The following is a 115,343-nucleotide window of genomic DNA, read 5'->3' on the forward strand; positions in this document are numbered from 1 at the left end:
GCCGGTAGCCCAGAACATATCACAGCGGTCATCCAGGTCGCCAGACGCACTCAAATTGATGAACTCGAACGCACAATTAATTCTTTGGCTGGCAGTTTGCTTGACTTATATTATGACGGCGAGACAGAAATTATACCAGAAAAACGCGATTGACCGATCTTACTCAACTGCTGGACACTCCTACCTCGCCGGATATGAGGTAACAACCACACCTGACAAGAAAGCGATGCCAAGCACGTCTTTTTCCCATTCTCGCTAGCTAATTGAGAATGCTCCCGATAGTATTTAACTCACTACTTTACTTCGCGTCATTAAATCGCGAACCACTTTCCCTCTTTGTCCAAAGTCCAGTTTTAATATAATCATTGATTTGCCGTTCTGCACTTCTAAAATCAGCAGAAATCTGTTTATCAATAACTCGCTCTAGAAGTTTTCTGTTTCTAGATATCTGGTCATCTATTTTCCGATTCACTGACTCTAATGTCTGTTGCAAATCAACATCAAAAAAATCCCATTTCTCCGTAACATCAACATCAGCATAATAGACTTCATCAGAGTTACAGCAACGACTTTTTCTACCTGTTTCTTCCCTTCTATTTCCTACAACCACTGCTAATTGTACATCTTTAATCCGCGCATCAATTCCGGGAAAATCAAAGCTAGGAAACTGAATCGGGTTGATGTTTAGTTTCACTTCTAAAGCATCACCAAGATAATCAGATAGTTCATCTGATATTTCTTGGATATCTTTTTGAATTATTTTTGCCAACTCTTCGCGAATCTTTGTCCCATCTCGAACTAATTCATCTTGAGTATCTATCCACCAATTCTGAATATGTGGCGCGCAAAAATTATTAATTGTTTTAACAATTTCTTTAGCTTCAGCCTTAGTTTTACACCGAATAATGTACGGATCAAACTCTTCACTATCAACAATCTGTTCAGAAACAGAGGTATTGAAAGCTTCTGGAATAGACTCACTCAGCCCATCCAACAAAGATTTAGTGACTTTGAATGCTTTGCCTAATACTGGACCAAAAGAAGGTATAAGTCCTAACAGTGTTTCTCCAATTTCTTCTACTATTTGTCCAAAACCCCCATTGTTAGTCTTAACTTCTACTGGTTTGAGCAATAATGGACTTTTTTTTGACTTAGGAGATTTAGCCGATCGAGATTCGGCAATCTTATCAATCTCACTGGCTATCTGAGCTTTAGCACGAGCGGCAAATATGTCAATGCCTTGACTAAATCCTCGGATTAGTATTTGCTTTTCTTCCTCAACAGCTTTTTTGACTGACTCAACTTTGTACATCGCATTTTCTGATAGTTTCTTGTACTCTTCTACTTTTTCCTTGAGGGATTCAATCTCCATTTCCCAACCTTTAATTTCTGTATTTAGAGTATCCTCAATAGCCTTAGCAGCTTTATCGATTTCTGCCACCACATCACTCAATAAATTCCAGCCAGAATTTTGCGTAATCCTTTGAATGACTGTTTCTTGAATGTTCAGGATACCGCTATCTGCTAGTGCTGGCGCTGCTATTTTTCGGGGTGCAGGAATAATCTGGTTTCCTTCCTCATCTTCCGTGGCATACCTAGCACTAAAGAATTTTTTAAAGTCTTTGATTTCGCTTTCAGTGGCCTTTTCTTGCTGAATCAGTTTCGCTAAAAGTCCTTGTCGAGAACTAGCAGGGTAAATAACTGGATTGCGAAAGCCAAAGCCAGCTAACTCTCGTTCTAAATCTTTGATGACATCAGCAATTTCTTTGTCTCTCTCTGTCTTCTGGTCAATTTTATTCAGGATAAAATAAATTTTACCCGTGTTTTCGGCTATAAAGTCTTTGCGATTTTCGACAACATCTTTAAACAAATCGGCAACTGCATTATCTTTGTAGGATGCGTAGTTTAAAATAAACAGGATGGCATTGCAGGTTCGCAGTGCTTCTAGTGCTGTTTGCTTCAGTGCATTGATGTTGAAGTTTGCAGACTCCCACTCATTAGGGCCGGGAGTATCAACTAAGGTAAAGCCTGTGAGAGAAGATAATTGGCTAATTGCTTCAATCGGATGCTCTATCTCAAAGCGTGTAGTGTTATCGGGATTGCCTTGTTCTCGGATTTCACGGGTACGCAGCAGGAATTTTTGCTGAATTTCGCCTGCATCACCCTCAACAAGAATGACTGGTTTCTTTTTTCCTTCTCGATACTCTAAAAGTTTAGGAGTTTCGCCTGGTTTAATGTGTCGGACATCTGTACGGCAGATAGTACAGGCGGCCGTTTCACTCGCCAGCACATCAGCACCGATGATAGAATTCAAGAAGGTGCTTTTGCCAGCTTTCATTGCTGCAATGACGGCTACTTGATACTTCTGATCTTGCAAAGCGTTTAAAGCTGTGTTGATTTCATTTTCAATGCTTTGTAGCCCTTGACTTTCATCTCCCTGAATGCGGAGTCCGTCACGGAATTCTTTGAGATATTGTAAGAGGAAAGTGCCTGTACTGTAAATGCTGGTGTATGCTGCTTGAAATTCTTGAGAAGACATAAGTTAATAATCTTGATTGAATAAAATATGAGAACAGACACAAAGATAATTGCCTGAGCGTTTCCAGTCGGTTTTAACTGATATCTTGCACCATTCTCAATAAGCATTTTACGGACGGGCAGGATGCCCATCCCACAAAAAATTCACTCTTTGTGGAACGGACGGGCAGGATGCCCATCCCACAAGAAATTCACTCTTTGTGGAACGGGCATCTTGCCCGTTATTGACAATGGTGCAAACTGAAGTCCCTGGCGCGAGTCAATGTTTAGTCGTCAGAAAGAGCCTTGCTAATCCCGTAAAATGCCAAACCTGCTAATGCACCTACGGCTATACCAACGGGGCCAGCAGCAGCACCTATACCAGCACCTCCACCAACAGCACCAATTGCCGTAAAACCAGAAGCAGCTACCACACCAGCACCGGCAGCAGCACCCGCAGCAGCGGAACCTGCCGCTTTCGCTATTTCATCACTTTTAGCCATTGGAATACCTCAGTGTAAGGGACAAAAACTAACTGTTTGACTAACGAAAGTTAACTAAACAGGCAAAATTTGAAATATCGCGATCGCACTTTCCCGCTTTTCTAAGTATTTGCACTGATAAAATGAGTGGGTAATTTAATACTAAACTACCTATTGTTAGCAAACAACTAACAAACGCTAGCAATTTCGGTTATGCTATCGTTAGCCACATCTCACCACACCCGAAAATGGCATCAAAAGAAGACTTATTTGCCGAAGCAGCCAAACACTGGGACTTAGAAAGGCTGTACCAAGCTTTTGCAGAAGCTAAACGGCAGATCTCTCCCCGATCGCGCAGAGGATTAACAGAAACAGAAAAACTTTACCTCCGAGGATTACTTTCCGGTTGCAGTCCCACCGAAATCGCCCGCCAACTGTTTCAGAGTTCCAAAAGTGCAGAGGTTTATTTATGTAAAACTTTATACCAGTATGTTAAAAAAATCGCAGATGTACCTAACGAACCTGTAGGAAATTGGCGCAATATTTGCGATCGGCTAGAAGAAGCCGGATATAAAACTCAGTCTTCTCCTGAATTTAAAATAAATAATTCTGTACCTACAGAAGCATTAGTAAAAATAGTTGGTATAGGTGTGATTGAGAAAAACACAGTATCAATTGATATTAACATTCGACTAGAATTCCCCTCCACTTCAGAAACTCCAAAAACCGAAGATTTGAATAAAGACGGTTAGATGGGCGATCGCACTTGGGGACAGAAAGGGCGATCGCCCCTCCACACAGAGGCAAAAATGTTAATAATCTTATAGCCGATCGTTTTAGAAGGAACTTTTTGATAAAATATCAAAATTAAAACTGTCTTACCGCTCCGATTTTACCGAAAACAATAAAATCAGTCAAATTTATGTCTCGATTAAGTATCAGATCGAAAAATAAAGCTTTGGGCTTTGTCATTGGTTTATTAATTTTTGTCATTTTCATTCCCGGATGTTGGGCTTTAACAACTAATATTGCTCCAACAGCAGCACGGCAAGCAGATAACAAAGTAGCTGTGCGTGCAGATGTACAAAATACGTCAAATTCTCGCTCTTCTTTAGGAGTTGGGCTTAATGGTATTTCTGACTCGTCAACACAATTACCCTTTTTAGATGCTTTCAAATCTTCTCGAAAATGGATAACTCAATGCGTCAGCGGACAACCAAACTGTCAAGGTGAATGGGATACAGAAGAGTATAATCTTTTAAACCTTGATGAAAATGGGTGGGTGAAGTCTCTCCCATCTCCCGAAGATGCTCCTAAATATACTAGGGTAAGTACCCTATTACTTAGGGAAATCCCCAATTTCTATCCTTCAGGGCAATATATTGTTACTTATGAGGGTGAAGGTGCGATCGAATATAGCTTTGATTCCAAAAAAGATGAGGCTGCGTCGAAACCAGGGAGGGATATCATTAATGTCGATGCCACACAAGGCGGAGGCATAATGATTACAATTACTGCTACCGATCCCAAGAAAACAGGGAACTATATCCGCAATATTAAAGTTGTTCGTTCCCAAGATGAACAGCTTTATCAAAGCGGTGAAATATTTAATCCGCTGTTTATAGACAAGATTAAAAAATTTAGAGTCTTGCGTTTTATGGATTGGATGGGGACAAATGGTTCGGAACAAAAAGACTGGTCAAACCGACCTAAACCAGAGAGCGTATCTTATGCTTACAGAGGAAATGTTCCCATAGAAGTTATGGTGAATTTAACTAACAAAGTTCAAGCAGAGCCTTGGTTTAATATGCCGCATCAGGCTACTGATGAATATATGACTAACTTTGCTAAAATGGTAAAAGATAGTGTAGATCCCAAGCTGAAAGTTTATGTAGAGTATTCTAATGAGGTTTGGAATTGGTTATTTCCACAATCGCATTATGCTTTGGAACAAGGTAAAGCGAAGTGGGGAGATAAAGGCGATGCTTTTATGCAATGGTACGGAATGCGTACTGCTCAAATGTGCGAGATCTGGAAAGGTGTTTTTGAGGATCAAAAGAATCGAGTTGTCTGCGTGTTAGGAGCTCAAAGAGGCTGGAGAGATTTAGAAACTTATGCTTTAGAGTGTTCCTATTGGGTAGCTGAGGGTAATAAACCTTGTTATCAACACGGTATTGATGCCGTAGCCATAGCTGGATATTTTAGCGGCAACTTGGGCGGGAAAGAAAGTGTCAGCAAAGTAGAGTCTTGGTTGAAGGAGGCAGATGGCGGGTTTGGAAAAGCTTTTAAGCAATTAAAAGAGGGCGGGTTGCTTCCTGGCTTTAAAGATAGTTTGCCAGATGTTGATAATGACTTTAGGTATTTCTTAGATGTGGCTCAAAAAAAAGGTCTCAAGTTATTTGTTTACGAGGGCGGTCAACATATTGTAGGTACTGAAGGAGTGGAGAATAACGAAAAACTGACTGAGTTTTTTATGGCATTAAATAGGCGTCCTGAAATGTATGATATGTACACTCAATTACTGAATAGTTGGAAACAAGCTGGAGGCAGTCTTTTCATGCACTTTGTGGATGTGGGTGGATTTAGTAAGTGGGGAAGTTGGGGCGCTTTGGAATATGTGGAACAAAAGGGTTCGCCTAAGTATGATGCTTTGATGGATTTTATTGATAAAAATCCTTGCTGGTGGGATGGCTGTGCTGTGGAAGGATGATGAGGAATTGGGTGGAATCAAGAATCGTTCGATCGCACTTCTTCGAACTCTTCCGCATCCCCCGGCAAGCCCGAACCCTCGCTACTCCTCAACCTGGGCGATTCCCCATTACTCGCACCGGCACCGTAAACCCCAGAATACCTATCCTCCAAACCCGAATCTCTCAGCGAAATCGCACTTCTTTGACTCGGCGACAATCTATCTGTCGAACGGCGATTTGTCCCGGAATTCGGCGGCTTGCGAGTTAAAGTTTTCCAAGCAGCCTTAATCCCAGTCACCACGCTGCGAGTAGTTACCTGCACGTTTTGCGCCTGCTTTTTGGCGCTACCAATGCTTCGATCGACCTGTTTGACAACTTCGCCCGCACTTTGTACTCCCTCGCTGACATCATCCGTCAACTCGCTAATTTCCAGCCCCGTCAACCGAATCGCCTCCAAAGTGGGCGGAAATTCGCGAGAAAGCGTGTCAGCGAGCTTTTCCACGCTGCGGGCCGCCCGGGCCAGGGCTTGCACTGCTGGTATTAAAGTCACTAAAACAGCAGTCAGGCTAACTGCCACTAGCAAAATCGAAAGTCCTAGCCAAAATATGGGATCGCTCACTTGAATCTGGGATTTGGGGTTTGGGATTTCATGTCATTTAGCGGGTGGGAGGGCGCGACGGGGGACTCACTTCCGATTCAGCTTCCGACAGGGTTTGGCGTTCCCGCTGAGTCGCTTCCAAACCTGCCGCGATCGCCTCTTTGAGTCTAATCAAAGTTTCGTCCCAATTTCGGATTGCAGTTTCAGAAAGTCGATCGGCCTGCAACTGCACGCTAGTCGATAAATCTTCCGCCAACTCCGGCAAAGCATCGGCCGATTTTTTCAATATCTGCCGCGTCTCCTTGCCCGTTCGCGGTGCCATCAGCAACCCAGTCACGGCCCCGATGGCAGAACCCACAAGCAAACCGCCAATAAATAATCCTGAACGTTTAGTTGACATTTTTATAACTTCTCTCCATACACCAATTTTAGGCACGTTTGCCCGATCGCAGCCGTTTACAAAGATAGAAATATTCTTGATTATTCTGGATTTCTACCAGAGGCGGCGATTTGCTGCTGCCATCAGTCTGCAGGTAGAGATGGCAAAATTTGCAGCAGTGTTAGGATAGCTTACCTCAAAGGTCGATCGCGCCTGCGCCAAAGCATCCGTCCCCAACCCAGCAATCCCAAAAGTTGCTGAACCTGTTGCAGTTGCAATTCCAGTTGTTGATAGCGCAGTCGCAGTTGGCGGGCATTTTGCTGCCTGTTAGCAAAGAAATCCGGCGACGTGGCCAGGACATTGCTGCTACAGCGTTCGATCGCTATGATACCGATTTCAAAACGTGCGATCGTCCGCCTGATTTTCCACACCTTCGCAGCTATATAAAAACAGACCGCAGATATTAGTAGATTGATAATTACAACAGCAGTCAGCATTTTTTACCTATTTTCAACTACTAACATATTCCGCTTTTTGTGGCGGGCTAGGAGCAACTGCCCACCAGATATGTTGTAGGGACACAACATTGTTCAGTGGTGTGAACTTAATCAGGACTTACGCATTGAGACCCAGAAACCCGGTTTTTTACCTTGAGTGCGGTTTACAACACGTCTTTTCGTAAAAAAACCCGGTTTTTCAACAATCCCGCGTAAGTCCTCTTAATACTGAAAGCCTCGATCAATCTAGTTTTTACCTGAATCTCGATCCCCCTAAATCCCCCTTAAGGAGGGGGACGAAAGAGAAGATTCCGGTTAGCCTCTTCTTCAGCGGGCTAGGGGGGATCGAAGTTTAATCCTCAAACCGCAGCCTGTGACTGGATTAGAAGTTAAGTTGACACTAATGAACATTGTTGTAGGGACACAACTATGTTTTGTCCCGATCTATGTGTCCCTATCCATACGCTGGGTCAATTTTTAAGCCTGAGACATAGCAGGCAAACAAACCTTAGTACCGCCCAAACCGCAATAACCGTTCGGGTTTTTAGCAAGATACTGCTGATGATAGCTTTCTGCGTAATAAAACTCAGGAGCCTCAATAATTTCAGTAGTAATCTTGCCGTAACCGGCCGCCGTCAAAGCCTGCTGGTAAGCATCTCGCGAAGCTTCAGCTAGCTGCATTTGGGTAGCTGAATACGTGTAAATTCCCGATCGGTACTGAGTACCAGAATCATTTCCCTGACGCATTCCTTGAGTAGGATCGTGACTTTCCCAAAAAACTTTGAGCAGCGTTTCGTAACTAATTACTTTCGGATCGAACACAACCAGAACTACTTCATTATGTCCCGTCATCCCGCTGCAAACTTCGTTGTAAGTAGGATTCGGAGTCATCCCGGCCGCGTAGCCGACAGCCGTCGAAAAAACTCCATTTTGCTGCCAAAATTTCCGTTCTGCTCCCCAAAAACAGCCCAGACCAAACAAGGCAGTCTCCATACCGTTTGGAAAGGGAGGTTTGAGCGGATTGCCGTTAACAAAGTGACTTGCCGGTACCGGCATGGACTCTGCCCGTCCCGGTAATGCCTCTTGGGGAGAGGGCAGGCTCGACTTTTTGCCAAATCCAAATAGCACCATAAGTTTGTAAGGGGGATCTCTGATAAACGTCTTTACCTTACTTAATAATATCAGATCTATACTAAAATAGTCGCCGTCTTGAAGGTAGAAGGTAAAAACCAAAAGGCAGATTTTTTTTACGGAAGGTTTTTAGTGATACTGCTCACTGCAAACGCAGTTTTCAATCACATTAAGCCGCTGCTCGCTGTCACCAAACCACAGCTAAAATATCACCTATTGTTGAGGTAGAAATCACGCGGATTTTAGGCAAAACATCCGATTATTAAAAGTATGGTGTTGTAGTAGTTATTCAATACCAATTCTTGGGAGTGCGTAAAAATGGCCGCTAAACCTTGCAGTCAACCTTTAAAATCTAATCCTTTTATTACTTACCGCGACCCGATTACAGGCAAGTGGATTGTGGTAAGTCAGAATTTGCCCCAAGCAGCAGAACAAGCCCAGCTAACAGCAGCTTGAGTTTTGCTATTAATTTTATACCTACAAAATCAACTATAATTTCAGATTGCCTAGGGGCGGGTTTGACCAACCTTCTCTGCCTAAAACCAACAATCTCGTAAACCCGCCCCGCTCAACGGTCAATAGGAATATACATTTTTTTCGATCGCAGAAAGGGTAGATGTAGATTATTAGTTGTATGGAGCGGGTTTAGGTAGATTGTTTGCTGTTATTAACTATTATTGGTAAAACCCGCCCCTACGGTATTTGTGGTTATTTAATCGGAGTTTAGTTCATCTCTTTTTGCAGTTCCAAATACCGATAGAGATATTCCGAAATTATCCCGTGCAAAAACAAGTCGCGTGCCGCATTAAACGGGCTGTTGGGCGCTAGCGGATGGCGATTGACAATTACATGATTCCAGTCGCAATTTCCCGTAATCTCGCTGACATACAGTCCGAAGTTTTCATCCAACTGAAGCGACATCACTGCTCGCGCAAATTCGTCGCTAGTCAAACACAGAGAATAAAATACTTTAAACAATTCGATCGCAGATTCTAAATCCAGAATTTTTAGCCATCTGCGTTTTTCAAAGTCTATTGCAACTTCTACTGGTTGAATGCTATCATAATTAATTGCACGTTTTTTGACAGCCTGCAACCAGTTAGGATTTTTCAGGATTGCCTGGTTGTAATCCCAGACAAAATTATAGAGAATTAAGTCGTGTTCGAGAAACGCATTGTCAGCTAAATCGCCAACAGTGCGCGGATAAAGCTTTGACTTTTCTATCCTGGTGTCGGGGCCGTTGTCAATCAAGAAGTTGATAATGTTGGAGCCGATGTTGAGGTGCCGCACAATTAAATAACAAGCTTCTGGCGAGACAAAGTTATTCAGGAAAAATACTGCGGATTTGTGCATTAAAGTGTAAGCGCGAAATTGAAATGGCAACAGACGCTTTGTTGTCATAATTATCGCCAGCAACAAGTTAGCAATTACTTTGATCGGAATCAGCAAATAACTGCGAGTCCAGTTTTGCAAATCCCGCATCATGTATGCTTTTGCTACTAAATCTACGGGAATAGCTCGATCGCAAAACAGCACGTCCCAAACATTCGGATCTCGGCGGTTGTAGGGTTTGGTAGCGTAAGGGATTTTTTGAGCATCTGGGAGATTTTCGGTATCTTGTTTTTGCAGCTTTTGCATTAGCTTATTTCCTCCAATTGCAGCAAATACAAACGAGCAGTGACGCGAGCGGTTTTGACAATGCGGCGGGCAATATCATCTGTCATCCATTCGGCATTAATCAAATTTTCTAATTTGGCTAAATGCGACTCGTCATTAGATCCGTGGTACGCTAAAAACGAAACTTGTGCATCTTGCAAACCGAGACTTTCTTGAATCTGTTTTGCCCATTTTCCTGCCAACCGATTGCCCAATCCTTCGATAATAAACATACTGCCAATTAAATCGACCGGATTTTCCCGCGATGCTTGGTGGAAGATAAAAGCTGACAGTGCTTCGCTGCCAATATTCTTATCATATTCCACAATTTTTGCCAATTCACCGCCCACAGAAACATAATTTTGTTCTAGCATTTGATAGTCGCGGTGTTCGTCTTGAGCGTGGCCGATAAAAGTCGATCGCAGTCGAAAATCACTCATGTTAGAAGCAGCGCGAGCAATCCAGCGAGCTCCCTCTACAACTTGCGGCCGGAGATTGCACAGCAAAGCTTGATAATCTTCTATTGTAAACTCTCCTCGGTACAATTTGCGGACAATGGGAACAGAACGAATTTCGCGATCGAACTTCAGCCAAATCCATGCTAACTCCCGCAACAAATAAGCTTGCGGAGAGTTGGGGTGTTCGGGTTTAACGCTTTCGAGAGGCGAAGCTTCGGGAACCTCATGAAAGTTAGAAATTTGAGAAATCATTGATTTATTGGTATTTTCGACAGCAGTTAACATCATGTAAGCGGTTGTAAAGCGCCCGCTTTCCGGCACAAAGCAAAAGATTTTCTGCCCTGGCTGCAACTTGCCAGAATTGAACAATTCCTCTAACATTAAATAAATCGAAGCGCAGCCTGTATTTCCCCGCGTATACAAGTTAGTAAACCATTTTTCTTCGGGAATCATGCAGCCTGCTTGTTCCAGAAGTTCTACAATTTGTCCCCGAAAAAAGTGAGACGAATAGTGGCACAGCAGCCAATCGATTTCTTGCGGACAAACTCTCCCTGATTTAATCAACCGCAGCCAACCTTCAACGCCTAATTTTATTACATTTTCCAGCAAGCGAATATTTTGCCGCAAGTCAAAAGCTCCCGCTGCGGCTGCATCGAGGTAGGATGAATAATCCAACCAGCTTTTGGTTGATGTTTCGTTGGCTAATCCTGAATACATACAAACAGGATAGGCATTGGCGTGGGAAACGAGTTCAATCCATTCTATTTTTAAACTAATTCCTGTTGCGCTGGGATGGTTTTGGAGCAACAATGATCCGGCACCGTCGGAGAGCATCCAGCGCAAAAATTCTGTATCGAAAGGCAGGGGTTTTCCCGCTTGCACTGAAGTCTCAGCTTCAAATTTGGTGTTTTTGAACAGGCGCGAGGGAAATTCGGAAGCGACGGCAATTGCTGTTTGTTTTTTGCCGAGTTCGATTTGGGATGCGGCGTAATTTAAAGCACTAACTCCGGCACAGCAAACTCCTTGAGTTGACACTATTTCTAGGGGAGATAATTCGGAAAGTTCCCCGTGTACTGTGCTGGCAAATCCCGGTACTAATAAATCTGGTAAAGTGGTAGCACAGGCCAATAAGTCGATCGCCCTTGGTTCCAAATTTGACTGAGAAATCGCGTCGCGGACGGCAAACGCTGCCATTTCGCTGTTAGAATATAGTGTTTGCTGCTGTTTGTCGATCGCGTAGTAGCGCTGTTGAATGCCATTGCTGTTGAGAATTCGCTGCCTGACTCTCGAAGGGCGCGAGGCAATTTTGCCGAGATATTCTTCCATCTCATCATTATTAATCGGTTCTCCAGGCAAAAATTTTCCCATTCGATTTATATAAGCACTGTACATGGCGTAAACCTCTAGAGTTGCTAATTTACTCGAGTTCGTTCTTTTGTTAAATCAAGCCAGAAATATCTAAAATTGATTGTGGTTTGGGAAGCAGTGAAGTTGCAACGAGAAACTAGCTATCTTGTCAAGCTTCTCGAAATCACAGAAATCGAGCAACAGCGAGCACAAGTCACCTGAAGCAGGGTGAAGTTTTTTCGGAAAGTGAGCCAATATGTAAGTAGAGTTACTTCACTGCTTGGCAACTACAATGGATTTTGAAGAAATAAATGTTTGGTATTCTCAATCTCAACGACGCACGGCTGTCTCGCTGTTGATGAAACGAGTCGGCGTAACTCGCACTAGGGCTGAATTCTTTATCAGGCTGTGGATTTACTTATTGGTGAAACAGCTTCAGGAAAATCAGCCCCGCCTCAAACCGCCGCTGGCGAAACTGGAATTGCCGGCAACAGAAGTGCAGTGCACTCACCGGGAAGCCGCAGAACTATTCTACTGCGATTCCGACCGCGGTAGCGATCGCGCCGCCGGCATGATGTTAGATAAATTAGAAGCCCTGGGATTAATTAAAAAACACTTTGACGGTAACACTACCGCAATTGAAATTCAACCTGTTTCAGAAATTTTAAATGTTGCCGAACCTCAAAACCCCGTACAACTCCAATTAGATAATTTTAACCCTCGGTGCGACGCGATTCCCGTTGCAAATTTATTAGCGACCAATTACAACTGGATGAACCGCAACACTAACGCCGTACCCCAAAAAATCGCTAAAATCCTCCGGCGTTTGGCCAGTCAATACTCAAAGGGAATGCGAGTTTTGCGTCGCTCAGATAACCTCAATCCCGTCGGGTTTTACTTACTTTATCCAACAGCTAGCGAATCAGAAGTCAATTTTTTTAACGCTCCTAGCAAAAGCCTTCATTTAAGTTCTATTTCCGATATCGATCCTTTCAATATGGCGCTACCAGGAGATCAAAATTGCCAGTCAGTATTTATCCGCAGTTGGATGATCGATCCGCAGTATTTGTCAGAATACCGGATTACTTTTCTGGAAGACGCACAGAAAGTTTTAGGCGAAATGCAAACAGATTTTCCGAATCTTTGCGACTTGTACACGCTGATGATTCACCCCATGTACGAAAAACAGGCCCTGGCTTTGGGATTTCACAAGACTAGCAGTGACAGTCAGTTATCTGTTTACTGGATGTATCTCGCATTGGATAGATTTTTAGCATTAAATATCAAAGAAGCGTTGCTCAAAATGTAAGTAGAAGGAAGAAAGAAGAAGCCGATAAAAGATAGAACACCCAGATATCCAGTTCGTCGAAGTTGTCGGGGATCTAACAGCACTCGCGTTTTACGTTATTTTTTAGTCCCCTTCAGCAGGGACGAAAGTTTGCGCAGGATCGATTTCAATCGCCCAGTAATATCAAATCCGGTAGCATCGTCTAGCGTCAAATCCACTCAACAGTCAAACACGCACGGTGCAACCGGATTCGATCTAATTCATCTGCGTGAATCTGCGTCGATCTGCCCTCATCTGCGGTAAAAAAAAGATAATTTCTGAACCGCCCCGGACAATGGATTCACGCAGATTCACGAAGAGGTCGAGAAGAGAGATAGGAATAATTCCGATGCTAACAGATTTGATATAACTACAAACTTGTTTATAAAACTTCCCGTCCCAAATAGGGTTGTAAAGCTTCCGGCACTTTTACAGTTCCGTCTGGCTGCTGGTAATTCTCCAAAATAGCCGCCATTGTCCGGCCCACAGCTAAACCGGAACCGTTAAGGGCGTGAACGAATTGAGTGCCTTTTTTACCCGCTTCTTTAAAGCGAATATTTGCCCGCCGCGCCTGAAAATCTGCGACGTTGGAACAACTGGAAATCTCGCGGTATTTGCCCGCAGATGGCAGCCACACCTCTAAATCGTAGGTTTTGGCGGCCGCGAAACCTAAGTCGCCGGTACACAGCGCGATCGCCCGATAAGGCAATTTCAGCGCCTGCAAAACTCCCTCAGCATCCTGCACTAACTTTTCGTGCTCTGCCTCGGAGGTACTCGGATGCACGAGTTTTACCAATTCAACTTTATTAAATTGGTGCAATCGAATTAATCCCCGCGTATCTTTGCCGTAACTGCCAGCTTCGCGGCGAAAACAAGGAGTATAAGAACAGTGATAAATTGGCAACTGTTCTGCTGTCAAAATTTCACCTCTGTACAAATTGACCACCGGAACTTCGGAAGTAGGAATTAACCACAAATCATCTTGGTCGCACTTGAAACTTTCTTCAGCAAATTTGGGTAATTGACCCGTAGCGGTGAGGGATTCAGTGTTAGCTAAAAATGGGGGAATGACTTCTAAATAACCGGCTTTTGTGTGGCGGTCGAGCATGAATTGAATTATCGCTCTTTCCAGGGCTGCCCCGGCTCCCATTAAGCTCACAAAGCGGGGCTGAGCGATTTTTACTGCCCGTTCAAAGTTGATAATTCCTAATTTTTCGCCGATTTCCCAGTGCGGTAAAATACCTGAATTTTGGGGAATGTATTCGTCTCCCCAGCGCCGGATTTCGATGTTTTCCTCTTCATTTTTGCCGATCGGCGTTGACGGGCTCGGCAAGTTTGGCAGCGGTAGCAATAAAGCTTCTATTTGAGCTTTTAGGTCTTTTTCCTGTGCTTGCAGTTCGTTTGACTGCGTGCCGACTGCGTTGCCTTCTGCTTGCAGTTCCTGAACTTCGGGAGATTCGAGGGTTAAACCCGATTTTCTTTTTTGACCGATGAGTTTGGCAATTTCGTTGCTGCGGGCTTGCAGTTGCGATCGCTTGCCTTCCAACTCCCGCTGCTGTTTGTCTAATTGCAAAATCGGCTCGATTTCATAGTTACCTCCGCGCAGGTTGAGGCTTTCTTGCACGGCTTGCGGGTTTTCTCGGATTAATTTGAGGTCTAGCACAGATTTATTCTAAATCTTAAATTTTAGATCGGCTGGGACAGAACTAGATGATATACAAGCTTTGTTAATCATTGGCATATTGAATCATAATTTATTCTGACTTAAAATTCTGATTGGGTGTCACCCATGAAGGGTGACACCCCACAAATGTATGTTATAGTTGCAAATATTAGTAGATGCACCCTGATAATTTTCTACCCCAGCCAGCGATGGTAGGGGTTTTTTGTTGTGTGGTATGGAATTCAAGCCCTGAATGCACGATCGGTCTAAAAAACCCGGTTTCTTGTGATTATCGTCTCAAATGAGGCAATTACGTTAAGAAACTGGGTTTTTGCGTCCAGGACTAGGTTAGTAAAATATCTTTCCGGTTAAAAGTTAAAGCCAGTGCGGAGCAACCAAACCCATTGAGTGTCGTTGCGGCTGTCATTCTCAGGATTAACAACGACCCAAACACCAGGGGTGATAGAAATGTTGTCGTTGACCTGAAAGCGATAGAAGGCTTCAATGTGATAGGAAGTATCTCGCTCGCGGCGCACATTACTGCTCGTCACGCGGCCTGGCAAACCCACCAAAATCCCGGGTAGGTTGCCTTCACCTCCGACATCTGGGAAACTTATCCCGATCGCTGCATACACAATATCGGCGCGATCGTCCCCGTCAACATTTAGCAAAACCACGCTGCCTCTACCATCAGAAACGCTGCTAACACCGGAATTTTCGGCATTGGCGCGAGTATAAACGCCCCAACCGTGAACTTGCAACCGGGGAGCAAGGCGGTAAAATCCTTGTACGGCTACAGAATCGCTGGATGTAGCAATATTGTCCCCAAACGGTCGCGCCGCCAGAAAACTGCCCGTACCGCCGGTGAGGTCGGCTTTACCGCTGGGTGCAAAGGTACGAGAATAGGCTACGCCAATTGCTCCGCGATCGCCCCGGTAAGCAAGCTGAACCAGAGCATTGTAGGAACCGTTGAATAAACCGTTACTTTGCTGCGAGAGATTGGGATTGCCGGCTAGATAGCCCACAGTCAGGGTGAGGTTTTTGACGATCGTCCAGTTGACAGCAGCACCGCCACCTCCCCGGCGGTAGAGGGGACTGTATTGTCCGAACTTCGAGGGAATTCCTTCACTATCGCTGGCGATCGTTGGAGGAGTCAGCAAATCGGTAATATCGGAATACCCAACACCTGTCGGGCCCACGGTCAGCGAGAGATTAGAGGTCAGCGGGGTCACATACAATACGTGAGGGACGGTGATTGTGTTATCGACATTGCCATCAAAGTTCAAAGCCGTCATATTTGTACCCGTCTCGTCGGCAATCCTGCCCAAGTTGCCGAATTCCAAACGGGTTCTCAGCATATCGCGACCGGTGAAGCTGGTTTCAAAATTTAATCGCCCCCGGTTGGCAACAATAGTGTTGGTGCGATCGTCGGAATCTCCAACACTGTTACCCGAGGTATCTGTTACCACCACGATAATTTCCGCATTCAGCTTAGTTGTGGTGGAGAACTGATTCGCTTCGAGTTCTGCTGTGCGTGCATCGAGAGTATCGACTCGACCCCGCAACACCGATAATTCTGTGGCAAATTCTGCTTGCAGCTTTTGGACGATCGCTAAATCTTCCCCAGTAATCTGGTTGGTTGTTCCTGCAGCAATTAGTTCGCTGACTCGATCGAGACAGCTATTCAATCCTGCTGCAAATTCGTACCGCGTCAGCGCCCGGTTGCCTCTGTAAGTTCCGTCGGGATAACCGACAATGCAGCCGTAGCGTTCTACTAGAGATTGCAGCGCCTGAAAAGCCCAGTCAGTCGGTTTTACATCCGAGAGTTGAGAGACAGAATTCACCTGCGCGAAGGGGTCTTCTGCCAAGGTATTTAACGGTTCAGGAGCAACTAATCTATCAATTGGGGCCGCAAAACTTGGGGATGATGTTAGTAGAAATACACCCGGTGTTCCCAGGATAAAAGCAGTAATCAGGTGAGGAAAATGCTGGATGTGCATAGGACAAAGCTCCGCATAAGGAACCGATCGACCGAATTAGCAATATTACGCTGCACTTGAACCTGTGCGAACTTTGTCAATCGTCACTGCGATAATTATCACCAGACCTTTGACAACTAACTGCCAGAAGAAAGACACGTTCATGAGAGTTAGTCCATTGTTGAGCAGGGCAATAATTAAAGCCCCCAGCAAAGTACCCCAAATAGTGCCAATTCCACCTGTGAAACTCGTTCCTCCCAAAATTACAGCAGCGATCGCATCTAATTCGTAGCCTTGCCCTAACATCCCCGTCGCACTGTAGAGGCGCGAGGCGCTCATAATGCCGCCTAAACCAGAAAGCAACCCACTCACGCCATAGACAAATAACAGCACGCGACTCACCTTAATACCTGTCAATCGTGCTGCCCGAATGTTGCCTCCCACGGCGTAAATATGCCTCCCCAGAACAGTCCGCCGCAAAACAAACCAACTCGCTAAAACTGCGAGTAAAGCGATAATAACCAACCAGGGAATAGGGCCCACATAGCTGTTACCTACCCAAGCAAAATTCAGATTTCTATTGATAACGGTAGTGCCGTTAGCTACTAAATAAGCAACTCCCCGCAAAGCTGTGTAAGAACCCAGGGTTACAATGAACGGAGGCAAACCTAAATAGGCAATTAGCGAGCCGTTAATTAATCCCAAAAATACTCCGGCTATTAACGCAGCCGGTACGGCAAACCAACCCAGACCTGGAACTAAGGAAACTAGCACCCCGACAACTGCCGTCACGCCCAAAATTGACCCGACTGAAAGGTCAATTCCGCCAGTCAAAATCACAAAAGTCATGCCGGTAGCTAGGACAATATTGATCGATGCTTGCCGAATGACATTGATCAAATTTCCTACTGAAAGAAAGCTGGGCGTTACCAGGGAAAAGATTATACAGATGGCAATCAAAATCGGCAGGATGCCGGCTACTTGGATAAAATTTCTCCAAGCTTGAGCTTTACTGGCTTTTTGGCGATCGCTTGATTGATTTCTGGTGCTTTTTACTTCTGTTTGACTCATGATTTTTTTACCTCTGTTGCCCCGGTGGCATAAGCCATAATGTTCTCTTGCGTAATTGCTTCCCCAGTCGATCCGCCTACTTCACCGACAAGGCTTCCCGATCGCATCACTAAGACGCGATCGCTCATTCCCACAATTTCCGGCAATTCGCTGGAAATCATTAAAATAGCTACGCCCTTGGCTGCCAAATCGCTAATAATTCGATAAATTTCGCTTTTAGCGCCAATGTCCACACCCCGCGTCGGTTCATCTAGCAAAAGTACCTTTGGGTTGATAGCCAACCAACGCGCTAGCAGCAACTTCTGCTGATTTCCCCCAGAAAGATCCATTGCCCTGATGCTCGGACTTGCAAGGCGAATCTGCAAATTATTAATAGCATCATTGACAATTCTCAAGAGAACATTTGAGTTAATAATGCCAGCTTTTGCTTCTCGATCGAGGACATTCATGGTGATATTCTCACCCGAACTAGCTTCTAAAAATAGTCCAAGATCCTTGCGATCTTCTGGCACGTAAGCAATTCCGGCGGCCATTGCTTCATTGGGTGTCGAGACATTGAGATGACTACCTTCCAGTTTTATTTCACCGCTTACCTTCCGATCTGCACCAAAAATTAGGCGGGCAAGTTCTGTTCTGCCGGCGCCAACTAAACCCGCTAAACCCAAAATTTCGCCCGCATGAAGTTTAAAACTGGCAGGCTTTACTTTGTAGCCGTCGCTTAAATTTGTTACCTCAAGAACAACTGCACCCGGTGTTATTTGATGCTTGTTTTCGTACAAATCCTGTAAAGAACGGCCCACCATCATTTCCACCAGGCGTTCGGCCGAAATTTCGTGCTTTTCAAGAGAGCCAATATACCCGCCATCTCGGATGACGCTCACGCGATCGGCAAGGGCATAAATTTCTGCCATTCTGTGGCTGATATAAATAATAGCAATGCCCTCATTCCGCAAGCGGCGAACCACTTCAAAAAGCTTATCTGTTTCGCGGTCTGAAAGCGCGGCCGTCGGCTCGTCCATCACTAAAATTCGGCTGTTGTCTTTGAGCGCCCTGGCTATTTCCACTTGCTGCTGTTCGGCAATTGAAAGTGTCGAAACCAGGTCTCCAGCCTCAAAATTTGCATCAAGGTTTTTTAATACCTCAGCGGCCCTGCGCCGCATTTCATCTTGGTCTAAAAATGTACCTCCTTTCTTGATCTCGCTGCCCATAAAAATGTTTTCAGCAACTGTCAGATTGGGGGCAAGATTGAGCTCTTGATAAATAATCGCTATCCCTAAATCTCTGGCTTGAGCGGGGTCTGTCATCTTAACAGCTTGACCGTCTATTCTGATTTCGCCTGCATCAGCTATGTAGGCTCCTGCCAGAATTTTCATCAGCGTACTTTTGCCCGCACCGTTTTCCCCCATGAGGGCGTGGACTTCCCCTGGGTAAACGGTGATATTTACATCGTGCAAGGCTGTAAAACCGTGAAAGGTTTTTGTAATACCTTGCATTTCGAGGACGGGCTTAGTTTTAATTGAATCTTGAGTGCTATTTACCATCGTAGATTTGGTGTAGGAGGATGTCACTTGCCATTGATGCCAACTTTCCACGCTCTTTCCCGCAGTACGGCAGGGGTTTCAACCCCTGCCTCAAAGCTAAACTCCTCGCTATGAGGACTAATAGACATCTCCCATAATTCTTGTGAAACAGGCAATATGCCTGTTCTTGACAGGCTTTTTGGGAGAGATCTAATGAGTTTGAAAAGTCTTCTTCTGAGTCCTCTTCAGAGGACTTTAGCTATTAGCCAGGGACTTCAGTCCCTGGCGGACTGGCGGACTGACAGCTTAAGTTGACATCTCTGGTCACTCACTTGTCCAGCCTTTATGTTGATTGACGTTTTCGCGAGTAATCAGCGCGACTGGAATCAGAATGTTTGGATTGGCTGGCTTGTTTCCTTTGAGAATGCCGTTACCGACTTCAACAGCCCTGGCTGCCATGCGAAATGGATCTTGAGCTGCTGTAGCCACAAATAAACTGTTGTTCTGCTTGAGCGCATCTAAGGCTTCAGGTGCACCATCGACTCCAACAATAAAGAATTCGCTCCTTTGTGCTTGTTTGGCTGCTAATTCTGCACCGATGGCACAGGGGTCATTAATTGCAAAAACAGCATCAATTTTTGGGAAGGAAGTAAGCAAATCGCTCATGACTCTCAACCCGCCATCGCGACTGCCTTCTGCGTTCTGATCTTTGGAAAGAACTTTGAGATCGGGATATTTGGAGAAGACACTCTGGCACCCCTGAACTCGCTCGACCACTGAAGCGACGGGAGGCCCGTTGATAATCACAACGCTACCTTTTCCTTTCAAGCGATCGGCTATATATTGACAGCTTACTTCGCCAGCTTGCACGTTATTTGAAGTAACTGTGGCATCAACGCCTCCTTCGGCGGCGGTATCAACTGCAATTATCGGAATTCCGGCTTGCTTGGCTTTTTCGACAGCCGGGGCAATGCCTTTGGTGTCGGCAGCATTGAGTACAATCATGCTGACATTAGAGGCAATAAAGTTTTCGATTTGATTAAATTGCTGATTTAAATCGTCGCCGCTGGAAACGAGAGTTGTCCTCACATTTGCACCGCCGATTTTCTTGGCTTGGGCCTCAGCGCCCTTGCCAACTTGTACGAAGAATGGATTGCCGAGGTCGCGGACTGCTACAGCAACTGATGAAAGTTCGGAGTTGCTTGGTTGTGTGCTGTTTTGAGCGTTCTGGGAAGTGGCGGTGCAACTTGCCAGGGTGCTGCTGAGTAGACTAAAAAGACTGAGTGCGATCGTTACTCGTTTCACCTCAAACTCCAATAAAGGCTCGTTTGGAGAGAGTTGCTCGTAAATATGACGTTGCCAACCTAACAAAAGCTAATGTTAGGTTTCAGCTCGAATACCTAATGTTTTAGGTGAGCGGCTTTTCTTTGTACGTGATTGTACGAGATCGTGTTTATTTTCTGCTCGTAAAACTTTCTCGCTCGGCTCGCTAGACTACTTGGGAAAACAGAAAAGATATGAAGATTCAATCTCTCTCCTTGATGCCCAAAAAATCAACTATTTGGATTCTTTTAAATGCTTTGCGAGCATTAATATTTAATTTCGGAGAAAGTTTTAAGAGATTATTTTCGACAAAATCTTTCAGAAATTGCTTTTAAAACCTGGCAGAGTCATATTGAATTTAACTCTCTATGTTGCTGATGATAACAGTTCGATACTGCCTCGATATCTATCTTTAGATATACCATACTTTTATCAAAAACTAAAGATGCGATCGCCCCGATCGGCATCGGTCTGCCGATCCCCAGTCTGGTCGGACGCGCTGCACCAACTCAATAAATCTTAATTTTTGTTTGGTGCATAATATTGTAAAAAATCATTAAGTTTACAGTAAATTACGGTAGATTATAGTAAAGTTCAAGCAAAGCATCGCACTCACCAATGCAGCTAGTTAAAAAGCTCTAGTTAAAAAGCCGATCGTCCCTTAAAGCCAACGGTGAGAGCAGACAAGTTCAATATTTGGCTGTAAAACCTGGAATTACAGTCATCTTGACATGGTTTAAAAGCTCTGGATAATGGCGATCGCCCTTTTTGGCAAAATCACTATACTGCGAATAATTGTCTGCGCTGCCAATGGGTGAATCTGAGATGCGATCGACAAATTACCTATTCTGTTTCCTAGAAATATTTGCCAGCGAAGGCGGCATTCAATCCTACGTTAAAGACATTTTCAAAGCTTACGTGTCAATAACCGCAACGACAAACTCGCCGCCGCAAGCTGAAGTTTTGCTGTTGCGAGATTCCCCAGACTGCAACAATCCTTACGAGTCAAAAAATCTGAAATTTTATTACCTCAAAACCAAAAATCCCTGGTTTGACCGTCTTAAGTTTGCTACAGTATTACTAACTCGATTGCTGCAAAAACGACCGGAACGGGTTTTTTGCGGTCACATCAAACTCGCACCGCTGATTCAAACTTTATGCCAGCCGCTGGGAATTCCCTACACGATTTTAACTTACGGCAAGGAAGTGTGGGAACCGCTTGGGTCCAAATATCAAACAGCAATGAGTAAAGCTGAGAGTATTTGGACTATTAGCAGGTACACGCGCGATTCCCTACGGGATAGCTTCGCTTCACGCACTTGCGAAATTAACAACTTAAATCCCGAAAAATTCCACATAGTGCCTTGTACTGTAGATGAAAATATATTTACGAATCGGCCCAAGCCACAGGATTTATTAGAGCAGTACAATTTGGTTGGTGCTAAAATATTGATGACTGTAGCCAGATTGCGATCGACAGATATTTACAAAGGCGTCGATGTCACAATTCAAGCTTTGCCGCAAATAGCTGAAACTTTTGCCAATGTGAAATACTTAGTTATTGGTAGAGGAGACGATCGACCTAGATTAGCCAAACTCGCTGATGATTTGGGAGTTACCGAAAGAGTAATATTTGCGGGTTTTGTACCGACAGAAAATTTACCAGCATATTACCAGTTGGCCGATGCTTATGTAATGCCTTCCCAGGAAGGGTTCGGTATAGTTTATTTGGAAGCGCTGGCTTGCGGAGTACCCGTACTCGCGGGGGACGCGGACGGGTCGGCAGATCCGCTGCAAGATGGTAAACTGGGGTGGCGAGTTCCCCACCGAGATTCAGCAGCAGTAGCGCTTGCTTGTGTGGAAATGCTGCGAGGAGAGGATAAAAGGTGCGATCGCCGCTGGTTGAGGGAACAAACCCTCGCAAGATTTAGTTTTGAATCTCTTTGTCAATCCTTACAAGGAATTTTTCAACCCTCTGACTCTGATTAACTTATAACGTAGAGAGCGGTTTCTCCGTGTACAATGGGGAAATTAACTCGATCGACTGCGTGATTTTCTGAGTAGGATAGAGTTATGCCTACGTGCAAAGACACCCAAGGAGACCACCGTGAACCAAGGCACCCCCAAAATTTCTTTAAAGCTACCCCGTATTAGCAATTGGTTGATACTGCTGGGCATCGCGTATTTGTTGGTGTCTGTTGGTTTGGGTTGGATAGTTAAATCAGTGTTGATTTTAGTAGCTTTTTTGTTGCTGACGCCTGTGGTCGCATTTTTCGCGCTTCAGTGGTGGCTGAAACGCAATTTAATTGAGGACAAGTGTCCAGTTTGTCAATACGAATTTACAGCTTTAAATCAAACTCAGTTTCAGTGTACCAACTGCGGCGAACCTCTGAAAATAGAGCAAGGTCATTTTAGCCGTTTGACTCCGCCCGGTACGATCGACGTTACGGCAGTTGAAGTATCATCGGTTCAACAGTTAGAAGACTAACCGATTTGAGATTTGAGATTTGAGATTTTGGATTTTGGATTGAAGAATTGTTGAATGTTAACTGCTAACGGCTAACTGTATTAGCAATCCCCATCCCCAAAATTACTTTTCTAGACGCACTGCGTACCACTGCAAAAATTTTCCCGGCCCGATATCTAATTCACAATAAGTATTAATTAAATACTTAGCTTGAGCTTCCAAACCAGATATTTTATTCACGTCCTGCGGCAAATCTTCGTGTTCCTCAGCTAAGACCGCTTTCAGCTTTTCTAAGAGTTCCGCCGCATTCAAAAACTGCTCTGGCTGGTTTGTTTCTAACACCACAAAGGTGTCTTCGTCATACAGTGACATAATTTCAAAGGTTGAGGTTAATTATTTCTAAAGTTTCGTGCAGTTAAGCGATCGAAAGTATAAACTCTTAATTACAAATTTTCAGCCCCGGCTAGATCGTGTTACAATTGAACAACATCAGAATTCCTACCGGATTACCGTTATTAACTTACTTGTTAACTTACTTGTTAACCGAGTTGTCAACATATCCGACAAAGCATTTCTGAGGAAATTTGTCAAGTGCAAATTTGTCAAGTGTCAAATTGTCAAGAAATATTCGATCGGCTGTATCTAATTATAACTGGCACTATACATTCCCATGATCACATCTTCCACTTCAACTCCTGTTGCGCGCAAGCCCTCTAAATCAGAAGGTCTCAAAGAACGCAGCAACTATTTACGAGAACCCGTTGCGACTGAACTGTTACAAGAAACTACCCACTTCACCGAAGACGGGATTCAGATTCTCAAATTTCACGGCTCGTACCAGCAAGACAACCGCGACAATCGAGTTAAAGGACAAGAAAAAGATTATCAGTTCATGCTCCGCACCCGCAATCCCGGCGGGTTCACTCCGCCGCAATTATACTTAGCCTTAGACAAGCTATCTGAAGAATACGGCAACCACACGATCCGCGTTACAACGCGCCAAGGTTTCCAACTTCACGGGGTGTTGAAAAAAAATCTTAAAGCAGTGTTTTCCTCAATTATTAAAAATATGGGGTCAACCTTGGGAGCTTGCGGCGACTTGAACCGCAACGTCATGGCACCTCCAGCACCGTACAAAAATCGCCCAGAATACAAGTATGCGCTGCAATACGCCAACAATGTCGCCGATTTGCTGACGCCGCAAACCGGTGCTTATTACGAAATTTGGCTGGACGGCGAAAAAGCTATTTCGGCCGAGGAAGACCCCGCAGTGAAGGCGGCGAGACAGAAAAACGGCAACGGCACAATCTTTAGCGACAAAGAAGAACCGATTTACGGCAGCCATTATATGCCGCGCAAATTTAAGTGTTCCGTTACCGTGCCGGGAGACAATTCAATTGACTTGTACTCTCAGGATTTGAGCTTGGTGGTAATTACCAATAAAGCCGGCGAGTTGCAAGGTTTTGACGTGTTTGCTGGTGGCGGTTTGGGCCGCACTCACAATAAAGAAGAGACTTTTGCGCGGGTTGCGGATGAGATTTGCTATGTTGCCAAGGATGATGTTTACGATTTGGTCAAGGCAATTGTAGCAACGCAAAGAGATTACGGCGATCGCACAGACAGACGGCACGCGCGGCTGAAGTACCTGATTAACGACAAAGGCGTACAGTGGTTCCGCGAAAAAGTGGCCGAATATTTTGGCAAGCCGCTAGAAGCCTTTAAACCGCTGCCTGAGTGGAAGTATTTTGATTTCTTGGGCTGGCACGAACAGGGAGACGGTAAACTGTTTGTCGGCATTTCTATAGAAAATGGCCGGATTAAGGATGAAGGCTCATTTCAGCTAAAAACGGCTTTGCGGGAAATTGTGCAGAAGTACAACTTGCCGATACTGGCGACGCCGCACCAAAACGTGCTGATTTACGATATTTCGCCGGAGATCAAACAAGAAATTCAGGGAATACTCGATCGATGCGGCATTCAGCGGGAAACGGCTATCGACCCCTTAGTGCGCTATGCAATGGCTTGTCCGGCAATGCCGACTTGCGGGCTGGCCATTACCGAGTCTGAGCGCGTGATTCCCAGCATTTTAGAGCGGATTCGGGCACTTTTGACCAAAGTGGGCTTGAAAGACGAGCATTTGGTGGTGCGGATGACTGGTTGCCCGAATGGATGCGCCCGCCCTTATATGGCAGAATTGGGGTTTGTCGGGAGTTCGCCGGAATCCTACCAGATTTGGCTGGGCGGTTCTCCCGATCAAACGCGGCTGGCAAAACCAATTGAGGAAAAGCTGCACGTAAAGGATTTTGAAGCTTTTCTGGAGCCTATTTTTGTATATTTCAAGCAAAAACGGCAACTGAGCGAGAGTTTTGGCAATTTTTGCGATCGCGTCGGGTTAGAATCTATCCGTCAATTTGTAACCAACTACCAATCTACTGACTCGATGACAACTGAGATTAATGAATTAGATGTTACGTCTAGTAACGATAACGGGAAAGAGACTGCCGCTGCTAGCGGTGGCAAAGTCCGCCGTCGAATTAGCGTCCGCGATGAAATCTACAACGAGCTCAAGGAAGAAGCAGCCCGTCAGGGCAAGCCGATTACACAGCTAGCTACAGAAGCGATTTCTACTTATTTAAAAAAGATCAAGGAGGAAGCATAAGCTGATTTTCGATTTTCAATTTGTGATTTTCGATTGTATTCAATAGACTTCTGGCAAAAGTAATATAAAGGCAGATCATTTGCAGAAAAAAACTTGAATTTGTAAGATAATTCCGGTTGTAGATGCTCTGCCTTTATTATTTTTGAGCTTGAAACTCCGCTTGCCTATATCTTCTCTTTTTCTCTTCCTCTGCGTTCTCTGCGTTCTCTGCGGTTAAATAAAAAAATATATTAAGGAAAGAGCAATCCAAAATAAAATGGCTCAATTACAAAGATTAGCAGTTAGTCCCGCTCAAATTTGCGATCGCCAAATCGACTTAACTAAAGAACAGCAGCATTATTTAAACCGAGTGCTGCGTTTGAGTGAGGGCGATCGATTTATTGCGATGGACGGCCGGGGACATTGGTGGTGTGCCGTCCTAGAATTGCGGGAAACCGGGTTATTTGCCTCCATAGCAGAGGAGATTTCTGCGAACAGGGAGCTACCCGTAGAGGTGACTTTGATGGCGGCTTTGCCCAAGGGAAACGGCTTTGACGAGGTTGTGAGACAGGCGACGGAGTTGGGTGTGGCAAGTATTGTGCCGGTGACGAGCGATCGAACTTTGCTCAAACCAAGTGCTCAGAAGGTCGATCGGTGGAGAAGGATTGCTGCGGAGGCGGCGGAACAGTCGGAACGTCAATTTGTGCCGACGATTTTAGAGCCTGTTTCGTTTGATATGGCTGTCAAAGATTGCGGTCAAAAAAATAGATTTATCTGTGTTGCTCGCGGGGACAATCGGCATTTGTGGGATTGTTTGTTGGGTAATTTAGAACCCCCCCAGACCCCCTTGTTAAGGGGGGAGCAAGATGGAGCGACTGGTTTCGATCCACCCCAACCCCCCTTAATAAGGGGGGAGCAAGAACGGGAGGAATTAGCGATCGTGATTGCTGTTGGGCCGGAGGGTGGATGGACTGATGGTGAGGTGGAAAGGGCGATCGAATTTGGTTTTGAAGCTGTTTCTTTGGGGAGTAGAATTTTAAGAGCGGTGACAGCACCGATTGTGGCTTTGTCTTTAGTTGGCGCGGCATTTGAGAAGAGCTAATCTCCACCAACCCGAATCGGAGACTTGATGGGTTTGGCGATCGCCGCTAAAATGTAAATAGATAATTATCAGAGGAGTAATATGTTACAGTCAGTAGAGGGGATATACCGAAATGGCAAAATTGAGTTATTGGAAATGCCCGCCGACATAGAAGAAGCGCAAGTTATTGTTACTTTTATGCCAAAAGTTGGCTTAGTAAACTTGCAATCTCGCGGTATCAACCAGGAACAAGCGGCAGATTTACGGGTTCGGTTGAGTAGATTTGCTCCTGATTGGGAACTACCGGAGATGGATGCTTACGATGCCTTATAGTCGCGGTGATGTGGTTTTGGTTTTGTTCCCCAGCTCGGATTTGCGTACTGCGAAACGCCGTCCAGCTTTGATAGTTCAAGCTAATAATCTGGGGACTGGTTTAGGGCAAACAATTACGGCAATGATTACTAGCAACTTAGCCCGTTCAGGACACCCAAGCCGGGTTTTTGTTTCCCTAGCAACACCGTCCGGGCAGCAAACGGGATTGCTAGCTGACTCGGTAATTATGACAGACAATCTTGTGACGCTTCTAGAAATTGAAATCGATCGCAAAATTGGTACTTGGTCAGATATGTCAGCAGTGGATGCAGCACTCAAGCACACTTTGGGAATCTAATCAAAAAAGGCGTTTCAATTCAGTAAATATAAAAAAATATTTAAATTAATCAAATAAACTCTGTCTCGTGTTAAGAGGAATTATCAGATAAATGGGTTGACGGGCAATGAAAATATGGTTGAGGAAAGGTCGAGCGCTCTTTTGGTCGATTCCCTACGGGATAGCTTCGCTTCACGCGCTTTTGGCAATTTTCGCTACAACATCAGTTTCTGCACAATCTCCTAGCTTTCCCCTTGCTCAACAGATTAATTGCGATCGCCCTCAAGGAGATGCCCAAGTCAGAACTTGTATTCGGTTGAAGTATGAGGCCTCGGATCGACAACTTAACGAGGTTTACCAACAACTGATGTTCCAATTGAGCGGCGAAGAGCGATCGCTACTTTCCGAAGCACAATTAGGGTGGATTAAGTTAAGAGATAAAACCTGTGAATTTGAAGTTTATAAAAATCGTGGCGGTACGGGTTATGGAGGTTTCCTCAATGAATGTTTGGATCGGATGACTAAACAGCGCACTGGGCAACTAGAAAAGTATTTAAACGGGTTTAATTCCCTTTAGCGCCGATGGAGAGCGACCTGTTCCGGGCGATTGGATCGTAGCAAATCCGCCTTTAATATTCTGTTTATTCTTTAGTTTCAAGCGAGAGGGACGATAGTTTGTATAGGATCGGTTTCAATCGCCAATTTTTATCTATTTTATGTAAAATTTTGTTACAAAAATCGCTATTTCGCATAGAAATAGCGGAATGAGGCGAAGAGAGATAGATATATAGATATAGGCTTTTGGGTATCGCTACAGTTGCTGTTGAGCAAGGCTGAGGGTTTGCAATAAGAAGACGTTTTTGGAAACAGAGAAGAAAATTCATGAAAGGGCGATCGATATTTTTTACATTATTCATCAGCACAATAGTCATTGTTTCTGTGTGGGCAACATCAGTCAACGCTCAAGCCAAACTGACAGAGCGAGCGAAACTCGCGCTTAATGGAATTGGGCCGATCCGAGTAGGAATGACCGTTGGTGAAGCCTCACGCTCTGCTGGGATTAAATTAATTAAAAGTGGGATTAGTGGCCCTGACGACTATTATTGTTCGTATTTTAAGCCACAAACAGAACCAAAAGGAATTAGTTTTATGGTAGCAAAGGGTCGCATTGCTAGAGTTGATATTAGCAACCAGCGGTTTACTACAATCAAAGGCGCTAAAATTGGGGATACTGAAAACAGAATTTTATCACTTTATCCAGGTCAGATTAAAGCAACACCGCATCCTTATATAGGTATGCCACCTCAAAACGGGAAATATCTAACTTTTGTGCCGAAAGATGCGGCGGACAAAAACTACCGTATGATTTTTGAGACTAGCAGCAATCGGGTAACAAGTTTCCGATCGGGAAAACTTCCTGAAGTTGAGTACACAGAAGGGTGTGCTTAATATGGCAAGTAATTTGTGTTTGAGATATCACTTGTAAAGGAGATCAAAAAGACGATCCAGAAAGGAAGAGAGTTTTTGAGTGCAGTCGTGACTGTGACAATTTTAGGTGCAACATCATTGTATTTGCACAATAAGTGAGGCTAATCGCACTGAAATAGCTGGCGAACTCATTTTATGGGCGTGACACCTCTAGAATTATCCCACAATTTCAGGCGACTGGTTGTACTGCTTGTTTGCCAAACAAGCAATAGATTGATACTTCTGAACCAATCAACACAAAAATGAGGATAAAAATCATGAAATGTCGATCGCCCTTCACCTTCACCCTCACCCTCATCTCAGCAATTGCCAGCACCACCGTACCAGCAGTTTTCGCGCAGCGACAGCCATCCGCCAACCAAATCTACATCGATAAAAATTGCCAGCGCAACCAGCAACTACCGCAACTTGAAAGATTTACTATTTTTAGCAGAAACGAATTTACAACTAACGGTCAAAACTACTGGTTCTACGCCGCCCGCTATCTAGACGGAGCCGTGCTTTTTTGTACCTCAAAACCCAACTTCAACCAACCTAAACCTCTAACAGCAAAACAAATACAATCCCAATTTATTGACAAAATAGCCCGAGAACCCAACAACAAAACAGCCTTTATCATCGCAGTCAGAGAAGGAAATGGCCCCGAAGCGCCCGTGACAAATTACGGCTTAGAATTGAGCAATGTCGATCGACCAAAACTCACCTCCCTTTCCATCCTACAGCGCCGAGAAACCTTAAAAGAAGGCGAATCCCGCCAACACACATTTCAAGGACGGGCCGGTCAATCTATTACGATCGACCTCAAAAGTAGAGCATTCGACAACAACATAACACTGTTCGACACCAGCGGCAAAAATATTGCCGAAAAAACAGGCAACTCCCTGAATCGCCGAGAGTCTCAACTCACCGTAAAATTGCCTAGTAACGGCACTTATAAAATATTTGTTAAAGGAGGCGATCGTACAAGCAAAGGTACTTACAGCTTAAGCGTTAATTCCAATCAACTTTAACTGAACTTTAACCAACTCCTAAGCAAATTCAAAAACAGGTGTTTCAATCACCCTAGTCGGCTTTCTATCTTCCCAAATCATCTTTTGCAACTGTTCCACAGTTTCAGGCGAAAAAAATCGCTCTCCCGTTTCCAAACACACTCTAGCAGGAACATTTTCAATAATAATAAACTTACCCTTGATTTCAAGGGTATAACTTACTTTTTGTTCCACCATTGTTTCTTGCCAAATATCATTGTTCATTTTGATTTATCCTTAACTTAAAATCAATCCAAATTTTCGGATCTGGTTCGTATAAAGTAATGATTTTTACCAAAGGACGAGATGGATAACTGCACTGAACGTGCAAAGGTCTATTGCCAATAGTGAAGCCGAAAATCAAACAGCTTGGACCATATTTGTCATTCGGATACTCTTCGATAACTTCACCAGCCATTATAGCTTCCCGGAGTTCTTGTACCCTGATACGGCGAACTATGCTTTGGTTTACTGCGTGTTGTGAAAGCTCAAAATCATTTTTGACAATTTTGACACGTATTTTTTCAATGATTGTCATAGTTTCATATCATATCTATAAGTTAACACAACAGCGAAATTTGTTAACCAGTGGCGAAACCACCCAAACATCAGCCAAGATAGAAACAACGCCATTCCCGCAATCGCCATGACAGACATCAACCAAATAGCCGCCGCCTTAGAGGATAAAGAATACAAACAAGCTGCCCAACTCATCAAAAAACTGCAAAAAGAATCCCCCGAAAATCCGTGGGTGCAATACTATATCGCCCGCTACTACGAACTCACCAAAAACCTCGAAAAAGCTCAAACAACCTACAAACAAATACTCCGCGACATCACCAACCCCAAAATCGTCTCCCAGACCCGCCAAGCTATTCAACGGATTGAAATCGCACAACAAAACCTCCGCCAACAAGCCATAGAAACCGCCAAAAACGACCCCAGCAACCTCGAACCCGGACTCCTCATCCTCGAACCAGTTAGCCCGGAAAACAAACCCGCAGCAATTCAAAATATCAGCAGAATCTTCAAAATCGACGCATACACAACCCGGATGCAAATCCAAAGCCGCGGCTGGAGACTTTACAAAACAGGCCCCATTGCCGAACTCCGAATTTACGGTCAAGAACTCCTCAACGCCGGGATTCCCGTATTTTGGGCTACCCTAACGGATATTCAAAAAATCCAAATATTCCGAGTGCAACACTTCCAGTCTCTCTCTTCCCCAGCCGTTGTTTGCAAAGATCGACTCGATAGACTCGGTGCCATCGAATTTAACTGGTCAGAAGTTACCCAAAGAGTAGAAGGCTTGTTGCCGATGTTCATCGAAGTCATGGACTACTCCCCCAACCGAAGAAAGGAGCAATTTCGCCACAGAGAAATCAGGCAAGATTACGCTCAAATCTGTGACTTGCACATTCCCAGCAGAAACTGCATTCTGCGAATTTGCGACCAAAGTTACGAATTTCAACAAGGAGTGGAATTCATCAAAGCTTCTGCGGAGATCCCCACTTCACCTAATCCAAAAAACAAAACATCCAGAGTCAAAAACTCTCAACAGATTCCTCAAAGTACCACCCGAATTAACTGGAATAACTTACTGGAAATATTCGATCGCCAGCTTGACGTTACAGTTTGGTCAGAATTTACGCCCTTTGCCGAGACAGTGCTCGATTACACTAATATGTTGAGCAAGATCGAATCTCATATAGAAGTCGATCGCAAATCCGAAACTCCTTGGGATTCAGCTTTTCAGCTATACAGCGGATTAGCATTCCTCCGAAACCCAGAAAATAGGGAATAGAACAAAGAGTTAAAATTAAAAATGAGTAATCCCATTTTTAATTTTTTAACGCCAGCATTGGGAATTATCCAATGCCCAATTCCCTATTATCAATTCCTCATTTCTTACTTTGTTTTCACCTGACGGGCCATTTCCCGGAAATTGTTCATGCTGGGGCCGGGGCTCCGACGAGTTGTTGTTGATGTCGGCATTAAATTATTAGGAGCAAAAGTCCGAATAGGTTCAGGTTGACTCGGCACTTTCCCGTTATTTGCTGCGGCAGCAGGTACCTTCGCGGGTTCAGGAGTCTTAGCGGGAACGCTAGCGGCTGGTTCCTTTTCTTTCTTAGACTTTTTCTCTACCTTAGCCTTTTTAGCTGGTTCAGACTTCTCAGACTTCTCAGACTTCTCAGACTTCTCAGACTTCTCAGACTTAACAGGCTCAACTTTTGCCGGTGCGACCGCAACAGGCTCAGCCTTCGCAGGCGCAACTTTTGCCGGTTCCTTGGTCGAAGATTCGCCCAAATCTAGGAAATATTCAGACTTTTTCAAGCCCAACAGTCTGGCGAAAAAGCCGAAAATACCGCCGAAGAAATTTTTGATAAAACCAAACATTAGACTTACTCCTTTTGTTCTTTTAGAGAAATTTGTACAAGCTTGTCAACAAAATTAGACTACGAGGTTAGGCAACTTTTGTCTACATTTCTTAATCAAAATTTACATTTTGCTGTATTTAAGCTACCTCATCCAAGCAATTTTTAGGTATAAATACCATCACAGCTTTGCACTTATTTACAAAGTATCTCAGAATTTGTTAGCGATTCCCACTAATTGCCGATCGTACCTCGATCCGATTCGCTAGCTGTCCTAGTAGGGGTCAAACTCCCTAGGGGAGTAATCTATGCTGTAATCAGCAAGCAATTTTCTTTTCAAATGAACAGTTCGCTCGATCGCAATCCCGTCATCCTCATACACGGCATCTGGGACACAAAGATTATTTTCAGCAAAATGTCTGCCCGCCTCACCCAACTCGGATGGTCAGTCCACAGCCTCAACCTCACCCCCAACGACGGCAGCCTCGGCCTCGACTTACTGGCCAAGCAACTCGCAGACTACATCTCTGAAACCTTCGATCCAGAACAATCTTTAGACATAATAGGCTACAGCATGGGCGGCATCGTCAGCCGCTACTACGTCCAGCGACTCGGAGGAATCAACCGAGTACAGCGTTTCATCACCCTATCTTCCCCCCACCGCGGCACCCTCACCGCCTATTCCCTACGCCTACCAGGATACCTGGATATGCGCCCCGACAGTCGCTTGCTGCGCGATTTGAATCAAGATGTGACAATGCTCAAACGCCTAAACTTTACATCAATGTGGACGCCATTTGACATCATGATTGTACCGGCGAACAGCTCCCAAATGCCAGTAGGTAAAGAAGTTAAAGTCAACGTTTTGCTGCACCGCCAAATGGTGACAGAGCCCCAAAGTATTAACGCAGTAGTTGAAGAACTCAAAGCACCTATAGAAAATAAAATTCCCACTTAAAAATGAATAGCGATTTCAGCCGCAATCCCGTCTTGCTAATTCACGGAATCTTCAGAAAATCGGGAATTTTTCACAAAATGTCTGCCTATCTCACCCAACTCGGGTGGTCAGTCTACACCATCAACCTCTCGCCCCATTGGGGCAATGCGAGCATAGACGAATTAGCCCAACAAATAGCAGATTATATAGACAAAACCTTTGCGCCCGAACAGCATCTAGATATAGTAGGATTGAGCATGGGCGGTTTAGTAACTCGCTACTACCTGCAAAGGTTAGGCGGCATTAACCGAGTGCAGCGCTTTATTGCCATATCTTCTCCTCACAGCGGTACTTGGATGGCTTACACTCTCTGGGGAAAAGGCTGCATCCAAATGCGTCCTGGCAGTGCTTTTCTGGAAGATTTAAATCGAGATGCAGCCTTGTTGGAAAAGCTCAATTTTACTTCGATTTGGACTGATTGGGATTTCATCATCGTACCGGCTTCTAGTTCCCAAATATCTGCTGCAAAAGAAGTAAAATTGTCCGTATTCGCCCACGCCATGATGGCGAGGCATTCCAGCAGTTTAAAAGCGGTCGCTGAAGCACTTTCAGAACCATTGAAAAATCACGATTAACCGTTTGATTCATTCTTGTATTATAATGTCAAATTTTGTAGGGGCGGGTTTCACCTACAATAATTGCCTAAAACAACAATCTCGTAAACCTGCCCCCACAAGAGGCAAATCGCTACCGGATTAGATATCAAACAGCGTCCCCAACTTCAGCGTATTCGCTGCGGCCAAAAATTGCTTCAGCTTCACAGTAATACTTGAACTCCAGTATATTGTGGAAAGGGTCTTCTAAGAAGAAAGTACGGTGTTCTGTAGGCAAACCGACAAATCGCCGTCTCGGTTCTTGATAGAAATTTAAGTTATTTTGCTGGGCTTTTTTTAGCAACCCTTCCCAGTCAGCTTCGGAAGTAAAAATTAACCCGAAATGCCGGGGATAGATGCCTCGCTGAGGCGTCAAAGGTTCGTGGCTGACGTGGGCGACAATTTGATGGCCGCACAGACCCATAATCGCAGAATTAGGTGATTCGCGACCTAGTTTGCAGCCCAGCCCGTCTACATAGAACGCTTTTGTTTGGGCAATATCGGTCACGGGGAAGGCAAGATGAAATAAGACTTGGTTCATGGAGGTACTAAATGCAGAATTCAGAATTGTTCTTTAATTATTTATCTTGGTCTAATCCTTGGTTGGTGGCGATCGCCCTAAATACAGTTTTACTCGCGATCGGCACCATTGCTCCTAAAAAATTGCTCACTCCCGCCGGCCAATTTCACGGCTGGGTATTGGGCGTCCTCATCTGGGGCTGTTTGGGATGGCAAGGCTATGCTGTGGTGATGTTTTACTTTCTTGTCGGATCGGGAGTTACCAGCATCGGCAAAGCCCAAAAAGAAGCAGAAGGCATAGCCGAAAAGCGTTCCGGCGCCCGAGGTCCAGAAAATGTCTGGGGTTCGGCTTTAACCGCTACTCTTTGCGCTTTGGGAGTTTTGGCATTATCTATTTTAGGAGAGACAGGAAAGATGGCTGTTTTAGGAGAGACAGGCAAGATGCCTGTGCCACAAGATGCTATTTCCCTGTTATTGCTGGGTTACGCGGCGAGTTTTTGCACCAAACTTTCGGATACCTGCGCTAGCGAAATCGGCAAAGCTTACGGCAAGCGGACTTTTTTGATTACCAGCTTGCAGCCTGTACCTAGGGGTACCGAAGGGGCCGTAAGTTTGGAAGGAACGATCGCGGGTATTGTCGGTTCAATTCTGATTGCGCTGTTGAGTTGGGCCGTCGGTTTAATTGATTTGACAGGAATTGTTTTTTGTGTTATTGCAGCTTTTATTGCCACGAACATCGAGAGCGTGATTGGGGCGACGGTGCAATCAAAGTTTGAGTGGCTCACGAACGAGCTAGTCAATTTTTTCAATACACTCATAGGAGCGATCGCTGCGATCGTTTTAGCGGCGGCCTGGAAAGCTTTTTTAGCTTAGTTAATGCGGACGCATTTGCGACCCAATCAACCTGGTTTTTTACGATAATTCAAACGATTAATATTATGTCCGGTCGATTACCCCTAATACGGTAGGGGCAGCTTCACGAAAAATATCTGCCAACAATCTCCAATCTCAAAAACCCGACCTTTTAATCGCGGTCACTCGATCGGACACGATATAATAACACAGTATTTTTGGAAAAAAAGCCTGTGGCGCCGTCCAGGGCTATTAGCTATTAATCATTAGTCATAAGTCTCAAGCAATCAACTCATGACTAATGATTAATAGTTAATCAAACTAAGCGTCGTCTTGCGGCCCAAAAACCATTTGTAAAATCATCGTCGGTTCGCCCCGCTTGTGATAGCGATCGGCCCAATTGCGAATAATCTCATCTAATTCCTCAAGAGCTTGGTCGAGGCGTTCCGGCGGAATATCCAAAGTTTCCATAATTCGCATCACCTTCGGTTGTTTTTCCGCCCAGTCCTTCATCAGCCGGAAATATCTAGCCGTATCCTCAACCATAGTAAATGTCCGCTCTTCCTGCTCTGCGGGAGAGTAAGTAGCGCGAGTGAGGGCATAAAACGGCATTCCCCAAGGAGCATCAATGCGAGTGACTGTTCCCGAATAGATCAAGCGCCGCTTGATATGTTCTGCTAAAGCTTCGCTCAAAGGCATTCGCCTTTCTGGAGGCATATCTTCTTGCGATCGCCTGTGCAGAAACTCGATCAACTCCATAAACTGAAAAGAATTGATCAGTTGAGCGTCAGGGGGATTCGGAGGAATCTTGCCTTCGAGATATTTTTTTTCATCCGCAGTCAAGTGGTTCCCGGGAATCCGAGGGCGTCCCGGCAACCAAGGATACTGTTCCAGCCAGACATAAGGAAACTGAATCAAATATCTAGGTTCCTGGGAACCCAACATTTTCAGCAATTTTCCCTGAGTCAGAGCTTCCTGGACTTCCTCAACAATCACCTTCACCCGTTTAGGCTCAATGTGATGCAAGTGTCCAGTCATCCGCAGGTTGTTTTTTTCCTCAATATAGGTCATGTAAATAGCACACTTAGCCGCCGTTGCGGCCGCGTCTAGAAACGCCCCGTGCCTGTGCCCACTGGTTCTCATGGCGCTAAACGCCAGATATAGCATGATCTGATCCATTGCACTAGGGCTGAGGCTTTTGACCAGATCCAAAGAGTCATTTTTCATCACTATCCCCGAAATAGCCAAATTAGGAGGCATTTTGTCGTCCTCCATTAAATTATTGCGAGAGCGCCGAATCAAGCATAGCCGACTGTCGCCGGAAAGCTTGCCAGCTACCCTAATATTCAGGTTAGTTAATTTCCCTGAGGTAACAGGGGCATGGGCTTAAAGGCTATCCACACCGCATAAGTGGTTCTTATTGGTGGCCAATTTAAGTAGATTGCTGCACCCTCTGCGCTGACAGTTTACCTATATATAAGTTAGCGATCGCACGTTAATTATAGTGCAGCCGTTGAAAATTCAACCCCACCTGCGGTGGAGAGAAGGTAAATAACTTTTGCGCTCCGAGGACTTTGAGGCGAGTCCGAAGTGATAATTATTGAATAGTCATGGATGCCAAACTCGGTTTGACAAACTAAAATATGGCGGGGAGGGCGAGGGATATCGGTTAAAAAACCCAGACTATCGGAGGCTTTTGGCTAATTCCTGTTTTATTGAAGGGTTTTCAATACAAAACCGCCACCTACTAGAATCTATCTCTAGGTAGATGGCGGTTCCAGGTCTATATGCTAACATTTATCACACAAAAAGAATCTCCTAATAACTGTTCACAAAAATTGCAGTTGTCGCTTAACCTGAAAAACTAGAATCCCAGAAAATCCGATCGCGCGCTCGAATGAACGGCCAGAACCAACTCAGTTATGGTAATCGCTTGCGTCCAGTGCCATTAGAAATCTTGTAGCGGATGAGTGTAAACATTTGGCTCAGTAAAATTCCTGCGTCCGCTGCCTCTCTCAGGACCGCGCTCGCCTTTTTGTTGAGTTTGGGCTGACAACATATATTGGGCGGTAGCAGTTTCGAGCATTGGGAGTGGAGATTCAAAAGCTCGAGCGGCGCTGGCACTCAAGGTAATGCCCAACAGGCTCAGTAAAGCAATTGCAGTGTAGGTGTGCATGGGTAGTATCCGTGTCAGTGTCTATTACGTGATACGGACTTGCCCCGGTCTATCAGGATAGATATCTGTGCAATTTTCGGATCTGTGCAAAAAACCCTACCTCTTCAATTCTACCGATCCCGCCAGCAGCCAAGCACCGGCAAAATTCAGCCTACCCCATACTGTCAAAGGCTTTTCGGTTTCGCAACCTTGTAAAAATCTGTCGGTTTCCGAGTCCAAAGTCACGAGTTGCCAAGTTTGACCTGCTACAGATGCGGGACTTGTCAGCGTTAGTGTCCAGTCTTGTTCGCGCAGGCGGCGGAAAATGCCCGAAAACTCGCTGTGGGTATTTGCTGTTTTACTGCTTTGTTTCTCTACAGACAAAGGACATTCGCCGCTGGCGGGATATGCTTGAGGCCGATCGAGATAATAGCGTTGCCAGTCGAGCCAGTCCGATCGATCCCGTGTCAAATTAAATAAAGGAATAACCGCCGCACTCGCCTCGGAATCTTGCAGCAAAGCTTCTTGCAACACTCTCACGGGCAAATCCCGCGGCTGACATCCAGATTCCGCGCACAAAGCCGCCGCCATCCCCGCCGCCTGTCCGATATTCATTACCGTCGGTTGCAAGCGAGTTGCACCGTTGGCGATGTGAGAGACAGAAATATTTTTTTCGCAGACTAGCAAACCGTCTGTACTCGCAGGAATTAGCGCGCTGTAAGGAACGGTAAACGGAGTTCCCGTCCAGCGGCCGCCCCAGCGGATCGATTTGGGCTGCAAGGGAATGTCGCCACTGGTGTAGTGGTGGTCGTTGGCATAGTTGCCGATCGCAATTGTTTCACAAATGCCCTGATAATTTATCGGCAACTTCGCGACTCTTCCACCGACAACAGGCAAAATATCTTGTTCTCTGATGGTTTGTACTCCTCGCAAACGCCGGCTTTCTCGGTAGTAAGGATGCAAGGCAAAGGAAGGAAGAATGGAAGAATTTTGTTGATTTTCGATCGTGGAAATGGGGAAAATATTCTGTGCTAAGCCGTAGCGGCGGCCGAGTTGGGTTTGAATGAAACGGGCGAAACTTTGAGTGTGCCACAGACTTTCTTGCAGGAATTCTTGTTGAGATGCTTCAGATGCAATTAGTCGATCGACCCCTTCACCATAATCATTACCTCGAATCGGCCAATTAATCATCAACAATCCCCCCGGAAGCCTGCCGTAATTGAGAAATTGTTCGGGAGTGTAACCGTCCCAAGCACCAGTAAATCGATCGGGATTGTCAACAGGCGGGGCGGGAATTTCTGGCCCGGCCCCAGCTTTACCAAAATCCTGCATAATTGCCACCCAAGTCGGAGCTTGCACCGAATAGCGCTCTGTCAGAGCGTTAGAAGCAGCCGGTGCGCTGGGTTCTCCCCACTCGGCTTGGAATTCCCAACCCCAGCGGTGCCCAACTTCCCCTAAAGCCAGCAAATCTCCCAATTCCGTTGCATCCAAAGTGATTTTGGCCGAAACCGTAAAATTTGCAAACCGAACGCCAGCAATGCGAGATCCTTCCCTTACCACATCTTGAGCTTTTTGTCCACAAATCCACTGTAAGTTCGGCAAACATTTAACCCAATCAGCGAAAATTTCAGCACCGGTGCGGGGATCGTAAGTAAAAAAACTGACCCAACCCCAATCCAAACCTCCCGGCTGTCGCTGCTGGAGTTCCCGGAGAAACGCGCCCCACAAACCGGTTTGAAAAGCTGCTAATTCATTGCCATCGGGGGCACAAACGCCAGCCGAAGTCAGCATTCCTCCCAGCCAGGGGAATTCGCTTACTAAAATAGTTTTGGCACCTCGGCGGGCTGCTTGCACCGCAGCAGCGGTGCCGCCGGTGCCGCCACCGACTACCAAAACATCTGCTTTTAAGACCGAAGACATGGGCAATAGCATTTTAGATTTTAGATTTTAGATTGCGAAAGGCTCAGTAAGGCGATCGGTTCGCTAGGGATAGATGTTCGGTGTTTGCGATCGCGCAGTGAATTTTACTGTATAAATACTTGACAAATAATAAATCGGGAATTATACAGCGATCGCACAATTTTGTGACTAAATGACCCCAGGAGCGATCGCAACTTTTGATTTCTCACTTTTTGCCCGCAAATATTGCTAATATGACACCGCGAATAACGATAATAGAAAAAAGGGAACTGCATCTATAAAGTTTTACGTCTTAATAATTTCCCAGTTACTAATTAACGGCTGAAAATGGAAAAAGGTTTTATTTTGTGGTTCACCGGGCTGAGCGGTTCCGGCAAGACAACTATCACCAAAGCTCTCGAACCCGAACTGAAGGCAAGAGGTTGCAAAGTTGAAATATTGGATGGAGATGTCGTTCGCACCAACTTGTCAAAAGGTTTGGGATTTAGCCGAGAAGACCGAGATACTAATATTCGGCGGATTGGGTTTGTCGCCAACTTGCTGAGTCGCAATGGAGTTGTGGCAATTACCGCAGCTATTAGCCCCTACAGAGCAATTCGCGACGAAATTAGAGCAATCGAGCCAAATTTTGTGGAAGTATATGTCAGAGCGCCGTTAGAAGTGTGCGAAGTTCGCGATGTCAAGGGGCTGTACGCTAAGGCGAGAGCCGGAGAAATTAAGGGTTTTACGGGAATTGACGATCCTTATGAAGAACCGCTCAATCCTGAAATTATTTGTTACACAGAGCGAGAAAATGTGGAAGAGAGTGTTAAAAAAGTTCTGAGCAAGTTAGAAGAGTTGGGTTACATTTGATGGTGGCGGGGTAGGAAGCGGATAAGGGCAAAAGGCGATGGCGAGCAAAAACTATTCAAAATTCAATACTGTCAAAGGTTTTACGGTCAAATTTTTAACAGTTTCAGCGCTGGCTGCGGGTTCATCTCCGGCGATTGGCCAGTTTTTGCCTCCTCCTCCTCCTCCAGGCTCTTCTGTTCCCGTACCCGTGCCCGAAGTGCCAGGATTTCCGGCGGTTCCGGCAAGTGCACCTTCAAGTGTACGATCGGAAGTCTACACTTTAGGCGCGGGCGATCGCATTCAAATGGACATCTTCAACGTCCCGGAATACAGCGGCCCCAACGGTCAACACCAAGTACAGGCCGACGGTTCCCTGAGTTTGCCCTTAGTTGGCAGCGTTTCGGTGTACGGGATGACCTTAGAACAAGCTTCTAATGCAGTTAAAGAGCGATACGGCAAATACCTCAAACGTCCTTGGATTACGCTGAAATTGCTGGCACCGCGTCCTTTGCAAATTGCGATCGCGGGCGAAATCAACCGCCCCGGAGCCTATACAATATCCTCAGCAGCAGGCCCCGGAGGCACAGCAGAGCAAATGGGAACTCAAATGCCAACGATATCGCGGGCTCTGCGAATGGCCGGCGGAATTACCCAGTCAGCAGACGTGCGGCAAATCAAAATCCGCCGCCCTCAGCGCAACGCACCGGAACAAATTATTAGTGTGGATTTGTGGGAATTATTGCAAAACGGCGATTTGCGGGCCGATATGACTTTGCGCGACGGCGATACTATATTTATTCCCACTGTAACTAGCCTCAACCGCCAAGAAGCACCGACTTTAGCCGTAGCTAACATTACCGGCCAAAGCACTCAACCAATTAATATTGCTGTGGTGGGCGAAGTAACTCGCCCCGGTACTTATACTTTGGCAAAAGAGGCTCAAAGTAGGGTACAAGAGAATGAAATGGGTGAAAATTCTGGTTTGTTTGCTGCTAGCGAAACAAACGGCGGGGAAACTATTTTGCAGCAAACTGTAACGAGGGCAATTAAAATGGCGGGCGGCATTACGCCGGTAGCTGATATCAGAAACATACAAGTTCGCCGCCTGACGCGGGCGGGTACAGAACAAATTATTAATGTGAATTTGTGGCAACTTTTGGAAGCAGCAGATGTATCCCAAGATTTAGCCCTGCAACAGGGAGATACGGTAATCGTTCCCAAAGCCGAAAACCTCGATGCCACCCAAGACGAACAAGTTGCTAATTCTAATTTTTCACCGGATACGATTAAGGTCAACATTGTGGGAGAAGTCGTGAAACCGGGAGCGATTGCGGTGGTGCCCAACACTACTTTAAATCAAGCGCTGGTAGCAGCGGGAGGTTTTAATAAAGCGCGGGCTCAAATGGATTCGGTGGATTTAATTCGCCTCAATCCTAACGGCACAGTTTCCCAGCTAACTGTTAAGGTTAATTTTTCTGCAACTGCCAATGAAGAAACTAATCCCAAACTGAAAAATAATGATGTAATTATGGTAAGGCGATCGGGTCGCGCTACGTTCTCGGATAATGTAGGCGGCACTCTCGCGCCTCTCAGCCCGCTGTTAGGAATATTTCGGTTGTTCGATATTTTTCGGTGATTTGAATAGACTGGCATTAAGTCCTCAGAAACCCGCTTTCTATAAATAAAAAATTGCGGTTTGGTAATGAAATATCTCGGAATCAACCGATTTGCTGAAACTGCCACCAATACAGACGTTTAAACTAATAAGTTGTAGAAATCAAATGAAACCAGGAAAAAAATCTCAATTAGCACTTTTTAATAATCATAAAAAAGCGGCCGATCTGCAAGAAATGTCTTCCGTGCTTTATGAAGAAAATCAATTTTTAGGCAGGCAAAAAACAGAGGAAGAAGAGTTAAGTTTTTGGGAAGTTTGCCGCAGTCGCTCCATCTTAGTCATCGGCGTAGCAGCGGCAGTGACCACCGGGGTTTTTGCCTGGACGCTGAATCAAAAAAGTGAGTACGAAGGGCGTTTTCAATTATTAATAGAACCCGCTGTTACGCAAAATACTTTAGCAAAAATCTACTCGGGCGAGCTGAAACTGCAACCAGCGACCCCCGCGCCGGCGGCGACAGAAAAGCCAGATTTTGACTACGAATCGCAAATACAAGTTTTGCAAAGCCCGCAAGTGATGTCGCCGATTATTAAAGAGTTGCAGGCTAAATATCCCGAAATAAATTACAATTACCTTTTGAATGAAAAAGCCGATAATTTGCCGTTTTCTCAGCAAACCAGGCTGTCAATTAATCGCTTCAAAAATACCAAGATTATTGAAGTTAGATATCGGGATTACGATCCCAAAAAAATTCAGTTTGTTTTGGGGAAAGTTGCGCTAGGATACCGCAACTACAGCGTGCAAGATACCAGAACTCAAATTAGTCAGACTCTGGATTTTGTGAAATCGCAAATTCCCAACCAGCGAAAGCGCCAACAAGCTCTGCAAACAGAAATTCAAAAATTGCGGCAGCAGTACAATTTTATCGACCCGCAAATTCAAACTCAACAACTCGCACAGCAAATCAGCCAACTTCAAACGCAAAGATTGGACGCACAAACGCAGCTCAATCAGCAGAGATTGCTCTATTCCAATCTGCAAAATCAGCTCGGACTCAACCAGCAGCAAGCGCTGATGGCATCTGCTTTGAGTCAAGCTCCCCGCTATCAAGGGATGCTGACTCAATTGCAGCAATTAGAAGGGCAAATTGCTATTAACTCGGCTACATTTACAGACCAAACTCCGCAAATGCAATTGTTGCGAGAACAGCGCAAGAACCTGATTCCGTTGTTGAAGAAAGAAGCCCAAGAGGTTCTGGGAACTGATTTAGGTAAGGTAAATTCGCAAGTGCTGGCTTTTCAAGATCCGGTGCGGATTAAGTTAATCGAGCAGTTTATCGGTACTGCTAATTTAATTCAGGTACTGGGCGTGCGGAATCAAGTTTTGGAACAAGCTGCTAAGCAGTTGAATCAATACTCTCAAGGATTCCCAGTGATTTTGCGGCGCTATTCCGATTTGCAGCGCGAATTGGATTTGACTAACAATACGCTGAATAGTTTGGTGGCAAAACAGCAAGCTTTGCAGCTTGAAGCTGTGGGCAAACAAGAGGTGGCTTGGGAAGTTATTGCTAAGCCGGAAATTCCGCGCTACAAAAATGGCGAGTTGATGGCTGTTGCTCCGATTATGCCTTTGAATTTGGCTTTAGGGGGAGTGGCTGGTTTGTTGTTTGGTATGCTGGCGGCGCAGTTGGCGGAACGGTTTAAGAATAAAACGGTGTTTCACACTCCGGAGGATGTCAAACATTCGATTCGGCTGCCTTTGTTGGGGGTGATTCCTGCTAGCGATAAAATTTTGAGACTTCCTCCTGCTGAGACAAGTCCGGTGGATGTGGCAAGTTCGCCGGTGCCGACGGATGCTTTTCAAGAAGCTTTTCGATCGCTCAATGCTAATATTCGCTTATTAAACGTTGATACTCCGATCAATTCTTGCGTAATTACTTCTTGTCAAGTAGCTGACGGTAAGTCTACTGTGGCAGTAAATCTGGCACGGGCGGCGGCTGCAATGGGCCAGCGAGTGCTGTTGGTGGATGCGGATTTACGGCGGCCGCAGGTGCACGAAATGCTTGGTTTACCGAATTGGCAAGGCTTGCACAATGCGATCGCGGATGATGTGGATGTGGAACAGTTGATTTTGCGATCGCCCCGCGATGAAAATTTGTTTGTGTTAACTTCCGGCCCGGTTCCTCCCGATCCCACAAAGGTGCTTTCTTCCCGAAAAATGCCTCATTTAATGGCAGCTTTGTCAAGTCATTTTGACTTAGTTATTTACGATACTCCACCGCTTTTGGGTTTGGCGGATGCGAATTTGTTGGCGGCTCACACTAACGGATTGATGCTGGTAGTGGGGCTGTATCAGACTGAGCGGGAGGCGCTGTTGTTGGCTTTTGAAGATTTAAAAATGGCGGGAATTCCGCTGTTAGGAATGGTGGCGAATAACGACAAAAGCAGCAGGTATTACTATCAGTCTTACGTGCAGGATTACATTCAGGAAAAATCTGTTTGAGGGAGAGAAATTGAGAAATGTGTAGTGGAACAGGCCGTCTGGTCTGTTATTGAGAATGCAAGGCGGGCGGGACACCCGACAAGATATTTCATCCATCTTGTACCATTAGGATCGCGAATTAAATAATTTACACTCTTGAAAGTGGGGAGTAGGGGTTGGGCCGGCGTCCCGCCCTTTCTGGACGGGCGGGGCGCCCATCCCACAAAAACTATCAGGCATTGTAAGTTATTTAATCCTCATTTCTTAATTGTGAATAAAGCTGTCAGGGCGGGCGGGACGCCCCACAAAAACATTTAACTTTTATGGAACAGGCCGTCGAACCTGTTCTTGAGATTTGTGCGTGATTTCAGAAAGACAAATTTTCTTAAGATTTGCGATCGAGACTCTGGACTATAATTAAAAGTAGAGAAATTTAAACAAATCGCGGCACTTGCAAATTTGCAAGACCTGAAAGAAAACGTGGCGGGTAAATTCCTATTTTGTAATACCTTGATACAACTCCCTGCCTAGGCTGAAAACTAGCAGGGAGTTTTGTGTTTTTCACACAGGAGATGAACAATGGCTATTGCTACTATCAACCCAGCAACGGGAGAAACGCTGAAAACTTTCGAGCCGATCGCGGATGAGGCAATAGAAGCTAAGCTGGAATTAGCACAGCAAGCTTTTAAAAAATACCGCCAACTGCCTTTTGAACAGAGAGCTCTGTGGATGCAGAAAGCTGCGGATATCTTGGAGCGCGATCGCGAAATTTACGCTGAAATGATGACCCTGGAAATGGGCAAAACCCTCAAATCTGCGATCGGCGAAGTGGAAAAATGCGCCTTAGTTTGTCGGTATTACGCCAAAAATGCCGCTCAATTTATGGCAGACGTACCGGCAGCCACCGACGCTAGCAGCAGCTTTGTCCGCTACCAACCGCTGGGCCCTATTTTAGCCGTTATGCCGTGGAATTTCCCATTTTGGCAAGTTTTTCGGTTTGCGGCGCCGGCGCTGATGGCGGGCAATGTGGGCTTGCTCAAACACGCTTCCAACGTGCCTCAGTGCGCTTTGAAAATCGAAGAAATTTTTACGCTTGCTGGCTTTCCCGAAGGAGTTTTTCAAACTTTGTTAGTCGGCGCCGACAAAGTAGCCGATATCGTTGCGGACGATCGTATAAAAGCAGCAACTCTCACCGGTAGCGAAGCAGCGGGTGAAAGTTTGGCAGCAAATGCGGGCAAAAATTTGAAAAAAGTAGTGCTGGAATTGGGAGGAAGCGACCCATTTATTGTGATGCCCAGCGCCGATATAGCAGCAGCTTTATCAACTGCTGTGACATCGCGGATGCTGAATAACGGTCAATCTTGTATAGGCGCAAAACGCTTTATTTTAGCTGAAGAAATCGCCGACGAATTTATCACAGGATTTGTCGAAAAATTCAAGCTATTAAAAGTAGGCGATCCGATGTTGCCCGAAACCGATATCGGCCCTTTGGCTACCCCCACAATTCTCAAAGACTTGGACAATCAAGTGCAAGCTTGCATCCAATCGGGAGCAAAACTTCTAACAGGCGGCCGCCCACTGTCTGAGAAAGCAGGCAATTTCTACTTGCCAACTATTCTGGCAGACATTCCTCCGGATGCTGCGGCGCGTCAAGAAGAGTTTTTCGGCCCGGTAGCTTTATTATTCCGAGTTGCAGGCATCGATGAGGCGATCGCCCTCGCAAACAGCACATCTTTTGGCTTGGGTGCGGCAGCTTGGACGACAGTAAATTCAGAGAGCGATCGCTTTATTTCCGAACTAGAGGCCGGCGCGGTATTCATCAACGGTTTAGTAAAATCCGACCCGAGATTGCCCTTCGGCGGCATCAAACGCTCCGGTTACGGACGCGAATTGAGCATCCAAGGAATTCACGAATTTGTTAACATTAAAACAGTGTGGGTAAAATAAGCGCGCACTCAGTCAACTTCTGGCAAAACTCTAAATTCATCCGCGTTTGTCGGCGGTTATCAATTAAAAATTAGTATTTTTACGAGAAGTTGACGAAGACAAAAATACCCACTTACCGAGGAAAAAACGGAAATGAACACTGCTCAACTTTTGGTCAAATGTTTAGAAAATGAAGGCGTAGAATACGTCTTCGGACTTCCCGGAGAAGAAAATTTAGAAGTTCTAGAAGCCCTGAGAAACTCTTCAATTAAATTTATTACTACTCGCCACGAACAAGGCGCAGCTTTCATGGCCGACGTTTACGGCCGTCTCACCGGCAAAGCCGGCGTTTGCTTGTCCACCTTGGGCCCCGGCGCAACTAACTTAATGACAGGAGTTGCTGACGCCAACTTAGACGGCGCTCCTTTAATAGCAATTACCGGACAAGTCGGCACGGACAGAATGCACATAGAATCGCACCAATATTTAGATTTGGTTGCCATGTTTGCGCCAGTTACTAAGTGGAACGCTCAAATTGTCAGACCCAGTACGACGCCAGAAATTGTCCGCAAAGCCTTTAAAGTAGCTCAAAGTGAAAAGCCCGGTGCAGTTCACATTGACTTGCCTGAAAACATCGCAGCAATGGTTGTTGAAGGAAATCCGCTCGGCAAAGACAACCGCGAAAAAACTTTTGGCGCTTACCAAAGTCTGAATAAAGCTGCTGTGGCAATTTCCAAGGCAAAAAGTCCTTTACTTCTAGTAGGAAATGGCACGATTCGGGCTAATGCCAGCGATGCTTTGACAGAATTTGCGACTCGATTAAATATCCCTGTAGCTAATACTTTTATGGGCAAAGGTGTGATTCCTTACACTCATCCTTTGGCACTTTGGACGACGGGATTGCAAAAACGGGATTACATTAGCTGTGCTTTTGAAGAAACGGATTTAGTTATTGCTGTTGGCTACGATTTGATTGAATATTCCCCGAAAAAGTGGAATCCAGACGGCAAAATTCCGATTATTCACATTGGAGCTCTGCCAGCCGAAATTGATAGCAGTTATATTCCTCTTGTAGAAGTTGTGGGGGATATTTCTGATTCGCTAAATGAAATTTTGCAGCGTGCAGATCGCATGGAGAAAACCGATCCTTTTGCTAAGCAATTGCGGGCGGACATTCGCGCTGGGTACGAACAATATGCAGCCGACGACGGTTTCCCGATCAAGCCGCAAAAAATTATTTACGATTTGCGGCAAGTAATGGGCCCGGAAGATATTGTCATATCTGATGTGGGAGCTCACAAAATGTGGATCGCGCGGCACTATCACTGCGATCGCCCAAATACCTGTTTAATCTCCAACGGATTTGCGGCGATGGGAATTGCGATTCCCGGTGCGGTGGCAGCAAAACTCGTTTATCCCGATCGCAAAGTAGTAGCAGCCACTGGAGACGGCGGCTTTATGATGAATTGTCAAGAGTTAGAAACTGCTTTGCGCGTCGGCACTAATTTTGTTACTCTCATATTTAATGACGGCGGTTACGGCTTAATTGAATGGAAGCAGGAAGATTATTTCGGTCATTCAGATTTCATCAAGTTTGGCAATCCCGACTTTGTAAAATTTGCCGAAAGTATGGGTTTAAAAGGCTATCGAGTTGAATCTACAAGTGATTTAATTCCCATCCTCAAAGAAGCCCTTGCTCAAGATGTTCCTTGCGTGATTGACTGTCCGGTTGACTACCGGGAAAATGCGCGTTTCAGTCAATTATCTGGGGATATGAGTTGCAATTTGTAAGCGTAGCCAGAAATCAGGAAACGGCCATGCCGTTTCCCTACGATTAATCTGGGGATGGTTAGATTCTTAAACTGGGGGGAATGATTGTTTTGGGGTAGGGAAATGGCATTGCGGTTTCCTCCATCGCCGTCTTGTTCATGCTTATACCGATCGCCCTTAAATCCGGCTTTGTGACAAATTGCGACGTAAGGGCGATCGCGCTTTTTCAACATCAAGTATTCGGATTAGCTGTTGCCTTAGTGATGTACTGGATAATCGCGTCAAAATCCTTACGGATTTCTGCCAGTTTTTGAACCCAAGTATTAGAAGCAGAAATCGCTTCCTCTTCCTTCTGACGAGCGGCTGCAATTTGCTTCTCAATCTCTCCGTAAACCTGTTGTTCAAATTCAAAGAGCTGTATTTCAATTTGATTTTCCAAGTCTTTTGCTATTGATTGAAATTGACTCGTAATATCGCGACGGACATCAGACATTTGCCTTTCTCGCTCATGTTCTTGTCGCATTTGTAAAATATCTACTCCTACCGAAACAAGTGCTAGAGCCGGCCCCAGGAATTTAGCAGCATTGCCGATGTTTTTGGCCATACCAACCGCCTGCCAAGGCTTAAACTTAAAGCCGACAAATTTTCCCACAGTCACAACACCTTGATGTAGACCGCTTCCTGCTACATCTATAGAACGTAGGAATCCTTGTTCAGCAGCGGTTTTTGCAAAACTCCTCGATGCCAAAGTGGTCAGCTTCACCCCGGCCGTCTCACCAATGCTTTTAAGCAAGTTAACTTGGCTTTTTAATCGCTCCACATCCATACCAGCCCCCAGATTTTGGGCTGATATATTTTGATTTTTATCTAGGCAAGCAACAAAACTCTTGACTAGATCACCTTCTAGCACTTTTTCAACCTCCTGCCGGATATCCTTGACTGCTACATTAACAACTTCTTGTAGTTTGGTTTCTGCTTTCTCATAGTGCTTCTGGACATTCAGTTCAGCTTGTTTATTCAGCCTTTCAAAATTCTGATCGCCTATTGCTGCGGCAAGAGTGTTGCCTTCGCTAGCAACTCCTGAAGACATCTCCAGGGCTATATTTTTAACCTTGGTTCGCAGGCGATCGCGCTCTTTACGCACTGTGCGAGATAATCGTGTCAGCAATTCAAAAAAAGCAGAGTCTTCGCTAGAGTTGCGAGTAAAGCTCAACTGAGCATCATCAACACAGCTTAGAGCAATTCGGACGGGTGTATCAAAACGAGCAAGGGAGCTTCGACGCTCTACAAACTGATTGAGAGCATCAATAAAAGTTGGAAATCGGCTGATTTCCGTCAGAAAATCATCTTTATCATCAATGCCTTCACAGTAGTCTTTGGCATCGATAAAGCAGATCGGAAATTCATCAAGACTGTAAGGCTTCAGTGCCTCCGCAAGACTTGTGCGGTAGTTGGCAATTTTTTGCTCTTCTTCTCCTGCTTCATCAGACATTTTATTGATGACCAACATCATTTTCCAGCGATAGCCTTTTTCATAGGCTAACTTCTTGAAATTCTCTGCTGTCAGTGAGTCAAAGAGCATATAGGTGAGGCAGAAAACCAGCAAGTCTGATTTGTTGATTGCCTCATAAGTAATCTCATCGTGATCTTGGCGGTCTGTAAAAAGTCCAGGCGTATCAATTAGCTTGATGCCGTTCCAGTCATAATTGGTAGTTTTATCAGTAGCAATATCAGCATCAATACGGATATCGCGCCGTCCTGTCAATGCAGAAATGATGGTTGATTTACCTGCACTGTACTGACCAACAAAAGCTACCCCGAGAATCCCCTGCTCTCGATACTCTTTTAATTCATCTCGCACTTTTTTGCGGATAGCTGTTAGTTCGGCTGTGTTTCCATGAGCCAGTAAATTGTCAAACTTTACTAGCGTCTTCTTGAAATAAGCACCAACATCGGCAGCTTTAAAGTTGGGGTTGTTCTGAGTCATGGTAGTTTAGTCCTTAATTTGGGAGATTTGAGATTGCTAAAGGAAATATCCTCTTGAAGGATGTGTTTGATATCGTCTAGTGATTTTAGTGGTTGTACTTGGGATTTTGTTACAATCTTCATACTACGTCCGAAATCTCGTTCAACTTTATAAATAGTTTGCTTGATACCTTGAACAGTCAAGGGTTCCTGTTGTTCAGTAGACCAGTCAATGATTCGCTTGGCATAAGCACGATTTAGATAACTTGCTGTATCTGATAACTTGTGTTTTGCTTCTTCAAGCTGAGTCGCGATCGCCTCTAGTCCTCCAATCAATTCTTCAAAATAGATGTTGATGTTTGTGGTAACAGAATCAGAATACTTACCAAAGTCACTCTGAGCCTGCTGTAGAGTATTTTGCCTCTGAGTGTTGAGCTGAGTTTCCAATGAAGTAGAGATATTTATAACAGCCTCACGGCGCTTTTCATCCTTGGATTTGAAAAGTTCTGTCATCATGCTAAAAATAGCCGTTACAATGCCTATAGCGAGACCAACAGGAGGGGCAACGAATAACCCTATAACAGTTCCTGCTATCCCTAGAATGCTTCCACCAATTCGCACAAAATCTCGAAAATTGTTTGAATCTTGCTCCGTAAAGCTGAAATTGCCGATCTCAAGCTGAGATATTAGCTGTAATTCATTTCCTAATTCCTCAAGAACTTCCTGAACTTCCTGATTGAATTTCCTGCTAGTCTCTTGATAAGCTATTTTTAAACGATCTTCAAATCGAAGTGCTTTTAGTTTTTGTTCCCATCCCAGCTTCATCGCAATTTCATTAGAGTTCCAATGGTCTTCGGCAAAGGATGGTATAGCATTGATAGTATCTTGAAAAATGCTATCTATTTGTTGCCATAAAGAGTCTTTCGTATCCTTAGCTGCTTTTCGGATGTCCTTTTGGATTTCCTCGCGTTTATTTTTCAGTGTCTCTGTCAATTTTTCATAGACTAAAGCTTGTTGATTCACCCATTTATTAGGATGATCGATTGCACCTACGGTAGAACCAAGCAGAGTTTGAGAGCGACGAATTGCCCCATGATTAACCAGAGATACACGGATTGAATCCAGAAATTTCTCCATCCGGCTTGCTTTAAAAAGCTCCTGTTTCTTCTTTGCGTGTTCTGGTTCACGGGAAAGCTGCGCCGCTAACAGCATCACAGGAATAATATCCAAGTAGTCATTAGCATAATGCTGTTTAGCGTAACGGCGGATACGTTTAATGTGCCCACCAATACCGCTTTGACCCTCCATAACAAACTCTTTATCTGGGTTCTGTAAGAAATGCTCCAACCGTCGAGGATCGCTCAGATTTTTCTTGATATTCAGCAGAATAATTAGTGGCTTAGCTTTTTCCTTCAATAATCGTAAGAAAGCAAACTCACTTTCTTGGATACTGTCATTTGTCACCACATAACAAATCACATCTGACTCGTCGATAATACTTTTAGCAATTTCTTCATCACTTTTGCCACCCGGAGCGCCAATCCCAGGAGTATCAATGATGCGGATATTCTTCCACTCACACACCCGATTCAACCTAGTTGTGCGCTGCTTGCCTACACCGATCGCATCCCATCCATCATCTGTAACTATGGCATGAAGAGTGCTTTTTCCCGCCTTAGTTCTGCCCATAAAAGTGATGCTGAAATGATTGAGAGCGCGTTCCTTGGCACGAAGTGACTCCCGCACGTTCTCTATTTCTTTAATAATCTCGGCACTCAGAGAGTTTCTAGTATCCTCAAGTTGCTTGGCGACTTCCTTAGCAGTGGTAGCTTGACCTTTACTACCTGTTTTATGTTTGATGTCTTCGATAGCCACTTTAATATTTTTTTCCAACTTGGAAAGAGCTTTATCAGCACTTTCAAGCGCCCCTTCAGCAAATTTGTAATCTTCATCGGCGATGACTGCACACTGACGAATTGCCTCGTCATATTCTGGCCCCGTTAACAGGATTTCCCGTCGTAGTTGCTCGACTTTTTGCTCGCTCCCAGTGAGCTTTGCTAAATTATCCACCAATGCGCGTGAAAGGAGAGAATCAGCCCCTGCAAGGAAACGCGCACCGAAAGAGACTTTCTGTTTTTGGTTGTGTTCGCCTATGAATCGGGTATCAGTGAAGGCTCCTGCTTCTGCCAACTGTCGCTGTACTTCTCCCGTTGGCCAGTTCCAAATCCTTGCTACTTGTTCGGCCATCTCCCGCTCTAATACCGAACAGAAACCGTCAACATAGGCGATCGCCAACATTTGCGACATGGCCTCACTTTGCTCACCGGGCGACACTTTCGCAGCTAAATCCTCTACAGAAAGCTGACTTTCTTCTTGAGCTAGAATTTTTTCCATCTCAGCGAGAGTGCGCTCAGAAGCGCCGATCTGCGTTGCTAGTTCGCGTAGTGCTTTCGACTCTTCACTGTGAATCTGCTGATCCGCACATACCATGTGCGTGACTAATAGGAATGGGTAGTCTAGGTGTTCCGGGGTTGTTGAGCTTAGGTCAGACATTTTAACTTACTCAATATTTGGATTGGTCACTGATTAAGGCAATAGACTGGCACTCTCGACAGATGTTATGGCCGAAAAAACGATTTTAAATGCTAGTTCCCATTTCATATATTTTGCGTTTTTTTGTATACAATATAACTGAATTATTTTTTGGCTGATTGTTGGTTTATCTGTTTTTTGTCTTAAGTATAAATTGTTTCCTAATATTTAAAGGTATTAATAATAAAATAAAACTGTTAAAACACAGTGGATTAGGTATGATAATTTTTCCTAAGTTTGAAATGCGAGCTTTGCTTTTTTGGCATTTTTATATCATATTTAGCATCGTAATTACGGAAAAAGCGCTGTGCCTGTATCAGCCGCCCAGCAAGAAGTTCAGATGCTATATCAAACCAATCAGACAGCAGAAATTACGGATCGGGTAAAGCTAGAGGAGTTAACCGGGACAGTCTACGATCGCATAAATCAGACTTGGCAAACTAGCCCTACCTTCACTCAAAATATAGTCTATAGGGTCAGCGTCAGTCAAGAGGGGGCGATCGACAATTTCGATCCCCTCAATCAACCAGCCAAGGATTACACCCAAAAAACTCCTTTGCCACATCTGCTCAAATCTGCCGAGACTAGCAACAGCAACAGTGCAGCACCAGTCGCTAAGTTTACTGTAGTATTTGCTCCTACTCGAACCTTAGAAGTTAACCCCTAACTCACATACAACACCTATCAGGTAAGGTAGACAGTGCGACTTACTTTTACTTTTTAACTTAAATGTGATAATATAAGCAGCGGCCTGTAAGGTATTCTACATCTAAAACTACAAATGAAAGAACTTGACGAGAAAAAAACCCAAGAACTGCTATGCACCATCATGGAATGGGAACTAGCAGGAGTCGTGCGCTACACCCATTATGCACTCATGGTGACAGGGCCAAACCGGATTCCCATCGTACAGTTTTTTAAAGCACAAGCAACCGAATCCCTACTCCACGCCCAACAAGCCGGAGAAATTTTAACAGGTTTAGAAGGGCATCCCACCCAAAAAATTGCTACGATCGAAGAAACCTACAAACACTCGGTAAAAGACCTTTTGGAAGAAAGTCTAAATCACGAAAAAAAAGCGCTCAAAAAGTATAAATCTTTACTTGAAGTAGTGACCAACGCCAGCGTTTATCTGGAAGAATATGCCCGCAGTTTGATTGGACAAGAAGAATTGCACCAAGTAGAACTAAAAAAAATGCTGCGGGATTTTAGTTAAGGGAAGTAATACTCCGCCGTCCTTAATTTATTAGTCCTTAGTTACTCCCGAACCGTCTTAAGAATACCTGCTCCTTCTCTTTTTTCTATTCCTTTGCGACAAGAGCGCTAACGCGCCGCTCTGCGTAACGCGACGAAAGCGGTTCAATAATTTGATATTTGGCTAGCGCTCAAATAAAAGTTGCTAAGGACTTAAGGACTAACTACAAATTAGCAGTTATCAAAAAATGAACTTTAGTGAAGCCATCCCAACTTTTGTAATTACCCTCCGCGAAGGCGTTGAAGCCGCCTTAGTCGTAGGAATTGTCCTAGCTTGCTTAAAAAAATCAGAGCAAAGTCACCTCAATTCTTGGGTTTATACAGGTATCGCAGCCGGCATTGCTGCTAGCGCTTGTGTAGCTGCATTATTCAATCAGTTGTTCGACGCGCTCTCAACATCAAATCAGCCTTACGCACCAGTAATTAAGCAACTGTTTGAAGGTTCTCTGGGAATTGTTGCCATAGCAATGCTAAGCTGGATGCTAATTTGGATGACTCAGCAAGCGCGCTTTCTCAAAGCAGAAGTTGAAGGAGCAGTTACAGCAGCTTTGACAGAAAATACCAATGCCGGGTGGGGCATATTTGGCTTAATTTTTATTGCGGTACTGCGCGAAGGTTTTGAAACAGTTATATTTGTCAGCGCTCAGTTTCAACAAGGTTTGAGTCCCGCTTTGGGAGCTTTGGGCGGCTTGACTGGGGCGGCAATCATTGGCGCGCTACTATTCAAGTGGGGTGTCAAAATTGATCTCCGTCAGTTTTTCAAGTTTATGGGGATTTTGTTGCTGCTAATTGTAGCCGGTTTAGCAGTATCTGCACTCAAACATTTTGACCAAGCCGCTGCCATTTTGTCGCAGATGGATAGCAAGTATGCAGCGATTTGTGTTTATTTCGATCGCTCTGCAGACATCCACTCTTGTATTTTAGGGCCGATGGTGTGGAATGCAGCGGCAATTTTGCCCGATCGCCAATTTCCGGGAATCGTTCTTAAATCACTATTTGGATACAGAGATCGACTCTATCTTTTGCAAGCTGTTGGTTATATACTATTCTTAGTAACAGTCGGCGGTATTTACTTCCAAAAATTAGGCGGTAAGACAACTGTTCCGAGCAAAAATCCTCAGTCTTTCCAAGAGCCAACTAGCTAGTTTTCAGTATCTGTGCAGGCATTTTCTAGGCAGTTTCTCGATAGTTATATGCCAGATGCTACGGAGATCGCAAAATTTGCTTGACTTGGCAAAATTTGACCCAAAATTTTAGGGTTTTGAGATTGACTTTCCCTATCAGAGATGATAAGATTTAATTATCGAAATATGATACTTTAAAAATCATTAATCATATTCCAAGTATTAAACTGTACAGTCAAAAGTTAAAAAAAGCAAGCGCCAACAGTCAAAAATTTTTTTATCTAATTTTATCTAAATTTAACAAATAGGTTAAAAAGTTTTATAATTTTTACGTGATTGACGGTCGGAAACCTTGAACTCAAAGGAAAACACTATGTCAGGTCGCGGAGACAAAGCAAGCTTGATGGCGAAACAGCTCGATCGGCTAATTTGCCAGCAAACGACGGCGAGTTGGCTCTAAAATCTCAAATGGAATGACAGTCGCCACCTGTGAAAGCTCGTGCATCCTGCTAAAGCTCAAGCGGCCGATCGCGATCGCATCAACCCCAGACCAGATTTATGGCAAACACCTTTCTAATAAGGTCTCCTAGCCCTTATAATTAGTACAATAATATTTACATACCTCACAAAGTTCTTAATGAAGCTTAAAATTAAAAAATTGTTCGTTAAAGTTACCTGGAAGCCCCAGAAGGCTGTAGCCTCCACCATCTGGTTAGCGGTGAGATAAATAATGATGCCCCGGATACTTGTTATTGATGATGACGCGGCGATCGCCGAACTCGTAGCCGTCAACCTAGAAATGGCTGGCTACGAAGTCACCCAAGCTGAAGACGGCATCAAAGGTCAGGCACTAGCCATACAACTGCTTCCCGACCTGATCGTGCTAGATCTGATGCTGCCTAGAGTAGACGGATTCACCGTATGTCAGCGGTTGCGGCGCGACGATCGCACAGCCGACATTCCCGTCTTGATGTTGACAGCCTTAAGTCAAACCCAAGACAAAGTAGAAGGCTTCAACTCCGGCGCGGACGACTACCTGACTAAACCCTTTGAACTAGAAGAGATGCTAGCGCGAGTGCGAGCCCTGCTGAGGCGCACAGACCGCATCCCCCAAGCTGCCAAACACTCAGAAATCCTGAATTACGGCCCGCTGACCCTTGTCCCCGAAAGGTTTGAAGCTGTTTGGTACGTTCAGACAGTCAAACTGACCCACCTAGAGTTCGAGTTGCTCCACTGCTTGCTCCAGCGCCACGGTCAAACAGTCTCTCCCAGCGAAATTCTCAAAGAAGTCTGGGGTTACGACCCCGACGACGACATCGAAACAATTCGCGTACACATCAGACACCTAAGAACCAAGATGGAACCCGATCCCCGCCACCCTCGGTACATAAAAACCGTATACGGGGCCGGCTATTGTCTGGAATTACCAAGCAACGAGCAAGTAGCCGAAGAAACCAAATCCTCTGCTTGAACTAGCACGCCAGATACAATAAGGAACTAAAAATCTAGCTAAACAAGCCTGAGAGCATTTGCTCTCAGGCTTTTGATTTGAAATGTCCAGGCCACTCAAGGGCAGCACTTTAATAAAATACTTTATCAATAAATCTATAAATATTTACTGACTGTCAACCTAGACGAGTAATAAAGCTTGTGGGAGCCGATCGCTCAAAACCCCCTCAAAAATTAGCTGTAAGCTCTTTTGGGCGAGTGGTTTACATATTTTTACAAAAAATAATGAAAAAAATTATCAAAAAGACTTGACTAAGCAAGCAAAATTGTTGATTATCTATATCAATAAGCTGCACGAGCTTAAGACTCAACTGACATCTTTCTCAAGAGGTAACTCGCCGTGACAAGCATGGCCAAAAAATCCTTCCCAGCCGAAGGAGAAACCTTTCCCTGGTGGGCCGGGAACGCACGCTTAATTAACCTTTCCGGTCGTTTGCTGGGCGCTCACGTCGCCCACTCCGGCCCGATCGTCCTCTGGGCGGGAGCCTACACTCTGTTTGAACTTTCCCGCTTCAATCGAGAATTGCCCATGTACGAACAAGGCTTAATTCTGCTGCCCAACCTAGCCAGACTCGGCTTGGGCGTCGGTGCCGGAGGCAAAATTGTCGATACCTATCCGTACTTCGCCGTTGGCGCGATTCACCTAATCAGCTCAGCCTTTCTCGGCTTCGGCGGCATCTTCCACTCCCTCAAAGGGCCAGAAACCCTCGAAGAAAGAACTCCTTTCTTCGGCTACAGATGGGAAGACAAAGACAAAATGACCACCATCTTGGGCGTCCACCTAATTTTGTTAGGTATCGGTGCTTTCTTGTTGGTGGCCAAAGCTATGTATTTCGGTGGTTTATATGATACCACAGTCGGGCAAGTGCGGGTAACTTCGGAACCCACACTCAACCCCGCTGTCATTTTCGGCTACCTGTTCGGTGCAGGCGGCAAACACTGGCTCGCCGCAGTTGACAACCTCGAAGATGTTGTCGGCGGCCATATCTGGGTAGGAATCCTCTGCATAGTCGGCGGCCTGTGGCACATTCGCACCCAGCCTTTTGCTTGGACGGAGCGCCTTTTCATCTGGTCAGGAGAAGCTTACCTCTCCTACAGTCTCGGCGCATTAGCCTTAATGGGCTTCATCGCCACCTACTTTGTGTCGGTCAACACCCTAGTTTACCCAGAGGAATTCTACGGGCCGGCCCTAAAAATTGGCTTCGAGCAATTTCCCTACTTCCACAACCAAGGAATGCTGACCTCCCGCGTCTGGTTGGCTAACACCCACTTCTGGCTCGCCTTCTTCGTCCTGCAAGGACATATGTGGCACGCCCTGCGAGCCGCAGGATTTGACTTCCGCCGAGGCAAAGTCGTGGAGCCAATGCGCGAAGACATCCAGCCAGGGGGCGAAGGAATTGCAGCCAGTCCAGCCAGTTAACCGCATCAGGAGGAAAGCAAAAATGCAAGGAATAGCAGATCCGAATTTAATTCCAGAACCGGACAACCCACAAAGCGAGTACGGCTGGTGGGCCGGCAACGCCCGCTTCATTGACCTTTCAGGGCGAATTTTGGGAGCTCACGTAGCTCACGCAGGTTTAATCGTACTCTGGGCCGGGGCAATGACCCTGTTTGAACTCTCGAATTTCAACCCAGAGTTGCCGATGTACAACCAAGGTTTAATACTGCTGCCGCACTTGGCAAGTTTGGGTTTTGGAGTAGGAAAAGCAGGTCAAATTATTGATACCTATCCCTACTACGTCATCGGAGTTTTGCATCTAATTAGCTCTACCGTTCTCGGTGCAGGCGGGCTTTACCATTCCTTGCTCGGCCCGAAAGTATTGCCGCAAAACAAAACTTTCTTCGGTTCTTTCGGCTACGACTGGGAAGACAAAGACAAGATGACAACCATCATCGGCATTCACCTATTGCTGTTAGGTGCTGGTGCTTGGTTGTTAGTAGCAAAAGCCTTATTTTGGGGCGGTCTTTACGATCCCCACGTTGCTGACGTGCGGATAATTAGCGAACCGACACTCAATCCCGCCCGCATTTTTAGCTATCTCTTGCCCGTACACGGCCCGGAAGGAATGGCAGCAGTTGACAACTTAGAAGATGTTGTCGGCGGTCACATTTATGTTGGCTTGCTCTGCATTCTTGGCGGTTTCTGGCATATCTTTACCAAGCCTTTTATTTGGGCCGAGCGAGTGCTGTTTTGGTCTGGTGAAGCTTACCTCTCTTACAGTTTGGGCGCTCTGGCTTACATGGGCTTTTTGGCAGCCTACTTCGTGACTGTAAATGACACGGTTTATCCAGAGGTTTTCTACGGCCCTGTGGGTTTGACCGATCCAGATGCAGCGGTTGTTTCTTCGCGGACTTGGCTGGCAACAACTCACTTTGTCTTGGCGATTTTGGCACTTTCCGGTCACATCTGGCACGCGCTGCGGGTTCGGACAAAAGCAGCAGGGTTTGATTTTCGCTCGGGCGAATTTGTAACGGCAACTGCCAGCAATGTTAAAAAGTCCGATCGGGTTCAAGCTCAACCCGCAGCAGCAGTAAGTTTTTCCGATATGACTGTAACTTTTTTGCGGAATTTGCCGATTTATCGCAAAGGATTGTCTCCCATAGTCAGGGGATTAGAAGTTAGTTTGGCTCACGGCTATTTCCTAGTAGGAGCTTTTGCAGTATTGCTGCCTTTGCAAGAAAAAGGTTTAGCACCGCTGGCAGCATTGCTGATAACTCTGGCATTAGTCTTGATTTTGGCAATAGGCCTCTCCATTTACGAAAATCGGAACATCGAAACCGGTAAAGTTCTTTACTGGCACAAAACGCCGGAAGATTGGAGTTTATTCCGGGGCGGTTTGGTGATGGGGGGTACTAGCGGAGCTTTCCTTGCCTATTTGCTGCTAGACAATTTTGCTGGCATTGATGCAATTTTCAGAGGTGTTGTGAACTGAGTTCAAATCCGCAATGCTAAATAACCGGGTTTCTGCTTGCTAGGCACTTTCTAATACATTCCAGAAATCCGGTTTCTCTTCAAGTATTAGCTCAATTTATGTCACACCAGACAAATACAACAAGGAAATACAAAACGATGCAAACTTACGACAATCCAAACGTTAAATATGACTGGTGGGCCGGCAACGCCCGCTTCGCCAATCTTTCGGGATATTTCATTGCCGCTCACGTCGCTCAAGCAGCTTTAATTACTTTCTGGGCCGGAGCATTTACTCTGTTTGAACTGTCTCGCTACAACCCAGCCATCCCTATGGGCGAACAGGGGTTAATTTTGCTGCCCCACTTAGCTACTCTCGGTTTAGGTGTAGGATCTGGCGGCAACATTGTGGATACTTATCCGTATTTTGTAGTCGGAATTGTCCACCTTATTTCATCTGCTGTTTTAGGTGCCGGTGCTTTATTTCACACCTTTAAAGCGCCTAAAAATTTGAAAGATGCTAAAGGTCTGGCCGCCAAGTTCCACTTTGAATGGGAAGACCCTAAAAAGTTGAGTTTCATCTTAGGACACCACCTGATTTTCCTGGGCGCGGGCGCGCTGCTGCTGGTAGCAAAAGCAATGTTTTGGGGCGGTTTATACGACTCGACAATTCACGAAGTCCGCACTGTTGTGAGTCCTACTCTCGATCCGTTAGTTATCTACGGCTACCAAACTCATTTTGCCAGTGTTGACAATTTGGAAGATTTAGTTGGCGGTCACATTTATGTCGGCATTATGCTGATTCTGGGCGGCGTTTGGCACATCGTTAAAGAGCCTTTCCCTTGGGTGAAGAGAGTGTTGCTTTTCTCTGGAGAAGCTATTCTGTCTTACTCTCTCGGCGGGATTGCTTTAGCAGGGTTTACAGCAGCTTATTTCTGTGCGGTTAATACTTTGGCTTATCCCGTTGAATTCTACGGGCCTGTCCTAGATGTCAAGCTTGGTGTTAGCCCTTATTTTGCAGATACGATCGAACTGCCGATGGGCGCTCACACTCCCCGCTGCTGGCTGGCAAATTCTCATTTCTTCTTGGCTTTCTTCTTCTTGCAAGGTCATTTGTGGCACGCTTTGCGGGCGATTGGCTTCAATTTCAAGCAAGTTGAAACTTCTTTGAATGCGGTGGGAACTGAGTCGTAATACTTAAGAATGTGCAGGGTAAATTTTTCTCCTGCACAGACTGCGGCGGGAAATAATACTCAAGTTATTAATTGCCCGCATAGCTATAATTTTACGAGGTAAAAAACTGTGACAATTGCTAGCATTAACGACTTTGGAAGAGATGAAACGAATTTTAAGCGGTGGGTTGGTAATGCCCGCTTAACTGATTTGTCGGGAAGATTGTTGGGTGCTCATGTCGCTCACGCGGGTTTGATTATGTTTTGGGCGGGAGCAACTACTATTTCGGAAGTTACTCGCTTTGTACCAAACATACCAATGTACGAGCAAAACCTCACTTTACTGCCGCATTTAGCAACTTTAGGTTGGGGTGTTGGTGCTGGGGGTGCGGTGATTGATACTTATTCTTATTTTGCGATCGGCATATTGCATTTAGTTGCATCGGCTGTTTTGGGTGCGGGAGGTCTTTTTTATGTGTTCCGCGGCCCTGCGATTTTACACAACGGCGACGAAATTGCTGCTCTGTTTCACTATGAATGGAATGATGCTAAAAAGCTGGAATTTATTTTGGGAAGTCACTTAATTGTTTTGGGATTAGGTGCTTTTTTGCTAGTGATGAAAGCGATGAAATTTGGGGGAATTGATGATAGTGTAATTGGCGATGTCCGCCTGATTACTAATCCTAATTTGAATCCGGAAACAATTTTTTGCTATCTGTTTGGATTTGCTAACGGCGGCTGGACCATCCAGGGAATTGCTGCTGTTAATAATTTGGAGGATGTTATTGGTGGTCGCATTTGGATTGGTGCAATGTTAATCGCAGGTGGCGTGTGGCACACTGGCGTTGAGCCTTTTCTTTGGGCAAAGCGACTTTTAATTATTAATGCCGATGCTATTCTTGCTTACAGTTTGGGGGGTTTGGCTTTTATTGCTTTTATTTCCTGTGCTTTTGCGGGATATAACACGACTGTTTATCCTGTAGAATTCTATGGGAGCGATCGGCTCGCATTGACAAATGCACAATTTTTCTTGGGTATAATAGCGCTTGCCGGTCACATTTGGCACGCTTTTCGCGCCCGGCTTAATATAAGCTGAATGCAATTTAAGTAAGATAAGCAAGAAACAAAGTTAAAGTTTTTTGCTTAAATTACATCAGTTTTGGATTTGTATGTACCAAGAGATAAAATTAGTCTATGAGTGTTTTTATTTGCTGTTTCTGTATCGTGACTGTGATAGTTCTGTTTTTGTGGAGTGTTGCAGTAGCGCTGCGAGAAGGGGTCTATCAAATTCGGCGACTGCATCAAATTCCGTGTTCGGATTGCGAGTTTTTTACTAATGACTACCGCCTCAAGTGTACTGTGCGGCCGTGCGTTGCTTGTACTGAGGAGGCGATCGGCTGTACTGACTTTGAACCGAAAACTTGTTTAGCCAATTCTTGTCAGCAACATTGCTCAAAGTTTCACAAAGCTTACAGAGAAATACCGACAACTAATCCTCCAGTTACACCTTTATTAACAGGGATAAGTAGCTAGAGCCATTAATGATGAATCACGAAATTCTTCTTTCTTCACGAAATCTTTCTTACTTCTTTTTTATTTCGTCACGAATATGAATTTATACAGCGCAAACTCACTCAAAGTCGAACTCAATCAGAGAGGCTGCCGCCTGACTCCCCAGCGAGAAACTATTTTGAGTGTCTTTCAAAATCTGGGGCAAGGTCATCATTTAAGTGCGGAAGAATTATACAAGACGTTGCAGAATCAAGGAGAAAGAATAGGCTTGTCTACAGTCTACAGAACGCTGCATTTATTAGCAAGGATAGGGATTTTACGTGAACTAGAATTAGCAGAAGGGCACAAACATTATGAACTGAATTTGCCGGAATTGCACCACCACCACCATCTGGTTTGCATTCAGTGTCACAAAACTTTTGAATTTAGCGATGAATCAATTTTAAGAATTGGCAAAAAGCAAGTAGAAAAAGCTGGTGTCGAACTGCTTGACTGTCAATTAACTGTGCGAGCTGTTTGTTTGGAAGCGCTGCGGGAGGGATGGCCTTCTTTGGTGCCGAGCAATTGGTTGTGTCCGAGATATCATTCAGAAATTGAGGACAAAATTAGTTGAGTTGGATGAAATACACTGCGGTAATGAGGAATTGGTAATTGGTAATTGGTAATTCTTTAAACTCAGGTACCGCCATAGCGTTGCAAGGAATGCTTTAGCAAAGTGATTGTCGGGAAAGCAATCTCACGCATTCCAAACTCGCCGTCTTTCCGTTCCCTTAATAGGGTTGCCAGGAATGTTAACTAAGCAATTATTAGGAAAGCAATCTCACGCATTCCAAACTTGCTGCCTTTCCCTCCTCTTTCCGTCAAGCAACCTCAGAATCGCAACGTTGGTGTTCCATCCGAAATACATTAGCATACAAACTAGCAACAATCTGTTTGCCTTCCTGCGTCAATTGCAAGTAATCTAGAGATTCGCTAATGTGAGGATAAATGCCAGTCCAGTAAAACTTAGAGTAGCTTTGCAGCAAGTCGCCCGGATGTCGATAGCCCAAAACTTTAGTAGCACCGCTTTCTTCCAACTCGTAAAACAGCGCGCCAATTTTCTGCAAATATTGAGGGTTGCTAAGCTGACCTATCAAGTCAGCACCGCGAACTAAACTAAAGTAATTAACTGCATTCTCGTCAGTCTTACCGTCGAGCACCGAGAAACGAGTCTGTTCTATGTTATGCTTAATGATCTCAGAATTAATTAGCTTGTGGTTGCCGAAGCGCTCGTCAATGAACAGTTTTGCTCTGTCAACTCGGTAAGGAGCTAGGCTGGCCGCTGTTGCACCGGGAGCAAGTGCAATTCTCATGCCATCTTTTCCCGTAGCATACAATCCTTCCGATGCTTTGTCTTGCCGGCAAACTCCTTTGACATATCCGATGTCTTGGCACAGCAGAGAAATGATGTAGTGCAGCCAATCTTCGCAGGAGACTCCGCCCTTGCGAATGTGTTTTCCCCGCAAGATTTCTTGACCGACTAAGGTAATGCAAATGGCGTGTTCTACATTGTGATAAAGAGCGTCGCTGTTGGCAATGTTTTCTAATGCCATTGCGCCCACCCAGGCAATAATGTCAGCGTAGTCTGATTTGTACCCTCCGTAAGTGCGGCTGTACCCGTTCTGAAGTTGTGCGATGAAAGCCTCGATCAGCAGTTCTGTAGAATTAAACATACCCAGTCCTTTTACCTTAATATTGCTTTTCAAGAACGGTGAAGCTATTTGGGAGTCCTCTAATTTTATGGATGAGATTTTAGCTGACAACTCATGCACTCTGTGTGGGTGGTGAGATGTCTGCGGCAATCTCAAAACTCATTGACGCTACGCCTGGGAAGTCACGAAGCAATCTACCGCCAGCACTCAAAACTCCCAACCAACTCAGTCCATCACTGACACCCATCCCCGCCGCACTGCATAGAGCAGCCTGCTGACAATTTTTCGATCGTCTGAACTTTTTAAACTCTGAGAATTAATTGCGTTTTGAATTTGGTGTAACACAGTCCGATCGATCTTACCTGATTTCCAAATATTCAAGTAAAGTTCGGAAATTCCATATTCAGAAATATAAGCTTTGGTTGTCATCTGCCGTCAACTTAATGTATATTTCTTATTCTCGGGCAATTTTAGATAACTTTATGTGATGTCGATCGGCTAGAGACTGTGATGCGATCGCCGGCTGGAGTGAATGGGCGTCTCCAAACAAAGGCAATTTGCTCGAAATATCGCGCTCTTTCGATCGCCGTATGTTTTGCTAAGGACTCTGACAATCATCATAGTTATGCCTAAACTATAGGATTTCACATACCATTCGCCCGTTGTGCTCGCCCCCGGACAACTTGCAGCAACGAAGGAAGTTTGAGCGCCCGGCGTGTAAATTTCTTGCCAAAGAAACTCCCGTCGTGTACAATATAGAGTCTGGTATCCTCACTTACCCATAATTATCATTCATCCCGTCCCCCCAGAGGGGAAGGGACTTTCAGTGCGGATGCAGCCAAATCACTTTATATTCAGCAAAAAGCTAGAAATGCCGTAACTCATGCCCACTATTCAGCAACTCATCCGTTCAGCACGGGAACAAACGCAGAAAAAAACCAAATCGCCAGCTCTCAAGAGTTGCCCCCAGCGCCGCGGAGTTTGCACCAGAGTGTACACGACCACCCCGAAAAAACCCAACTCGGCGCTGCGGAAGGTGGCTCGGGTAAGGCTGACCTCTGGTTTTGAAGTCACCGCCTACATCCCAGGGATCGGTCACAACCTGCAAGAACACTCGGTAGTCATGATCCGGGGCGGTCGGGTAAAAGATTTGCCCGGAGTTAGATACCACATCATTCGCGGTACATTAGACACCGCTGGGGTGAAAGACCGCAAGCAGGGTCGTTCCAAATACGGGGCCAAGCGTCCTAAAGAGAAAAAATAACACGGATCTCGCCCGATCGTCGGAGTTGGGAAGCAAAAATAAATTCGATCGCGCCGCTCAATAGTACGCTCGACCGTCATAGATCGAGATCCGATCCCAAAACCCCAAACTCAATCATTCAAAATCAAAAATCCCAAATAGAACTATGTCTCGCCGCACAGTTATTCAAAAACGTCCAGTTCCACCAGATCCAACCTACAACAGCCGGTTGGTAAGCATGATGGTGAGACGGATCATGCAGCACGGCAAAAAATCCGTTGCCTCCAGCATCGTCTACGACGCCCTCAAAACTATCCAAGAACGGACAGGGGCTGAACCGTTAGACTTGTTTGAAAAAGCAGTCAAAAACGCTACACCCCTGGTCGAAGTCAAAGCCCGCCGGGTAGGTGGCGCAACCTACCAAGTGCCGATGGAAGTGCGTTCCGATCGCGGTACCACCCTCGCCCTCCGCTGGCTGATCAGATTTGCCCGCGCCCGCACCGGCCGCTCAATGGCCGCCAAGCTAGCCAACGAACTGATGGATGCAGCTAACGAAACAGGCAGTGCTATTCGCAAGCGCGAAGAAACACACCGCATGGCCGAAGCTAACAAGGCTTTTGCTCACTACCGGTACTAACAGCCAAATCGGGCATGGAGAAGAGCGCGATCGTGCGGTATAGAAGCATCGGGTGAGAAATTGGAAAGTGTAAGTTTTGAGTGTTGAGATTGCTTCTCTTGGCGCAGTTGCGATTCGTGAAGCAAACTCAAAACTCCCAAAATCAAAATTCACTCAAAATTCACGGACTCTCTGAATCCTCTATGTCGCATCCTTAATATTTTTGTAAACAAACTTTGCAAAAAATATTAAAATGTAACAATAAGCTCCAGAGACTTTTGTAAGTCGCTGGGGAGTGCAAAGTAGGGTTACTGTGTAGTATAATAGTATTATAACAGCAACACAAGATTAAGGAGGTAGCTGTGGCACGTACCGTCCCGCTAGAGAAAACTCGCAACATCGGCATCGCAGCCCACATAGACGCGGGCAAAACAACAACAACTGAAAGAATTCTGTTCTATTCAGGCATGGTTCACAAAATGGGTGAAGTGCACGAGGGAACAGCAGTCACTGACTGGATGGAGCAAGAGCGGGAGCGGGGAATTACGATTACTGCCGCTGCTATCACCACCAGTTGGAAAGATTACAAAATCAACATCATCGACACTCCCGGACACGTAGACTTCACGATCGAAGTTGAACGCTCGATGCGAGTGCTCGACGGAGTGATCGCAGTGTTCTGCTCGGTAGGGGGAGTGCAGCCGCAATCCGAAACAGTTTGGCGACAAGCCGATAGGTACAAAGTGCCGAGGATCGTGTTCGTCAACAAAATGGATCGGATGGGCGCAAACTTCTACAAAGTCTACGGCCAAATTCGCGATCGCATGAGAGCGAATGCCGTACCCATCCAAATCCCGATCGGCAGCGAAGAAAATTTCCGGGGAATTGTAGACTTAGTGCAAATGAAAGCCTATATCTACAACAACGACATGGGAACCGACATCGAGGAAGTAGAAATCCCCGATGAAGTACAAGAGCTAGCAGCAGAATACCGCACCAAGCTGATCGAGTCGATAGCAGAAACCAACGACGCCCTCACCGAGAAATACCTCGAAGGCGAAGAGTTCACAGAAGCAGAAATTCGAGCAGCTTTGCGGACTGGTGCCATTTCTGGCACGATCGTCCCCATGTTGTGCGGTTCTGCCTTCAAAAACAAAGGCGTTCAGTTGTTGTTGGATGCAGTCATCGACTACCTGCCGTCGCCCTTGGAAGTGCCCCCAATTCAAGGACTCCTGCCCAACGGCGACACCGCAGAACGATTTGCAGACGACAGCGCGCCCCTGTCAGCCCTGGCATTCAAAATCATGGCTGACCCCTACGGCCGCCTGACCTTCATTAGGGTCTACTCGGGTATCCTCAAAAAAGGCACCTACGTCCTCAACTCCACCAAAGACAAAAAAGAGCGGGTGTCTCGCCTAATTGTCCTCAAAGCCGACGATCGGATAGAAGTTGAGGAACTGCGCGCCGGAGACTTGGGAGCAGCCTTGGGTTTGAAAGACACCTTCACCGGCGACACCCTCTGCGAAGAAGGAGCGCCCGTGATTCTGGAATCTCTGTTTATTCCAGAGCCAGTCATCTCGGTGGCTGTCGAACCCAAAACCAAACAAGACATGGAGAAGCTCTCCAAAGCCCTCCAGTCCCTCTCGGAAGAAGACCCCACCTTCCGAGTCAACGTTGACCCAGAAACCAACCAGACAGTCATCGCCGGCATGGGCGAACTGCACCTGGAAATCCTGGTAGACAGGATGCTGCGGGAATTCAAAGTAGAAGCCAACGTGGGTCAGCCGCAAGTAGCCTACCGCGAAACCATTCGCAAAGCCGTCCGCGCCGAAGGTAAATTTATCCGCCAAAGCGGGGGTAAAGGTCAGTACGGTCACGTCGTGATCGAACTAGAACCAGCAGAAGTGGGAACCGGCTTTGAATTTGTCTCCAAAATTGTCGGCGGCACTGTACCCAAAGAGTACATCGGCCCGGCAGAACAAGGGATGAAAGAAGCCTGCGAATCGGGTATTGTAGCAGGATATCCCGTGATAGACCTCAAAGCTACTATGGTAGACGGGTCTTTCCACGACGTAGACTCTTCGGAAATGGCATTTAAGATCGCCGGCTCAATGGCGATCAAAGAAGCCGTGATGAAGGCTTCGCCCGTGCTGCTAGAGCCTATGATGAAAGTAGAGGTGGAAGTTCCCGAAGATTACATCGGGAACATCATCGGCGACCTCAACTCGCGTCGGGGTCAGATTGAGGGCCAAGAGACAGATCAGGGAATTGCCAAAGTTTCTGTAAAAGTTCCACTAGCAGAAATGTTTGGCTACGCTACTGACATCCGCTCGAAAACCCAAGGTCGAGGCATCTTCACAATGGAATTCAGCCATTACGAAGAAGTGCCGCGAAATGTGGCTGAAGCCATCATCGCTAAGAACAAAGGTAACTAACGATTTTGAATTTTAGATTTTGGATTTTGGATGAAATCCAAAGTCTAAAATCTAAAATGTTAAAATCTAAAATCGCTAAAAGAAACAAGGAACAAATCGAGAATGGCACGCGCAAAATTTGAACGGACTAAACCCCACGTAAACATCGGCACGATCGGTCACGTTGACCACGGCAAAACAACTTTGACCGCCGCGATTACGATGACTCTCTCTGCACTAGGTCAAGCAAAGGCTAAGAAGTACGACGAAATCGACGCCGCGCCTGAAGAAAAAGCACGGGGTATTACGATTAATACTGCTCACGTGGAGTACGAAACCACAACTCGGCACTATGCCCACGTAGATTGCCCCGGACACGCTGACTACGTGAAAAACATGATCACCGGTGCTGCTCAAATGGACGGCGGCATCCTAGTAGTGTCAGCGGCAGACGGTCCCATGCCTCAAACTCGCGAACACATCCTGCTAGCTAAGCAAGTTGGCGTTCCCAGCTTGGTTGTGTTCTTAAACAAAGAAGACATGGTAGACGACCCAGAACTAATGGAACTGGTGGAACTCGAAGTCCGCGAACTCCTGAGCTCTTACGATTTTCCAGGCGATGACATCCCCATTGTGACAGGTTCTGGATTGCAAGCTCTCGAAGCTATGATTGCTAACCCCAAAATCCAGAAGGGCGAAAATCCCTGGGTTGACAAAATTTACAAGCTGATGGAAGAAGTAGATTCTTACATCCCCACTCCAGAACGCGAAGTTGACAAGCCTTTCTTGATGGCTGTAGAAGACGTATTCTCGATTACTGGTCGGGGTACTGTTGCTACTGGTCGGATTGAGCGCGGCACAATTAAAGTCGGCGAAAATGTGGAATTGGTGGGTCTTAAGGACACTCGCAGCACTACGGTGACTGGTGTGGAAATGTTCACCAAGTCTCTGGAAGAAGGCATTGCCGGCGACAACGTGGGTCTACTGCTGCGGGGGATTTTAAAGACGGATATTGAACGCGGAATGGTGATTGCCAAGCCGAAAAGCATCATGCCTCACACTCAGTTTGAATCTGAAGTGTACATCCTCAAGAAGGAAGAAGGCGGCCGGCACACGCCCTTTTTCTCTGGCTACCGCCCTCAATTCTACGTCCGTACCACTGACGTGACCGGCACGATCGCACAATTCACCGCTGATGACGGTAGTGAAGCAGAAATGGTGATGCCCGGCGACCGGATCAAAATGACTGTTGAACTGATCCACCCGATCGCGATCGAACAAGGAATGCGCTTCGCTATTCGCGAAGGCGGACGCACCGTCGGCGCCGGCGTTGTTTCCAAAATCCTCAAGTAGGACTCCGATAACAGCTTAAATAGCAGAAAAGCCGCCAAATTCAATCAGGCTTTTCTGCTATTTAGTGATTAGTTATTACTCATAGTTATGCAGTTAGCAGTTAGCCCAAAAACAACTGCAAAAAGACAACAGACCGCAGGCAACAAACAACAAACTGAACCTAGAAAATTCAAGAAACAAAAATGGCAACAATTCAACAGCAAAAAATTCGCATTCGCCTCAAAGCTTTCGATCGCCGGATTTTAGACGCATCATGCGAAAAGATTGTAGATACAGCAAATCGGACAGCAGCCACAGCGATCGGCCCGATTCCTTTGCCCACCAAACGGCGGATTTACTGCTTGCTGCGATCGCCCCACGTAGACAAAGATTCTCGCGAACACTTTGAAACCCGCACCCACCGCCGCATCATCGACATTCACCAGCCATCGGCCAAAACAATTGACGCTTTGATGAAACTGGATTTGCCCGCCGGCGTAGATATCGAAGTCAAGCTGTAGATTCACTCATCGAAAACTCGTCGAAAAGAAGGAACAAAGATTAAATAAATAGTTCCTTCTTTTTGGTGAAATTTCCCCTGTCATTAGTTATTAGATATTAGTTATTACTTAAATAATCAGCAATAATTTCTGCTGCAGCACGAACTTAAATAATTGAAATAATTATTCTTAATTAATAAGGCGCGATCGCTACAAAAACCATCCTTTAGCAGTCGGTGTCATCGCCTTCAGTATCACTTAGTTCAGCAAAAAGGTATATTTAACATTTTGACGAAACAACGCCTTTGTCAAGCAGCCACCACGGGAGATAGCGAGCCGTCGATCCCGTTGCCAGCGCAAAAGCCCGATCCCTCCTGCCCCGGAATTGCCTGTAATCAGTTAAAGTAAGAAAAATAAGCGCAAGTACCGTCACTTTTGAGCGACAATGGCATCCTCTTCCTCTGTAGCAGTTCGCGAACTCCCCTTATTTCCGTTGCCGGAAGTGGTTCTATTTCCAGGTAGACCGCTGCCGCTGCAAATCTTTGAGTTTCGCTATCGAATCATGATGAATACGATTCTGGAGGGCGATCGGCGTTTCGGCGTACTCATGTGGGACCCCAACCAAAACAAAGTCTCTGCTGTTGGCTGTTGCGCCGAAGTGATTCACTGCCAGCGCCTTCCCGACGATCGCATGAAAATTATGACTCTCGGCCAGCAGCGGTTCCGAGTCCTCGACGCAGTTCGGGAAAAACCGTATTTAGTCGGTCTAGTAGAATGGATCGAAGACGCACCGCCGCAACAAGACCTCAGACCTTTGGGAAAAGATGTCGAACAACTGCTGAGAGATGTAGTTCGTCTCTCCAGCAAATTGATGGATCAGCCGATCGACCTGCCGGAAGATATTCCCAGTTTGCCCACCGAATTGTCCTACTGGGTAGCCAGCTACCTTTACGGCGCAGCGACTGAACAGCAAACTCTTTTAGAGTTGCAAGATACTGCTGCGAGATTGGAACGCGAAACCGAAATTTTGACTTCTACTCGCAATCACTTGGCAGCGAGGACTGTACTTAAAGATACGCTCAAGTAGCCAATTTACGCAGGAAAAAAGCACAATGAGTTTTGCCTGCCTGGAAGCAATAATTAAGTACAAATCACACTATTTTCGATTTTCGATTTTCGATTGGGAATGATTGATGAACTAAGGGTTCGGATCGCGGGCTGACAGTTCCATGATTTTTTGGAACTGCTAGCTGTTTAATCCTTAACTTCACACAGGTTCGGACAGGTTCTTTATAGCAGAAATTGCTTGTTGTGTTAGAAAATCACGACCAACCGAAACCATACGATGCAGTTAGAGGCGGTCAACTGCCACCTCCTGTCGGCGGTGCAGTGCTCGGCGGACTAGCAGGAGTCAAACACCGGCTGTCTAGTTCAGTCAGCGAACATCGCATAGCCGCCCTGACAGAGACATTGAATTACGGCGATGCAGGCTTAAAAATAGTTATCAAGATTTGTCAAAGCGAAACAGGGCCAGTCCAGCGGGCGGCCTGCGATTTGCTTCGACAAAGGCTGAATTCGATCGCCCGCGAAAAATTACAGGCTTTTGTAGCTTCAAGTTCAGATTCAGAAGCGGATGTATACAGCACTCAAAAAATATTAGATCGCTCATCCGGTGCAGTCTCACAAAAAAATCACGATCGGGAGTTGTCCGAAGCACAGTTAATATTTGAGACAATTATGCAGCAGATACAACCCAATTTGTTGCTGTTAGAAGCACTGGTAGCCTCTGTAGAACGGGAAGAATTTACCAGCGAACTGATGAATCTTTGGGAACTGTTAATCTTAGAAATTCAGGAACCTCTCAAAGAACTGCGTCAGGCTGTTGGCAGCGCGATTTCCGCCCAACTGCGGATTCAGTGGCTGTACAATCAAGCTGAATCTCAAGTCAATCAGTGGCAGCAGCGAGCTTTGCTAGATCTGGAGAAAGAGGATGAAAATTTAGTTAGCCTCGCCTTGGTTCGCAAGCAGATTCAATTAGATCGGGTGTCAGAACTAAAAATTGACTTAGACGAGCAAACTGTGCGAGTAGAAACTCTCAACCGCAACTTGCTGACTTTGGAAAGTAAGATTGCTCAAGCTAATTCCAAGAAAGAGATCCTCAAGATGCAGCTTCATTTTGCTAAGGTACAGCAGCAAATAGACTTCACTTTCAGCGAAGTCAATAGTATATTTTTTAGTCCTTAGTTGTCTGATTCTGCGGTTATATATTGCGCGAGCTCAAACTTGTCTGACACAAAAATGTATTGTCCCACTGAAAATTGTTTTCTTATCACGCTTAGCTCCTTCGAGATTAGCGCCGCACAAAAATGCCCCGCTCAAATTAGCACCCCTCAAGTCAGCTCCTCTCAAATCTGCGCCCTCAAGGTTACTTTCACACAAAAAAGCGCCTCTCAAGTTGGCATCGATCAGACTCGCTCCCCGCAGTTTAGCCTCGCTTAGATTGGCTTTTTCGAGGTTTGTATTGTTCAAGCAAGCATCTATGAGGTTAGCTTCCATCAAGTTGGCGGCGTACAAGCAGGCTCCGCTCAAATTAACACCAATCATTTTGGTGTCGCTCAAGTTGGCTGTTTCCAAGTTTGCTTCAATCAGGTCAGCTCCTGTTAATCTGGCGAAAGTTAGATCGGCTCGGCTCAGGTTAGCCCCATTGAGGTTTGTCATCACCAGGCAAGCATTCTTGAGCTTGGCAGCTATTAAGGTTGCCCCCCTTAAGTTTGCCAAAGAAAAATTTATTTCTTTGAGATTCGCGCAGGCTAGATTAATATGAATGAGGAAAGCTTCTCGCAAAGAAGCCTCTTTCAAGTTGGTTTCATGAAAATTTCTTTCTCCGGCTGCATATCTCTTGAGAAGTTCATCAGCATTCATCTCGCCAGCCTCCTAAGTTTTAGGGAAAATCTTATTACTGTCAGTAATAAAAATTATATTACTGACAGTACACTGTAGCAGCCAAAGATTTTTAAAGTTTCTGTGTGATTTTTTAACTCTTCGAGTGCCGAGCGAACAAATGCTTCGCAGGCGTTAGCCTCAACGTCGATAAAGAAAATATATTCTCCGAGCGATCTTTTAGTGGGTCTAGATTCAATCCGACTTAAATTAATACCGCGACTGGCAAATACTTGCAAAGGTTTTACCAGCGCTCCCGGCATATTGGCAGGTACGCTAAAAGCTAGTGAGGTATGGGTGCAATTAGACGGTGAAGCATCGAGGATCAATTTAGGGCCAGGTTTTGCGATGGATTTAATGGATGAGATATCTGCTGGTTCTACGTTGGCGATTTCTCCAACACTCGTGCTGAGTACCCAAAATCGCGTGTAATTATCGGGATAATCATTAATGGGTTGAGCTAAAACTGGCAAATGGTAAAGTTCAGCGGCTCTTGGTGAAGAAATGGCTGCTACATTTCTATCTTCCAGATATTGCAATGCTTCGGTGGTAGAATTCGCCGGAATCAATTGAGCTGAGGGAATAAACTCCGCTAACCATAATTGACACTGAGCTAGGGCTTGCGGGTGAGAGTAAACTTTTTGAATCTCGTTAAAATTTTTCGCATTAGACACCAGCGCGTGGGAAATTGGCAAAACTAAGGCGTGTTGAATGCGGAGTCGATCGAGCCGCCACAGTGTATCTAAGGTGACAGTCACGCTGCCTTCGATCGAATTTTCGACTGGCACAACTGAATAGTCAACCTGCCCTACGGCAGATGCCTCTAGCGCTTGAGAAATGGTGGAATAAGGACACAGGGTGCATTCCAAGTTAGTTTCCAGGCTCAACCAATTGACATAAGCTAGAGCCGCTGTTTCTGCATTTGTACCGACAGGGCCGAGATGTGCGATCCTCTTCGAGGGTTTCGCTAACGAAATTTTCATTTAGAGGCAATTTTAGGTTACAAAAGTTTGCTTTACTCTCATCAGCTAGCAAGTATGATGAAAAATTAGCGATGTCCCGAAAGCTTTTATCCGTGATTTCTCGGATGACATTGCTGGGTGCGCGACAAGCGTGCGCGACTGATGTCACCTTAAAAAGGGTGATACTTTATTAAGATATGCTTAGGAATCCTATACTTTGATATTTTCTCATGTATACCCGCTTTAATGCTTCCCAATCCGTTGAGCTCGCCGTACCAGAGGAACGGGTTCCCATTCAACATTATCTGCGCCAGCCGAGGCGACTGGTGAACGCCCTCGTCGATCGAAGTCGCACAGAGCAGCTAAGCGATGACTGTTTCCGCCTGAAAATGCGGTCGTTACAATTTATGATGCTGAGCATTCAACCCACGGTAGACATGAGGGTGTGGGCGCAGCCGGACGGCACAATCAATTTGGAGTCCGTCGCCTGCGAAATTCGCGGCGTGGGTTATATCAACGATCGCTTCGCTCTCAATCTCAAAGGACAGCTTTGCGTGCAGCAAAAAAGCAGCAGGGTAACGTACTTGAAGGGAAAAGCGGATTTGGAAGTGGAAGTAGAGTTACCGCCACCGTTTTGGTTGACGCCCAAACCAATTTTAGAAGCAACGGGCAACGGTTTACTCAAGAGCGTACTCCTAAGCGTAAAACAGCGGTTGATGCACCAGTTGCTCTTAGATTACCGCCGGTGGGCAAGCAGCGAAACAGGGATAATATCGAGCGATATCCCCCAAATTTTATCTGTAGAAGGGTGATGTCCTATCTATAGAAGCTGTTCATTAATTTATAGGCATATTTGGCCAAAAATCAGCGGAATTGTCCAGATAATTAGTTAGACCCTCAAATTGTGCACCCTGAAATGTGTTTGATTTAGCTGGCAGGCATAGATAGCGACCGGTCAGTCAAGATCGATTTGAGTGAGCCCTCCGTATTCATCGTCTTCGATGATTCCCACACCCCGAGACCAAGCTGTTGACCTGTCTTTTGAAACTGCGTCCTTGTGGCCGGGGAGTTCACGCTGTGGTACCCTCGTTTTTTTTCCAGGTTCCACATTCGTCGCGCCCACCCGAATCCGGATTTTTGGCCCGGAATTGCCCAAGCGAATTGTCATTCCGTCGGCTACTGACACCTGAGCGATCGGTCTATCATCGACATAAGTGCCGTTAGCACCAAAATTAATAATTTTCCAGCCAGAAGCGTGATTCCACAGCTCTACGTGGTGGCGGGAAACAACAGCGCTGTAAATAATTACATCATTGTCGTTCGATCGACCGATCCGAACCACAGATTCTGATTCAAAACACCAACTTTGAACCGGGACAGACTGGATAGGATGTAGCAGAGTTAAAGTAATCACTGATGTTTTGACACTCCACCGCCAGACAGAAACGGGGATGCTTCCAGATAGATTCTGGCGCATAAAAGCGCAAAAAATTTGATTCTTAATGTTGTCCGTGCGCCGCTATTCCCTCGCTGTGCGGTAAAGGTAGAACTTGTGGCTGCTTGATGAGGCATCTGAACAAACTTTTGAGCGTTAGTTTTTGGCACCGCCGCAAATTTTTTCAGTCCTCGGTAACAACCAAACACGATGGTATTAATCTGGTGAACTTGGCAGTGATTGACAGCGGTGGGAACCTCTTGATTAATGGGGTCTGGGATGGAGTTATGGCGCCGGTGGGCGAGGCGCTCAATTCGATCGGCCCAATAACCAAATTTTCCCTGCTCAACCAGAGAATTCAACTCAGACAAGCGCTTGTTGCACCGCTGATTTGAGTTATCGAGCGGGCGACAGTCACAGTCAACAATCGGGGAATCGCTGTTCGTGGAGACAGGAGTTAAGCAATTATTAATGCTGGGGTCTCTAGATAAAATACTTGTGGGTGGTATCAAACAGCATCGGTCTTTTTGAGTTGCTAGCATTTTCGTTTTGGATGCGATACCTCTAAAATACAATGCTTTGAGCAGCACTGGAATTTTGAGCCTGAACGCCTCAATCTCTCAAACCGAAAATACAGATGATCGACCTTCCTCGGGCGCGCAGCCACCAAAATGCGATCGGCAATTAGTCGCAGGGCGATCGGGAAGGTCAAACTTCAGCTCAAATCCGACTCGGGCGGCTCCGGCGCAGGTTTGGGCGAGGCAGATTCATGCCTTTGCCGCTTCAACTCTGCAACTTTTTCTTGAGCTACATCCCTGACTTCTTGGGCTTTATCTTGGAATTTTTCCGCCAGACTTTGAGCGCCCCGCTTCACGCCTGCCACATTTTTGAGAGTTTTGTCGAAATCTTCGTGTAAAAACTCTGCTACCAGACCGACTTTTTTGTGCAATCCCTCCGCGTACTGAACTGGCTCCGATACCGCAGCTTCAGAGACGATCGCCCGCTTGCTGCCGATGGTCGAAATAGCGGCCACAGGTAGCAAGTAAATCCCGTCTAAAACGCCGCGCCAGCCGCTCGATTTAAACAAGTAGTGGATCACGGTACCAGTCCGGACATCAAATAGGTAGTCAACTACCGTACCTGCCTTATTCCCAGCGTCCGTGAGCACCTCAAGCCCGATCGGACAAACAGCTTGTTCCGGCTGATGCAATTCCGGCAGTTCCGGGTTAATGCTGACAAAAACATTTTCGCCCACCGTATCAACTTGCGCCCAAGCGAACCAAGTTTTTTTGCTGCCCAAAAGTCCCGACTTGCAAGTAAAGCCGATCGCCCGCTGGGAGTGAGCGTCGAGCCAAAGCCGATCTACCCTGCCGACCTCTTCCGCCGTTCTGCGGTCGATCGTGCGACGGTTGAGCAGTTCGCTGCGCCGAACAATGTGTTGTGATGTACTCATAAATAAACTCCTGAGTGCCGCGACCGTGAAAAATTTCGATCGTCCAAAGAGGCCGATTTAATATTCTTCTTCCGAATAATGGCGATTGTTATCTGCCTCCGTTAACTCGTCCTCTTCCCTGGAAGTGCCAACTTCTTTGTGGTCGGGAACAGGAATCGTGCTAGTGTGTGCGCTGCCCGAGGGAGCGTGAATTTCCTTAGCATCCCTTGGCTTGACGCTAAGAAGTCCTAACTGCACTGAGGACTGATTCGGGCCGACGTTGATTTGAATTTTCGGGCCCGATCTAGCCAAGTGAACGATCAGACCGTCCACCACCGGAACCTTAGCGATCGGCTTACCATCGAGGTAAGTGCCGTTGGTACCTAAATTGATCAGTTCCCAAGTTATGCCGCTGCGTCGCAATTCGATGTGGCGACGAGAAACCACAGCGCTAAAAAGAACGACGTGGTTTTCGGTCGATCGCCCGATCCGGACGACCTGCTCGTCTTCAAAGATCCAACTGCGGACGGGTATAGACTGGAGTGGATGTAGCAAGGTCAGCTTAATCACATTGGCAGCATTGAGTTTTGGTAGAGCGGCTCAAGATGCGATTTTAGATTTTAGACTTTCGATCGCCCAATCCAAACTCGATCTAAGAGATTTGAAATAAAAACGTAACCAGGTCTCCTTTGCCCAGTGAGATGCGGTCTCCCGGTCGCAACCGGTGCCGGTTTCCCTTGGGCAGGGGAGTATTGTTGACGTAAGTACCGTTGGAACTGCCTACATCTTCTAGGTAGCAAGCATCTCCCTCCACCCGGAGATTTGCGTGTACCCGAGAAACTATCTCAGAATTAGCAAATCCGGAAACATCAATATCCGGCGGCACTAAGTCATTTGGCTTGCCTATGTGAACCACAGACAGACTGTGAGGCAATTCCATCGGCGTATTTGTCTGAACGTGCAGCAGGCGCGCCGACTGCTGTTGCAGTTGAGTTTTCGCTACACCTAGCTGTGGGCCCGGAACCGGGGTAGAGGTATTTACTGGTGTTGCTACTGATTCAGTTGTAACAGGAACCGAGGGCAAAGGCGGGGGTTCTGGAATCGCAGGAATGCTGGCGGGAGTTTTTTCCAAGTTAGGCCCATTATTTAGGCTAACTAGAGGTTCCATTGCCATCAGGGGTTCGCTGGGCGGTAAATCCGGCACAGGTGACGATACCACTGTGGGGCCCACAAGCGAGGGGGACGGTACTGTCACCTCAACTTCTGGAACTATGGAACCCTGGCGCAAGTTAAAGCCGCACTGACCGCAAAATGCTGCATCTGTCTGAACAGCAGCACCGCAGTTCGAGCAACTTGCGGTAACAGGTAGAGGCGTGTAGCAAGCCTCACACTGGCTGGCCCCGTCGGGGTTCTGGTGATTGCAATTGGGACAGACAATCATCGATTTCTCCTTGCTATCGGCCAGATTTTCAAATCAGCCTCATAAAAATAGTCGTGTATATGGTCAAATTTTAACTTTAACCGCCACAATTCTTATATTGCTTCGCTAATACTAGCAACTGAGCTGACGCCGTGAGGTTGGCGGTGATGGGGAAGATTGAGTTAGCGATACTGCTGACTGTGTTGGGAGTGGGCGGATATATTTGCTATTTTACTGCTTCGCCAGCAGCCGCATCGAGCAGCCACCAAAGTTCGCCCTCTGGTTGAACGAGTCTGGCTGGATAGGTCATTTCATCGGCGGCGGGGGCAAAAATTTGAGCTAGGGCAGGTTGTTTGCTCGCTCCTGCGACCATGAAGAGAACGCACCGGGCGCGGTTGATTAAGGGGACTGTAAAGGTGATGCGGGGTTGACCGTCTTTGTTGCCTACAGTTACTAGGGCGTCGCGGACTTGCAAGGCTGCTGTGCCGGGAAATAGAGAGGCTGTGTGGGCGTCATCCCCTATGCCCAAGAGAATGATGTCGAAAGCAGGAAACTCGCCCTCGGATACTTTGAAGAACTGCTGCAATTCGGTTTGGTGCGCCGAGGCGTCGGCTGCGGGGTCGCCCGCACCTGTGGGCATGGGGTGGACGTTGCTGGCGGGGATGTTGACTCGATCGAGCCATGCGAGGCGCGCCATTCTTTGATTGCTGTCTGGGTGTTCAGGCGGAACGTAGCGTTCGTCGCCCCAGAAAACGTGAATTTTGTCCCACGGCAGGTCTTGGGCGCAGAGCGCTCTGTAAAGCGGTTCGGGTGTGCTTCCGCCCGCTAAGGCGATCGTACAAAGGCCGCGTTCTGCTATGGCTGCTTGGATTTTCGACAGGACAATCCCCAGCGATCTATTTATTAGTTCTTCCCGATTTGCTAATACTTCTACTACTTTTTTCATGTATTTTCTCTTAACTTTTCTTGGGTGTTGTTCTCAGCAATTGCCAATTTTGCCTTGACATTTTGCTTGGAGGTCGATCGGCTGACAAGTCCGGCAGGCTAAACACCGATGCCCGTCAGATTTTATCATCTTACGCCCCTTAATTTGACAAAAGCAACACATATTTCTACCCCTGCTTGATAGAGCTTCACCTGTTGCATAGATATTTCGCAACTTTCAATCAATAGTCCGATCGCCCTTACCGAAAGCATCCAGGATACAAGCCCCCGGATTCATCCGTCCAGAAATAAAAAACCTGTATCCGATGAAACTTGCCGAACGTATTTATTCGTGGGGTGAATGCTTCAATTCTCAAATCTAAAATCTAAAATCTAAAATCTAAAATCGATTGACCCCGGGACAGCAAAAATAATCAAGATTGATGTGGTAGACTAGGAAAAATAGTTTTAAGTCCGCACGCTCGGATGGAAGGAAAACTATGTCAAGTTTTAAGCGATTCCCTACATCTGTCCGCTATCTAATAGCGCGGTTGCGCCACTGGACGCAACCAGCGGTTTTGGCTCCGCTAGCCGTGCTGTGTGCCGGGGGGTTATTTATCTGGGAGGTATCCGTAAATCCAGAGAGGTTGAGCATAGATGGCAAAGAAGTAGCAGCCTCAAACAATCCAGCTTCGCTCTCGGGGCTGTCTGCTGAAGATAGCGCCATTGCGGCTGAAATCGACAGCTTACCGGTGCTAGTCAATCAGTTCAATCGCTCTAATTCAGAGTTCGGCTTGTTAAATTCATCAGCAGTCAAAAACAAAGGTTTATTCGACGAAATTCGCACTCGGGGCTTAGAAATTCCTCAGCCATCTTCAGCCCCCAAGCCGGTAGCAAACAGCAGATTTTTGCCCTTGCCAAATTTAGCAAATCCTGCTGTCCGGACTGCAAGCAATAACCCGCAAAATTCTAGTTTGCCAAGTTCAAACGCGACATCAACTTTGAGTTTATCTGGCAGTGGGGGACTGATTTCCGGGATAAAAACCACCGAGCCTGACTCTGGCGGTACAGATACAGCACCTATATCGCAGGCGTCGAGCGGTGCTAATTCAGGCAAACAAAACGAAAATTCTCTGCCTTTGAGTCCGCTGCAAGCAGCTATGAAAAAATACGTCGTTGCTACCACTTCGGCAACGGCGGCTGCGGATGAGAAAACAGGAAAATCGGATACATTGATCGATCGACCTGCTTCCGATCCGGCGGCATCAAATCCGGCAAATTTGCTTCCAACAGCCGCTACAGCTCAAGCTGGAGCAAATTCTGTGAATGTTCCCGCAGCACTTCCCCCACTTCCGGCTCCGAAAAATACTGCCATCGACGAATCTCAACCATTATTAAACCCGGCAGCTACAGTCCCTGAATCATTTTCCGGGTTAAATTCCAGAGTACCCAGCCTCCCGGAAATTACTGCCAGCCCTCCGACCGTGGCTTTGCCCAAAAATCCCTACCAAACTAATTTATCTGGCTCAGACTTGGCACCTGAAGTTAAACCTGCTGCAATTCCAGCAGCCACACCTTCGCCCGTACCTCTACTTCCCAATGTCGGACAGTCTCCTGGAACGAGTGTTCTCGGGGGAAGCAAGATAATTAGCCCTCAATTCTCTCCCAATGCAGCGAATTCTGAATTTAAACTATCTCAACCGAGTCAGCTTAACTTACCGCCGGAGCAGCCTAACTTTGGAGTTGTTCCCCAAAACACAAATCAGGGCGTGCAGCCCATTCAACCTCAACCTTTTGCTACACCCCGCTCGCTGCCTCCGGGACGCTACATTGGCGGCGGCGAGATCAATACTTTTGCTAATCCTTAAATTAAGGAAATTCGGCAACGAAAACGATATGAGCAATTCCCAATACTGCGGGTACGCGAGTGTAAAAGTTCCCAATTAGGCATTCCCAATCTTATTGGTAAAACTTACCTAGAGGCGGCCCGCACCAACAATAATCCCCCGATTCCCAAGCCAAAAGCGATCGGCAACCAAGCCGACAGAATCGGAGTCAAAACAGCTTTCACGCCCATAGAACTGGTGATGAAAGAAAATACGTAGTAAGTAAAAATCACAACTACGCTAATACCAAAACTCGTTCCTCTGCCGGAGCGGCGGGGTTGAGTTCCCAAAGCTGCTCCCACTAAACCAAATACCATGCACACGAAAGGAAAAGCATATTTTTCTTGAATTCGCACCTTTAGTTTTCGAATTTGCGGTTCGTCGCCACTGTTTTTAAGGATATCCAAACGCTCTAAAGCTTGGGCAATGTTCATTTCCTTAAAATCCCGCGCTCTCGCAGCTAAATCTAAGGGCGTGCGGGGGAGTTGCAATTGCTGGTGTTGAAACCTAACTATATTGCGGTAAGAGCCATCAGGAGCTACTATATAAGCGGTTCCGTTGAAAAAATCCCAGGTATTTTCTGAGGGATTCCAAGTAGCGGATTCTGAAGAAACTATTTGATTGAGGCCTGGGGTGGAGCGATCGATAATTGTTAAACCTTTCATTTGCTGGCCGTCAAATTGTTCTGCATAAAAAAAGCGGGCCAGGATTTCGTCGCCGCCTTGCTCTGGTTTGCGAAATTCTGTGTAGATAATATTTCTATCCTGAAATGTCGGTTTTTCTCGCTTCAGGGCTCTGTCTAAAGTCAGAGTAGCTCTGTAGCTGGCGGCGGGTACGACTAACTCTTGCAAAGCAAAAGTGAATCCTGCAACAATTAAACTCATGATCACAGCAGGCAGTATCAATCGGTAAACGCTAACTCCGCAACTGCGGAGGGCGATGAGTTCGCTGTCGCTGGACATTCGGCTGTAGGCCATTAAGGTTGCTAGCAGCATTGACATGGGGAAAGCCAATACTACGAAGTAGGGAATTTGCAGGAGAAAAATTTCTATGGCTGCACCGTAGGGGAGGCCGGATTCTGCTACTCTGCGGACTAATTCAAATAAGGCTCCAACTGTGACGGCGACGGATGTAAAGAGTCCGACGCCAAATAAAAATGGGCCGATTAGTTCTTTGGTAATGTACCAGTCCATTACGGAAATTCTCGGCAGCCAGTTGATGGGATTCAAAGAATTGGATCTTGCTATTTTCATAGTTTGGGGTTTTTGCAGTTGGCTCCTCAATCTAACATCTCAAATCTCAAATTATGGCAATGCGGAATGCCTTCAAAAGACTATCGCACGAAGTTGTCACCTAAGTAATACTGTCGCACTAAAGGGTTGCTGTAGAGTTCTTCTTCAGCCCCGGAGGCTAAAATTTGGCCGTCTCGCATGATGTAGGCTCGATCGGTAATTTCGAGGGTTTCTCGGACGTTGTGATCGGTGATGAGGATGCCGATTTTACGATCGCGCAGTTTGGCAATAATCGTTTGAATTTCGTCTACGGCGATCGGATCGACGCCTGCAAACGGTTCGTCTAAAAATAGGAAGATCGGACCGTCTCGCCCTGCGGCTAATGCTCTGGCCAATTCAGTCCGCCGCCTTTCTCCTCCAGAGATTTGAATTCCCAAACTCGATGCTATTTTTTCTAAGCGAAATTCTTGCAATAGGAAATCGACTCGCTCTCGCCATTCCCAACGCGGCACTTGAGTTTGTTCTAAGACTAATAAAATGTTGTCGCGCACGCTCATGTTCCGGAAAATGCTTGCTTCTTGAGCGAGATAGCCTATTCCCAAATGCGCTCGCTGGTGCATCGGCAATTTAGTGATATTTAAATCGTTGAGCCAAACAGTTCCTTGATTGGGTTTTTCTAATCCGGTTGCTATATAAAACGTTGTGGTTTTGCCTGCCCCGTTGGGGCCGAGCAGTCCTACGATTTCTCCTTGGGCTACCGAAAGGTTGACGCGACTGACTACATTGCGTTTTCCGTAGGATTTGTGGATATTTTCGAGTACAATTTTCATTTTCGCTCCCGGCAACCTCTACAAGCTAAATTTCCGACTGCGGCTTTGTGCGATCGAGTCTGAAGTTGATATTTTACAATCTTCACCTTCTTAATTATTTAAAGGCGAAATTTCGCATCTATCCCAAGTAGTATGTTTTTACTGATGCGAAATTTCGCTGCCACCAGCTATTTTTACCTGGGAGCTGTTCGAGGTCTTGCGGGCGGTTTAACAGCGGGCTGAGGATTTACTGGGGGACGTGGCGAGCCAACTGCATTTTGGGCTGCTGCATCTTGTTCCGGGGGAACCAGATAGACAGATTCTACCTGTCCTGGGTTGTCTGGCAGGGCAATAAACCGCCCTTCGTCGATGAGGTATGTTATGGTTTCGCCGCGCAGGCTGTTGCCCTGCTGCAATACGTAAACATCTCCGCTGAGAATGATCCGGCGCTCGCGGCTGAAATATTGAGCTTGAGCTGCAGTTGCTTGTATTTGGCGGGCTGGATAGTTGATTTGGACGTTGCCGCGGGCTGTCACGATGCCGGTTTTGGAGTCGGCTTCTTGAATGTCCGATCGCACGCTGAGAGTGCGCGGGGGCCCGGCTTGCGGGTAGGTGGGAGAGGCGATCGCGCCTGCCAGAGTGAGGGGCAACAGCAGCGATAATCCTTTGAATATTCCGGAATTGAGTAGTTTAGCGGAGGGCATCATAAGCTTGGAGCCTCAAAATTTGTGAAATTGCTCAACGGCATTACCTCCAGTTTTGACACTGACAGATAAGCTACTAAGCTACCGGCAGCATTTAACTTGCCTGTTGAGACTGAGTAAAGGTCGCCGGACACGGCATCTACATTTTTCTCTATGGAGATTAGATGCACGACAGCTTATCAGTTAGGTATTTTATTTTAACGGCCAGAAAGATTCTCGTGAGGATAATTGATTGACCCGAGAGTCTCAATCAATTATCCTAGCAAGACAACAGCCAATAAAATTAGCTGTTTTGCTCAGTGGCTGGAACTGTCTTGACGGAACCGGCAAGATGCTCGTTCCAGAGCAAATCAATCTGCTTGTGGAGCCGCCAACAAAGCCCGGTCTCCTCTGTATAGAGGCAAAATCTGCTGCACACCCCAATACAAACATTTATTTAACCTTGATTTAACTTTTTGGTACTTTGATAATTCGCGGCAATTGCAAGCCTGCAACTTCTGTACCTGCGAACAAGGGTACAAAATTAGCTACTTCTTCCGGGCCGGCTTGTTGCAAAGCGCTCAAAAGTTCAGCACTTTGTCCGAGCAAGTCTTCAACCGAAATTCCGGTATAAGTCTGCTGATAATAACTGAGCCGATTTATTCCTTCTCCCAGCAAGATTACTGCACCGCGCCAGTTTTGATTTGCTAAGTGATAAAGCGCTACCGCAATTTGCAATATTCCCTGATAAAACCTTTTTTCCGGCTCGCCTGCTTCCATCCACAAAGCCTCGAAAGTATCGTGACAAGCGTAAAATTCTTGGCTGTTAAACTGTTCGATACCTTGCCAAAAGTCGAGCGGGATTTCCTCTGTCATTTGATTGCAGATTGGGGATGTTCGATTGAGGGCGTGTGTTTGAGTAGGCGGCGATCGGTTTTTTTTAATAGCTAAGTCTTAAAAAGAGGAAAAATAACGACCTTTTTTCCAAACTGCTGCCATTTCACGACCGCCTACTTAACCGATTACATTGTTTCTCTGACAGCTTGAATCTGATCCATTCCAATTTCCTGCTTAGTTCCAGCGAAATCGTTATCTGGCATCAGAAATAACATACAGTGACACTCTTTGCGCTCGCGCATGGGAATGCAGGGACAGTTCCAGTAGGCGGCTTTGACTTCGGCTTCTTTATCTTCGTAGTGGCGACAAGGGCATAAGGGAGCACCTAGTTCGTCCTTGTGCTTTGCTAGTCCTTCTATCACGACAGCAGTGACGGAAGGCTCGGAACAAAAGTAAGTTCCCGTGCGCTTGGCGTAGGTTTCGGAGAAATTCTTCATCGCCTCCAAAGTTTTTTGATTGGAGAGTTTAGACTTTTCTGTTGTGTTCATAGTTAAGGATCGGAGTTGAGGATGCTACGAGCTTTTGACAATTGTACCGCAGAATGTGATTTTAAACACTTGATATTTCTGTTTACTTACAAAGAGGAAAACCTTGACAAAAATTGAGTGTTAGGTGGTCGGTTTTTTAGTGCTGTTTGTCTATGCCGGACGGTTCGGGAAATTGGCTGCAGACCGGGTTTTTGGAGCTGCCAAAAGACTTCGGCAGTCGATCGCCCTCAAAATTCGTCCCCCAAAGGGGATAAAAATCGGATAAAATAGCAGGGCGCTGTCGGTGTTAGCGGCATTTTATGGCAACTTCCCTTACCGCACCCGCAGCAAAAAATCTGCTTCCTCTGGGCTGATTTGACCCGCTAACACGGATCTAGTCGGATTAGTGTCAGAATTGACCCCCCGCACTGTTAGTTATCTGTACCTGCTGTCTGTTAGAGGTTTGCACGCTTGGTTTTGAGGTCGAGTACAGCAAACTGACCCGTATTTATCGCAACTTTTGCACGATGAACAGTCAGAAAAAGCGTTTGCTATTTCGGGATTAGAAGGTGATTTGCTCTCCGGCGGCAAAGAATTTCAGCTTTTGGGCGATCGAATTTATCGCTGGTACGTAACAGGACTTTCTTAGTTTGGTAACTCCTACAAACTTTAGTAGCAAAAGCAATCATTTCCGTTTGCCAGTTCCCGAATAAGTTTTGTAAACAGTCCTGGTTAGCGTGCCTCGATGACTGAATCAGATTTATTTTACCAAGCGCGAAGGCGCAAAGGGCGAAAAAGAGGAAAACCTGATTTATTTGTTAGAATTTTGGGTAAATAGATATATGTCATCCCGCTGATATTTGAGTTGAAATTGAGGGTTATTTTGGAGTTGAGTTACTAAGTTTTTAACAAACTCTCGATCGCTCATCCAGCCGGGGTAGCGCTGGTTCACCAATACATATTCAAATTCTGCGAGATTTGCAGGTGGCGCGTGAGCTTGAGTTAATTTTACTAGAGGGCGGTGCGTTAAGTGCGGAGCAATGTGAGAAGTTGTTAAAACACTGCCTTTGGTGTTGACGAGAGCGATGGCTTCTCTGGTAGCTGGCAAAGTGTCGAGCGAATCTAAATAAATAGTCCAAAAATAGCCGTATTTTCCTAGAGCTAAGAAAGCAATCAACGACCAAATTACAATGACTCTAGGCAATGGATAATTAGGAATTGGCAATCTATCAAATATTGTCTTTCCGTGTTGCTGGTTTCTCTCTGCTAAACTAGAAATTACGGCAACCAACAAAAATGGCAATATCGGAATAGAATATTGATGAATCAAATCGCGCTGAGCGGGGATATCGGAAAGAATATTCATCGCCAACATCGGTACAGCACTAATTAAAGGTGTCAAGTGACGCGGCGAAATCCACCAAATTACAGGCAAAACTAATAACGCTAAATATTCAAAAGTATCCCAAGAAAATAAACGCCATAAAATGAGATTTGGTTTCAATATTAAATTTACAGCAATTTCTAAAACTGAATTACCTAAATATCCATAGCGCCCGATTCCCGCGTGTTCTCTTCCCTGATTAAAATACGGTATAACTGCCTGAGTAGCTACCAGGAACCAACCCGCGCCGAGAAATAAAGCGATGAGTCCACAATTACGCTTTTTTTCAAAAAACAACAGCCACAAACCCATCGCAGCCACGGTTAAAGATAACACGGCTTTGCAGCTCAAAACTAATACAATGGCAGCACAAAACCATACTGTTTTATTCAGCCGTGCAGCTAAGATTGCTGCTAAGAGTGCTGGCAAAGCAATTACTTCCGGGTGGAAGTCGAACAGATTGACGTTAAATACTAATGGATAGAGGAGGTAAATACAGGCGATCGCCCAAGCTATGCTATTATTTAATCCGGCTTGACGCGCCAAACTCCAAGTCGGCAAAGCACCCAATGCTAGGGAAACTGCTTGCACTAACAACAGCCAATGTACCTCGGGATATATTTTGTAAAGCAAAGCCACAAAATACATCACCCAAGCGGCGTGATTCCCCATGTGATGAATTTCGAGAAATGACGAAAACGGCGTTTGTCCCTGACTGATTAAATAAGCTACTTGGTCGTAAATTCCCAGTTCAAAAGCGTTGGACTCAAACAGGGCGTGCCGCGTGCTGCTGCAAAGGAAAAATATTAGAGAAAAAAGGGCGATCGACACAATGACAGGATAATACTTTAGATTATTCAAAGAGTTTAATTTATTCATTAATACTACTTACTTTATGATTTTGTTAAACAAAAAAACATCGTCTTGCTGATAGCTTATTTGAAACAGTGAAGATTTTTGAAGTTGAGCAGCTACACTCACAGCAGTATCGGCAGTATCGTGCCAAGGATGGCGCAAATTTAGCAGTATATACTCAAATTCATTTAAACTTTGTCCGTTAGCAACTTGATGCAGCAATTTTATTGTTGAACGGTGAGCGAGATGAGTTGCTAGGGAATTATCAGTTAAAACATTGCCTTTAGTTTGCACGAGATTAATTGCCTGCCTCGTCGCTTGCCAATTATCAAGAGACTCTAAATAAACTGTCCAGAAGTAGCCGTACTTTGCCAAAATCACGAAAACTAACAGCGACCACAAAATCAACAAGTTTGACAAATTGGAAAACCACAATTGTACCCACCTCCATCTGGGGGTAGTCCAGATATTTTTAATAGGTTTAATAGAAATGCTTTTCGATATTTGCTTCCCAAATCGAGGAATCCAGTTGCGGTGATTCCACAGATAATTGTCGGCATTTTTACCAAAATTATTCCCTCTTTTCTCTCTGTCTGCTAGGGTAGAAATTACAGCAATTAATATAAAGGGAAATATGGGTACAGAATACTGGTGGATCAAATCTCGCTGAGCCTCAATATCCGAAAGAAGATTCATCAATAGCATGGGTAAACCAGCAATTAATGGCGACAGGTGCCGCGGGGAAAGCCACCAGATTACAGGCAAAAATAACAAAGTTAAATATCCCAAAGTATCTGCTGAAATCAGCCGCCCCGCTACTAGATGAGGTTTTAGAATTAAATTAATACCAATCTCAAAAACCGAGTTTCCCAAATAATGATATCGCCCGATACCTGCGTGTTGCTTGCCCTGATTGAAATAGGGTACAATGGTTTGAGTTGCAATCAAAAACCAAGCCGCCCCGAGAAATATAGCTATCAGTCCGCACCTGCGCGTTTTTTCAAATAAAAACAGCCAGATACCCATCATTAGAACTGTCAAAGATAGCACGGCTTTGCAGCTTAAAATTAATAGAATGGCGGCACAAAACCACAATATTTTATCAAGTCTAGCTGCTAAGACTGCGGCTAAAATTGCTGGCACAGCAATTACTTCGGGGTGGAAGTCAAAAAGATTGACATTAAATACTGCGGGGTAAAGCAGATATGCGGCTGCAATTGCCATTGATGTTCTTTCATTTAGGCCAGCTTGACGTGCTAGACTCCAACTAGGCCAAGCACCTAACGCTAGGGAAACAGCTTGCACTAATAAAAGCCAGTGAACGTCTGGATATATTTTGTAAAGTAAAGCTAGCGGGTAGAAAATAAATGCTGCGTGATCGCCCAAAATGTTGATTGCCATTAAAGAGGAAAATGGGGTTTGATTTTGGGATATTAAATAAATTGCTTGGTCAAAAATTGCTAAATCGAATGCTGTTGAATGAAACAAAGCGTGGCGCGCGCTGCTGGTGGCAAAAAGGATTAGGGTTGCTACACCTACCATCCATGCTACAGGGTGAATTTTTTTCTGTTTTAAATCGATCATTTTAAATTATTATCTATAGCCAAATTTTTGAAATAGCAAAACATCATTTTTATGATATTTTAATTTAAAGTTGGGAGATTTTTTGAGGTAATTTGCCGTGCGATCGCCTATTTCTTTAGTGTCGGGCCACGGATGGCGCAAATTCAACAGTACAAAGTCAAAATTAACCGAATCCGCCTCGGAGGAAATTTGCGAAAGTGCCTTAATTGTCGATCGGTGAGCCAAGTGGGGGGCAAGTCGGTTGTCGGTTAAAACGCTAGCTTGTGGCTGAATTTGGCTGACAGCTTCCCGCGTCGCTTGCGCCGTGTCGGCGCGATTTAGATACAGCCAAAAATCCTTATATTCGCCCAAAAATAAGAAAACTATTAACGACCACACAATTATTGTTTTTGAAGTATTTAAATTAGGAATTGAGAATTGGGAATGAGTAATTGGTATTTTTTCTCCTTCTCGTTTTTCCTTCTTGCTTCTTCCTGCTTCTGTCGAGATAACTGCTAACAATAAAAATGGAATTACTGGCAGCGAATACTGATAAGCAAAACTGCGCTGAAACGGTTCTTCAGAAAGGACATTCAAAACTAAAGTCGGCAGCGCGCCAACCAGAGGCGTTAAATAGCGAGGGGAAAGCCCCCAAATCACGGGTAAGATCGATAAAAATAGATATTTAAGAGTGTCGAGAGACAAAACTTTTCCTAAAACTAACCCAGGCTTTAATAGCAAATTTGCAGCAATTTCTAATACGGAGCTTCCCAGATAAGCATAGCGCCCGACGCTGCCGGATTCAGTCCCCCTAAAACCTGGAATAATTGCTTGAGTCACAATTAAGAACCACGCTGTGCCGGCAATAATAGCAAAAAGTGCGATCGCCCTTTTTACTCTGTTTTTCCCAGATAAACTTTCCCGATCGAAGAGTAGCAGCCACAAACCCATCGCCGCCACAGTCAAAGATAAAACCCCCTTGCAGCCCAAAATCAAAATGACCGCAGCACAAAACCGCCAAGGTTGGCTCAAGCGCGCCGCCAAAATCGCCCACAAAATAGCAGGTAAAGCTATAACTTCCGGGTGAAAATCAAACAAATTAATGTTGAAAACCACTGGATAAAGCAAATAAACCGCTGCCATTGCCGCCGATTTTTTATGATTCAAACCAGCTAGACTTGACAAACTCCAAACAGGCAAAGCACCCACAGCTAAAGCAACAGCTTGTACCCCAAAAAGCCAGTGAACGTCGGGAGATATTTTGTATAATAATGCTAGAATATAAAAAATCAAACTAGCGTGATCGCCCATAATGTGAAATCCCAAAAATGAGGAAATCGGCGGCTTTCCCTGGGCGATTAAATAAATAACTTGGTCGAAAATGCCTAAATCCCAAGCGGTTGATTGAAATAAAGCGTGCCGCCAACTGCTGCACAAAAAGAAGATGGCAGCAGCCGCACCTGTCATCAAAATTACACTCGGCGGAAACAATTGAGCTGGGGGTAATTTGTCCGGAAGTATGCTGCGGCTTTCCTCGCTGGAGATACTAAGATTTTCTGAGGAGTTTTGCATAAAAACTGGGACTAGCTGACCGTTCTAAATATCATTTACTCAATAGTCTGCCCAGGAGGACGGAAGTTTGTACCCTTGTAGGTACCCGCCAGAATTTGTTCGGGCAAACTTTTACTAATTTTAATCCCCGCAATCGTAATATTAGAATAGCCCAAAAAACATTAAACAATTGTGAAAGCAATAACTCTTCTCGGCTCCACAGGCTCCATCGGCACTCAGACTCTGGATATTGTAGCTCAATACCCCGATCAATTCCGGATTGTCGGCTTAACCGCCGGACGAAATGTAACGTTGCTGTCCCAGCAAATTCGCCAGTTTCGACCGGAAATTGTTGCGATTTGCAACGAAGATAAATTACAGGAATTGAAGGAGGCGATCGCAGACATCGATCCTCAACCTATTTTACTTGCGGGCGAGTCAGGCGTTGTCGAAGTTGCCAAATATGGCGACGCTCAAGCCGTCGTCACTGGCATAGTTGGCTGTGCCGGTTTGCTGCCAACAATTGCTGCTATTGAGGCAGGCAAAGATATCGCCTTAGCCAATAAAGAAACATTAATAGCTGGTGGCCCCGTTGTCAACCCCCTGATCGAAAAATACGGTGTTAAAATACTGCCCGCTGATTCGGAACATTCGGCTATTTTTCAGTGCCTCCAAGGTGTTATTGCTGGCGGGTTGCGGCGAATTATTCTCACAGCTTCGGGGGGCTCTTTTCGAGATTTGCCGATCGACAAGTTAGCAGAAGTAACAGTAGCTGATGCTTTGAAACATCCGAATTGGTCGATGGGGCAGAAAATCACGATCGATTCTGCTACTTTGATGAATAAAGGATTAGAAGTAATTGAAGCTCATTACTTGTTCGGGATGGATTATGACGATATTGATATTGTCATCCATCCTCAAAGCATAATTCACTCGTTAATTGAGCTGCAAGATACGTCTGTTTTGGCACAATTGGGATGGCCGGATATGCGCTTGCCGCTGCTTTACGCTTTGTCTTGGCCGGAGCGAATTCATACAGATTGGGAACGGCTGGATTTGGTAAAATCTGGGGATTTGACTTTCCGAGAACCAGATCATGAAAAGTATCCCTGTATGCAGTTAGCTTATGCGGCTGGACGTGCAGGCGGTTCGATGCCAGCGGTGCTGAATGCGGCAAACGAACAGGCGGTAGCGCTATTTTTGGAGGAGAAGATTCAGTTTTTGGATATTCCGAAGTTGATTGAGAAGGCTTGCGAAAAACATCAAACCGATAACTGTCAAAGTCCGGCTTTAGACGATATTTTGGCGGCGGATACGTGGGCGCGGCAGGAAGTTTTGGCAGAGAGTATGGAATTGGGCGATCGCATTCTTTTGGTTCGCTAATTGTATCCCCAGACTTGCACTTACTCACAAGCCCCCCGGGGAATTAATTCCCCCTCTCATAGCTAAAGTCGGTTGAAACTGAAAGGTTGCACCATTCTCAATAATCCTTTTACGAACAGGCTTTCCGGCCCGTTAAGGAAGACTGGTACAAAATGTTAGTTGAAACCGACTGCCCAACCTTAATAAATATTCAGTTTTATTTGAGAATAATTTAGCTATGAGACAGGGGTGTCAACCGCCTGCAGACTATGCAAAAAAGTGCAACATACCGCCAAAAGCCTATTAAAAATAGACTGGATTTTAGTCTTTTATTGACTAACTCCCAACTTTGCCGCAAAATCAGCGGCACTCATCTTTTCGTAGATTTCAAAAGGTTGGTGAATCCAAGGATTATCGGCTAAATAATCCACATAATAATCGGGCACCGCTACCGAACAAGCCTTGTACCAAAGCACAGCAGTCCGAATTTCCTGAATATCCTCGCCGTAGCGGTTCTTCAGCCAAGCAATACTTTGCTGCAAACTAATTCCCGAATCCACCAAATCGTCAACCAGGAGAATGCGGCTGCCCAAATTATCGCCCACCATGGTCAAATCGCGCGCAAACTCGATCGCACCCCGGACTTTTCCCTCGTCCCCACCATAGGACGAGGCCGCTAAAATCGCCAGAGGTTTGTCGAAAATCCGCGACAGAGTATCTCCAACCCGCAGCCCTCCCCTAGCCAGACAGACAATTCGATCGAATTTCCACTGAGATTCATCAATTTGTACAGCCAAATCCTCAATTTTCCGATGGTATTCTGACCAAGAAACGTAAAGGTCGCTCATGCCTAATATTATTGAAATATCAAAGATATTATTAAGTATTTGGGGGGCAATGACATGAATGCAGACGAACTTCTCAGACGGTATGCAGCCGGAGAACGAGTTTTTCACAAAGTAGACCTGAGCGGTGCCAATATGTCAAGGACTAATTTGCGCGATATTGACCTGAGTCAAGCTAATTTAAAAGGTGCAAATTCGATCGGCCTCACCCTCTACAGAGCCAATCTGTATCAAGCAGATATCAGCCAAGCCAACCTCTCCCAAGCCAACCTCATGTCCGCTAATTTCGGCGAATGCCAGGCCGTGGGAGCGAACTTGAGCGGAGCCATTTTGCGGAGTGTCCTGCTCACCGCAGCCAATTTAACGGGGGCGAGTCTCAGGGGTGCAGATATGAGAGATGCAAACCTTCAGCGGGCAATTTTGATTCAAGTTTATGCAGTTAACGCTAACTTGCAAGGTGCAAACTTGACAGAAGTAAAACTTTGCGGAATTAACCTCAGCAAAGCCAATTTAACCGATGCCAACTTAACACAAGCCGATCTCAGCGATGCTAATCTAACTCAAGTAAATCTGAGCTGGGCAAATTTGACCGAAGCAAATCTGGAAAAAGCGGATTTGAAGGGAGCCGATTTGAGCGGAGCTAACTTGAGCTGTGCAAATCTCCATCGAGCCGATTTGAGCGGAGTTACTCTCAAGGGAGCAAATCTCCGGGGAGCAAACTTGCATCAAGCAAATTTGCGCGGGACAAATTGGAATGAAGCGAATCTGAGAGAGGCGATGATGCCTGACGGCAAAATCTCTGAGTAAATAAGCTGCAAAACAGAAGTTAAAACCGAAGGGTGCTTGTAGCGCACCCTAAATTTAGCGTAATTCCTGATTTTTTTAAGGGAATTTAATTCTGCCTTCATGTTACAGTCCATTGAAAGACGAGTGGCAAAAATTTGGGGGCCACAGTTTAAGCTACAACTTAAGCTACAACTTTCAGCCAGCCCCGGCGAACGGCGTGGAGCAAGCGGTTGATGGCTGTGTGATCTTCTTCTGTAAGACAGTCATTTAACAGGGCTGTCTTGAGCTGTTCTCGGTGAGTAGAAGTCAGCAGACCGGAGTGATAGACCTGAAAGACTAGCTCTGCAATAGTAAATTGAGGTAAAAACGTTTGGGTCATCATCTGTTTTTTTTTACTGACTTTTGACAGTATTGACTGATTTCCCCAACATTTATGTGATTCAAATACGCGAGTAAATGTGATCGATTGGGTCTTAATTGGTGATTTGTGTCAGCCGGAGTAGGGGATCGAATGTTTACTCAATCGCCTTGCGAGTCAGAACACAAACCCCGTCATGATTCCTCGGTTTTGGCAACTCCGAAATCTCTACTTTTTGTCTAGATACCTTGACAAAAAATTTAATATTTATTTATTTATAGATTGCGAATGGCGGGTAATTAATGAGTGCTAACTAAATAGATCCACTTACTTAAACGTAAAACTTTTACGGTGTTCAGACATCTGTTTTGATTGCATTTACTGAATGTCTGGGTGTGGGGGTTTTTCCGTGTATCTACTTAATGACTGGTGACTGGAGGCTACTGACTGCTGACTGCTTCATATCAAAAATCCCGGCTTCTTCAAGGAACCGAGTTCGAGCTTTGCGATCGCCGCACAATTTTTTGTTGAGAAGGTTAATGGAGCGACACACTCGCGGAAATCTGATTGCTGGCGAAGCTATACAGGAAAGAAACTAGAAATACCGATCTCAACTGCCTGTGTCAGAGGACTCATCGGACATCCTCACCCATCCGCGACGGATGGCGTGAAGCAGGCGGTTGACTGCATTTCGGTCCTCGGCGCTGAGAGCGCTTTCGCAGATGGCGCGCAGTCGGTGGCTTTGAGTGCGAGTCAGATTGCCTGAATGGGTGACTTGATAAAACAGTTGAGAGATCGCGCGATCGGATTTTAAACTCAGAACTTGCATGAAATCTCGTTGAACTGCACGATTATAATATCGAGCATTTGAGAATAGAGTAGGGTGATTGCAGCAGGCTAAGCTGTGCGATCGTTCTTGGCTCAACTTGTGACCGAAGTCTCCGATTATACGTGAGTTCACTCACAGAGAACGAGAGACCTCGATCGCGCTGTGATTGCGGCGGTAGCCTCATTGGAGTAAACCTCGAAAACTTCTGAGCCCAAGACTTTGAGCGCCCCGCGCCACTGGGCAGCGGGATTGCGTCCGTTCGACATCGGAGGCTATGGACTCGAAAAGCTGTGAAACTTTGAGTTTTCGACAGTTGCAGCCGAGGGCCGAAAGTTGCGATCGGCGAGCCGCACCCTGAGATACAATAATCATAAATACTTCTATGCCATCTGTAAGCAGGCAGGTAACACAATGATAATTATTAGCTACTTTTCAGTTGCCTTAATCGTTTTTCTTGTTTGGTTCAAAAGTTTTTGGAACGATAAGGCTACATCTAAAAAAGACTTGATATCTTGGATAGCCTTAATAATCGGACCTCTGGCTTGGCCTGTTGTTCTGCCCCTATCCCTTTTGCAAATTACCAGCAAAAAGTCGGTTGTACAAACAGCTCAAGGCGAGCAAAAAATATAATAAATAAATTGTGGAAGTAACTGACTCAAACACAGTCGGTTATCTCGTCATAAAATATCCCCAGTGCCTCGCTCGTCGCAGCGAGTAAATTATCTTGTTTTTTTTAGGGTAAAATTTTGCACCTAGAAGGTTTAATTAAATAAAACTTCTGAATCTCCCAACAGTATTTTTTGACCGCTCTCACATTCTGATTTATGCTTTTTGACGCCTACTTTTATTGTGTCACATCGTGATTTAATGCTGCTGCTGAGTCAACATTGTCAGACCAAATTTGTCCGACAGCGACCGCAACATTTGTTTCAAAAAAAAAATATCTGCCACTTCTACCAAGCTCAAACTTAATAAGCAATGTAAGTAGAGCGGTACGAAAAAAAATAATATCTTCTAGGGGCGGGTTAAGCGAATATCTTTAAAAGCCGGCAGTTTATTGCTGGACTCAGCCGCCCTCCATTCTGATAAGTCGGTTTATTTTCACCTACATACTTAACACGGTCTGTTGCTTGTAAAAGTATAACTTTAGACATATTTTAGCGTTGCGTTGACCAACTGAATAAGTTTTATGACGTCCGGCGGCTCCGTACCATTTATCGAATTTGAGAAAATCATTGCCAGATGTGGAAAAATAGATAAAATCTTTACCATGCAAGCTTTTGAGGCTATAGGCTTTCAAATTTTAGCGGCTGCCAACAGGAAATTGTAGAGTTTGATATCGCCCAAATTGCCTAACTCTTACCCCAGTTAGATACACAAGTAAAGGCAGAGACTGCAATATGAAACAGGCAACAACAAATCTTTCAAATCTCAAGCAGGACTTGTTGTATGCGATCGGGCATCAAGAGTTCATAACGCGATCGGAGTTTTGAGAGGTGTTGGGTTTTTGGGAACTTATCAAAAAAAGTGCCGTCACTGTATCAAACTTTGCTATTTGCACAAAAAGTTGGAGTAAAAATGAACCAAGTGTCTGAGAAGCGAATTTATCGAATTCTTAATCTAGTGTCGCTGCTAGCGCTGACCTACTATGCAGCTACTTCTATCAATTACATTTTCGAGCGCGACCCTCACATCTACAGCTACGACAGCCAGACCAATTCCAATGCGTCAACAGCGCAACTTGAAGCACGCCGCTCTGCGGAATAGTACAGCTTGTTTATGAAGGCCGAACCAAATTTCCGGAAAATTGCTAATTGTTAATGAGCAGCTCGAAGTTAACAATTAGCAAGAAGATATTTGGTTAAAGCAAAATATTGTTAAGTTAAATTGTCAAATCTCATTATATAAAAACTTACAGACGCTCGGGGTGGCTTGTCACCCTCAAGAGTCGCTGGAGGGCGATCCGAAGATTTCTCTGTTCTACATTGTGTCGCAAACCAACAGAAAATTAAGATGCGCTGCTGCTGATTCTCAGCTTTGAGAGTACCGTCAGAACTCTAGCGGGCCACGCCAAATCCAAACTTCATCACACAAGCGCTGGATTGTCTGGATGGATCTCGCTCATAGCTGAAATCAGCTATTTTTGTTGAAAAACCGGGTTGTTTCGAGAAAATCTGCCGTCTCGCGAGGGATATAACAGTCCTGGACGGAAAAACCCGGTCTCTGCACGTAATTTGGTCATATACCCTCGAAGTTGACAACGAGAAACCGGGTTTTTTCGGAAGCGTGCGTCTAGGACTGTATAGGTTAAAAAATCAAGGCAATGGGCCTCAAGAGTGGGTTCAAGAGTGTGTTGGAGATAAGTAAATTGCCACTAAAACCAGTAACTCCAGCAGCTTAAATCGCTTTATAGGGCTAGGTTTGATTGAATAGGACCCGCAAGTGCGCGGGCTTGCTTTGAAAGCCAGCTAAAAAATTTTGATTTCTGGGGAACTATTAGCGGAAGTCAAAAGTCTGGTCAAGCAGAGTATACTGAAAAATCGCAACTCAGTTACAGCCCCTTTGCGGGCGATCGAACTCTCCGGCGATCGACAGTTGCCAACGACTGCGGTAGAACTTCTCAATCTTGAGAGTATACTCCCATTAAAAATGGTCTCTGTGTGTTTTCCGGCTATTGTTTAAAAAATGACTAGCCACACCGACCGTCAGTATGGTAAACTCGCAAACGTTTAACTGGAATATTTTCGTGTTACAGGAGGCAGTGGTGGAGTCGAGAGTCAAAAGCAGGAAACAACCGAGATTTGCTGCTCCACGAAGACAGAATTCAACTCGCGCTCTCAGGCTCGCTGCTGACAATTTAAATTACATGACAGCTTATAGCAGCCGGGTCAATTAGGGTCTCAACCGATGTCCGGTTTCATTTATTGAATCCCTTTGGAGGGAAAAGTGTATTGTAGAAAAATGATTGATTTTTTAGGAGGAGTGTAAATGACACAGGTAACTAATCCAACACAACCAGCAAGTTCACTATCAGGTGGTGTAGGTGGCGGTGGCTTTACCGTTATCGGCACCCAAGGTGACAACAGGTTGAACGGCAGCGCTGGCAGCGATATCATCCAGACTTTTGCGGGCGCTGATGTCATCGCTGGTGGCAGTGGCAACGAGCTGATTCTATCGGGCGGCGGCAATGACAGTGTCGGTGGCGGCGACGGCAACGATACCATCCTTTCAGGCAGCGGCGCCGATGTGGTCGCTGGCGGCAGCGGCAACGATTTCATCTTTGCCGGTAAAGGTGACGACCTCGTAGACGGCGGCGACGGCGATGACTTGATTTCTGGCGACAGAGGCAACGACACCGTACTCGGCGGAGGTGGGAACGATACAGTCTTTGGCGGCCAAGGCAATGATGTTGTCAGCGGCGGCGACGGCAATGACAGCCTGTACGGCGGTAAAGACAACGATACTGTCAATGGCGGTTCTGGCAATGACTTTATCTCTGGCGACAGAGGCGCTGATGTCCTCACAGGCGGTGCTGGCAGCGATACGTTCTACTTCTTCTCCAGCGGTGGCGATTACCCCGTAGACACGATCACAGACTTTACCCCAGGCGAAGATAAGATCCGCTTGAAATCGGGTGGTGTGTTCTCTGGTTTGGGCACCAGCTTCGAGGCCAGCGAGTTTGTTGTCATTTCTGGTTTCAACGCAGCGGCCCCAGGAACCAACACGACGAACAAGTTGATCTACGACCCAACAAGCGGTGCGTTGTACTTCAACGGCGGCAGCGGAGTGCTAACTGTTGCTCAGTTGCAGACTGGCTTGACGATTACCTCCAGCAACTTCGAGTTGTTCTAAAACAACTGGCAGTTGTGGGGCGGCACCGAATAAGATTTGGGGCTGTTCTCACAAAGCCAGTAGTTTTAAAGGATTTCAACCTCACTCTGCCACAAGCGGGGTGAGGTTGAAATATTCAATGCAGGAACTGAAGCAGGGGCAGTTAAAAAAATCGATCGACAGTTATTGATAAAATTAATCGATCGCCCGCTAGGGCAAAATATAAATACAAAGTTTTTAAATCAGAATTTCTAAGTTTTACTGAAGCGGTCAAGAAACCGCAACTGCACCGCGAGCAATGAGCACTGAAGAATATATCCGGCAAGCCCAAATTTATTTGAACCGGGGGAAGTTAACTGAGGCGATCGAGTTTTGCAAAAAGGCGATCGAACTTCAACCGTTTTCGCCCACGGCTTACACGACTTTAGGCGAAATTCTAGAATCTCAAGGCGATCCGACGGCGGCAAGAGACGCTTTTGTGCAAGCTTTGGAGATTTCGCCGCAGTTTTTTCTGGCTCATGCTTATTTGGGTCAACTTTACAGCGACTATGCGTGGCTGGATGAGGCGGTTTTTCACTACCGACAAGCTCTGGATTTGAAACCAGATTGGGCGGAAGTTCATTATAACTTGGGGAATGTTTTTCACAAGCAGGGTAATTTGTTGGGGGCGATCGACTGTTACCGAAAGGCGATCGCCCAAAAACCGGATTATCTCGATGCTTTATACAATCTGGCTGTGGTTTTAGATGAAAATAGTCAGCTCGAAGCGGCAATGGATACCTACCGACAGGCGATAGCTTTGAAGCCGGATTACGTGGAAGCTTACAGCAATCTGGGTGTGATTTTGCTAAAGGACGATCGGGCTGCTGAGGCGATCGAGGTTTACCAGCGGGCCCTCGATATTAAGCCGGATTGGGCAACGCTGCACAATAATTTGGGTCAAGCCTTGCTGGACAAAAGTCCGGAAAGGGCGATCGCATCTTACCTCACAGCTATTGAGTTGGAACCGGACATGGTTTTGGCTCACTACAATCTGGGAAAAGCTTGGCAATTACAGGGGGAACATTCGGCGGCGCTTGCTTGTTTCGAGCGCGCGATCGAGATCGATTCCGACTATATTTCGGGTTATACAGACGCCGGGTTTTCTTTGATGGTTTTGGGCAGAATTGCGGAAGCCATGCCTTATTTTGAGCGGGCGATAGCTCTGAAGCCCGATTTTGTTGAGGCTTACTGCCGCTTGGCACAAAGGCGGAGACTTGCTGCTGTAGATGATGATGAATTGTCAAGGGCGATCGCTGCGTGCGATCGATTTCTCACAGGACTAACTGGAAGGAAGAAGGAAGAAGGAAGAGGGAAGAAGGAAGAAAAAGAAACTATTCCCAATGCCCAATGCCCAACGCCCAATGCCCAATTACCAATTGCTGAAATCTGCGATAATTTAGCCGAAATTTACTTGCATTTGGGAAATGCTTTAACGGAGTACGGCGGACACGAATCTGCCGCCGTTTATTATCAAAAAGCTTTGCAAATTCAGCCGAAAAATGCAGAGCTTTACTGGCGCGTGGGAAATTCCTTAGCCCAGCAACAGCGCTTGGGCGCAGCAATTGCAGTTTACCGCATAGCTTTGACGATTCAACCTGCTTTACCGCAGGTTTATTTTGAGTTGGCAAAACTGCTGGAAAAACAGGGGCGCTGGGAACGGGCGATCGATTATTATCAAAAAGTTTTAGAGCTGCAATTGCACGGGTATGGAGAGCAGAAGGAGTGGAAAAAACAGAGTTTTATCTTGCCAGATAACACTTCTATAAAACCTCCTCACGGTATTTATTTATCGAGTTGGGATTGGCTGGTTAATGCTAAGTTGGATGCAGAAAATTATGTGGAAATATTTTGGCAACCTGCACCAGAAGCAAGTGCAGAAAATATTCCGACTTCCCAATTTGCGATCGCCAATTCCAAATTGGCAAATTCCGATTGTACCGGTTTAACTTGCGGGCTGTGTTTGCAGCGACTTTCTAAGTGGTTCGATCCGGTGCATTTGGGTTGGGGAGTTTGCCGTTTGTCCAACTCGCAACCGATACCCGTGCAGTCGCCCAAGACTTTTGTGGCGGCAATTCCCAACGGGCGAGTTTGGATTGTTCCGCAGGAAAATTATTGGCTGATTTGCAAGGCGATCGCTGTAATGACTCCTGACAATTATTTATTGGCTGATGTGTCGAGAGATTATCCGGGGTTTTTACCTGGATGCGAAAAACATGATGTTAGAAAACACAGCGTTTTTCAGTTAGAATCATTTCCGCCGTTAAAGCAAATTGACGGCAGCGTGGCGGTGCTTTCTGGTTTGTCGGGAAATGTTTATTTTCACTGGATGGTTGACGTTTTGCCGAGGATAGAATTGCTGCGGCACAGCGGTAGGGATTTGGCGGAGATTGATTGGTTTTTGGTGAATAGTTGTCAGCACCAATTTCAGCGGGAAAGTTTGAGAATTCTGGGCATTCCCGAAGAAAAAGTCTTGGAGAGCGATCGCTTGCCTCACATTCAAGCAACAGAGTTAATTGTACCCTCTTTTGCGGGATATTTGGGCTGGTCTTCTGGGTGGGCGATGGATTTTTTGAGGCGCGAGTTTCTTAAGGGAATTATACCTAGTTCAAGCTATCCAAAACGCATTTATATCAGCCGCAGCAAAGCAAGATACCGACGAGTCTTGAACGAGGAAGATGCGATCGAGGTTTTGGAAAAATTTGGCTTTGTTTCTATTTTACCTGAGTCGATGTCTTTGGCAGAGCAAATAGCTCATTTTTACCACGCTGAGGTGATAGTTGCTGCCCACGGCAGCGGCTTGACAAATACGATTTTTTGCCGCGCGGGAACTAAAGTAATTGAGTTGGTGTCGCCTCACTATATCAGCCATTATTACTGGGGAATCAGTCAATATTTGCAGTTGGAACATTACTTTTTAGCTGGGGAGGCTTTTGAATGCTATCCTGTTAGACAGTTGATGTATCAGAATTCCCTGACTGAGGATATTTTGGTGAACTTGAGTTCGCTGAAAAGGATGGTTGAGGTGGTGGGTTTGAGTTAGTTGGTGTCTGGAGCAAGTTTAATTATGCCCTCGATTGAGAAGATGGAAAAGGCAGCGGTTGATTTGAGTCGGCAAGCAGAAGTTTATTTAGCCGAAGGAAAGTTGAATGAGGCAGTTGCTGCTTGCGAGTCTGCGTTGAAAATTGAACCGAATTTGGGGGCAGCTTGCCAGACGCTGGGAAAGGTGATGCAGGTTCGAGGTGAAATCGAGCAAGCTAAGCAGTGGTATGAAGCGGCAATCGATCGCAATCCAAATTTGCCGGAAGTTTATGCGAATCTAGGCAGTCTGTATTCTCAGGGAAAACAGTGGGAAAAGGCGATCGCAAATTGTCAAAAAGCGATTTCGCTAGCCCCGAATTTTGCTGCTGCTTATCGGCAGTTGGCGAGAATTTGGACGCAGTTGGAGAAGCGAGAAGAGGCTGCAGAATGTTGGTATCAAGCTTTTAATATCGATCCGAATTGGGCAACTGCTGACGAGAACGTCACTCTGGGAAATAGTTTAGTTGAATTGGGAAAGTTCGAGCGCGCTATGGAGTGTTATGCGCGGGCAATTCGATTAAACCCGCAACTGGCAACAGCTTATCACAATTTGGGAGAAATGTTGGTTGGCCAGAAGCGGTGGGATGAGGCGATCGCCAATTACCGACAAGCCATTGCCATCAATCCAAATTCGTTTGAATCTTACCACAGTTTGGGTAAAACTTGGGCGGAGCGAGGAGAATTAGATCGGGCGATCGCCTGTTACAACAAAAGTCTCGAACTCAATCCAAATTATGCTCGTGCTTACCTTGGTTTGGGCAATGTTTTGGTGCAAAAGCGCGAGTTTGATGCAGCCATTAAATGTTACCGTCAGACGCTGGAAATTAATGATAATTCCTACTGGACATACAATTGTTTAGGGGAAGCTTTGGCTCAAAAACAACTGTGGCAGGAAGCTATTAGTTGCTACCGCAAAGCTATTGAAATAAATCCAAATATTCCTTGGTTTTATTTCAATTTGGGAATTGCCTTCACCTGCGAAAAATCATGGGATGAAGCTGTTAGCGCTTACCTGCACGCGATTCAGCTTGAGCCGAACTTGACCGGAATTAATCAGCGGTTGGGATATGTTTTGCGGAAGCGCAGCGAATCCGGTTTAGACAGCACAATAGAAACTTACTGTCAAGCTATTGAGGCACTTGCAAGCGGGAAAATTTACCACAACTTGCTGGAAATTGAGTTAGATGGAGCGGAGTTTTATATAAATTTAGGCAATAGTTTAGCGAAACAGAAGCAGTTGGAAGGTGCGATCGTATTTTATAGCATGGCACTGCAAATTGAACCCAATGCAGAGGAAGTTGTCGCCCAACTGAATGATGTTCGGGCGAAACAACAGGAGTTATACGCACAAATTGCCTCTTACCGCCACCAAATTGCGATCGCTCCGACCAATTCTAAGCCTTACAACGATTTAGGAAATATTTTACCCCAATTAGGAGAATTGGAAGAAGCAATTATTTGCCACCAAAAAGCGAGCGAATTGAGGGGTTGGCCTGAGTGTACAGCGAAAAATTATCAATTTACCCAAGATTGGTTTACCCACAATATTCCTATCTGGCAACGGCATTTGCAGGAATTTACCGGAATTGCGGATTTTCAAGTTGTGGAAATCGGCAGTTTTCAAGGAATGTCGGCTTGCTGGCTGCTGGATAAGATTTTAACTCATCCGACGGCAAAGATTACTTGTATTGATTTGTATTTTCAAGAACATTTTAAGGGCAATATTGTTAAAACTGGAGCAGCAGAGCGGGTAATTGAATTAGAAGGTTACTCTCAAGATTTGTTAGTGAATTTGACTGCGGAATATTACGATATTGCTTACATTGACGGCTGTCACAAACCCACCAGTGCTCTGCAAGATGCGATTTTATCTTGGAGGTTAGTGAAAGTTGGGGGGCTGATGATTTTTGACGATTACGAGTTTACGTTTCCCGACAGCCCGGAGCAAGATACTAAAATTGGGATAGATGTTTTTTTGGAGATGTTTGGAAGTCAGTTAGAAGTAGTACACAAAGGCTATCAACTGATTGTCAAAAAAATCGGCAATCAAAGTTTGGGCGAAGAGCAAACTCTGTGGTCTCTGGGTTGGGAAAAGTTGGCGGATATTGCGGCAAATACGGGTTATTTGGATGAGGCGATCGCCCGCTATCAAACAGCTATTAAAATTAAGTCTGGCAACTACTTAACTTACCACAAGTTGGGTAAAACTCTGCAAGAGAAAGAACTGCTTGACGAAGCTCGGGCCGCTTACCAAGAGGCGATCGCACTCAACCCTCATTTTAGTTGGTCTTACTACTTTTTGGGGGAGACTTTGCAGGCGATGGAGGAACAGGACGCAGCCGCTGCTGCTTACCGCAAAGCTATTGAGTTAAATCCCGATTTTTGTTGGAGTTACAACAATTTAGGCGATGTGCTGATGGAGCTTTCTGAGTGGGAGGAAGCTGCTGTTGCTTACCGCAAGTTAGTTGAACTAAATCCCGATTTTTGTTGGTCTTACGATAGATTAGGTAAGGCTTTGGTTGCACTGGAAAATTGGGAGGACGCGGCGGCGGCTTGCCGCAAAGCTATTGAATTAAATCCCGATGATTGTTGGCTGTACAATAGTTTGGGGAAAGTTCTGGAATCGCAAGAAAATTGGCCCGAAGCAGCAGCGGCTTTTGGTCGTGCTATTGAGCTAGAACCTGAGCATAGTTGGCTGTACAAAAAGTTGGGTGATGCACTGCAGAATCAAGGGGAATTGGAAAGGGCGATCGCAATTTACGAGCAAGGCATCAATCTCGATCCAAAATCCTGTTGGTGTTACGAAGGATTGGGTTTGAGTTTAATTGCCAAACATCAGTGGGAACCGGCGATCGCTAATTTAGTTCAAGCACTGCAAATTAAACCCGATTTGTTTGAAGCTTACGATAATATAGGTTATGCTCTAGAACAACAAGGAGAAGTCGATGAGAGCGATCGCGCAGAATACAGCAATCAAATATTACCCTTAAGTGTTCTCAAAAAATACTGTGGTTTTACAGAAGATTTGACCGTTGCAGCAGAATCTAATCCTAACCTCACCTGCATAGACATCCATCCTGCAAGTCAAATCAATTTATCAGATTCCAAAACAATCGACAGCAGCCGTAGATTTTCGGAAGATCGAAGTCATTCAAAAAAATCTTTTGTTGCCCTATTGCCAAACGGACGAGCTTGGGCAGATGTTGTGACTACCGCCGTAATTACTTCAGACAATAAACTTGTTCGTGATATTTCAATGGGTTGTGCTGAATTGGTAATCACTTCCGACAAATTGCCTCCCGCTGAACACGTCGATGGAAATGTGGCTTTTTTATCTGCTCGCTGGGGTGGAGCGGCTTATTTTCATTGGATGTTTGATGTGATGACGCGCTTCGATATTTTGCAGCGCAGCGGATTGATAGAAACTATAGATAAGTTTGTTGTCAATGCCTGCGATTATTCCTATCAAACAGATACTTTAGATACTTTAGGAATATCTCAAAATAAAATTTTAAACAGTGGCGGGAATTTACACATTACAACCGATCAATTAATAGTTCCGTCAATATCTTATGACGGATCGGGGGCGGTTGCAAAATGGAAGTGTGAATTTCTCAAGCAGACATTTTTAAATAAACAACAGCCTCGCAACACAGAATATTCAGAGCGAATTTATATCAGCCGCCAAAAAGCATCGTATCGGCAAATCCTCAACGAGGAAGAGGTAATTAAATACTTAGAAAAATTTGGGTTTCGCACTGTAAAGTTGGAAACGATGTCGGTAGCGGAACAAGCATCGTGTTTGGCTGCTGCTAAAGTGGTTGTCGCACCTCACGGAGGGGGGTTGACTAATCTAGTTTTTTGCAGTCCGGGAACTAAGGTAATTGAGATTTTTTCTCCCCTTTACGTGCCGCATTGTTATTGGACTATTAGCAATTTGTGCGGTTTGGAACATTACTATTTACTTGGCGATTTGGTTGATGATGGAACTCAGACAAAACCCTTACATAAGAATATGCGGTTGGATTTGGACTCGCTGGAAAAATTACTGACTATTGCAGGAGTTTTGCATGGATAATAACTACCACAATTTGGGGAATTACCTGCAAGAAAGCGGTCGGTTTGATGAGGCTGTTGCTGCTTACAAACAAGCTATTGAATTAAATCCAGATTTTTCGTGGTCTTATCACTGTTTGGGCGATGTTTTGCTGAAACTTGAAAAATGGCAGGAAGCTGTCGCTGCTTACAAAAAAGCGGTTGAGTTAAATCCCGATTTTTCCTGGTCTTATCACAACTTGGGCGATGCTTTGCTGAAACTTCGGCGATGGGAAGAGGCTGCTGCTGCTTACCGCTGCGAGATTGCACTCAACTCGGATTTTGCTTGGTCTTTTTGCAATTTGGGCGACGCTTTAACTAAACTAAAACAGTGGGATGAAGCTATCGTCACCTATTTAAAAGCTGTTGAAATTGACGGAGATTTGCCGGGAATTTACGAGAAGTTGGGATACGCTCTCGGCCAAACAGAGTCTGATTTAAACTTAGTGTTAGAACAATCTCAATTGCAAATTACACCGGAAAATAGCGAGTTTTATTTGCAGTTAGGAAAGAATTTAGCACAGTACGATCGCCCCAAAAGCGCAATTATTATTTACAAATATTTATTGACAAATCTGCCTAGTTGTGCAGAAAGGTCAGCGGAATTAGAGGAGTTGTTGCAGCAGCAAGAAAAGTGCGTAAGCGTTGCCCTCGAACAGGATCGCGCATTAGCCTCATCTCGCGCAACTGTCGCCCAAAAACCGGATGATTGCTGGTCTTATTACAATTTAGGTGCTGTTTTGACCCACCAAAAATATTGGGAGGAAGCGGCGGTGGCGTTTTTCCAAGCAATAAAAATAAATCCCGATCTTCCTTGGTGGTTTTATTACAATTTGTGGGAAGTTTTGGTTAGGCAGAACAAGCTGGATGAAATTGAGAACTTGTGCCGCGAAGTTGTTGCAGCTAAACCCGAGGCTTTTTGGCCTTATCTGAATTTGGGGGAAGCTTTGACGAGGCAAGGTAAAATTGCCGAGGCGATTGATTTTTATCGAACTGTCAGTTACAAACAAAGTTTTGCATCTCTTATCAGTAAGAGAACAGGCAAGATGCCTGTTCCACAAGCAGATACAGGCAAGATGCCTGTTCCACAAGCAGATACAGGCAAGATGCCTGTTCCACAAAATTGGAACTTAAAACCAGTCAAAGTTCCTAACTTTATAATTATTGGTTGTCAGCGGTGCGGGACGACTTCTCTGTATACTTATTTAGCTCAACACCCGCAAATTTTGACTCCGATTAAAAAGGAGATGGATTTTTTTTCGTGGCACTTTGACAGAGGGATTGATTGGTATTTGGCTCATTTTCCACCCATGCCTCGGGGAGAGCAATTTGTAACTGGTGAAGCAAGTCCCAGCTATTTTGACTTTCGGAAAGCACCGGAACGTCTCTACAGCCTGTTTCCAGAGACGAAACTGATTGTACTTTTGCGAAATCCGGTCGATCGGGCGATTTCTCAATTTTACCGCTTGACTGGCTTAAATTGGGAAGCGCGATCGCTCGATCGAGTAATTAGCGATGAAATTGAACGGTTGAGTCAAAATCCAGAATACATCATCGGCGAGGAACCGGGAAATTATTTAGCTCGCGGCAGGTACATAGAATTTATCAAAAACTGGCGGGCTTTCTTTCCCCGAGAACAGTTGTTAATTTTGAAAAGCGAAGATTTTTATGCAGGTGCGGCGACAACACTCAAGCAAGTTTTAGAATTCTTAGATTTGCCGGAATATCAATTGTCTGAATACCAAAATGCTAATCCCGGTTCTTACGAGCCAGTCAATGAATCGGTTCGCGATTGGTTGAGGGATTATTTTCGACCTTACAATCAGCAACTAGAAGAGTATTTAAACACAAATTTTAATTGGTAATAAACTTTATTTTTGCTACTTTCAGGACTTAAGCACGGGTGGTCAGAAACCGTGTTGTTGATCGAATCTTGAGGTGACAACGAAATATTTTTGGGCAAAAACCCGGTTTCTTGGGTCGGAGGGAGTCCCTGATTGCCTCTCTGGCGCGGATGAAGTCGGGCTTACCGGGCATGATAGGGCGCATAAACCGGGGTTTTTGACTCCCGCGCGCCCAAGTCTCAGCAAAAAGACCCGCCTCCCCTTGACAACTCATACTCGTTATGAGTACGCTAAAGTAAGCAAAAGAATTAAACCTAAGTACCTAAGAATTTAAACTCATGCTGACGAATCAAGAAGGTCAAAGAGTACCCAAAGTCACCTTTCGCACTCGCAAAGACAACCAGTGGGTCGATGTCACCACCGATGATATATTTGCAGGTAAAACCGTAGTAGTGTTCTCGCTGCCTGGAGCTTTTACGCCCACTTGTTCGTCAACGCACCTCCCCGGTTACAACGAATTAGCCAAAGTTTTCAAAGAAAACGGCGTAGATGATATCGTTTGTATTTCCGTCAACGACGCCTTTGTGATGAACGAGTGGGCAAAAAACCAAGAATCAGACAATGTGACGTTGATTCCCGACGGTAACGGTGAATTTACTGAAGGCATGGGAATGCTGGTAGACAAAACAGATTTAGGCTTTGGCAAGCGGTCTTGGCGTTATTCGATGCTGGTAAAAGATGGCGTGGTTGAAAAAATGTTTATTGAGCCTGATGAACCGGGCGACCCTTTCAAAGTGTCCGATGCCGAGACGATGCTCAACTACATCAACTCCGCAGCAGCCAAGCCGAAGGTCGTTTCGCTGTTTACAAAAATGGGCTGTCCCTTCTGCGCTAAGGCTAAGGCACTGCTGAGCAAACATGGCTTGGATTATGAAGAAATCGTCTTGGGCCGGGAGATCACAACTCGCTCGCTGCGGGCTATGACTGGGGCTACAACTGTGCCGCAAGTATTTATCGACGGCAAGTTGATCGGTGGTTCCGAAGACCTAGAGTCTTATTTGGCTGTTGCTTAGTTAAACCCAAATACTTAACCTGCGGGTGCGAAGTGCACGCCTTACTCGTTGTAGGGTGTGCAGCGTGCGTATTTGCCCTATTTGGCAGTATTTAGCCCCGTCGAGCTTTCGCTTTAAAAGTTCGATCGCTCTATCGATCCCTTCTCGTGCAACAATTACTGGGGAAGTAATATTAAAAACGCAAGAAATGGGAGTGAACGATCGTGGATTTGAGTTTAGTAGCGTCAAATATCTTAAATCCCCCAATATTGGCTTTTTTCCTGGGAATGCTGGCAATTTTTCTCAAATCTGATTTAGAAATTCCAGCGCCCATCCCCAAACTGTTTTCGCTGTACCTGCTGTTCGCGATCGGATTTAAAGGCGGCGTCGAACTCTCCAAAAGCGGAATTGACCAGCAAATCGCCCTGACAATTTTTGCAGCGATGCTGATGTCAATCTTAGTACCAATTTATACTTTTTTCATACTGAGGATCAAACTCGACTCCTACAATGCCGCCGCGATCGCAGCCACCTACGGTTCCATCAGCGCCGTCACATTTATCACCGCAACCTCATTCCTCACAGCACAGGGGATCGAGTTTGACGGTTACATGGTAGCCGCGCTAGCATTAATGGAATCCCCGGCAATTATAGTCGGTCTCATTCTAGTCAGTATATTTGGCGGGGAAGAAGGAAAACGCGAAATAGTTTGGCCAGAAGTGTTGCAAGAAGCATTCCTAAACAGTTCAGTTTTTCTGCTGATTGGCAGCCTAATTATGGGCATACTAACAGGAGAACACGGTTGGCAAGTTATGAGTCCGTTTACTCAAGACTTATTTTACGGAGTTTTGACTTTTTTCTTGCTAGACATGGGCCTGGTTGCGGCCAGCAGAATTAAAGATTTGCAAGAAGCAGGAGTTTTTCTGATCGGCTTTGCAATCGTAATTCCCATAGTCAACGCACTAATTGCTTTGCTAATAGCCAAATTAATCGGACTGCCACAGGGAGACACTTTGCTGTTTGCCGTCTTGTGCGCGAGTGCTTCTTATATCGCAGTACCAGCAGCCATGCGCCTAACAGTTCCCGAAGCGAATCCAAGTCTTTACATTTCAACTGCCTTAGCAGTGACGTTTCCCTTTAATATCATTGTAGGTATTCCCATATATCTATACGGAATCAATATGTTTTGGAGGTGAGATAATGGAGTCAGTCAAAAGAGTAGAAATCATCGCCCACTCGGTGGAACTGGGCAAGATTTTAGACGGTTTAGACAAAGCTGGCGTCCCCGGTTATTCGGTGATACGTGATGTCGCAGGAAAAAGCACCAGGGATCACGTTTCCCGCAATTCATCAATGACGATGCTGGATAACGTTTACGTGCTGGCTTTTTGTTCGCCAGCTCAAGTTTCAGCAGTTGCAGAAAACATTAGACCCGTGCTCAATAAATTTGGTGGGTCGTGTTTTATTTCTGATGCGGTGGAATTGCTAATTACTAGGTGCGTCGGGTAGAAAGCTGAGTGATGAGTGATGAGTGATTATTGATTAGTGATGAGTGACTTGGTTATTCAGTCCTCTCAGCTAGGACGAAAGTAGGGACACGGCATTTCCGTGTCCTTGCGTGTATCTGCGACTTTAATCCTGGGCTTTGTGCCGCGACAGCCACCGCGAGGATCTCACTTTTGCATCCCAGCTACAAATTGGAGTTTTGAGACCCGACACTGCGAGGCAGAAGGAAACAGCAAGAAGGAAGCAGCCAGAAGAAGTATTTTGACAAATATGAGACTATCCTCAGCCACCACTGGTGAGAATACCAATCCATTTTGGTTTTTGTATAAGTTTTTTGTTATTACTTTAGCATGATTGAAAAAAGGCTATTTTGAAAATAATCTCTGTCTATTGTAGCACTTTTACAAGTTTACAATCATCAGCCATCAACCATTAGCCAGCGGTCATTTCAGGATTAATTACCCTTCGCCACCTCCGAATTCAGAATTCTTAAGAGATAGAAAAGAATCAGTTAAAAAAATCTGTTAACGTGGTAAATTCTAAGCCACAACAGGCGATCCTCTTCGAGGGCTTCGCTAACGCCCGATCGAACAGAGATATTTTCAAGAGGAGTTTAAATCATGGCTACCCTAAAAGTTGGCATCAACGGATTTGGTCGCATCGGACGGCTAGTGATGCGTGCCGGCATCAAAAACCCCAACATCGAATTTGTCGGCATTAATGACTTGGTTTCGCCAGAAAACCTGGCTTATCTTTTCAAATACGACTCCACCCACGGCATTTACGACGGCGAAGTGGAAAGCAAACCAGACGGCATTGTCATTGACGGACATTTTATACCCTGCACCTCGATTAGAAATCCGGCAGAATTGCCTTGGGGTAAAACGAGTGCAGATTATGTTGTAGAATCTACCGGATTGTTTACAGATTTGGCAGGCGCATCAAAACACTTGACGGCGGGAGCAAAACGAGTAATACTTTCAGCACCAACAAAAGACCCGGAAAAAGTTCCTACTTTTCTAGTAGGCGTCAACCACCACAAATTTGACACTGCCAAAGATACTGTTGTTTCTAATGCTAGCTGTACGACGAATTGTTTAGCACCAATTGCTAAAGTAATTAACGATAACTTCGGTTTAGAAGAAGGTTTAATGACTACAGTTCACGCGATGACAGCTACTCAACCAACTGTAGACGGGCCCAGCCAAAAAGATTGGCGGGGAGGACGCGGTGCGGCTCAAAATATTATTCCATCTTCGACCGGTGCGGCGAAAGCTGTTACTTTGGTGTTGCCAGAATTGAAAGGAAAATTGACGGGAATGGCTTTGCGCGTGCCAACTCCAGACGTGTCTGTAGTTGACCTTACTTTCAAAACGGCGAAGGAAACTAGCTACAAAGAAATTTGTGAAGCTATGAAAAAAGCCTCTGAAGGCGAACTCAAAGGCATTCTCGGGTATACTGAAGATGCGGTAGTTTCGACGGATTTTCAGGGCGACGCGCGATCGAGCATTTTCGATGCAGGTGCGGGAATTGAACTGAATTCTAAGTTTTTCAAAGTCGTTTCTTGGTACGACAACGAGTGGGGTTATTCTAACCGCGTGATTGACTTAATCCTGTCGATGGCCGAGAAAGACGGAATTTTGAATAATTAATTTTTTGGGGGGTGGCATTTTGGGCGGACTCACGTGTCCACCCCACAAACAAATTCCTATGATTTTTTGTGGAACGGGCCGGAGAGCCCGTTTCTGATAATGTTACCTAATGTAAGTTAAACTTTTTTTGTTTCCGATTCGATCGCGCTGATGTCTGAATTACCACCGCTCAACAACGAAACTATTTGGGCTATCCTCAACGAAGAGATAGACGATGCTGCCGTCAACCGATTAGTTTGGCAGTATCTGGGCTACCGCTGGGATGCGGAGACTGGCAAGTGGAACAGTGCAGGTGTGGCACCCGAGTGGCGCCAAGAGTACCCGGAACCGCCGGATTTTATCGATTCTAGGCCGGCAACGGTCAAATTGACTCGATCGACTCCTCCAGAAAACAAGCAGTTGCTGAAGGAAAAATTGGGGTTTAAAGGCTATAAAATTGGGGAATTTGGCCCCAGACAGACTCGCAGGGCGACGATGGCTAATTGGTTGATGGGTTTTATGGAATCTGGGGCGTAAGAGCAATTTTGGATGGCTGTGCGGTTGTTGCCACCGTTACAGTACAGAGGTTATGAGATTTTTTGGCAGGAAAACCCCTAAATCCCTATTTTAAGGATTGGAACCTGGATTAAACTCTTCCTTTCTTTCTCTGCGTCCTCTGCGTCCTCTGCGGTTCATTAACAAAAATTAAGCCTGTTGAAAGTCAAAAAAGACTAGAAATCACCACTTCCAACCTCCTCACGCCCAACCCTGACATCGGACTGTTCCGTAAAGTATCCTAGAGTCGGCACAAAACAACTGTGAGGTAAGCTTTATGAAAACAACCACCCTATCTCGCTTAACCGGCATTTCCCTCGCTACGCTAATGCTAGCAGGCGTTTCAGTCAATGCGACCGCCACACCAGCCATTACCGAACCCGCAACCCAACTCGCCCAAGCAACTGCCAAAAAACGCCTCGTAGTCATGGACTTCGACTACGGCACCACCAACAGCTATTACACTTCCTACAGGGGAGTCGGCGCAGCCAAAGGCATCAGCGAACTGCTAATCAACGAACTCGTCAACAACGGCACGTATACAGTAGTCGATCGTAGCAAACTCGAACAAGTGCTCAAACAGCAAAATCGCAGCGGTGCGATGGATGCCGGCACAGCAGCAGAAATTGGCAAGCAGTTAGGAGTTGACGCCGTACTCATCGGCACCATTACCAAGTTTAATATCGACAAACAATCCGGCGGCGGTAGTTTCATGGGAATCGGCGGCGGTTCGCAAAAAACCAAAGCTACCGTTCAAATAGACGTGCGGTTAATCGGTACAGCTTCCGGAGATATTCTTGCCACTGCCAAAGCAGTAGGAGAAGCGGATCAAAGCGCTTCTAATATTTCCGTCAGGGGTATTGGTGGCAATTCCAGCAGTAGCAATGAAGACTCACTTTTAAGCGAGGCCGTTGACAAAGCCGTATCTCAAATGGTGACTAAACTTGCAGAAGTATCTAAGAAATTAGGTTAGAAATTTTGAAAGCTTTTTAGATTTGATATTGGCAAGTATTAAATTCCCAATATCAAATCTAAAATTAAGCCAGCTACTCGATCGGCGATGTTACCAGTTAATCTTAGTTTTGTTTAGAAATCGGCATTTTTATTTCTACTGAATTAGATCAAACTTGCTCAACATACTCAAGCCTTAACAGTTTAATTAGCATTGAGATTTTAGTCAGAATTAACAACGCATTTCCCCTGTTGATTTGGGTTGGGAGTCGGGTTCGACGCTACTTTAGAAATGGCATCTCGTTCTTGAATCCATCCAATTTCCCCCGCTTGCAGCTTGGCGATTGCTACTGCATCAACAGTTGGCTTAACTGCCGGGGAAGGCGAGGGAGTGGGAGTTGTCACAGCCGGAGATGGATTGATGGCGGGTTTTGAAACACTAGAAAAATCTTTATTTGACTGGGGTTTGGGAGAGTTCGACCGCACTATTTCAGGAATCGAGCAAACTTTCAATTCCAGCCAATTGCCTTGAGGCGTAAGCTGTTTGTTTGTTACCTGCAAAACGCTGCCGGCAGGGACTGTTCCTTTGACCGTCAACTCACCAATTGCGACTCGCAAATCCAAGCGATCGCCCTCTTTTCCCAATTGCCCAGCCGCAGAACTTTTAATCTCTATAAACGAGCCTGTTTCTAAAGATTTTACCGGAGAAGGTACAGATTCAACTGTTTTCTCCCGCCTGCTGGCAGGATTAACTAAACCGCGTTTCCCGAAAATCGACTCCCCGGCAGTATCGATCGCCCGACCCACCGGAGGGATGAAAAAATAAGCAAATACACCCCCCAAGCCTAATAAAAATAAAATTTTCAGCAGCAGCGACAATCGGCTTTTGCCTTTGTCCGGTGGCGGTACCAACTCCGTTTTCCCTGCAGAATCAGGATCGCCAAAGGCTGTGTTACCGGTCAAATCGGTTGGCAAATCGTCGGTGTCGATCGTTGGTTCCGGAGGCGTATCTAAAGGTGCGACAGACAATTCTGTAAAAGTATTGCCTTCGTCCCTCAAATGTGCGTGACAGTGAATTAAAGCAACAGTGACGTTATCGTGACCGTTTCTAGTATTAGCAATCTCGATCAGCCGATCGCGCGCCTTCGCCACATCAACAGTACCGTCGAGAATTGGCAAAATCTCTGCTTCCCAACATTCCTCAACCCGGTCTTTATCGCTCAAACCGTCGGAACACAGCAGCAAAACGCAATCATCATCCACCGGAAAACGCTGCACAGTCGGGTGCAGACTGTTGGAGGAAGTAATGCCCAAAGCTTGAATCAGAGCTCCGGCGGCCACTTGTTCCAAAGCATCCCGGTAGAGGGAGTAGCCCAAACGCACCTCGCGGCAAGCTACATCGTCGTCGAGAGTAACTTGATAGCAGCCTGTGCGGGTAATCCAGTAAGCCCGACTGTCTCCGACGTGGGCGACGTATAGTTCGTGTATGTGGGCTAAAGCCATAACTAGCGTAGTTCCCATCCGCTGGCGGCCTTGGCGGTGTTCGCTGTCGTTGCGACCGGCTATCTTGTCGTTAGCAGCACAAGCTGCCCGTTCCAGCTTGGAAGTCAGGCTCAGCGGGTCCCAATTGGCTTGATGCAGGGGCATTTGCTGCAACTTATCGCGCAGCACAGCAATCGCTTCTTCGGAAGCGACTTCGCCGCCGTCTTGTCCGCCGATACCGTCGCAGACGATCGCGCAAGCTTCCGATCCGGGATTTCCTCCCCACACCGTACCGCTGGGCGGATAGCAAGCATCTTCGTTGTGAGCCCGGGATCTGCCCACATCTGTGCCGGTGGCAATCTCAACGTGACGATCGTAATATCTGCCGCACTTTGCCAAAGCTTTATCCAACTGGCCCATCAGTTGTTCGCCGTGGCGCACTTGACCGGCAACCATTTGCTGGCAAAGTTGCCTCAAAAAATTGGCGATCGCCGGGTGAGCATCTTCGAGCCACTGCTGCCACAATTTGCCCAACTGCGACAAATTAGGCGGTTTGCGATCGGGCTGCAGTTCCAGAAACCGCACCAATTGCCCTTCCACCCGCAGCAGTTCCGGAGTCAGCAGCGTCGAAGCCACGCCCTGAGCGATACAAGGCTGCCACAACTGGGCAATTTGCCACAGCCAATTGAGCTGGCGCATCGCCGCGGCCCCTTTCCAGGAGTCGGCCAATTCCGGCATTAAAGATTCCGTCACCTTCAAAATCGGTCCGTTTTCCAGCAGCCAGATATCTCCCGAGAGCT

General features: G+C 45.6%; 104 protein-coding genes (1 of these 104 running past the window's edge). 57 read left to right on the top strand and 47 right to left on the bottom strand.

What is annotated here, in order from left to right; genetic code table 11:
• Positions 1-298: 298 nt before the first annotated feature.
• Positions 299-2,377, bottom strand: coding sequence for a dynamin family protein (locus tag QUA80_RS03030; protein WP_333421289.1), 2,079 nt, complete (start codon positions 2,375-2,377; stop codon positions 299-301).
• Between the two features lie 427 nt (positions 2,378-2,804).
• Complete coding sequence (locus QUA80_RS03035) at positions 2,805-3,020, bottom strand: hypothetical protein (RefSeq protein WP_333421290.1); 216 nt, start codon at positions 3,018-3,020, stop codon at positions 2,805-2,807.
• A gap of 227 nt (positions 3,021-3,247) precedes the next feature.
• Between QUA80_RS03035 and QUA80_RS03040 the strand changes: the two genes are divergently transcribed.
• Positions 3,248-3,751 carry a DNA-binding response regulator gene (locus QUA80_RS03040; RefSeq protein ID WP_333421292.1) on the top strand — a complete coding sequence of 168 codons (504 nt, stop codon included), beginning with the start codon at positions 3,248-3,250 and terminating at the stop codon, positions 3,749-3,751.
• A gap of 170 nt (positions 3,752-3,921) precedes the next feature.
• Positions 3,922-5,709, top strand: coding sequence for a cellulose-binding protein (locus QUA80_RS03045; RefSeq protein WP_333421294.1), 1,788 nt, complete (start codon positions 3,922-3,924; stop codon positions 5,707-5,709).
• A gap of 17 nt (positions 5,710-5,726) precedes the next feature.
• Here QUA80_RS03045 and QUA80_RS03050 read toward each other — a convergent pair whose 3' ends face one another.
• The 4 genes from QUA80_RS03050 to msrA form a co-directional block, all read right to left on the bottom strand.
• Positions 5,727-6,308: a DUF948 domain-containing protein gene (locus QUA80_RS03050; protein WP_333421296.1), complete on the bottom strand. Its 582-nt coding sequence runs from the start codon at positions 6,306-6,308 to the stop codon at positions 5,727-5,729.
• A 37-nt stretch (positions 6,309-6,345) separates the two neighbouring features.
• Positions 6,346-6,687 (bottom strand): YtxH domain-containing protein, encoded by a 342-nt coding sequence (locus QUA80_RS03055; RefSeq protein WP_333421298.1) that lies wholly within the window; start codon positions 6,685-6,687, stop codon positions 6,346-6,348.
• 170 nt (positions 6,688-6,857) lie between these two features.
• Positions 6,858-7,163: a hypothetical protein gene (locus tag QUA80_RS03060; protein ID WP_333421299.1), complete on the bottom strand. Its 306-nt coding sequence runs from the start codon at positions 7,161-7,163 to the stop codon at positions 6,858-6,860.
• 477 nt (positions 7,164-7,640) lie between these two features.
• A complete protein-coding gene (gene msrA / locus QUA80_RS03065) occupies positions 7,641-8,294 on the bottom strand; it encodes a peptide-methionine (S)-S-oxide reductase MsrA (protein WP_333421301.1) in 654 nt (217 codons plus the stop codon).
• A gap of 318 nt (positions 8,295-8,612) precedes the next feature.
• Here msrA and QUA80_RS03070 point away from each other — a divergent pair, with 318 nt between their 5' ends.
• Positions 8,613-8,750: a hypothetical protein gene (locus tag QUA80_RS03070; RefSeq protein ID WP_333238938.1), complete on the top strand. Its 138-nt coding sequence runs from the start codon at positions 8,613-8,615 to the stop codon at positions 8,748-8,750.
• Between the two features lie 267 nt (positions 8,751-9,017).
• On the opposite strand, the gene QUA80_RS03075 is transcribed toward QUA80_RS03070, so the two are convergent.
• Entirely contained in the window at positions 9,018-9,932 is a 915-nt protein-coding gene (locus tag QUA80_RS03075; RefSeq protein WP_333421303.1) for a DUF6999 family protein, read from the bottom strand.
• On the bottom strand, positions 9,932-11,800 hold the full coding sequence (locus QUA80_RS03080; protein WP_333421305.1) for a 3-oxoacyl-[acyl-carrier-protein] synthase III C-terminal domain-containing protein: 1,869 nt from the start codon (positions 11,798-11,800) through the stop codon (positions 9,932-9,934). Before QUA80_RS03080 ends, QUA80_RS03075 begins: the two co-directional genes overlap by 1 nt.
• Before the next feature lie 247 nt (positions 11,801-12,047).
• On the opposite strand from QUA80_RS03080, the gene QUA80_RS03085 reads away from it, so the two are divergent.
• Entirely contained in the window at positions 12,048-13,064 is a 1,017-nt protein-coding gene (locus tag QUA80_RS03085; RefSeq protein WP_333421307.1) for a hypothetical protein, read from the top strand.
• Between the two features lie 400 nt (positions 13,065-13,464).
• Here the strand turns inward: QUA80_RS03085 and serS are convergent, their stop codons facing one another.
• The 5 genes from serS to QUA80_RS03110 form a co-directional block, all read right to left on the bottom strand.
• Positions 13,465-14,745 (bottom strand): serine--tRNA ligase, encoded by a 1,281-nt coding sequence (gene serS / locus QUA80_RS03090; RefSeq protein WP_333421309.1) that lies wholly within the window; start codon positions 14,743-14,745, stop codon positions 13,465-13,467.
• 368 nt (positions 14,746-15,113) lie between these two features.
• A complete protein-coding gene (locus QUA80_RS03095; protein ID WP_333421311.1) occupies positions 15,114-16,745 on the bottom strand; it encodes an iron uptake porin in 1,632 nt (543 codons plus the stop codon).
• A 45-nt stretch (positions 16,746-16,790) separates the two neighbouring features.
• Complete coding sequence (locus QUA80_RS03100; RefSeq protein ID WP_333421313.1) at positions 16,791-17,795, bottom strand: ABC transporter permease subunit; 1,005 nt, start codon at positions 17,793-17,795, stop codon at positions 16,791-16,793.
• Positions 17,792-19,387 (bottom strand): sugar ABC transporter ATP-binding protein, encoded by a 1,596-nt coding sequence (locus tag QUA80_RS03105; RefSeq protein WP_333421315.1) that lies wholly within the window; start codon positions 19,385-19,387, stop codon positions 17,792-17,794. Before QUA80_RS03105 ends, QUA80_RS03100 begins: the two co-directional genes overlap by 4 nt.
• Positions 19,388-19,639: 252 nt before the next feature.
• Positions 19,640-20,686: an ABC transporter substrate-binding protein gene (locus tag QUA80_RS03110; protein ID WP_333421317.1), complete on the bottom strand. Its 1,047-nt coding sequence runs from the start codon at positions 20,684-20,686 to the stop codon at positions 19,640-19,642.
• Positions 20,687-21,448: 762 nt separating this feature from the next.
• Here QUA80_RS03110 and QUA80_RS03115 point away from each other — a divergent pair.
• Together QUA80_RS03115 and QUA80_RS03120 are read left to right on the top strand one after the other, a co-directional pair.
• Complete coding sequence (locus QUA80_RS03115) at positions 21,449-22,627, top strand: glycosyltransferase family 4 protein (RefSeq protein WP_333421319.1); 1,179 nt, start codon at positions 21,449-21,451, stop codon at positions 22,625-22,627.
• Between the two features lie 118 nt (positions 22,628-22,745).
• Positions 22,746-23,126: a hypothetical protein gene (locus QUA80_RS03120; protein WP_333421321.1), complete on the top strand. Its 381-nt coding sequence runs from the start codon at positions 22,746-22,748 to the stop codon at positions 23,124-23,126.
• Between the two features lie 102 nt (positions 23,127-23,228).
• On the opposite strand, the gene QUA80_RS03125 is transcribed toward QUA80_RS03120, so the two are convergent.
• A complete protein-coding gene (locus tag QUA80_RS03125) occupies positions 23,229-23,477 on the bottom strand; it encodes a chlororespiratory reduction protein 7 (protein ID WP_333421323.1) in 249 nt (82 codons plus the stop codon).
• Positions 23,478-23,775: 298 nt separating this feature from the next.
• Here QUA80_RS03125 and sir point away from each other — a divergent pair, with 298 nt between their 5' ends.
• From sir to QUA80_RS03160, 7 genes are all read left to right on the top strand, one after another.
• The gene (gene sir / locus QUA80_RS03130; RefSeq protein WP_333421326.1) at positions 23,776-25,764 is read left to right on the top strand and encodes a sulfite reductase, ferredoxin dependent; all 1,989 of its coding nucleotides are present in this window, start codon (positions 23,776-23,778) and stop codon (positions 25,762-25,764) included.
• A gap of 256 nt (positions 25,765-26,020) precedes the next feature.
• Positions 26,021-26,845 (top strand): 16S rRNA (uracil(1498)-N(3))-methyltransferase, encoded by an 825-nt coding sequence (locus QUA80_RS03135; protein WP_333421328.1) that lies wholly within the window; start codon positions 26,021-26,023, stop codon positions 26,843-26,845.
• An 81-nt stretch (positions 26,846-26,926) separates the two neighbouring features.
• Positions 26,927-27,157: a hypothetical protein gene (locus tag QUA80_RS03140; RefSeq protein ID WP_333147873.1), complete on the top strand. Its 231-nt coding sequence runs from the start codon at positions 26,927-26,929 to the stop codon at positions 27,155-27,157.
• Entirely contained in the window at positions 27,147-27,494 is a 348-nt protein-coding gene (locus QUA80_RS03145; protein WP_333421330.1) for a type II toxin-antitoxin system PemK/MazF family toxin, read from the top strand. The genes QUA80_RS03140 and QUA80_RS03145 overlap by 11 nt, the downstream gene beginning before the upstream one ends.
• Positions 27,495-27,600: 106 nt before the next feature.
• On the top strand, positions 27,601-28,050 hold the full coding sequence (locus QUA80_RS03150; RefSeq protein WP_333421332.1) for a lysozyme inhibitor LprI family protein: 450 nt from the start codon (positions 27,601-27,603) through the stop codon (positions 28,048-28,050).
• A gap of 305 nt (positions 28,051-28,355) precedes the next feature.
• Positions 28,356-28,922 carry a hypothetical protein gene (locus QUA80_RS03155; protein WP_333421334.1) on the top strand — a complete coding sequence of 189 codons (567 nt, stop codon included), beginning with the start codon at positions 28,356-28,358 and terminating at the stop codon, positions 28,920-28,922.
• 281 nt (positions 28,923-29,203) lie between these two features.
• Positions 29,204-29,971 carry a PPC domain-containing protein gene (locus tag QUA80_RS03160; protein WP_333421336.1) on the top strand — a complete coding sequence of 256 codons (768 nt, stop codon included), beginning with the start codon at positions 29,204-29,206 and terminating at the stop codon, positions 29,969-29,971.
• An 18-nt stretch (positions 29,972-29,989) separates the two neighbouring features.
• On the opposite strand, the gene QUA80_RS03165 is transcribed toward QUA80_RS03160, so the two are convergent.
• Both QUA80_RS03165 and QUA80_RS03170 read right to left on the bottom strand, forming a co-directional pair.
• Positions 29,990-30,214 (bottom strand): YgiT-type zinc finger protein, encoded by a 225-nt coding sequence (locus QUA80_RS03165; protein WP_015174123.1) that lies wholly within the window; start codon positions 30,212-30,214, stop codon positions 29,990-29,992.
• Complete coding sequence (locus tag QUA80_RS03170) at positions 30,204-30,527, bottom strand: DUF4258 domain-containing protein (protein WP_333421338.1); 324 nt, start codon at positions 30,525-30,527, stop codon at positions 30,204-30,206. The genes QUA80_RS03165 and QUA80_RS03170 overlap by 11 nt, the downstream gene beginning before the upstream one ends.
• A 108-nt stretch (positions 30,528-30,635) precedes the next feature.
• Here QUA80_RS03170 and QUA80_RS03175 point away from each other — a divergent pair, with 108 nt between their 5' ends.
• A complete protein-coding gene (locus QUA80_RS03175) occupies positions 30,636-31,793 on the top strand; it encodes a tetratricopeptide repeat protein (protein ID WP_333421340.1) in 1,158 nt (385 codons plus the stop codon).
• Between the two features lie 104 nt (positions 31,794-31,897).
• Here QUA80_RS03175 and QUA80_RS03180 read toward each other — a convergent pair whose 3' ends face one another.
• On the bottom strand, positions 31,898-32,386 hold the full coding sequence (locus QUA80_RS03180; protein WP_333421342.1) for a hypothetical protein: 489 nt from the start codon (positions 32,384-32,386) through the stop codon (positions 31,898-31,900).
• Positions 32,387-32,704: 318 nt separating this feature from the next.
• Between QUA80_RS03180 and QUA80_RS03185 the strand changes: the two genes are divergently transcribed.
• Positions 32,705-33,322 carry a triacylglycerol lipase gene (locus QUA80_RS03185; RefSeq protein WP_333421344.1) on the top strand — a complete coding sequence of 206 codons (618 nt, stop codon included), beginning with the start codon at positions 32,705-32,707 and terminating at the stop codon, positions 33,320-33,322.
• Between the two features lie 2 nt (positions 33,323-33,324).
• On the top strand, positions 33,325-33,936 hold the full coding sequence (locus QUA80_RS03190; protein WP_333421346.1) for an alpha/beta fold hydrolase: 612 nt from the start codon (positions 33,325-33,327) through the stop codon (positions 33,934-33,936).
• Between the two features lie 127 nt (positions 33,937-34,063).
• Here QUA80_RS03190 and QUA80_RS03195 read toward each other — a convergent pair whose 3' ends face one another.
• Positions 34,064-34,495 carry a VOC family protein gene (locus QUA80_RS03195; RefSeq protein WP_333421348.1) on the bottom strand — a complete coding sequence of 144 codons (432 nt, stop codon included), beginning with the start codon at positions 34,493-34,495 and terminating at the stop codon, positions 34,064-34,066.
• An 11-nt stretch (positions 34,496-34,506) separates the two neighbouring features.
• Here QUA80_RS03195 and QUA80_RS03200 point away from each other — a divergent pair, with 11 nt between their 5' ends.
• Positions 34,507-35,346, top strand: a complete 840-nt coding sequence (locus QUA80_RS03200) for a TIGR00297 family protein (protein ID WP_333421350.1) — start codon at positions 34,507-34,509, stop codon at positions 35,344-35,346.
• A 300-nt stretch (positions 35,347-35,646) separates the two neighbouring features.
• On the opposite strand, the gene hetR is transcribed toward QUA80_RS03200, so the two are convergent.
• The 3 genes from hetR to QUA80_RS03215 form a co-directional block, all read right to left on the bottom strand.
• Positions 35,647-36,552, bottom strand: coding sequence for a heterocyst differentiation master regulator HetR (gene hetR / locus QUA80_RS03205; RefSeq protein WP_333421536.1), 906 nt, complete (start codon positions 36,550-36,552; stop codon positions 35,647-35,649).
• Between the two features lie 721 nt (positions 36,553-37,273).
• Positions 37,274-37,501, bottom strand: coding sequence for a heterocyst-inhibiting protein PatX (gene patX, locus QUA80_RS03210; RefSeq protein WP_333238891.1), 228 nt, complete (start codon positions 37,499-37,501; stop codon positions 37,274-37,276).
• Positions 37,502-37,597: 96 nt separating this feature from the next.
• On the bottom strand, positions 37,598-39,400 hold the full coding sequence (locus QUA80_RS03215) for an FAD-dependent oxidoreductase (RefSeq protein ID WP_333421352.1): 1,803 nt from the start codon (positions 39,398-39,400) through the stop codon (positions 37,598-37,600).
• 327 nt (positions 39,401-39,727) lie between these two features.
• On the opposite strand from QUA80_RS03215, the gene cysC reads away from it, so the two are divergent.
• The 5 genes from cysC (at position 39,728) to QUA80_RS03240 (ending at position 48,042) form a co-directional block, all read left to right on the top strand.
• Positions 39,728-40,252: an adenylyl-sulfate kinase gene (gene cysC, locus QUA80_RS03220; RefSeq protein ID WP_333421354.1), complete on the top strand. Its 525-nt coding sequence runs from the start codon at positions 39,728-39,730 to the stop codon at positions 40,250-40,252.
• Between the two features lie 37 nt (positions 40,253-40,289).
• Positions 40,290-41,867 (top strand): SLBB domain-containing protein, encoded by a 1,578-nt coding sequence (locus tag QUA80_RS03225; protein WP_333421356.1) that lies wholly within the window; start codon positions 40,290-40,292, stop codon positions 41,865-41,867.
• A 145-nt stretch (positions 41,868-42,012) separates the two neighbouring features.
• Complete coding sequence (locus QUA80_RS03230; RefSeq protein ID WP_333421358.1) at positions 42,013-44,346, top strand: polysaccharide biosynthesis tyrosine autokinase; 2,334 nt, start codon at positions 42,013-42,015, stop codon at positions 44,344-44,346.
• Between the two features lie 558 nt (positions 44,347-44,904).
• Positions 44,905-46,272 carry an NAD-dependent succinate-semialdehyde dehydrogenase gene (locus QUA80_RS03235; RefSeq protein WP_333421360.1) on the top strand — a complete coding sequence of 456 codons (1,368 nt, stop codon included), beginning with the start codon at positions 44,905-44,907 and terminating at the stop codon, positions 46,270-46,272.
• Positions 46,273-46,404: 132 nt separating this feature from the next.
• A complete protein-coding gene (locus tag QUA80_RS03240) occupies positions 46,405-48,042 on the top strand; it encodes an acetolactate synthase large subunit (RefSeq protein WP_445302196.1) in 1,638 nt (545 codons plus the stop codon).
• On the opposite strand, the gene QUA80_RS03245 is transcribed toward QUA80_RS03240, so the two are convergent.
• The 3 genes from QUA80_RS03245 to QUA80_RS03255 all read right to left on the bottom strand — a co-directional run bounded on the left by QUA80_RS03245 (position 48,009) and on the right by QUA80_RS03255 (position 52,539).
• Positions 48,009-48,254 carry a hypothetical protein gene (locus QUA80_RS03245; RefSeq protein WP_333421362.1) on the bottom strand — a complete coding sequence of 82 codons (246 nt, stop codon included), beginning with the start codon at positions 48,252-48,254 and terminating at the stop codon, positions 48,009-48,011. The two genes, QUA80_RS03240 and QUA80_RS03245, sit on opposite strands and share 34 nt — an antisense overlap.
• A complete protein-coding gene (locus QUA80_RS03250) occupies positions 48,254-49,882 on the bottom strand; it encodes a GTPase (protein ID WP_333421364.1) in 1,629 nt (542 codons plus the stop codon). The genes QUA80_RS03245 and QUA80_RS03250 overlap by 1 nt, the downstream gene beginning before the upstream one ends.
• A 122-nt stretch (positions 49,883-50,004) precedes the next feature.
• Positions 50,005-52,539, bottom strand: a complete 2,535-nt coding sequence (locus QUA80_RS03255; protein ID WP_333421366.1) for a GTPase — start codon at positions 52,537-52,539, stop codon at positions 50,005-50,007.
• 346 nt (positions 52,540-52,885) lie between these two features.
• Here QUA80_RS03255 and QUA80_RS03260 point away from each other — a divergent pair, with 346 nt between their 5' ends.
• From QUA80_RS03260 to QUA80_RS03305, 10 genes are all read left to right on the top strand, one after another.
• Positions 52,886-53,245, top strand: a complete 360-nt coding sequence (locus QUA80_RS03260; protein ID WP_333421368.1) for a hypothetical protein — start codon at positions 52,886-52,888, stop codon at positions 53,243-53,245.
• A 114-nt stretch (positions 53,246-53,359) separates the two neighbouring features.
• A complete protein-coding gene (locus QUA80_RS03265) occupies positions 53,360-53,794 on the top strand; it encodes a ferritin-like domain-containing protein (RefSeq protein ID WP_333238873.1) in 435 nt (144 codons plus the stop codon).
• Positions 53,795-54,020: 226 nt separating this feature from the next.
• Positions 54,021-54,977, top strand: a complete 957-nt coding sequence (locus QUA80_RS03270) for an FTR1 family protein (RefSeq protein WP_333421369.1) — start codon at positions 54,021-54,023, stop codon at positions 54,975-54,977.
• Positions 54,978-55,689: 712 nt separating this feature from the next.
• A complete protein-coding gene (locus QUA80_RS03275; RefSeq protein WP_333238960.1) occupies positions 55,690-56,427 on the top strand; it encodes a response regulator transcription factor in 738 nt (245 codons plus the stop codon).
• A 387-nt stretch (positions 56,428-56,814) separates the two neighbouring features.
• Positions 56,815-57,885, top strand: coding sequence for a chlorophyll a/b binding light-harvesting protein (locus QUA80_RS03280; RefSeq protein ID WP_333421538.1), 1,071 nt, complete (start codon positions 56,815-56,817; stop codon positions 57,883-57,885).
• A 22-nt stretch (positions 57,886-57,907) separates the two neighbouring features.
• Entirely contained in the window at positions 57,908-59,398 is a 1,491-nt protein-coding gene (locus tag QUA80_RS03285) for a chlorophyll a/b binding light-harvesting protein (protein WP_333421371.1), read from the top strand.
• A 137-nt stretch (positions 59,399-59,535) separates the two neighbouring features.
• Positions 59,536-60,570 carry a chlorophyll a/b binding light-harvesting protein gene (locus QUA80_RS03290; RefSeq protein WP_333421373.1) on the top strand — a complete coding sequence of 345 codons (1,035 nt, stop codon included), beginning with the start codon at positions 59,536-59,538 and terminating at the stop codon, positions 60,568-60,570.
• A 108-nt stretch (positions 60,571-60,678) separates the two neighbouring features.
• On the top strand, positions 60,679-61,644 hold the full coding sequence (locus tag QUA80_RS03295; RefSeq protein ID WP_333421375.1) for a chlorophyll a/b binding light-harvesting protein: 966 nt from the start codon (positions 60,679-60,681) through the stop codon (positions 61,642-61,644).
• 98 nt (positions 61,645-61,742) lie between these two features.
• Entirely contained in the window at positions 61,743-62,081 is a 339-nt protein-coding gene (locus tag QUA80_RS03300) for a hypothetical protein (protein WP_333421377.1), read from the top strand.
• Positions 62,082-62,157: 76 nt separating this feature from the next.
• Positions 62,158-62,673 (top strand): transcriptional repressor, encoded by a 516-nt coding sequence (locus QUA80_RS03305; RefSeq protein ID WP_333421378.1) that lies wholly within the window; start codon positions 62,158-62,160, stop codon positions 62,671-62,673.
• A 247-nt stretch (positions 62,674-62,920) separates the two neighbouring features.
• On the opposite strand, the gene QUA80_RS03310 is transcribed toward QUA80_RS03305, so the two are convergent.
• Together QUA80_RS03310 and QUA80_RS03315 are read right to left on the bottom strand one after the other, a co-directional pair.
• Positions 62,921-63,772 (bottom strand): Npun_R2479 family HD domain-containing metalloprotein, encoded by an 852-nt coding sequence (locus QUA80_RS03310; protein ID WP_333421380.1) that lies wholly within the window; start codon positions 63,770-63,772, stop codon positions 62,921-62,923.
• 204 nt (positions 63,773-63,976) lie between these two features.
• Positions 63,977-64,180 carry a hypothetical protein gene (locus tag QUA80_RS03315; RefSeq protein ID WP_333421382.1) on the bottom strand — a complete coding sequence of 68 codons (204 nt, stop codon included), beginning with the start codon at positions 64,178-64,180 and terminating at the stop codon, positions 63,977-63,979.
• Positions 64,181-64,634: 454 nt separating this feature from the next.
• Between QUA80_RS03315 and rpsL the strand changes: the two genes are divergently transcribed.
• The 7 genes from rpsL (at position 64,635) to QUA80_RS03350 (ending at position 72,100) form a co-directional block, all read left to right on the top strand.
• Entirely contained in the window at positions 64,635-65,015 is a 381-nt protein-coding gene (rpsL, locus tag QUA80_RS03320; protein WP_006632197.1) for a 30S ribosomal protein S12, read from the top strand.
• A gap of 145 nt (positions 65,016-65,160) precedes the next feature.
• Positions 65,161-65,631, top strand: a complete 471-nt coding sequence (rpsG, locus tag QUA80_RS03325) for a 30S ribosomal protein S7 (RefSeq protein WP_006632196.1) — start codon at positions 65,161-65,163, stop codon at positions 65,629-65,631.
• 341 nt (positions 65,632-65,972) lie between these two features.
• Entirely contained in the window at positions 65,973-68,045 is a 2,073-nt protein-coding gene (gene fusA, locus QUA80_RS03330) for an elongation factor G (protein WP_333421383.1), read from the top strand.
• Between the two features lie 102 nt (positions 68,046-68,147).
• The gene (tuf, locus tag QUA80_RS03335; protein ID WP_333421385.1) at positions 68,148-69,377 is read left to right on the top strand and encodes an elongation factor Tu; all 1,230 of its coding nucleotides are present in this window, start codon (positions 68,148-68,150) and stop codon (positions 69,375-69,377) included.
• Between the two features lie 182 nt (positions 69,378-69,559).
• A complete protein-coding gene (gene rpsJ, locus QUA80_RS03340; RefSeq protein ID WP_006632193.1) occupies positions 69,560-69,877 on the top strand; it encodes a 30S ribosomal protein S10 in 318 nt (105 codons plus the stop codon).
• Between the two features lie 424 nt (positions 69,878-70,301).
• On the top strand, positions 70,302-70,943 hold the full coding sequence (locus QUA80_RS03345; RefSeq protein WP_015174045.1) for an LON peptidase substrate-binding domain-containing protein: 642 nt from the start codon (positions 70,302-70,304) through the stop codon (positions 70,941-70,943).
• A gap of 224 nt (positions 70,944-71,167) precedes the next feature.
• The gene (locus QUA80_RS03350) at positions 71,168-72,100 is read left to right on the top strand and encodes a PspA/IM30 family protein (RefSeq protein ID WP_333421387.1); all 933 of its coding nucleotides are present in this window, start codon (positions 71,168-71,170) and stop codon (positions 72,098-72,100) included.
• A 33-nt stretch (positions 72,101-72,133) separates the two neighbouring features.
• Here the strand turns inward: QUA80_RS03350 and QUA80_RS03355 are convergent, their stop codons facing one another.
• Together QUA80_RS03355 and pheA are read right to left on the bottom strand one after the other, a co-directional pair.
• The gene (locus QUA80_RS03355) at positions 72,134-72,778 is read right to left on the bottom strand and encodes a pentapeptide repeat-containing protein (protein ID WP_333421389.1); all 645 of its coding nucleotides are present in this window, start codon (positions 72,776-72,778) and stop codon (positions 72,134-72,136) included.
• Between the two features lie 53 nt (positions 72,779-72,831).
• On the bottom strand, positions 72,832-73,779 hold the full coding sequence (gene pheA, locus QUA80_RS03360) for a prephenate dehydratase (protein ID WP_333421392.1): 948 nt from the start codon (positions 73,777-73,779) through the stop codon (positions 72,832-72,834).
• Positions 73,780-73,988: 209 nt separating this feature from the next.
• On the opposite strand from pheA, the gene QUA80_RS03365 reads away from it, so the two are divergent.
• Positions 73,989-74,570, top strand: coding sequence for a DUF1997 domain-containing protein (locus QUA80_RS03365; RefSeq protein ID WP_333421394.1), 582 nt, complete (start codon positions 73,989-73,991; stop codon positions 74,568-74,570).
• Between the two features lie 143 nt (positions 74,571-74,713).
• Here the strand turns inward: QUA80_RS03365 and QUA80_RS03370 are convergent, their stop codons facing one another.
• From QUA80_RS03370 to pgl, 6 genes are all read right to left on the bottom strand, one after another.
• Positions 74,714-75,172, bottom strand: coding sequence for an FHA domain-containing protein (locus QUA80_RS03370; protein WP_333421396.1), 459 nt, complete (start codon positions 75,170-75,172; stop codon positions 74,714-74,716).
• The gene (locus tag QUA80_RS03375) at positions 75,169-75,735 is read right to left on the bottom strand and encodes a hypothetical protein (protein ID WP_333421398.1); all 567 of its coding nucleotides are present in this window, start codon (positions 75,733-75,735) and stop codon (positions 75,169-75,171) included. The genes QUA80_RS03370 and QUA80_RS03375 overlap by 4 nt, the downstream gene beginning before the upstream one ends.
• 173 nt (positions 75,736-75,908) lie before the next feature.
• The gene (locus tag QUA80_RS03380; protein WP_333421400.1) at positions 75,909-76,646 is read right to left on the bottom strand and encodes a PRC-barrel domain-containing protein; all 738 of its coding nucleotides are present in this window, start codon (positions 76,644-76,646) and stop codon (positions 75,909-75,911) included.
• A gap of 57 nt (positions 76,647-76,703) precedes the next feature.
• The gene (locus QUA80_RS03385) at positions 76,704-77,195 is read right to left on the bottom strand and encodes an FHA domain-containing protein (RefSeq protein WP_333421402.1); all 492 of its coding nucleotides are present in this window, start codon (positions 77,193-77,195) and stop codon (positions 76,704-76,706) included.
• Between the two features lie 82 nt (positions 77,196-77,277).
• Positions 77,278-78,066 (bottom strand): FHA domain-containing protein, encoded by a 789-nt coding sequence (locus QUA80_RS03390; protein WP_333421404.1) that lies wholly within the window; start codon positions 78,064-78,066, stop codon positions 77,278-77,280.
• 205 nt (positions 78,067-78,271) lie between these two features.
• Positions 78,272-78,991, bottom strand: coding sequence for a 6-phosphogluconolactonase (pgl, locus tag QUA80_RS03395; RefSeq protein ID WP_333421406.1), 720 nt, complete (start codon positions 78,989-78,991; stop codon positions 78,272-78,274).
• Positions 78,992-79,469: 478 nt separating this feature from the next.
• Here pgl and QUA80_RS03400 point away from each other — a divergent pair, with 478 nt between their 5' ends.
• The gene (locus QUA80_RS03400; protein ID WP_333421408.1) at positions 79,470-80,837 is read left to right on the top strand and encodes a hypothetical protein; all 1,368 of its coding nucleotides are present in this window, start codon (positions 79,470-79,472) and stop codon (positions 80,835-80,837) included.
• Positions 80,838-80,941: 104 nt separating this feature from the next.
• On the opposite strand, the gene QUA80_RS03405 is transcribed toward QUA80_RS03400, so the two are convergent.
• The 5 genes from QUA80_RS03405 to QUA80_RS03425 form a co-directional block, all read right to left on the bottom strand.
• Entirely contained in the window at positions 80,942-82,108 is a 1,167-nt protein-coding gene (locus tag QUA80_RS03405) for an LptF/LptG family permease (RefSeq protein ID WP_333421410.1), read from the bottom strand.
• Positions 82,109-82,188: 80 nt separating this feature from the next.
• Positions 82,189-82,917, bottom strand: coding sequence for an LPS export ABC transporter ATP-binding protein (lptB, locus tag QUA80_RS03410; RefSeq protein ID WP_333421412.1), 729 nt, complete (start codon positions 82,915-82,917; stop codon positions 82,189-82,191).
• 173 nt (positions 82,918-83,090) lie between these two features.
• Positions 83,091-83,603 carry an LptA/OstA family protein gene (locus tag QUA80_RS03415; RefSeq protein ID WP_333421414.1) on the bottom strand — a complete coding sequence of 171 codons (513 nt, stop codon included), beginning with the start codon at positions 83,601-83,603 and terminating at the stop codon, positions 83,091-83,093.
• A gap of 444 nt (positions 83,604-84,047) precedes the next feature.
• A complete protein-coding gene (locus QUA80_RS03420) occupies positions 84,048-84,455 on the bottom strand; it encodes a DUF309 domain-containing protein (RefSeq protein WP_333421416.1) in 408 nt (135 codons plus the stop codon).
• Positions 84,456-84,601: 146 nt separating this feature from the next.
• A complete protein-coding gene (locus QUA80_RS03425; RefSeq protein WP_333421418.1) occupies positions 84,602-84,964 on the bottom strand; it encodes a ferredoxin-thioredoxin reductase catalytic domain-containing protein in 363 nt (120 codons plus the stop codon).
• 499 nt (positions 84,965-85,463) lie between these two features.
• On the opposite strand from QUA80_RS03425, the gene QUA80_RS03430 reads away from it, so the two are divergent.
• The gene (locus QUA80_RS03430) at positions 85,464-85,592 is read left to right on the top strand and encodes a hypothetical protein (RefSeq protein WP_333421420.1); all 129 of its coding nucleotides are present in this window, start codon (positions 85,464-85,466) and stop codon (positions 85,590-85,592) included.
• A 162-nt stretch (positions 85,593-85,754) separates the two neighbouring features.
• Here the strand turns inward: QUA80_RS03430 and QUA80_RS03435 are convergent, their stop codons facing one another.
• From QUA80_RS03435 to QUA80_RS03445, 3 genes are read right to left on the bottom strand one after another with little or no spacing between them, the layout of a single operon-like run.
• A complete protein-coding gene (locus tag QUA80_RS03435; protein WP_333421422.1) occupies positions 85,755-87,206 on the bottom strand; it encodes a DUF2079 domain-containing protein in 1,452 nt (483 codons plus the stop codon).
• Positions 87,207-87,215: 9 nt separating this feature from the next.
• Positions 87,216-88,766 carry a DUF2079 domain-containing protein gene (locus QUA80_RS03440; protein WP_333421424.1) on the bottom strand — a complete coding sequence of 517 codons (1,551 nt, stop codon included), beginning with the start codon at positions 88,764-88,766 and terminating at the stop codon, positions 87,216-87,218.
• Between the two features lie 9 nt (positions 88,767-88,775).
• Positions 88,776-90,317 (bottom strand): DUF2079 domain-containing protein, encoded by a 1,542-nt coding sequence (locus QUA80_RS03445; protein WP_333421426.1) that lies wholly within the window; start codon positions 90,315-90,317, stop codon positions 88,776-88,778.
• Between the two features lie 171 nt (positions 90,318-90,488).
• On the opposite strand from QUA80_RS03445, the gene dxr reads away from it, so the two are divergent.
• Entirely contained in the window at positions 90,489-91,679 is a 1,191-nt protein-coding gene (gene dxr / locus QUA80_RS03450; RefSeq protein WP_333421428.1) for a 1-deoxy-D-xylulose-5-phosphate reductoisomerase, read from the top strand.
• Between the two features lie 308 nt (positions 91,680-91,987).
• Here dxr and QUA80_RS03455 read toward each other — a convergent pair whose 3' ends face one another.
• Entirely contained in the window at positions 91,988-92,506 is a 519-nt protein-coding gene (locus QUA80_RS03455; protein WP_333421430.1) for a phosphoribosyltransferase family protein, read from the bottom strand.
• A gap of 54 nt (positions 92,507-92,560) precedes the next feature.
• Here QUA80_RS03455 and QUA80_RS03460 point away from each other — a divergent pair, with 54 nt between their 5' ends.
• Positions 92,561-93,310: a pentapeptide repeat-containing protein gene (locus QUA80_RS03460; protein ID WP_333421431.1), complete on the top strand. Its 750-nt coding sequence runs from the start codon at positions 92,561-92,563 to the stop codon at positions 93,308-93,310.
• 160 nt (positions 93,311-93,470) lie between these two features.
• Here QUA80_RS03460 and QUA80_RS03465 read toward each other — a convergent pair whose 3' ends face one another.
• From QUA80_RS03465 to QUA80_RS03475, 3 genes are all read right to left on the bottom strand, one after another.
• The gene (locus QUA80_RS03465; protein ID WP_333421433.1) at positions 93,471-93,671 is read right to left on the bottom strand and encodes a hypothetical protein; all 201 of its coding nucleotides are present in this window, start codon (positions 93,669-93,671) and stop codon (positions 93,471-93,473) included.
• 586 nt (positions 93,672-94,257) lie between these two features.
• Positions 94,258-94,608 carry a hypothetical protein gene (locus tag QUA80_RS03470; RefSeq protein ID WP_333421435.1) on the bottom strand — a complete coding sequence of 117 codons (351 nt, stop codon included), beginning with the start codon at positions 94,606-94,608 and terminating at the stop codon, positions 94,258-94,260.
• Between the two features lie 48 nt (positions 94,609-94,656).
• Positions 94,657-94,848 (bottom strand): hypothetical protein, encoded by a 192-nt coding sequence (locus QUA80_RS03475; protein ID WP_333421436.1) that lies wholly within the window; start codon positions 94,846-94,848, stop codon positions 94,657-94,659.
• Positions 94,849-94,887: 39 nt separating this feature from the next.
• Here QUA80_RS03475 and QUA80_RS03480 point away from each other — a divergent pair, with 39 nt between their 5' ends.
• From QUA80_RS03480 to QUA80_RS03540, 13 genes are all read left to right on the top strand, one after another.
• Positions 94,888-95,106, top strand: a complete 219-nt coding sequence (locus tag QUA80_RS03480) for a hypothetical protein (RefSeq protein ID WP_333242769.1) — start codon at positions 94,888-94,890, stop codon at positions 95,104-95,106.
• A 948-nt stretch (positions 95,107-96,054) separates the two neighbouring features.
• Complete coding sequence (locus tag QUA80_RS03485; RefSeq protein WP_333421438.1) at positions 96,055-96,243, top strand: hypothetical protein; 189 nt, start codon at positions 96,055-96,057, stop codon at positions 96,241-96,243.
• Positions 96,244-96,954: 711 nt separating this feature from the next.
• A complete protein-coding gene (locus QUA80_RS03490) occupies positions 96,955-97,158 on the top strand; it encodes a hypothetical protein (protein WP_333421440.1) in 204 nt (67 codons plus the stop codon).
• A gap of 306 nt (positions 97,159-97,464) precedes the next feature.
• Complete coding sequence (locus QUA80_RS03495; protein WP_333421442.1) at positions 97,465-98,328, top strand: calcium-binding protein; 864 nt, start codon at positions 97,465-97,467, stop codon at positions 98,326-98,328.
• A 277-nt stretch (positions 98,329-98,605) separates the two neighbouring features.
• Positions 98,606-101,389 (top strand): tetratricopeptide repeat protein, encoded by a 2,784-nt coding sequence (locus QUA80_RS03500; protein ID WP_333421444.1) that lies wholly within the window; start codon positions 98,606-98,608, stop codon positions 101,387-101,389.
• A gap of 24 nt (positions 101,390-101,413) precedes the next feature.
• Positions 101,414-105,505, top strand: a complete 4,092-nt coding sequence (locus tag QUA80_RS03505; RefSeq protein ID WP_333421446.1) for a tetratricopeptide repeat protein — start codon at positions 101,414-101,416, stop codon at positions 105,503-105,505.
• The gene (locus QUA80_RS03510) at positions 105,498-107,387 is read left to right on the top strand and encodes a tetratricopeptide repeat protein (RefSeq protein ID WP_333421448.1); all 1,890 of its coding nucleotides are present in this window, start codon (positions 105,498-105,500) and stop codon (positions 107,385-107,387) included. Before QUA80_RS03505 ends, QUA80_RS03510 begins: the two co-directional genes overlap by 8 nt.
• A 317-nt stretch (positions 107,388-107,704) precedes the next feature.
• On the top strand, positions 107,705-108,439 hold the full coding sequence (locus QUA80_RS03515; RefSeq protein ID WP_333421450.1) for a glutathione peroxidase: 735 nt from the start codon (positions 107,705-107,707) through the stop codon (positions 108,437-108,439).
• Positions 108,440-108,642: 203 nt separating this feature from the next.
• Complete coding sequence (locus QUA80_RS03520; RefSeq protein WP_333421452.1) at positions 108,643-109,614, top strand: sodium-dependent bicarbonate transport family permease; 972 nt, start codon at positions 108,643-108,645, stop codon at positions 109,612-109,614.
• A 4-nt stretch (positions 109,615-109,618) separates the two neighbouring features.
• Entirely contained in the window at positions 109,619-109,927 is a 309-nt protein-coding gene (locus QUA80_RS03525; protein WP_333421454.1) for a P-II family nitrogen regulator, read from the top strand.
• Positions 109,928-110,544: 617 nt separating this feature from the next.
• Positions 110,545-111,576 carry a type I glyceraldehyde-3-phosphate dehydrogenase gene (gap, locus tag QUA80_RS03530; protein ID WP_333421456.1) on the top strand — a complete coding sequence of 344 codons (1,032 nt, stop codon included), beginning with the start codon at positions 110,545-110,547 and terminating at the stop codon, positions 111,574-111,576.
• A gap of 150 nt (positions 111,577-111,726) precedes the next feature.
• Positions 111,727-112,092: a DUF1823 family protein gene (locus QUA80_RS03535; protein WP_333349679.1), complete on the top strand. Its 366-nt coding sequence runs from the start codon at positions 111,727-111,729 to the stop codon at positions 112,090-112,092.
• 295 nt (positions 112,093-112,387) lie between these two features.
• Complete coding sequence (locus QUA80_RS03540) at positions 112,388-113,083, top strand: LPS assembly lipoprotein LptE (RefSeq protein ID WP_333421458.1); 696 nt, start codon at positions 112,388-112,390, stop codon at positions 113,081-113,083.
• A gap of 200 nt (positions 113,084-113,283) precedes the next feature.
• Here QUA80_RS03540 and QUA80_RS03545 read toward each other — a convergent pair whose 3' ends face one another.
• Positions 113,284-115,343: the 3' portion of a protein phosphatase 2C domain-containing protein gene (locus QUA80_RS03545; RefSeq protein ID WP_333421460.1), read on the bottom strand. It continues 235 nt past the right edge of the window; the window shows 2,060 of its 2,295 coding nt (coding positions 236-2,295); its start codon lies off the right edge, out of view; the stop codon is at positions 113,284-113,286.

It is taken from the genome of Microcoleus sp. F4-D5 (assembly GCF_036704885.1).
Taxonomy (GTDB): Bacteria; Cyanobacteriota; Cyanobacteriia; order Cyanobacteriales; family Microcoleaceae; genus Microcoleus.

What these genes read in the sequence shown, in the direction of transcription:
- QUA80_RS03035 (WP_333421290.1), bottom strand. Translation starts at nt 3,020, where the DNA reads ATGGCTAAAAGTGATGAAATAGCGAAAGCGGCAGGTTCCGCTGCTGCG.
- QUA80_RS03040 (WP_333421292.1), top strand. Translation starts at nt 3,248, where the DNA reads ATGGCATCAAAAGAAGACTTATTTGCCGAAGCAGCCAAACACTGGGAC.
- QUA80_RS03045 (WP_333421294.1), top strand. Translation starts at nt 3,922, where the DNA reads ATGTCTCGATTAAGTATCAGATCGAAAAATAAAGCTTTGGGCTTTGTC.
- QUA80_RS03055 (WP_333421298.1), bottom strand. Translation starts at nt 6,687, where the DNA reads ATGTCAACTAAACGTTCAGGATTATTTATTGGCGGTTTGCTTGTGGGT.
- QUA80_RS03060 (WP_333421299.1), bottom strand. Translation starts at nt 7,163, where the DNA reads ATGCTGACTGCTGTTGTAATTATCAATCTACTAATATCTGCGGTCTGT.
- msrA (WP_333421301.1), bottom strand. Translation starts at nt 8,294, where the DNA reads ATGGTGCTATTTGGATTTGGCAAAAAGTCGAGCCTGCCCTCTCCCCAA.
- QUA80_RS03070 (WP_333238938.1), top strand. Translation starts at nt 8,613, where the DNA reads ATGGCCGCTAAACCTTGCAGTCAACCTTTAAAATCTAATCCTTTTATT.
- QUA80_RS03075 (WP_333421303.1), bottom strand. Translation starts at nt 9,932, where the DNA reads ATGCAAAAGCTGCAAAAACAAGATACCGAAAATCTCCCAGATGCTCAA.
- QUA80_RS03080 (WP_333421305.1), bottom strand. Translation starts at nt 11,800, where the DNA reads ATGTACAGTGCTTATATAAATCGAATGGGAAAATTTTTGCCTGGAGAA.
- QUA80_RS03085 (WP_333421307.1), top strand. Translation starts at nt 12,048, where the DNA reads ATGGATTTTGAAGAAATAAATGTTTGGTATTCTCAATCTCAACGACGC.
- QUA80_RS03095 (WP_333421311.1), bottom strand. Translation starts at nt 16,745, where the DNA reads ATGCACATCCAGCATTTTCCTCACCTGATTACTGCTTTTATCCTGGGA.
- QUA80_RS03100 (WP_333421313.1), bottom strand. Translation starts at nt 17,795, where the DNA reads ATGAGTCAAACAGAAGTAAAAAGCACCAGAAATCAATCAAGCGATCGC.
- QUA80_RS03115 (WP_333421319.1), top strand. Translation starts at nt 21,449, where the DNA reads ATGGGTGAATCTGAGATGCGATCGACAAATTACCTATTCTGTTTCCTA.
- QUA80_RS03125 (WP_333421323.1), bottom strand. Translation starts at nt 23,477, where the DNA reads ATGTCACTGTATGACGAAGACACCTTTGTGGTGTTAGAAACAAACCAG.
- sir (WP_333421326.1), top strand. Translation starts at nt 23,776, where the DNA reads ATGATCACATCTTCCACTTCAACTCCTGTTGCGCGCAAGCCCTCTAAA.
- QUA80_RS03135 (WP_333421328.1), top strand. Translation starts at nt 26,021, where the DNA reads ATGGCTCAATTACAAAGATTAGCAGTTAGTCCCGCTCAAATTTGCGAT.
- QUA80_RS03140 (WP_333147873.1), top strand. Translation starts at nt 26,927, where the DNA reads ATGTTACAGTCAGTAGAGGGGATATACCGAAATGGCAAAATTGAGTTA.
- QUA80_RS03145 (WP_333421330.1), top strand. Translation starts at nt 27,147, where the DNA reads ATGCCTTATAGTCGCGGTGATGTGGTTTTGGTTTTGTTCCCCAGCTCG.
- QUA80_RS03150 (WP_333421332.1), top strand. Translation starts at nt 27,601, where the DNA reads ATGAAAATATGGTTGAGGAAAGGTCGAGCGCTCTTTTGGTCGATTCCC.
- QUA80_RS03155 (WP_333421334.1), top strand. Translation starts at nt 28,356, where the DNA reads ATGAAAGGGCGATCGATATTTTTTACATTATTCATCAGCACAATAGTC.
- QUA80_RS03160 (WP_333421336.1), top strand. Translation starts at nt 29,204, where the DNA reads ATGAGGATAAAAATCATGAAATGTCGATCGCCCTTCACCTTCACCCTC.
- QUA80_RS03165 (WP_015174123.1), bottom strand. Translation starts at nt 30,214, where the DNA reads ATGAACAATGATATTTGGCAAGAAACAATGGTGGAACAAAAAGTAAGT.
- QUA80_RS03170 (WP_333421338.1), bottom strand. Translation starts at nt 30,527, where the DNA reads ATGACAATCATTGAAAAAATACGTGTCAAAATTGTCAAAAATGATTTT.
- QUA80_RS03175 (WP_333421340.1), top strand. Translation starts at nt 30,636, where the DNA reads ATGACAGACATCAACCAAATAGCCGCCGCCTTAGAGGATAAAGAATAC.
- QUA80_RS03180 (WP_333421342.1), bottom strand. Translation starts at nt 32,386, where the DNA reads ATGTTTGGTTTTATCAAAAATTTCTTCGGCGGTATTTTCGGCTTTTTC.
- QUA80_RS03185 (WP_333421344.1), top strand. Translation starts at nt 32,705, where the DNA reads ATGAACAGTTCGCTCGATCGCAATCCCGTCATCCTCATACACGGCATC.
- QUA80_RS03190 (WP_333421346.1), top strand. Translation starts at nt 33,325, where the DNA reads ATGAATAGCGATTTCAGCCGCAATCCCGTCTTGCTAATTCACGGAATC.
- QUA80_RS03195 (WP_333421348.1), bottom strand. Translation starts at nt 34,495, where the DNA reads ATGAACCAAGTCTTATTTCATCTTGCCTTCCCCGTGACCGATATTGCC.
- QUA80_RS03200 (WP_333421350.1), top strand. Translation starts at nt 34,507, where the DNA reads ATGCAGAATTCAGAATTGTTCTTTAATTATTTATCTTGGTCTAATCCT.
- hetR (WP_333421536.1), bottom strand. Translation starts at nt 36,552, where the DNA reads ATGAAAAATGACTCTTTGGATCTGGTCAAAAGCCTCAGCCCTAGTGCA.
- patX (WP_333238891.1), bottom strand. Translation starts at nt 37,501, where the DNA reads ATGCACACCTACACTGCAATTGCTTTACTGAGCCTGTTGGGCATTACC.
- QUA80_RS03215 (WP_333421352.1), bottom strand. Translation starts at nt 39,400, where the DNA reads ATGTCTTCGGTCTTAAAAGCAGATGTTTTGGTAGTCGGTGGCGGCACC.
- cysC (WP_333421354.1), top strand. Translation starts at nt 39,728, where the DNA reads ATGGAAAAAGGTTTTATTTTGTGGTTCACCGGGCTGAGCGGTTCCGGC.
- QUA80_RS03225 (WP_333421356.1), top strand. Translation starts at nt 40,290, where the DNA reads ATGGCGAGCAAAAACTATTCAAAATTCAATACTGTCAAAGGTTTTACG.
- QUA80_RS03230 (WP_333421358.1), top strand. Translation starts at nt 42,013, where the DNA reads ATGAAACCAGGAAAAAAATCTCAATTAGCACTTTTTAATAATCATAAA.
- QUA80_RS03235 (WP_333421360.1), top strand. Translation starts at nt 44,905, where the DNA reads ATGGCTATTGCTACTATCAACCCAGCAACGGGAGAAACGCTGAAAACT.
- QUA80_RS03240 (WP_445302196.1), top strand. Translation starts at nt 46,405, where the DNA reads ATGAACACTGCTCAACTTTTGGTCAAATGTTTAGAAAATGAAGGCGTA.
- QUA80_RS03245 (WP_333421362.1), bottom strand. Translation starts at nt 48,254, where the DNA reads ATGTTGAAAAAGCGCGATCGCCCTTACGTCGCAATTTGTCACAAAGCC.
- QUA80_RS03255 (WP_333421366.1), bottom strand. Translation starts at nt 52,539, where the DNA reads ATGTCTGACCTAAGCTCAACAACCCCGGAACACCTAGACTACCCATTC.
- QUA80_RS03265 (WP_333238873.1), top strand. Translation starts at nt 53,360, where the DNA reads ATGAAAGAACTTGACGAGAAAAAAACCCAAGAACTGCTATGCACCATC.
- QUA80_RS03270 (WP_333421369.1), top strand. Translation starts at nt 54,021, where the DNA reads ATGAACTTTAGTGAAGCCATCCCAACTTTTGTAATTACCCTCCGCGAA.
- QUA80_RS03275 (WP_333238960.1), top strand. Translation starts at nt 55,690, where the DNA reads ATGCCCCGGATACTTGTTATTGATGATGACGCGGCGATCGCCGAACTC.
- QUA80_RS03280 (WP_333421538.1), top strand. Translation starts at nt 56,815, where the DNA reads ATGGCCAAAAAATCCTTCCCAGCCGAAGGAGAAACCTTTCCCTGGTGG.
- QUA80_RS03285 (WP_333421371.1), top strand. Translation starts at nt 57,908, where the DNA reads ATGCAAGGAATAGCAGATCCGAATTTAATTCCAGAACCGGACAACCCA.
- QUA80_RS03290 (WP_333421373.1), top strand. Translation starts at nt 59,536, where the DNA reads ATGCAAACTTACGACAATCCAAACGTTAAATATGACTGGTGGGCCGGC.
- QUA80_RS03300 (WP_333421377.1), top strand. Translation starts at nt 61,743, where the DNA reads ATGAGTGTTTTTATTTGCTGTTTCTGTATCGTGACTGTGATAGTTCTG.
- QUA80_RS03305 (WP_333421378.1), top strand. Translation starts at nt 62,158, where the DNA reads ATGAATTTATACAGCGCAAACTCACTCAAAGTCGAACTCAATCAGAGA.
- QUA80_RS03310 (WP_333421380.1), bottom strand. Translation starts at nt 63,772, where the DNA reads ATGTTTAATTCTACAGAACTGCTGATCGAGGCTTTCATCGCACAACTT.
- QUA80_RS03315 (WP_333421382.1), bottom strand. Translation starts at nt 64,180, where the DNA reads ATGACAACCAAAGCTTATATTTCTGAATATGGAATTTCCGAACTTTAC.
- rpsL (WP_006632197.1), top strand. Translation starts at nt 64,635, where the DNA reads ATGCCCACTATTCAGCAACTCATCCGTTCAGCACGGGAACAAACGCAG.
- rpsG (WP_006632196.1), top strand. Translation starts at nt 65,161, where the DNA reads ATGTCTCGCCGCACAGTTATTCAAAAACGTCCAGTTCCACCAGATCCA.
- tuf (WP_333421385.1), top strand. Translation starts at nt 68,148, where the DNA reads ATGGCACGCGCAAAATTTGAACGGACTAAACCCCACGTAAACATCGGC.
- rpsJ (WP_006632193.1), top strand. Translation starts at nt 69,560, where the DNA reads ATGGCAACAATTCAACAGCAAAAAATTCGCATTCGCCTCAAAGCTTTC.
- QUA80_RS03345 (WP_015174045.1), top strand. Translation starts at nt 70,302, where the DNA reads ATGGCATCCTCTTCCTCTGTAGCAGTTCGCGAACTCCCCTTATTTCCG.
- QUA80_RS03355 (WP_333421389.1), bottom strand. Translation starts at nt 72,778, where the DNA reads ATGAATGCTGATGAACTTCTCAAGAGATATGCAGCCGGAGAAAGAAAT.
- pheA (WP_333421392.1), bottom strand. Translation starts at nt 73,779, where the DNA reads ATGAAAATTTCGTTAGCGAAACCCTCGAAGAGGATCGCACATCTCGGC.
- QUA80_RS03365 (WP_333421394.1), top strand. Translation starts at nt 73,989, where the DNA reads ATGTATACCCGCTTTAATGCTTCCCAATCCGTTGAGCTCGCCGTACCA.
- QUA80_RS03375 (WP_333421398.1), bottom strand. Translation starts at nt 75,735, where the DNA reads ATGCTAGCAACTCAAAAAGACCGATGCTGTTTGATACCACCCACAAGT.
- QUA80_RS03380 (WP_333421400.1), bottom strand. Translation starts at nt 76,646, where the DNA reads ATGAGTACATCACAACACATTGTTCGGCGCAGCGAACTGCTCAACCGT.
- QUA80_RS03390 (WP_333421404.1), bottom strand. Translation starts at nt 78,066, where the DNA reads ATGATTGTCTGTCCCAATTGCAATCACCAGAACCCCGACGGGGCCAGC.
- pgl (WP_333421406.1), bottom strand. Translation starts at nt 78,991, where the DNA reads ATGAAAAAAGTAGTAGAAGTATTAGCAAATCGGGAAGAACTAATAAAT.
- QUA80_RS03400 (WP_333421408.1), top strand. Translation starts at nt 79,470, where the DNA reads ATGTCAAGTTTTAAGCGATTCCCTACATCTGTCCGCTATCTAATAGCG.
- QUA80_RS03405 (WP_333421410.1), bottom strand. Translation starts at nt 82,108, where the DNA reads ATGAAAATAGCAAGATCCAATTCTTTGAATCCCATCAACTGGCTGCCG.
- lptB (WP_333421412.1), bottom strand. Translation starts at nt 82,917, where the DNA reads ATGAAAATTGTACTCGAAAATATCCACAAATCCTACGGAAAACGCAAT.
- QUA80_RS03415 (WP_333421414.1), bottom strand. Translation starts at nt 83,603, where the DNA reads ATGATGCCCTCCGCTAAACTACTCAATTCCGGAATATTCAAAGGATTA.
- QUA80_RS03420 (WP_333421416.1), bottom strand. Translation starts at nt 84,455, where the DNA reads ATGACAGAGGAAATCCCGCTCGACTTTTGGCAAGGTATCGAACAGTTT.
- QUA80_RS03425 (WP_333421418.1), bottom strand. Translation starts at nt 84,964, where the DNA reads ATGAACACAACAGAAAAGTCTAAACTCTCCAATCAAAAAACTTTGGAG.
- QUA80_RS03435 (WP_333421422.1), bottom strand. Translation starts at nt 87,206, where the DNA reads ATGAATAAATTAAACTCTTTGAATAATCTAAAGTATTATCCTGTCATT.
- QUA80_RS03440 (WP_333421424.1), bottom strand. Translation starts at nt 88,766, where the DNA reads ATGATCGATTTAAAACAGAAAAAAATTCACCCTGTAGCATGGATGGTA.
- QUA80_RS03445 (WP_333421426.1), bottom strand. Translation starts at nt 90,317, where the DNA reads ATGCAAAACTCCTCAGAAAATCTTAGTATCTCCAGCGAGGAAAGCCGC.
- QUA80_RS03455 (WP_333421430.1), bottom strand. Translation starts at nt 92,506, where the DNA reads ATGAGCGACCTTTACGTTTCTTGGTCAGAATACCATCGGAAAATTGAG.
- QUA80_RS03460 (WP_333421431.1), top strand. Translation starts at nt 92,561, where the DNA reads ATGAATGCAGACGAACTTCTCAGACGGTATGCAGCCGGAGAACGAGTT.
- QUA80_RS03465 (WP_333421433.1), bottom strand. Translation starts at nt 93,671, where the DNA reads ATGATGACCCAAACGTTTTTACCTCAATTTACTATTGCAGAGCTAGTC.
- QUA80_RS03475 (WP_333421436.1), bottom strand. Translation starts at nt 94,848, where the DNA reads ATGATTATTGTATCTCAGGGTGCGGCTCGCCGATCGCAACTTTCGGCC.
- QUA80_RS03480 (WP_333242769.1), top strand. Translation starts at nt 94,888, where the DNA reads ATGATAATTATTAGCTACTTTTCAGTTGCCTTAATCGTTTTTCTTGTT.
- QUA80_RS03485 (WP_333421438.1), top strand. Translation starts at nt 96,055, where the DNA reads ATGAACCAAGTGTCTGAGAAGCGAATTTATCGAATTCTTAATCTAGTG.
- QUA80_RS03495 (WP_333421442.1), top strand. Translation starts at nt 97,465, where the DNA reads ATGACACAGGTAACTAATCCAACACAACCAGCAAGTTCACTATCAGGT.
- QUA80_RS03500 (WP_333421444.1), top strand. Translation starts at nt 98,606, where the DNA reads ATGAGCACTGAAGAATATATCCGGCAAGCCCAAATTTATTTGAACCGG.
- QUA80_RS03505 (WP_333421446.1), top strand. Translation starts at nt 101,414, where the DNA reads ATGCCCTCGATTGAGAAGATGGAAAAGGCAGCGGTTGATTTGAGTCGG.
- QUA80_RS03510 (WP_333421448.1), top strand. Translation starts at nt 105,498, where the DNA reads ATGGATAATAACTACCACAATTTGGGGAATTACCTGCAAGAAAGCGGT.
- QUA80_RS03515 (WP_333421450.1), top strand. Translation starts at nt 107,705, where the DNA reads ATGCTGACGAATCAAGAAGGTCAAAGAGTACCCAAAGTCACCTTTCGC.
- QUA80_RS03525 (WP_333421454.1), top strand. Translation starts at nt 109,619, where the DNA reads ATGGAGTCAGTCAAAAGAGTAGAAATCATCGCCCACTCGGTGGAACTG.
- gap (WP_333421456.1), top strand. Translation starts at nt 110,545, where the DNA reads ATGGCTACCCTAAAAGTTGGCATCAACGGATTTGGTCGCATCGGACGG.
- QUA80_RS03535 (WP_333349679.1), top strand. Translation starts at nt 111,727, where the DNA reads ATGTCTGAATTACCACCGCTCAACAACGAAACTATTTGGGCTATCCTC.
- QUA80_RS03540 (WP_333421458.1), top strand. Translation starts at nt 112,388, where the DNA reads ATGAAAACAACCACCCTATCTCGCTTAACCGGCATTTCCCTCGCTACG.